A 115,343-nucleotide genomic window follows, 5' to 3' on the forward strand; every position below is an offset into this window, starting at 1 on the left:
TGCGGGGGACGCTGCAAGTACGTCCATGTAAGCTCGGTCGCGCCATCCATGGCGCTCACGCCCCCGCAACCGGACCCACCCCGCCTTCGACAGATCTGCGCAATCTGCCGGAATGGCATGCCCTGCTCCTGGTGGGTGTCGACCTTGGTCGACACGGCAGATCCACGCCATGCGTGGATGGCGCTGGATGGCGCTGGATGGCACGAACCGAACATGGGGTCAGAGCCCTTTTCCTGAGGAAAAGGGATCCGACCCCGTGCGGTCAGATCTCCACCTGCGCACCCAGCTCTACGAGGCGGTTACCCGGAATCCGGAAGAAGCCCGTCGCGGGGGCGGCGTTCCTGTGCATCAGCGCGAACAGCTTGTCGCGCCAGATCGGCATGCCACGGTTGGCGGTGGCGACGATGGTTTCGCGGCTGGCGAAGAAGGTGGTGTCCATCGGGTCGAAGTAGATGCCGCCGTGGTCGCACGAGCGCATCAGCGCCAGCGGGACGTCGGGGGTCTCCATGAAGCCGAAACGCACGTAGACCCGGTAGAACTCATCGCCCACCGATTCGATCTTGAGGCGCTGCCCCTCCGCTGCGTACGGCACCGGCAGGGTCACCACATGCAGGAACACGTTGCGCTCGTGCAGCACCTTGTTGTGCTTGAGGTTGTGCATCAGCGCATGCGGGGCCACGGTCGGGTCGGCGGTGAGGAACACCGCGGTGCCGGGTACGCGTACCGGCGGCGCCAGCATCAGGCCCGGCAGGAAGGTGTCGATGCGGATACCGTCCTTGCGGATCTCATCGCGCAGCAGTTCGCGGCCACGACGCCAGGTGCGCATCATGGTGAACAGGAAGATGCCCAGCACCACCGGGAACCAGGCGCCCTGCAGCAGCTTGGCGCCGTTGGCAATGACAAAGCCCAGGTCGATGACGAAGAACACCACGCACAGCGGCAGGATCCAGTTGCGTGCCTTCGGCCACAGCGAACGTGCGACCAGGGCCAGCAGCAGGGTGTCGATCAGCATGGTGGCCGACACCGAGATGCCGTAGGCCACGGCCAGGTTGGACGAGCTGCGGAAGGCCAGCACCAGGCCGATCACCATCACCGCGATGCCCCAGTTGATGCCGGGGATGTAGATCTGGCCGATGGTGTCGTGCGAGGTGTGCTTGATGCGCATGCGCGGGATGTAACCCAGCTGCATGGCCTGGCGCGAGACCGAGAACGCACCGGTGATGACCGACTGCGAGGCGATCACTGCGGCCATCGTGGCCAGTACGATCATCGGGTACAGCGCCCACGACGGTACCGCCTCGAAGAACGGGTTCTTCACCGCCTCGGGATGGTTGAGCACCAGCGCGCCCTGCCCCAGGTAGTTCAGCACCAGGCATGGCAGCACGAAGAAGTACCAGGCGTGGCGGATCGGCTTGGCACCGAAGTGACCCATGTCGGCATACAGCGCCTCGCCACCGGTCACCGCCAGCACCACCGCGCCGAGGATGAAGATGCTGTGCCAGCCGTGTTCCATGAAGAAGCGGATCGCCCACCACGGGTTGAACGCTTTCAGCACTTCCGGCGCGTCGACGATGTTGTAGATGCCGATCGCCGCCAGCGAGATGAACCAGATCGAGGTGATGGGGCCGAACAGCTTGCCGATCTTCTCGGTACCAAAGCGCTGCACCGCGAACACCGCCAGCAGCACCACCACCGTGATCGGCACGATGAAGGCATGCAGCCCGGGGGCCGCCACCTCCAGGCCTTCGACCGCGCCCAGCACCGATATCGCTGGCGTGATCACGCCGTCGCCGAAGAACAACGAGGCGCCGAAGATGCCGAGGATGCCGACCACGTACGCCGAGCGTGACCCGTTGCGCAGCGTGCGCTGGGTCAGCGCCATCAGCGCCATGATGCCGCCCTCACCGTCATTGTCGGCGCGCATGATGATGGTCACGTACTTCAGGGTGACCACGATGTTCAGCGCCCAGAACGCCAGCGACAGCACGCCCAGCACGGTGTCATGGTCGCTGGTGAGCCCGTAGTGGGGCGAGAACGCCTCCTTCAGGGTGTACAGCGGGCTGGTGCCGATATCGCCGAAGACCACGCCGATCGCACCGATGATCAGCGCCAGCCCCCCCGCGGGGGGAGCGTGACCATGGCCGCCATGGGCGGCGGTGTGCGGGGTTTGACTGCTGGACATGGGGCTCCTGGCGAAGCTCAGGGTGTAATTGGAAAGGAAACGGAGCGGCTCAGCGCAGCGCCGATTGCAGGGCCTTGCGGATGACCATCGCCACCTCGTCGCCCTCGTTGAAGGCTTCGCGCGCCATCCGCGCCGCCTCGGTCGGCTTGTAGCCCAACTGCTGCAGCGCCACGGTGGCATCGGACAGCGGATCGGCTGGGGCCGGGCCACTGCCGGTCGGCAATGCGCCACCGGCGCCGAACTGCGCCGCGCGGTCACGCAGTTCCAGCACCATGCGCTCGGCGGTCTTCTTGCCGATGCCGGGGATGCGGGTCAGCGCGGTGATGTCGCCGGCCTGGACCATGCGCGCGAATTCTTCGACGGTGACGCCGGACAGCACGGCCAGCGCGATCTTCGCGCCGATGCCGCTGACCCGCTGCACGTCGCGGAACAGGCGGCGCTCGCCTTCGCGCAGGAAGCCGTACAGCGAGACGCTGTCTTCCTTCTGCGAATAATGGGTGTAGAGGATGACCTCACGGCCGAGCTCGGGCAGGTCGTAGAAGGTGCTCATCGGCGCCTCCAGCTCGTAGCCCACCCCGTTGACGTCCACCACCAGCCACGGCGGCGCCTTGTAGGCGACGATTCCGCGCAGTCGACCGATCATTGCGTGCAGCTCCTCATTTGCGGCCCCACGCCTGGCGGGCAGTCAGCCCCAGGCGGTTGGCCGTTGCCCTTACGTGGGCATGGGTGATGGCCACGGCCAACGCGTCGGCCGCGTCGGCCTGCAGCTTGGTTTTCAGGTTGAGCATGAGCCCGACCATGTGTTGAACCTGTTGCTTTTCGGCACCGCCACGACCGACCACCGCCAGCTTGATCTCGCTGGCGGCGTATTCGTGCACCGGCAGGTCGCGCAGCACCACCGCCGAAATCGCCGCGCCACGGGCCTGGCCCAGCTTCAGCGCCGAATCGGGGTTGCGTGCCATGAACACCTTTTCGATGGCCACTTCCTGCGGCTGGTACTCGTGGCACAGCTCGGCCAGGCCCAGCACCAGCAGCTTCATGCGCTGCGGGAAGTCGTCGGCCCCGAGCAGCACCAGCGGCTGGTGATGCACGTGGCTGACCCGGCCGCTGGCGTCGACGTCGATGATGCCGACCCCGGTCCGTTGTGAACCCGGGTCGATGCCGAGAATACGGGTCATGCGGCACACACGCAGGCGCCGCTGATCCGGGCAGGACGCATGCGGCGGTGATGGCTGGAAACGTCTGGGGTCATCATGGTCCGCATTGTCCGCTCACCGGCCGCCAAAGGCGACCGGTGGAGCGTACGTTCAGGCGTAGGCGTCCGCGCCGAGATCGGCGTTGGAGTAAACGTCCTGCACGTCGTCGAGGTCTTCCAGCATGTCCAGCAGCTTCTTGACCTGCAGGACGGTGTCGCCCTCGACCTTGATGTCGTTGTCGGCACGGAAGGTCAGCTCCGCATGGTCCGGCGTGCGGCCGGCCGCCTGCATCGCATCCTTGACCGCGTGGAAGCTGTCTGCGGCGGTGAGCACGTCGATCGCGCCATCCTCCGGGTAGACCACGATGTCATCGGCACCGGCCTCGATGGCCGCTTCGGAGATGGCGTCCTCATCGGCGCCGGCAGCGTAATGCAGCACGCCCACGCGCTTGAACATGAAGCTGACCGAGCCTTCGGTGCCCATGTTGCCGCCGCACTTGCTGAACGCATGGCGGACATCGGCCACGGTGCGCACGCGGTTGTCGGTCAGGCAATCGACGATGACGGCCACGCCACCGGGCGCGTAGCCCTCGTAGCGGATCTCTTCGTACTCGACGCCTTCCAGTTCACCGGTGGCCTTCTTGATGGCGCGCTCAATCACGTCCTTGGACATGTTCGCGGTCAGTGCTTTGTCCACCGCCACACGCAGGCGCGGGTTGTTGTTGGGGTCGCCTCCACCGCCGCGCGCGGCCACGCCGATCTCACGGATGATCTTGGTGAAAATCTTGCCGCGCTTCGCGTCAGACGCGTTTTTGCGGTTCTCGATGGAGGGGCCTCTACCCATGGGTCTTTCCGTACGTGCGTTGATGGATAAGGCCGCGGATTCTACCTGATCGGGCCGTGCCACCGTGTCGAGGCCGGTGGGATACACGGAAAGGCCATCCACGCATGGCGTGGATCTAGTGCCGCCGGGCATGGCACGGCGAAGAGCGTGCGAACCAACGGTTCGCACCCACCAAGGCAGGACGGTTCGTCCCCACCAGGGCAGGGCGGTTCGCGCCCACCCAGGCAGGCCGGTAGCGCCGGGCCATGCCCGGCGAACCGTCTTACGCTGCGGCGGCGTCCCGGCCATGGTCGAACTGGCCATGGCGAAGGAAATGCGCGGTCTGCCGCGCGGCATCGGGCGACACCACCAGACCGCTGTGGCTGGTGCGCACCACGCAGTGGTCGGACAGGCCCGGCAGGCGGGTCTCGGCCAGCGCCACGGTGCCGTCGGAATCGTCATCCAGCGCGCCGAGCAGGCTGCCCAGGCCATGCGGCACCGAGCCGGCGATCAGGCCGACTGCAGCCTTGCCCTGCCAGTCCGGCAACCCATCCAGCAGCAGTTCGCTGCTGCGGCCCAAGGCCAGGCCCCAGCCATGTTCGGACAACGAGCGTGCGGTGCCACTGCCACGCAGCGGCGAACCCAGGCAGACCACGCGCTGCACGGGCAGCTGCGGCTGCCGGCGCAGGGCTTCCAGCGCCAGCAGGCCACCCAGGCTGTGCCCGACCAGCGACAGTGGGCCTGCGTCTGCCAGCCGCTCCAGCAACTGCGGCACGGCCACATCGGGGCCGCCGAATACGGACGAGTAGCCAAAGGTATGGACCTGGAAGCCACGCGCGCGCAGGCGCCAGGCCAGTGGCCCGACCCAGGCACGGGCATTCCAGATGCCATGCAACAACAGAACGGGGGGAGTCATGTGCAACAGCCTGGCGGTCAGCGGGGCGGAACTACGGTGATTGAACAGAAGCCAGGGGCAAGCGGCGGTGAACGACTTCAGGCCGGATGCGGCAGACGGCGCAGGATGAACTCAAGATCATTGGTATCGCCCACCGGGAACAGATACTCGCCGGCCTTTTCGAAACCATAGCGGGCGTAGAAGCGCTGGGCCCCGAAGTTTTCCGACCACACACCCAGCCACAGCGTGCGCGGGCCGTCGCGTTCCAGCCAGGTCAGCGCGGTTTCCAGCAGGCGGCTGCCCCAGCCGCAGCTCTGCTGCGTCTTGACCAGGTACAGGCGCTTGAGTTCGCCGTCACCGGGCTTCACGTCCGGATGCGGCAGCCCACAGGGGCCGGCGGCGGCATGGCCGACCGCCTCCCCGTCCAGCTCCAGCAGCCACACCGCGTAATCGGGGTGGGCCAGGATCGTGCGCTGGCGCTCGACCGTGTAGGACGCGTCGATGAAGTCCTGCAGGTCCTGCGGCGGATACAGATGTCCGAAGGTTTCGGTGAACGTGCGCGCAGCCAGCGCCGACAGGGTCGGCGCGTCGTCCACAGTAGCGCGGCGGATCGAATACATGGGTCGAGTTGACGCCAGGACAACGGTTCGGGTCAAGCCCGCTCCGCCGGTTCCTTTTCGTCTTCTTCCTCTTCCTCTTCTTCGTATTCCTCGTCGTCCTCTTCTTCCTCGCCTTCTTCCTCTTCTTCGCCGTCCTCGTCCTCGTCGTACTCTTCCTCTTCCTCTTCCTCTTCGTCGTCTTCGTAATCCTCGACGCCGAAGTCTTCACCGTCCCAGCGACCTTCGCCGTCGGCGACGAAGGTCAGGGCCATGGCCGACGGGTTGGTACCGACGCGGACCAGCCAACCACCGAAGACACGTGCACGCTCGGTGACCAGGTTGGCCTCGGAGCCTTCATTGCCCAGCTTTTCCCACTCCAGCGAAAACGCAAACTCGGTCATTGCCTGGATCTCCTGATCAGTTTTTCTTGGGGCGAACCTGGATGTGCACTTCGGCCAGCTGCTCGTCGACGATCGGCGACGGCGCGTCAGTCATCAGATCCTGCGCACCGGTGGTCTTCGGGAACGGGATGACGTCGCGGATCGACTCGGTGCCGGCCATCAGCGCGGCGATACGGTCGATACCGAAGGCGATGCCACCGTGCGGCGGCGCGCCGTAGTTCAGCGCGTCGAGCAGGAAGCCGAACTTGGCACGGGCCTCTTCGGCACCGATGCCGAGCAGCTCGAACACCGCGCTCTGCATGTCGGGGCGGTGGATACGGATCGAACCGCCGCCGATTTCATTGCCGTTGAGCACCATGTCGTAGCCGCGCGAAACGGCCGTCTTGGCGTGCGCGCGCAGATCGGCGATGTCGTCCACGGCCGGCGCGGTGAAGGGGTGATGCAGGGCGACGTAGCGCTGCGCTTCCTCGTCCCACTCGAACATCGGGAAGTCGGTGACCCACAGCGGCGCCCAGCTGTCGGCGACCAGACCGAAGTCCTTGCCGGCCTTCAGGCGCAGCGCGCCCATGAAGTCGGACACCTTGTTGTAGCCGCCGGCACCGAAGAACACGATGTCGCCGTTGCCGGCGCCGACGTGGGCGACCAGCGCAGCGAAGCCTTCTTCGCTGAAGAACTTCTGGATCGGCGAGCTGATTTCACCGTTCTCGCCCACCTTGATGTAGGCCAAGCCCTTCGCACCGTACTTGGCGGCGTGCGCGGCGTACTCATCGATCTGCTTGCGGGACAGGCTGGCACCACCCGGGATGCGCAGCGCGGCGACGCGGCCATCGGCATCGTTGGCAGCGGCGGTGAACACCGGGAATTCGCTGGTCTTGACCAGCTCGGCCACGTCCACCAGTTCCAGCGCGATGCGCAGGTCCGGCTTGTCCGAACCATAGCGACGCATCGCTTCGGCCCAGGTCATGCGCGGGAAGCTGGCCTCCAGCTCGACGTCGACCACTTCCTTGAAGATGCCGCGGATCATGTCTTCGACGAAGTCCTGCACGTCGCGCTCGCGGACGAAGGCGAACTCCATGTCCAGCTGGGTGAATTCCAGCTGGCGGTCGGCACGCAGGGCCTCGTCGCGGAAGCAGCGCGCGATCTGGTAGTAGCGGTCGAAGCCGGCCACCATCAGGATCTGCTTGAACAGCTGCGGGCTCTGCGGCAGGGCGTAGAACTCGCCCGGGTGCATGCGCGCCGGCACCAGGAAGTCGCGCGCGCCTTCCGGGGTGGCCTTGGTCAGGATCGGGGTTTCGATGTCCTGGAAGCCCTTTTCGTCCAGGTGGCGGCGCAGGGCCTGCACCAACTTGATGCGGGTGCGCTGCATGCGCTGCATTTCCGGACGGCGCAGGTCCAGGTAGCGGTACTTCAGGCGGGTTTCTTCGCCCGGGTTCTCGTGCGCGTGGAACGGCAGCGGCGCGGCCTTGTTCAGCACGGTGATGGCGGTGGCGATCACCTCCACCTTGCCCGTGCGCAGCTTGTCGTTGACCGCGTGGCGGGCGCGGACCACGCCTTCCACCTGCAGCACGTCCTCATAGCCCAGGCTGGCGGCCACGGCAAACACTTCGGCGTTGTCGAGCTCCACCGTTACCTGCACGATGCCTTCATGATCGCGGAGATCGATGAAGCAGACGCCGCCCTGGTTACGGGCCACGTCGGTCCAGCCGGCGAGGGTGACAGTCTGGCCAATCAGGGTCTCATCGACCAGGCCGCAGAAGTGGGTACGCATGGGGGGAAAGCTCCGCTGGAGAACGCCGGCGCCTGATGGGGGCCGGAAAGCCTCTTATTCTGCGGCCGAGGCCCCGGCCGGGGCAAATGCAGACGGTCACGCGGGCTTGATCGCCCCGGTCCTTATAGTCGCGCACCTACTCCCGTATGGGGATGTCGCCATGAAACCGCAGTCCCTGGCCAGCCTGGCCGTGATCCTCGGTACCTTTACCGCGCTCGCCCTGCCCTCCGCCCCTGCCGCCGCGCAGAACGGGGTGGTCCGCTGCGAAAGCCAGAACAACCGCGAACGTGTCTGCAACACCGGCTGGCGCGACGCCCAGCTGGTCCGCCAACTGTCCGGCTCGGCATGCGTGGAGGGCCGCACGTGGGGCACCCGCAATGGCAGCATCTGGGTCAACAACGGCTGCCGCGCCGAGTTCACCCAGGGCCGGGGCGGCTGGGGTGGCGGCAACGGTGGCGGTTGGGGCGGCGGCAACGGCAACGGCAACGGCGGCACCGTCCGCTGCGAAAGCCAGGACAACCGCGAACGCAGCTGCCCGGTCGGCTGGCGCAACGCGCGCGTGGTCCGGCAGATATCCGGCACCCAATGCGTGGAAGGCCAGAACTGGGGCGTGCGCAATGGCGCGATCTGGGTCAACCGCGGCTGCCGCGCCGAGTTTGCCGAGGCCCGCGGTGGCTGGGGCGGCGGCAATGGTGGGGGCAATGGCGGCGGTTGGGGCGGCGGCAACAGCAACTACACCGTCACCTGCAGCAGCAACAACAACCGCCAGCAGAGCTGCAACTGGGATGAACGCCAAGGCCGGCCGGTGCTGCAGCAGCAGCTGTCCGGCAGTGCCTGCCAGGAAGGCCGGACCTGGGGTTACTCGCGCGGCAACGTGTGGGTCAGCAATGGCTGCCGGGCACGCTTCGGCACGCGTTGAGGGCAGGATCGGATCCCTGGCCGACGGCCAGGGCTCTGCCCATTGGATGCGTGCAATGCTGGGGTCGGAGCCCTCCACAGGAGGGATCCGACCCCGCAATCAGGGTGCCGGCGAAGCCTGATCGCCCCAGGGGGCGGGGGGCAGTGCGACCGGCTTGCTGAGGTCGAACTGGACCCGGAATCGACGGCCCTCCGGACGGGTCAGCTCGTAGACGAAGCGCTGGTCCGGCTCGATCTCCATCGCCCAGGTGTTGTGGGTTGAAGCCAGCATGTCGGCACGACGGAACATCGCCACCGATTCGCCATCGGCGGGGAACTGCTGGCGTTCGGCGGTACCCGGCGGCGTGCTGTCGCCGCCGTACAGGGTGATCGCATCGGGGCTGCCATCGGCATGGCGGTGGTCGTGCTTCAGGCGCACGCCGTGCTCGGTGCGGGTCAATACCCAGGTGCGCGAATGGTCATCGCCCACGTGGAACGGGATGCGCAGCTCATGCCCCGGGTCGGCACAGCCACGCACATGCATCACCAGCTTCTGCCCGGCAAAGGGGTCTTTGCCGGTGGGCGCCGGCGTGTCTTCCACCACCTTGCCCTCGTAGGCCTGGCCGCAATGGGCTGCGATGGCGGCCATGAAGGCGTCGGCCGGTGCGGTCGCCAGATCGTGGTTGACCGTATGCGATGGCTGCGAGCAGGCGGCGAGGCCGAGCAGGGCGATGGCGGAAGCAACAGCGGCGATCGGTTTCATGCCCCAACCCTAACGGCCACGGCCGATGCGCGCAAACCGCACTCCCTGGATCTGCCTCAGCGCTCGGCTGCAGGAGCGGCGGCAACCACTTCCGTCGCCGCCACCGGCGCATCTTCGCCCTGCCCTGCCGGCTCCTGCTCGACCGGGTCGACATCGAACGGCGTGCGGAACACCAGCGAGGGCAGCAGCGTGGTCAATGCGGCGTACAGCAGCAACGCGCCGAACAGCACCGCCGGAATCTGGAAGCGATCGCGCATGATCGCGGCCAGCACCAGGGTGAAGATCAACGTTGGTGCCAGCGCCAGCGACACACGCAGGCTGCTGCGGAAGCTCTCGCCGAACATCACGCGGCGCTGCAGCCAGACCACCGCGATGCGCAGCGGCAGCACCACCAGGGTGATGACGATGCCCAGGCCCAGTGCTTCCCAACTCAAAGCTTCGCTGGGCACCTTGGTGCCGGCGTTGAAGAAGTAGAACGGCACGAAGAACGAGGCGAACAGACGCAGCGCATGCAGGTTTTCGTGCGAGGCCAGCAGCGGCATGCGCTGGTGCAGCAGGCGTGCGACCAGGCCAGCGATGAACGCACCCACCAGGTAGTACACGCCCAGCAGATAGGTGATGTAGGCGGCCACCATGCCGACCATCACCAGCAGCGAGAACTCCGAACCCGGTGCATGCGGCGCAACCCAGCGACCGAGCGCGATGAACACCAGCGGCAGGCCGATCATCATCGCCAGCAGCGCCGTGCTGGACAGCGCCATGTGCGCCGGATCGCCGGCCTGCAGCACGATGAACAACGCCGCCAGGGCCAGCAGTTCACCGGCGATGGCCTTGCTGGTGACCCAGAACCGTTCGTCCTCGCTCAGCCCCAGCCGCGACAGCGAATCCATGATGAAACCGGTGGATGGGGTCAGCAGCGCCAGCGCCAGCAGCCCCGCTGCCTGCCATGGCAGACCGGCATAACGCCAGGCGAGCCAGCCGACGCCGAACAGGGTCGCACTGCGGATGACCAGATGCGTCAGCAGCGGCCACATGCCGCGGCGCAGGGCCTGCAGGTCCACTTCCAGACCGGCGAACAGGAACAACGAAGAGATGCCCAACGTGGCCAGCAGTCCGATGACCGCGTCGTGCGCCTGGTCGCCCAGCCAGAGCATGCCGATGATGCCGAACAGCAGGCAGGTCAGGGGCGCGGGCAGGCTGAACCGCTGCAGCGCGCGCGGGATCACCAGCAGCGCGAAGATCAGCAGCAGGTAGACCAGTTCATGACTCATCGGCGACTTCCATGTGGATCGAAGGCGCGCAGGATGCACGCCTGCGCGCGGCGGGACAAGTAGAACATTGCTGAAAATCAGCCCCTGCCCTGCGACATCCATGCACAGCCGCTGCGGTCAGGCGATCAGCCCATCGGCGATGCGCCCGACCTGCGCAAGCACCGCCGCGCGCTGTTCGAAGCTGATCGCGCCCGCCTGCAGATAGGCCGTAACGATCCAGGGCGAACCACCTTGCACTGGCCACAACACGGCGATGTCGTTGCGGGCGTCTTCACCATTGCTGCCGGTCTTGTCGCCCACCCGCCAGCGCTTGCCCAGGCCTGCACGAAGGCAGGCATCGCCGGTTTCGTTGTCGATCAGCCAGTCGGCCAACTGCTGGCGTGAGGCCGGCTTGAGTGCATCGCCCAGCACCAGCCGCTGCAGCGTCGCAGCGATGGCCGCCGGGGTGGTGGTGTCGCGTGGATCGTCGATGGCGAAGCTGTTCAGTTCCGGCTCCAGACGATCGCTGCGGGTGATCGTGTCGCCGCTGGCGCGCAGGAACGCGGTCACTGCCGGCGGCCCACCGATCGCTGCGAACAACAGATTGGCGGCGATGTTGTCGCTGGTGATCAGCGTCGCCCGGCACAGGTCGCGCACGGCCAGGTCCTTGCCGACGTGACGGCGGGTGACCGGCGCGTGCTCGAGGATGTCCGTGGCCCGCACCGGCAGGCGCCGGTCCAGCAGTGCCGGATCGCGCTCAGCCTGCTTGAGCACCGTGGCAGCCAGCACGCTCTTGAAGGTGCTGCAGAGCGGGAAGCGCTCGTCCTGGCGATGGCCGAGGCGGCGACCACTGCCGGTGTCGAGCAGGGTCACGCCGAGTCGACCGCTGCACGCCTTTTCCAGCGCGGCGAAATCGCTGGCGGCGGCGATGGCGGCATCGACCGGAACCGGCGTGGCGGGCACGTTGGCGGGGGCAGCCCGGGCCAGCAGCGGCAACGCAAGGGTGGACGCGACTGCGGCACTACTGAACTGCAGGAATCGACGACGGGCAAGCATGCGGAATCCTCGTGGAAGCTGTCCCGATTATTGAAAGAATGGGCAGAGGCGACCAGCGCGTTTTTTCAGCGCCAGGCATGAGATAAATTCATGCATGACGCGTTCAACCCTTTATTTATCCAACATCCATGACAAGGCGCTACCATCAGCCATCATCCTGCCTCACACGTCCCCATGCTTCACCCCACCCTTTCGCTGAATGCGCTGCGCGCCTTCGAAGCCGCTGCCCGGCACCAGAACTTCACCCGCGCGGCGCTTGAGCTGTGCGTCAGCCAGGCCGCGCTGAGCCACCAGATACGCGGGCTGGAAGACCGTCTGGGCGTCCGCCTGTTCCATCGCCTGCCCCGCGGCGTGGCGTTGACCGAGGAAGGAGCAGCGCTGTACCCGGTGCTCAATGAATCCTTCGAACGCATTTCAGCCAGCATCGCCCGCTACACCGGCGGCCCGGCACGGGAAGTGCTGACGATCGGCGTGGTCGGTACGTTTGCCACTGGCTGGCTGCTGCCGCGGCTGGCCGCGTTCGACGCCGCGCACCCGGATATCGAGCTGCGGCTGCAGACCCACAACAACCGCATCGACCTGGCCGGTGAAGGCCTGGACCTGGCGATCCGTTTCGGCGATGGCGACTGGCAGGGGCAGACCTGCACGGCAATCCTGGACGCGCCGTTCGCGCCGCTGTGCGCGCCGGCACTGGCGCGGCGGCTGAAGCATCCGCGCGACCTGGCGACCTTACCGCTGCTGCGTTCGTACCGCAGCGACGAATGGCCACGGTGGCTGCAGATAGCCGGGGTCAACGGCGTGGAAGCACGCGGGCCAGTGTTCGATTCGTCGTTGACGCTGGCCGTGGCTGCCGCTGGTGGCGCCGGCGTGGCGTTGCTGCCGCTGCGCATGTTCGAGGCGGACCTGGCCGAGGGCCGGCTGCTGCAACCGTTTGCCACCACGCTGGAACTGGGCCGCTACTGGCTGACCCGGCTGCGCTCACGTGCCGAACGTGAGCCAGCCAGGCGCTTCCGCGAGTGGTTGCAGGTGGAGGGATGAAACACGCGCGCCGCGGGTAGCGCCGGGCCATGCCCGGCGAGCCCCGCGGATGGGAAAAGCCGCCGGGCATGGCCCGGCGCTATCGATGGAATCAGGATTCCAGCAGTTCCATCCAGGCCGCTTCGGCCTTTTCCAGCTGCGCGGCGGTAGCTTCGCGGTCGCGACCGAGCACGGCCATGCGCGTGGCATCGGCGTAGTTGCTCGAGTCGGCAAGCTGCCGATCCAGTTCGGCCAGCACACCTTCCAGCTCGGCGACCTTGGCTTCGGCACTGGCCAGCTTGTGCGGGTTGACCGGCTTCTTCTGCACCATCTGCGCGACCGGTGCGGTCTTGACCACCACCGGTTCCTCCACCTGCTCCATGCGCACCTTGGTGCCCTGCGCCTGCGGACGCGTGCGCAGCCAGGCGGCATATGCATCGAGGTCACCGTCGAACGGTTCGACCACGCCATCGGCCACGCGCCAGAAGGTGTCGCAGACCAGACCGATCAGATGGCGATCATGCGAAACCATCACGATCGCGCCGTCGAAATCGGCCAGTGCTTCAGCCAGTGCTTCGCGCATTTCCAGGTCAAGGTGGTTGGTCGGTTCGTCCAGCAGCAGCACGTTCGGCTGCTGCCAAGCGATCAACGCCAGCGCCAGGCGTGCGCGCTCGCCGCCGGAGAAGCCGTCCACCGGTTCGAAGGCACGGTCGCCCGGGAAATTCCACTTGCCGAGGAAGTCGCGGAACGACTGGTTCGGTGCATCCGGGGCCAGGTCGCGGAAGTGCTCCATCGGCGACTGGCCTTCATGCAGCGACTCGACCGTGTGCTGGGCGAAGTAGCCGATGCGCAGGTCCGGGTGCGCGGCGCGTTCGCCGGCGATCGGTGCCAGTTCGCCCACCAGGGTCTTCACCAGCGTTGTTTTACCGGCGCCGTTGGGGCCCAGCAGGCCGATGCGCTGGCCCGCTTCCAGGCCGAAGCCCACGTTGTGCAGGATCACCGAGTCGCTGCCGTAGCCGGCCTCGACGTGGTTCAGGCGGATCAGCGAGAACGGCAGCTTGGCCGGCGGCGCAAACTCGATGCGGAACTCGCGTTCGGCGCGCACCGCCTCGGTACCGGCCAGCTTGGCCAGTCGCTTCATCCGGCTCTGCGCCTGCGCGGCCTTGCTGGCCTGGGCCTTGAAGCGGTCGATGAAGCTCTGCAGATGGGCGCGCTCGGCCTGTTCCTTGTCGTGCGCGATCTGCTGCTGGCGCAGCTGTTCGGCGCGCTGGCGCTCGAAATCGGTGTAGCCGCCCGGGTATAGCTTGGCGCCGCCACCGTGCAGGTGCAGGGTGTGGGTGGCGACGTTGTCGAGGAACTCGCGGTCATGCGAGATCAGCAGCAGGGTGCCCGGATACTTCAGCAGCCACTGTTCCAGCCAGTACACCGCGTCCAGATCCAGGTGGTTGGTCGGTTCGTCGAGCAGCAGCAGGTCGCTGGGCATCATCAGCGCGCGGGCCAGGTTCAGGCGCACGCGCCAGCCGCCGGAGAAAGAGGACACCGCGCGGTGATGCGTTTCGGCCGGGAAACCCAGGCCATGCAGCAGCTTGCCGGCGCGCGCTTCGGCGTCGTAGGCGTTCAGTTCGGCCATGCGCGTATGCGCCTCGGCCACCGCTTCCCAGTCCTCGCGGGAGGTGGCTTCGGCCTCGGCGGCCAGCACCGCTGCCACCTCGACGTCACCGCCCAGCACGAAGCTCAGCGCCGGGTCCGGCAGCGACGGGGTTTCCTGGGCGACGCTGGCGATGCGGATCTTGCCCGGCAGGTCGACGTCACCCTTGTCGGCCTCCAGCTCGCCCTTCACCGCCGCGAACAGGCTGGACTTGCCAGCACCGTTGCGGCCGACCACGCCTACCCGGTACCCGGCATGCAGAGTCAGGTCGACATTGGACAACAGCAGCCGCTCGCCGCGGCGCAAGGCGAAATTACGAAGTGAAATCATGGGGGGAGGCGTCCATATAACCGAATGGAATGTGCTGGTAAGCACTGTTCCTGCGACGCAATTCTAACGTTAACGAATACTTGACGCGCCCCGGGATGCGCGGCGGGCGGCGTTCCTCTCTCCCACGTCCTGTCCGCGCGCCTCCCGGGCCCCTCCCCCGTCACTGCCTGTCGCAGCTAAATGGTTGCTGCTGCAACGTTTTTTCTGATGACCGGCATTTGACAGGCGCTGAATATCCCGTTAATTCCTGTATTGCGCACCGCAACAACCGTCGTCCGCTCATCCTCGTGATGTCGATTCCGGTGCCATCCCGCCAACCGGAGCCCCCTCCCGATGACCCGCAAGACCAGCCTGATCGCCGCCGCCGTCGCTGTCGCACTCGGTGGCTCTCCGTTCGTTGCCGCCGCCCAGCAGGCCGGCACCGCCGCCAATACCCTGGATACGGTGATCGTCACCGGCACCCGCGTGGCCGACCGCACGGTCGCCGAATCGCAGTCGCCGATCGACATCATCACCCCCGAAATCCTGCAGTCCACCGGTACCGGTGAGCTGGCCACCGCGCTGTCGCGCGCGCTGCCGTCGCTGAACTTCCCGCGCCCGGCACTGACCGACGGCACCAGCGGTGTGCGCCCGGCACAGCTGCGCGGCCTGTCGCCGGACCAGGTGCTGGTGCTGGTCAACGGCAAGCGCCGCCACACCTCGGCGATGATCAACGTCAACGGCAGCATCGGCCGTGGTTCGTCGGCGGTGGACATCAACGCGATCCCGATCGCCGCCATCGAGCGCGTCGAGGTGCTGCGTGACGGCGCCTCCGCACAGTACGGTTCGGATGCCATCGCTGGCGTCATCAACATCGTGCTGAAGGGCAGCGGCAGTGGCGGCAGCCTGGCCGTCGACTACGGCCAGTATTCGGCCGGCGACGGCAACAAGTACCAGCTGTCCGGCGATACCGGCGTGGAATTCGGCAACGGCCGTGGCCGCGTGCACGTGGCCGGCCAGATCAGCCAGCAGGATGAGAGCGACCGCGCCGGCCCGTACCGCGGCACAACGCCGAACACCGGCAATTTCCCCAGCGTTGGCCAGACCACCTTCATTGTCGGCGACCCGAAGGTCGACGCCACCGCTGCCTCGGTCAACGCCAGCTTTGATTTCAGCGACCACGTGACCGGCTATGCGAGCGCGCTGCTCAGCAACCGCGACATCACCTCGTTCGCGTTCTACCGTTCGCGCAACCACAGTGGGCAGAGCGCGCTGCTGGCGCAGACCTACCCGGACGGCTACGTGCCGCAGATCAACCAGTACTCCAAGGACCGCTCGCTGGTGGCCGGCGTCAAAGGCAACACCGACAACGGCTGGACCTGGGACCTGAGCCTGAACCACGGCGAGAACACCCTGGATTTCCACACCCGCAACAGCATCAACTACAGCCTGGGCGCGACCAGCCCGCGTTCGTTCTACGACGGCACGCTGAAGTACCAGCAGGACATCTTCAACGCCGACCTGACCAAGTCGCTGGACTGGGGCCTGGCCTATCCGGTCACGCTGTCCTTCGGCGGTGAGTACCGTCGCGAGAAGTGGGACCAGAACCCGGGCGAACTGAACTCCTACACCGGCACCGGCGCGCAGGGATTCGCAGGCTTCACGCCGACCAACGAAGTACACACCGACCGCCACAACTACGCGGTCTATGCGGGCCTGGAAGCGGACCTGACCGACAAGTTCTCGGCCGGCATCACCGGCCGCTACGAGGATTACTCGGACTTCGGCGACCGCTTCTCCGGCAAGCTGTCGGCGCGCTATGCGTTCACCGACAAGGTCGCGCTGCGGGCAACCGCCTCCAGCGGTTTCCGCGCACCGTCGCTGCCGCAGCAGGGCTACCAGGCGGTGACCAGCCAGTTCACCAACGGCGTGTTCGTCGAACGCGGTACCTTCCCGACCACCAGCCAGGCCGCACAGGCGCTGGGCGCTTCGCCGCTGAAGGCCGAGACCTCCACCTCCTACAGCCTGGGCCTGGTGCTGCAGCCGATCGACCGCCTGTACGTCACCGTCGATGCGTACCAGATCGACATCGACAACCGCATCGCGCTGTCGTCCAGCATCACCACCAACGCCGCTTCCAGTGCGCTGCTGTCCGGGCTGGGCCTGCCGCAGGTCACCGCGTTCTCGTACTTCACCAATGGTCTGGACACCCGCACCCGCGGCGTTGACTTCGTGTCCAGCTACACCGTGCCGTTCAGCGCCAGCAGCCTGGAACTGACCGCGGCGTACAGCTACAACGACACCGAAGTGCAGCGCGTGGGCGGCACGCCGGCGGTGTTCGGCACGCTGGGCCTGACCCAGTCGCTGATCGGCCGCGATGAGATCGGCCGCATCGAAGACAGCTACCCGCACGACAAGACCATCCTCAGCGGCACCTGGCGTTCGGACCACTGGGAACTGGGCCTGGCGGCAACCCGCTACGGCAAGTTCACCGTGCGCAACTCGGCCACTGCCGCGCGTGACCAGACCTACGGCGACAAGTGGGTGTTGGATGCTTCGGCCAGCTACAAGCCGAGTGCCAACTGGACGCTGACGGTGGGTGCCGACAACCTGCTGAACGAGTACCCGGACCGCACCGAAGATCTGCAGAACTCGACCTTCGGCATGCTGCCGTACAGCAACTACTCGCCGTTCGGCTTCAATGGCGCGTACGTGTACGGGCGGATCAAGTACAACTGGTAAGCGGTAACGGGCGTGCCGGGCCCTGCCCGGTGGCTGTTCCACACGCCCGCCGGCTTTGCGCCCGGCGGGCGTGGTCGTGAACGCATGCCGGCGCCCGCTCATGCGTCCGGTTTCCAGACTGTGCCCCGCCGCACGCGCGTCTCAGGTTGTCCCGTGCATAATCACCGGATCAACGAAGGAGCCGCTCCGTGACGAGAGCCTGCATCACTCGCCGCCATGTGCACGCTGCGCTCGCGTGGGTTGCGTTGGCAGCCTCCCTGTCAGGGTGTTCAGGAGATCACGTGAAACCCAGCTATTCCAAGTCGAGCCTGGAGCCGGTCGTCGTCACCCAGCTCTCCGCAGCGAAGCCCCAGGTGCAGTTCAATGAGCCGATGGAGAGCATGTACTACGCTGCTGGGATGAGCTACGTCGTGGAGGGCGGCACCATGAAGGTCGTTGTTGATCGCTGCCCCATATCCGGCGAATGCAAAACCATGCTGCGGCGTGACGTAAAGCCCGGCCCTGCAGGCCCAGCCCGTCAGGAAATCCCCTTGATGGCGCCGCGCGTGGTGATGGTGTTCGCCGATGGCGAAGCACAGATTTTTCCATAGGGACATGCCATGAGCGACAAGGTCGTCCTCGGCATCCACAGTCACGTGGACCCCAATACGCAGGGGTCGTTCAATCAGTTCGTGGACGGCCACGCCTGGATCTCGGTGACTCGAAACGGCCAGACGACGTTCCATGGCCTGTGGCCAGACGACCATCCGCGCGTTGAGGACAATGGCCCACGTTCGGACATCCGCGAAGGCATGGAAGCCCGATCCACACCTTCGGCCTCACGCTTTTACGAATTGACCCCCGAGCAGGTCAAGCGACTTGACCAGGCCCTGGGCGAAAATGTCACCTGGTCATATGGCAATACCTGCGCATCGTGGGCGACCAGTACCGTGAACAACGTGACTGGGCAGTCCCTGGATGCAGGCGAACTGATGTTCACCGATACGCCATACGCCGCGGGAGCTGATCGAGTCCATTCGCAAGGCAGAGCGTTTGCAGCCCACCAGTCCTTCGCAGCCGCAACCGGCAGCCGAACGGCCGGAAACCAGCATTCCATCGCTGAGCGATGCCTCGAACTCGCTACACCAGCAGGCCCTCGCGGGCGTCCACGCGCTGGACGCTTCGCTGGGTCGCGCATCCGATGAATCCAGCCAACGCATGGCGGCCAGCCTCACCCAGCTTGCCCGGACACAGGGTCTGGACCGGATAGACCATGTGGTACTGGGCTTGCCGACGGGCCAGTCCCCTCGGCCGGAGAACATCTTTGTCGTCCAAGGAGCCTTGGATGACCCGGGCCATCTGCGTGCCCACATCAACATTGAAGCGGCACTTCAGCAGCCCGTTGCAGAGTCGCTGCGGCAGATTCACCAGTTGGACAGGCAGTTGGCCGCTTCGCCGCAGCAGGCCGAGCCGGCCCTGGAAGAGATCCAGCGCCGGCAGATGGTGTGATCGTCGCTACGCCTGGAGCACTCCACAGGTAGACGCCGTCAGGCCCGTCAGGAACTGCCGGCCCTCACCACGCCTTGATACCCCGCCCGTACAAGCTGTCCACGCAACGATGCGATACGCTGACTGGGTTTGCCGTATGTGGCCGTATCGGTGAAAATCGGGGTACCCCCCTGTTTCCTGCGAGAGCCGATGCACCATGACACCGACCTGATCAACATCGTTGCCGTTGGTCTCGGGCTCGCCTTCATCTTCGGCGCGCTGGCCAACAAGCTGCGCTTGTCTCCTCTGGTCGGTTACCTGGTTGCTGGCATCTGCGTCGGCCCGTTCACTCCGGGCTTCGTCGCCGACCAGGCATTGGCCAACCAGCTGGCCGAACTGGGTGTGATGCTGCTGATGTTCGGCGTCGGCCTGCACTTCTCGCTGAAGGACCTGATGGCGGTCAAGGCCATCGCCATTCCCGGTGCCATCGGCCAGATCCTGGTCGCTACCCTGCTCGGCTGGGGCTTGGCGGCATTGATGGGCTGGCCGGTCATCCATGGCGTGGTGTTCGGTTTCGCGCTGGCCACGGCCAGTACCGTGGTGCTGCTGCGGGCAATGGAAGAGCGCCGCCTGCTGGAAACCCAGCGCGGCAAAATCGCAGTCGGCTGGCTGATCGTCGAGGACCTGGCCTGTGTGCTGGCACTGGTGATGATGCCGGTGATGGCCGGCGTGTTCGGGCCCGACGCGGCCAATGAACACCACACCATCGGCAGCGTGCTGGCCAGCATCGGCTGGACGTTCGTGCAGCTGGGCCTGTTCGTGGCGGTGATGCTGGTGGTCGGCCGCCGGGTCATTCCGTGGATCCTGGAGCGCATCGCTGGTACCGGCTCGCGCGAACTGTTCACCCTGTCGGTGCTGGCGATCGCGCTGGGCGTGGCATTCGGTTCGGCGATGCTGTTCGGCGTGTCGTTCGCGCTGGGCGCGTTCTTCGCCGGCATGCTGCTCAATGAATCCGAACTCAGCCACAAGGCGGCCAGCGATTCGCTGCCGCTGCGCGATGCATTCGCGGTGCTGTTCTTCGTCTCGGTGGGCATGCTGTTCAATCCCAGCATCCTGATCGAGCACCCGTGGCAGGTGCTGGCCACCGCCGGCATCATCATGTTCGGCAAATCGGCGGCGGCGTTCTTCATCGTGCGCGCGTTCGGCCATCCCACCGGCACTGCGCTGACGATCTCGGCCAGCCTGGCGCAGATCGGCGAGTTCGCCTTCATCATCGCCGGCCTCGGCGTGACCCTGAAGATCCTGCCGCCCACCGGCCAGGCGCTGGTGCTGGCCGGCGCGCTGATCTCGATCATGCTCAATCCACTGGTGTTCGGTCTGCTCGACCGGTGGCTGCTGAAGCACCAGGAAACCACGCCCCAGGCGGTGGAGACCGAGCTGCCGCCCGGGCCGTCGCTGGACCTGCATGACCACGCCATCGTCATCGGCTACGGCCGCGTCGGCAGTGCGCTGGCACAGGTGCTGCGCGATCGCGGCGTACCGGTGATGATCATCGACGACAACAAGGAACACGTGGCCGAAGCACATGCGGCCGGCCTGCCCGGCATCCGCGGCAGCGCTGCATCGGATCGCGTGCTGGCCGAGGCCCATCCCGAGCGCGCCAAGATCGCGGTGCTGGCGATCCCGCAGCCGCTGGAAGCCGGTGAGACACTGGCCAAGCTGCGTGCGATCAACCCCAACCTGACCCTGCTGGCGCGCGCGCACAGCGATGCCGAAGTGAAGCATCTGCTTGAACACGGTGCCGACGGCACGGTGATGGCCGAGCGCGAGCTGGCCTACTCGCTGGCCGAAATGGTGATGGCGACCCCGCCGTATCGCAGCCTCGGGCAGCACAGCATTCCGGTGGTGTGAGGGGTGTGCGGCAGGGCTGCGCCCTGCACCCGCGGTAGTGCCGCCCGCTGGCCGGCAACTTCAATAGCAACAGCAACAGCTAGAGCAGGCTTCCTGTGGGATGGCGGGGTGGCATGGCCTGCTCTTGGTGGGTGTCGACCTTGGTCGACACGTAGATCCACGCCATGCGTGGATGCTTTTCGATGCGCTGTCGGAATATTCGATTTCGATTGAGATTCATCCACGCATGGCGTGGATCTGCCGGGGTTGGTTGCGCCTAAAAAAATCCCCGGCCGACCCGCATCGGCCGGGGATGATATCGCCACGCCCTTGGAGAGCGTCTCTACCGTAGCGCTTTCCTGCCGCGTTGGTGATCGCCTATGGCGATGACGACCAAGCCGCCAGCTATCAGGTGTCGGCCAACGCCTGCTCCAGGTCAGCGCACAGGTCGCCGATGTGCTCGATGCCGATCGACAGGCGCACGGTGTCCTCGCTGACCCCGGCCCTGGCAAGCTCGGCCGCATCCAGTTGGCGATGGGTGGTCGACGCCGGATGGGTGGCCAGCGACTTCGCATCCCCCAGGTTCACCAGCCGGGTGAACAGCTTCAGTGCATCAAGGAAACGCGCGCCGGCAACGCGCCCGCCGGGCAGGCCGAAGGTCAGCACGCCGGAGCCGTGGCCGCCCAGATAGCGCTGTGCCGCCGCGTGTTCGGGGTCGTCGGGCAATCCCGCATAGCGCACCCAAGCCACTTTCGGATGGGCGCGCAGGTACTCCGCTACGGCCAGCGCATTGGCGTTGATCCGCTCCATGCGCAGGGCCAGGGTCTCGATGCCCTGCAGGATCAGGAAGGCATTGAACGGTGACAACGCTGCACCGGTATTGCGCAACGGCACCACCCGCGCACGGCCGATGTAGGCCGCCGCGCCGAGCGCTTCGGTGTAGACCACGCCGTGATAGCTCGGGTCGGGCTGGTTCAAGCGGGCGAAGCGTTGCGGCTGTGCCGTCCAGTCGAAACGGCCCGAATCGACGATCGCCCCGCCCAGACTGGTGCCGTGGCCGCCAAGGTACTTGGTCAGCGAGTGCACCACGATGTCGGCGCCATGTTCGAACGGGCGCAGCAGGAACGGCGTGGCCACGGTGTTGTCGACGATCAGCGGCACGCCCGCCGCATGCGCGACCTCGGCGATGGCGGCGATGTCGGTGACGTTGCCGCGCGGGTTGCCAATCGATTCAACGAACACCGCCTTGGTGCGCTCGTCGATCAGGGCTGCGAACGCAGATGGGTCAGCCGGATCGGCAAAACGCGTCTGGATGCCGTACTGCGGCAGCGTGTGCGCCAGCAGGTTGAGGCTGCCGCCATACAGCGCGCTGGCGGCAACGATGTTGTCACCGGCCTCGGCGATGGTCTGGATTGCATAGGTGATCGCCGCCTGCCCCGAGGCCAGCGCCAACGCGCCGATGCCCCCTTCCAGCGCCGCCACGCGTTGCTCCAGCACGTCGGTGGTGGGGTTCATGATGCGCGTATAGATGTTGCCCGGCACCTTCAAGTCGAACAGGTCCGCCCCGTGCTGGGTGTCATCGAATGCGTAGGCCACGGTCTGGTAGATCGGCACCGCCACCGCGCGGGTGGTCGGGTCGGGACGATAGCCGCCGTGCACGGCCAGGGTTTCCAGTTGCCACTGCGGATCGCTCATTGCGCCAGGCTCCATCCGGGGAAACGCCCACCATAGGCCAGCGTTCGACCGCCACTGAGAGCCCCTGGCGATGACGCCAGTACCGGTGGTTATCAGGTTGCCCGGGATTCAGGCAGACGTCATGGGCCGTTGCTAGGCTTCGCCGCCGGGCCCTTTGCCCCGGACAAGGACGCCCTACCGATGCAGCCCTCCCCGTGGACTCCCGCCGCCGGCACCCCGACCCAGGTGTTGCTGGTCGAGGACGACCGCCGCCTGGCCGAGCTGGTCAGCGACTACCTGCGCGAACACGGATTTGCCGTGCAGCACGTGCCGCGTGGCGACCTGGCCAGCGCGGCCTGCCGCCAGCACGCGCCGGAACTGGTGGTGCTGGACCTGATGCTGCCTGGCCTGGGTGGCATTGATGTGTGCCGGCAGATCCGCAGTTTTTCCGACGTGCCGATCCTGATGCTGACGGCGTGCGAGGACGATATCGAACAGGTGCTGGGCCTGGAGTCCGGCGCCGATGACTACGTGCACAAGCCGATCGAGCCGCGCCTGCTGCTGGCACGCCTGCGCGCGCTGCTGCGCCGCCGCCATGGCAGCGGCCCTGCCGGCGTACCGTGCCGGCTGATGCATGGCGAACTGCTGATCGATCGCGTGCAGCGCGAGGTTCACCTGCATGGGCAGCCGGTGGAACTGGGTACCACCGAATTCGAAATCCTCTGGCTGCTGGCCAGCCAGCCCGGGCAGATCCTCTCGCGCGACCAGATCCTGCAGGCGGCGCGCGGCATCGGCTTCGATGGCCTGGACCGTAGCGTGGATGTCTGCATCGGCAAGCTGCGCCGCAAGCTGGGCGACGACGCGCGCGAACCTCGCCGGATCAAGACCGTCTGGGGCCGCGGCTACCAGTTCAACCCGTCGGCCTGGTCGGCGTGAAGCGCCTGTTCCTGTGGCTGTGGTTCGTCACCGGTGCCTGCCTGCTGGTGTCGGTGTTCAGCCTCAACCATCTGCTGGACCGCATTTACACGCCCCTGCAGGAACGTGTCTTCGTCGAACAGGTGCGCGGCCAGGTGTATGCACTGCGCAGCGGACTGGCCGGTCTGGACCGCCCGCAGCAACAGCAGCGTCTGGCGCAATGGCAACCGCACTACGGCATTGCACTGTCACTGCTGGATGCACCGCCGGCACTGGATGACGAAGAGCGCAGTGCCCTGCGCGGTGATGGCTTCATCGTTCGTGAGCGCTACCAGCAGGTGCTGCTGCCCATCGATGCTGCTGACGGACGCTGGCTGCAACTGCGCTTTCCCGGCGAAGTGCAGATGACCCTGTACATGACCGCTGCCGCCTACCTGTGCATCCTGCTGCTGGTGGGCGCCTGTCTCTATGCCTGGGTACGCCTGCTGTGGCGCGACCTGGAGGCACTGCGGGGTCATGCAGACCGCATCGGTGCCGGCGACCTGCAGGCGCGTGCGCAGGTATCGCCGCGCTCGCAGATCCGGGTCATCGTCGAACATTCCAACCGCATGGCAGCGCGCGTGGCCGAACTGGTGCAACGGCAGCGCGACCTTACCCACGCCATTTCCCATGAGCTGCGCACGCCGATCGCACGCCTGGCCTTCGGCCTGGACCTGATGCAGGACAGCAACGATCCGGCGCGGCGGGCACACCTCGCTGCCGGCCTGCATGGCGATCTGGCCGAGCTCAACCGGTTGGTCAGCGAGCTGCTGGCGTACGAGCGGCTGGAACATCCCAACGACGCCGAGCCCATGCAGCGGATCGAAGCGAACGACTGGCTGCAGGCCTGCATGGAAGACGCGCGGCGCGATGCCGAGCGCGCGGGCCTGGTGCTGCAGGTGTGGCCCAGTGCGCTGCCACGCGTGGATGCCGAGCCACGGCTGCTGCAGCTGGCCCTGAGCAACCTGGTCGGCAACGCGATGCGTTATGCACGCACCCGTGTGGAGGTGTCACTGGTCAGCGTGGCCGGCAAGGCCTGCCTGCGCGTGGATGACGATGGCCCCGGCATCGCCGAAGGCGATCGCGAGAAAGTGCTGCGCCCGTTCACCCGCCTGGATGACAGCCGCAGCCGCGATACCGGCGGCTTCGGCCTGGGCCTGGCCATCGCCGGGCGCATCGCGGTTCGTCACCACGGCGAACTTCGCGTGGGACGCGCGACCCTCGGTGGCGCGCGCCTGGAAATGCACTGGCCAATGGCTGCCAGCTGAACGGCGCAGGCCGCGCTTACAGTTGCTTACAACTCCCGCACAACTGCGGACGGATTGGTCGCCGGCGTCCCGCCACGCTGGCGACCCTGCAGCACGCGCCGGATGCGCGCGCTGCACTTCCTCCCAATGCAGAGAGTTGCCATGTCCCACCTTCGCCGTTTCCCCACCCTGCTCGGCCTGGCCGTGTTGCCGTTGTTCGCAGCTTCCGCAGCGCATGCCAAGGATGACAAGTGGACTTTCGAGCTTGCTGCTGGCGGCGGTGTCGCCCCGCGTTACAGCGGCAGCGAGGAATTCCAGGCCGCACCGACGCTGTCCTTCGACGTGACCTCACCGGGCGGTTGGTTTCTGGGTACCAGCGGTGCGGGTTGGGGTACGGCGATCGGCGAACACACCCGCGTGCGTGCCTACGTCGGTGGCAGCGGCAGCCGCCGCGAGAAGAACTCGATCCTCGGCGGCTCGGACTTCCTGCGTGGCATGGGCGATATCGATACCCGGCCCCTGGTCGGCCTGGCGGCTGGTTATACGCTGGGTGAGGCGGTGCTCAGCGGTTCCTGGCAGTACACGCTGAAAGACGACGACAAGGGCGACAACGGCCTTGCCACCCAGCAGATCCACCTGAACCTGGAGATGCCGTTGTTCGATCTGGCCGGTGGCGTGGTCAGCGGCAGCGTCTCCACCGACTACGGCAACCGCGGCTACATGCAGACCTGGTATGGCGTCAGCCCTGACCAGGCCGCTCGCACCGGTTTCGCCCAGCACAAGCCCAAGGCCGGTCTGGTCAGCGCCGGCCTGGGCATGAAATGGAGCCATCGCGCCGGTCGCAACGGCAACTGGTACATCGCCGTGGAAGGCACCCGCCTGCTGGGCGATGCGGCAGACAGCCCGATCGTGCAGAAGGCCAACCAGTTCGGCTTGATGACCGGGTATACGCACCGGTTCTGAGCATTGCCGGCAAGCGCCGGATGCGGCCGGTCGCTACAACGGAAACGGGACGCTGCGATCATGCAGCGCCCCGCTTGGTTCAGGCCTTGGCAAACACCAGATGGCCGCCGTCGTTGCCCACTTCGATGGTATCGCCGTTGGCGAACGCACCGGACAGGATCTGCTGCGCCAGCGGGTTTTCCAACTGCGCCTGGATCGCACGCTTCAGCGGACGCGCACCGTAGACCGGATCGAAGCCAACGTTGCCGAGCAGATCGAACGCCGCATCGGACACCACCAGCTTCAGGCCACGCTCGGCCAAACGCTTTTCCAGGCCGCGCATCTGGATGCGCGCGATCTGCTTGATCTGCTGCTTGTCCAGCGGATGGAACACCACGATGTCGTCCAGGCGGTTGATGAACTCCGGACGGAAGTGCGCCTGCACCACGCCCATCACCGCGGCCTTCATCTGCGTATACGCCTCCGGCGTGTCATCGCCACTCATGTCCTGGATCTGATGTGAGCCCAGGTTGGAGGTCATCACGATGACGGTGTTGCGGAAGTCCACCGTGCGGCCCTGGCCGTCGGTCAGGCGACCGTCGTCCAGCACCTGCAGCAGGATGTTGAACACATCCGGATGTGCCTTTTCCACCTCATCCAGCAGGATCAGCGAATACGGGCGACGGCGCACGGCCTCGGTGAGGTAACCGCCCTCCTCGTAGCCCACGTAGCCCGGGGGCGCACCGATCAGGCGTGCGACGCTGTGCTTCTCCATGAACTCGCTCATGTCGATGCGGATCATCGCGTCGGCGCTGTCGAACAGGAACTCGGCCAGCGACTTGCACAGTTCGGTCTTGCCCACGCCGGTCGGGCCCAGGAACAGGAACGAGCCACCCGGTCGATTCGGATCGGACAAGCCAGCGCGCGAACGACGCACCGCGTCGGACACCACCTTGATCGCCTCTTCCTGGCCGACCACGCGGTTGTGCAGCACCTCTTCCATGCGCAGCAGCTTGTCACGCTCGCCTTCGAGCATCTTGTTGACCGGGATGCCGGTCCACCGCGAGACGACCTCGGCGATCTCCTCGTCGGTGACGCGGTCCTGCACCAGCTTGAAGTCGTGGTTCTCCACTTCCTGGGCGGCGGCCAGCTGCTTTTCCAGCTGCGGCAGCACGCCATACTGGATCTCGCTCATGCGGGCGAAATCCTGCCGGCGCTGCGCCGACTCCAGTTCAACCTTGGCCTGCTCGACCTGTTCCTTGAGCTTGGTCGTGCCCTGCAGCGCGGCCTTCTCCGACTTCCAGACCTCGTTGAGATCGGAGAACTCGCGCTCCAGCGCGTCGATATCGTTTTCCAGATCGGCCAGACGCTGCCGCGAGGCATCGTCCTTTTCCTTCTTCAGCATCTCGCGCTGGATCTTCAACTGGATCAGGCGACGCTCCAGCCGATCCAGTTCCTCCGGCTTGGAGTCGATCTCCATGCGCAGGCGTGAAGCGGCCTCGTCCATCAGGTCGATGGCCTTGTCCGGCAGCTGCCGATCGGTGATGTAGCGGTTGGACAGGGTGGCCGCGGCGACGATGGCCGGGTCGGTGATCTCCACCCCGTGATGCACCGCGTACTTTTCCTTCAGGCCGCGCAGGATCGCGATGGTGTCCTCCACCGTCGGCTCACCCACGAACACCTTCTGGAAGCGGCGCTCCAGCGCAGCGTCCTTTTCAATGTACTTGCGGTATTCGTCCAGCGTGGTCGCACCGACGCAGTGCAGTTCACCGCGTGCGAGTGCCGGCTTGAGCATGTTGCCGGCATCCATCGCGCCGTCGGCCTTGCCCGCGCCGACCATGGTGTGCAGCTCATCGATGAACAGGATGATCTGCCCTTCGCTCTTGGCCAGGTCGTTGAGCACGCCCTTCAGGCGCTCCTCGAATTCGCCGCGGAACTTCGCACCGGCGATCAGCGCGCCCATGTCCAGCGACAGCACGCGCTTGCCACGCAGGCCTTCGGGCACTTCGTCGTTGATGATGCGCTGGGCCAGACCTTCGACGATCGCGGTCTTGCCCACGCCGGGTTCGCCGATCAGCACCGGGTTGTTCTTGGTACGACGCTGCAGCACCTGGATGGTGCGGCGGATCTCTTCGTCACGGCCGATCACCGGGTCGAGTTTGCCGCTCTCGGCACGCGCGGTGAGGTCGATGGTGTACTTCTCCAGCGCCTGCCGCTGCTCTTCGGCGTTCTCCGACTGCACGTTCTCGCCGCCACGCAGCTTGTCGATGGCGGCCTGCAGGCGCGCCTTGTCGGCACCGGCAGCGCGCAGCGCCATGCCCAAGGTGCCACCATCTTCCAGCGCGGCCAGCACGAACCACTCGCTGGCAATGAAGGCATCGCCCTGCTGCTGTGCCAGCTTGTCGGTGTGGTTGAGCAGGCGGTTGAGATCGTTGCCGATCGACAGGTTGCCGGCTTGGCCGGACACCTTCGGCAGCGCTTCAAGCGCCTCGTCCAGGCGCTCGCGCAGCACCGGCACGTTGACGCCGGCCTGGGCCAACAACGGCCGGGTGCTGCCGCCCTGCTGGTCCAGCAGGGCGCTGAAGACATGTACCGGTTCAATGATGCTGTTGTCGCGGCCTACCGCCAGCGACTGCGCGTCTGCCAGCGCCTGCTGGAAACGCGAGGTGAGCTTGTCCATGCGCATTGTGAAACCTCATCGGTCATCTTGGCCGGCCGCGCCGGCGATGCTGGAAAGATGCGGTTGCCCCACCCGGTTTCAAGGGTGGCTGCGACTGCATTCGAAGGCCAGTCAGCCTGCGGCCAGCATGCCGGACGGGGTGTTGTCGGCGCGTTGATCCGGATCAGATCCGCACGATGAGGGCTCTCAACGGGTGATCGCGCCCCGGATCGCCCGCAGCTGCTGCTTGACCGCCCGCGCCTGCGCTGCGTCCATGCGCAGCAGGGCCTTCTGGCCGATCGAGCGCGATTGCAGGGTGGAATCAACGAAGCGGTAGCGTCCGCGCTCATCGCGCTCCACCCGTGGCGCTTGAGCCAGCTCAGGGGTGTCCAGCAGATGATCGATGACTGACACCAGGCGGTCATTGAAGTAGCCATCGGGCTTTCCAAGATCGACGTAGGCCTGCTGGATCAACGGATAGAAACGCTTGTAGGCCATGGCCGCCGACGCCGGGTCGAGCGCAGTGAAGGCGTGCACATAGGGCGCATAGCGCGCCGCATTGGCCGCAGCGATGCGTTCGCCACCCTCCCCCTGCTCCACCTGCAGGCTGCCCGGCAGCGGCCGAGCGGCCAGCGCGGTAGGCGGCACACTGGCCTTGTCCAGGTTGTCGACCTGGGTAACCAGCCGCTGGATCAGGTGATCACGCAGCAGCGCAGTCAGTGCCCCCTCGCCCTTGAACAGCTGGCTCAATGCGCTCCAGGCGGCAGCATCGCTGTCAGCCAGCTTCGGCAGCGCCGGATCGGCGGCGGTCTCGGAGTCCAGCGGATGCCTGATCGGTGGTGGTGCGGGTTCTTCGACGGCGACGGGCTTCGGTGCAGCGCCTGCCGAGGTCGGGGTGGATTGCACCGGCACCGATACGCCATCTGCCAGGCCCTGCAACTGGTCGCGGAACAACCATGTGCCCGCGCCGCCCACCACCACCACGCCCAGAACCCAGGGCCAGACCGCTTTTCCACTCTGCATGATGCAGTACCTCGCTTTTTACCTGCATGGACAAGGTGTGACTCCCCTCATTCCGCAGGGTTCCCCACCCATTCCGCTGGCGTTGTGGTTCACGCCTGCTTTGCGCGGTACGCGCGACCCTGTTGTTCTTGCCTGGTGGAGAAGTCTTCATGCAGTACGCGCTGTACTACTGGACCGGCATCCAGGGCCGTGGCGAATTCGTGCGGCTGGCGCTGGAAGATGCCGGCGCCGACTATGTCGACATGGCGCGAATCCACGGCGACGCGGTGATGCAGCCGTTCCTCGACGGCCACAGCGAAGGTGCGCAACCTTTCGCGCCACCGTTCCTGAAGGCCGGGCGACAGGTCATCGCACAGGTTGCGGCCATTCTCGATTTCCTCGGCCCGACGCTGGATCTGGTCCCGCAGGCCGCCTCGCGGCGCATGCAGGCGTTGCAGTGGCAGCTGACCATCGCCGATCTGCTGGCCGAGGTGCACGACACCCACCATCCCATTGCCGCGTCGAAGTACTACGAAGACCAGAAGGCCGAAGCCAAGGCGCGCGCCGCTGCGATGCGCGGTGAGCGCCTGCCAAAGTTCCTCGGCTACTTCGAGCAGGTGCTGAAGGCCAATGGCGGTCGCCACCCGTTGCGCGAGCACTCCTACGTGGATCTGTCACTGTTCCAGCTGCTGAGCGGGCTGGACTACATGTTTCCGCGTCGCATGCAGGCGTTGTGGCCGACGTTGCCGTTGCTGCGCGCGTTGAAGGATCGGGTGCAACAACGGCCCGGCATCGCCGCCTATCTCGCTTCGGAGCGGCGGCTTGCCTTCAACACCAACGGCATCTTCCGGCATTACCCGGAACTGGATTCAGAGCGGTAATACCGCCGCCTGCCAATCTCCCATGTAGAGCCGAGCCATGCTCGGCTCAGAGCAGCCGAGCGCAGGCTCGGCTCTACAACGTACCCGAAGCCGACCGATGCCCAGCAGGGTGCCGGCCAGCGGCCGGCACTACCCGTGATCAGTCGTTCCCAGCCAGCGGCTTCACCGCCTGCTTCTGCAACGACAGCAGCCCCAACAGGATGGCCAAGGCCACATACGCGCCCGCGAACTGCCAGCTGATGACACGGGCCAGGCCCTGCAGATCCCACGGCAGGTAGATGCCGCCGCGTGGATCCACCGAATGGATCAGGCCGAACAGGGTGAGCACTGCCGCCACCAGCAGGAAGCCGCAGGCGCGGCGCAGGCGCCCATCGACCATCGCCGCGACGGTGGCGATCCACAGCATCGAGGTGATGATGAAGCCGTTGCCCAGCGCGAAGATCACCGCCAGCTCCGGCAGCCCGTGACCATCTACGTGGGTCAGCAATGCACCCATCTGCTCGGCCGGAATCCAGCCCGGTGCCTTGATCGCCAGCAGGTAGGCTGCCGACGGCAGGAAGCCCAGCACCATCGCGCCGGCATGCTGGCGCGGCGTCGCCTGGAACGCCTGGGTGGTGATGTCGATCGACACGTACACAATGATCGGCGCCAGCACCGCCAGCGGCAGCCACTGCACCAGCCCGGAAATGATGCCGAGCATGCCGCCGATGCCGACGAACAGGCCGGTCAGCAGCGTGTAGCCGCTACGCGCGCCCATGTGCTTGTAGGCCGGCTGACCGATGTACGGGGTGGTCTGTGCAACGCCGCCGCAGACGCCAGCCACCAGCGTGGCCACCGCTTCCACCAGCAGGATGTCGCGGGTGCGGTAGTCATCGCCGGCCGCGCGCGCGCTCTCGGAGACGTTGATGCCACCAACCACCATCAGCAGGCCGAACGGCAGCAGCAGCGGCAGGTAGGTCATCGCGGTCGGCAGGCCCTCGATGAAGCCCAGCGTCGGCAGCGGCAGTACCACCTGCGGCGGCACCCAGGCCGGAATCTGGAAGCCGGGCACACCCAGCCCGGCCAGGCCAAGCCCGTAGTACAGGACGGTGCCGAACACGAACGCCAGCAGCACACCCGGACCGCGCAGCGGCAGCTTGCCCTTGGCGATCAGCACGTACAGCAGCAGGCCCAGCGTGGTGAAGCCGACCAGCGGCGAGCGCAGGGTTTCCAGCAACGGCAGCAGGCCCATCAGCACCAGTGCGATGCCCGCGATCGACCCCAGCAGCGCGGCACGCGGCAGCGCGCGGGTCACTGCTTCGCCGAAGAAGGACAGGATCAGCTTGAGCACGCCCATGATGACCAGCGAGGCCATGCCCAGCTGCCAGGTGGCGATGGCCGCGGCGTGCGGATCCATGCCCTGCTGCTTGAAGGCCAGGAAGGCCGGGCCCAGCACCAGCAGCGCCATGCCGATGCTGGTCGGCGCATCCAGGCCCAGCGGCATGGCGGTGACGTCGTCGCGCCCGGTACGCGCGGCCAGGCGCCGTGCCATCAGGGTGTACAGCAGGTTGCCGACCAGCACGCCCAGGGCAGTGCCGGGGAACATACGGCCGAAGACCACGTCGGCGGGGAACTGGAACATCCCGACCAGGGCCATGGCGATGAAGCCGAGGATAGAGAGATTGTCGACGACCAGGCCGAAGAAGCCATTGAAGTCGCCAGCGACGAACCAGCGGCGCGGCGCGGTGGAAGCGGGAGCGGACATGGAAGGGGCGGTGGGGGTGGGGACCGCCGATGGTAGGCCCAGCGGGGCCGGCGCGCCAATTCCCGCGTGGAATGATGGGTTCCAGCCAACGGCGGAGCCCCTCGTGGTTGGTCGCCGAAAGCAGCCCATCGGAGTAGACCGGGCGGGGTGGGCGGGGTGGGCTGCGCAGGACACGCCGTAAACCCGTCCATGGGGGCTCGATGGCGCCATCCATGGCGCCAACGGTCCTGCGCAACCCACCCCGCCCGGCCCCTGACAGTTTCCTGCGGGCGCCAGCCACGGAACAGAATCAAAAGATCAAAAGCAGAAGCCGGTCGCTTCGCTCGCGAGCCGGGCATGGCCCGGCTCTACAGAGATCACATCCGTCGATATGCCCAGAAATCCATCCACGCATCGCGTGGATCGACGTGTCGACCAAGGTCGACACCCACCAAGAGCAGTCGACACCCACCAAGAGCAGGCCATGCCATTCCGACAGATCGCGGAAACCTGTCGAAGGCGGGGTGGGTCCGGTTGCGGGGGCGTGAGCCGCATGGATGCGGCGACCGAGCTTACATGGACGTACTTGCAGCGTCCCCCGCAACCGGACCCACCCCGCCATCCCACGGATAGCAAGCTGTTGCTGTTGCTTCGGCCGTTGCCGTTGCCGTTGCCTCTGCGGGTGCAGGGCGCAGCCCTGCATCAAACCCAACCTCTTACTTCTTCAGGAAGTTGTCCACCAGCAGATGCTTCACGTCGTCGATGCGACCGCTCAGCACCGCCTTGGCCGCATACAGCGCCGTGCCCGCCACCTGCTTGGCCTCGATCTGCGGCGGCATCACCAGCTCCGCGCGACTGGTGTGCACGTCCAGCAGGGCCGGCCCACGCTGGGCCAGGAAATCCTGCACCGCTTCTTCCAGGTCCTCGCTGCGGGTCACCGTGCGGCCATGGAAGCCGATCACCTCGGCCAACCGCCCGAAGTCCGGATTCTTCAGGTCGGTGTAGTTGTCCAGCAGGCCCTCCACCTTCTGCTCCAGCTCGACGAAGTTCAGCGAGCCGTTGTTGAACACCACCACCTTGATCGGAAGATTTTCCTGCACCGCGGTCAGCAGATCGCCGAGCAGCATCGCCAGCCCACCGTCACCGGACAGCGAAATCACCTGCCTTCCCGGAAATGCCTTCTGCAGACCCAGCGCCTGCGGCATCGCGTTGGCCATCGTGCCGTGCAGCAGGCTGGTCAGCGTGCGGCGCCGACCGTTCACCCGGATGTGCCGCAGCACCCACACCATCGGCGAGCCACCATCGGCAGTGAACAGCGCATCGTCGGTGGCGTACTTCGACAGCAGCGCGGTCAGGTGCTGCGGATGGATCAGCTCGCCTTCACCCGGCTGCTCCTCCTGCTCGCGCTTCTTCAGCGCCTTGTCGCGATGCTCGATGCATTCGTCCAGGAAGCTGCTGTCTTCGCGCGGGGGCAGCATCGGCAGTAGTGCGTCCAGCGTCGGCGCGATATCACCGACCACGCCCACGTTCACCGGGTGGCGACGACCGAGGTGGCTGCCGTCGCGGTCGACCTGGATGATCGTGGCCTTGTCCGGATAGAACTGGCCCCAGGCGAAATCCGCGCCGAGCAGCAGCAGCGTGTCGCACTCCATCAACGTATGGAATCCGGATTCGATGCCGAAAACACCGGTCATGCCCATGTTGTACGGGTTGTCCGGTTCGACGAAGTCCTTCGCACGCGACGTGTGCGCCACCGGTGCCTGCAGGCGCCGCGCCAGTTCCAGCAGCTGCGCATGCGCGCCCTGGCAACCGGCGCCGGCATAGATGCCGATGCGCTTGCCCTGCCCCAGCAGTTCGGCAATCTGCTGCAGTTCGCTATCGGACGGACGCAGTACCGGCTGGGTGTAATGCACCGAGAACGGCACATCGTGCTTCACTTCCGCTTCGCTGATATCGGCCGGCAGGATCACCACCGCCACGCCGCGCCGGCTGATGGCCGCCTGGCAGGCCAGTGCCACCACGCGGCGCGCCTGGGCCGGGCTGTGCACCTGCTCGCAGAACACCGTGCAGCTGCCATACACCGCCTTGAAATCCACTTCCTGCGGGAACTCCATGCCGAGTTCGCTGGTGACCACCTGGCTGGCGATCAGCACCATCGGCGCACGGTTGCGGTTGCTCTCGAAGATGCCGTTGATGAAATGCAGGCCACCAGGCCCGCACGAGCCCGCGCAGGCGGTCAGCTGGCCGCTGATCAATGAATCGGCACCGGCGGCGAACGCGGCGACCTCTTCGTGGCGCACATGCACCCACGCGATTTCACTGCGATGCAGTGCATCGGTGACATGGTTCAGGGTGTCGCCGACGATGCCATAACAACGGCGGACGCCCGCCTGCTGCAGTGTATCGACGACGATCTCGGCAACGCGCTTGCTCATGGTGCTGCAGCCTGGTTCGGGGGAAACCCGAGGCTAGACCCGGTGAAGTGATGCTGCCGTGGGCAAGAGGCCGATCGCCTTGTTGTGCAAACTACGGGCAGCGCTGCCGTCAATCGTTGACGTTGATCCAGCCCTCGATCGCGCCCTGTTTCGGATTGCGGTAACGCAGCTTCACCCAGCCGTCCTGCTCATCCAGCATTTCCACGCGATCACCCTGCACCAGGTAGCGCTTGGTGCTTGATGCGCCGGGCCGGTCGAACAGGAACAGGCGCGCTGGCACCACGGTGGCTTCCTGGCCCCGCAGCGGTGCGCGGCTGGCGGGTGCGCCCAACCCGTCGCCAATGGCGCTTTCCAGCATCTTGCCGGCAGGATCATAGGTGCGCCACACCGCCAGCGGGCCTTGGTTTTCGGTCTCTTCCCAGCGCAGCGCCTGGTTGAGCGTATCGCCCAGCATCAGCACATTCTCACTGCGATACAGATAAAGCTGCGGGCCGTTGAAGCGATACACGTCGGTGTACCACATCGGCCCGCTGCGGCAGCTGGCGGTCAATGTGCGCGCAGCTGCATCGGCGGTGAGGCCCATCAGTTCACCGCACTGATCGTGTCCATGGGTCACCGCCTTCAGCGCGCGGAATTCACCACTACCCACCTCGAAGCGATAGACCGCAACAGCCTCATTGACCATGCCCACCGCCGCGCGCGCAATCAGTTCAGGGTGCCCATCGAAATCGAGGTCCTCCGCGCTCAGGCGCGAATTGCCATCGGCGTCCGGCGCGCCAGGCAGGTGCTGGCGCTTCCCGGCAGGCTGCAGCAGCACGGCAAGCATGCCGTCCTCCTGCACCTCGGCGGTCACCTGTACGCCCGCTGCCGGCGAAAACCGCAGCGGGCCCTGGTCCTCATCCTGCGCCTGCGCCACGGGCGTCAACACGCCGGCAAGCATCGTGCCCAACAACACATCCCTGGGTTTCATCATCATTCCCTGCAGCGCCACTATGGCGCCTCTGGGTCAGAACGATACGTCAACCGCCTGCCGCGACCACAACACGGACTGGTGCTTGGTCTGCTGCTTCCAGGCCAGACGGATCGCTTCGATGTCGGCGCGGCGCTGCGGGCTGTCCTCGTGCAGCACCACCAGCACCTTGGTGCGCAGGCGGTTCGGGGAGGCATCGCCACGGAACAGCCACTGGCCGTAGGCATCGAACACGGTCAGCCCATCCGGGAAGCGCGGGGTCACCTCCTTGTCCAGGAACGCGCGCCACTGCGCGTCGCTGATGGTGTCGGCCTGCGGGCGGTCACCGGCGCCCTGCTCTTCGCCCACGCCGAAGTACAACTCGCTGCGCACCCAGCCGTGGCCGCTGGACGGACGCGCGGCGTCGCCCTGCAGGTCGGCGGTGGTGGCATAGGCGCTGGGCGCCTTGGAGGACAGGCTGGCGCAGCCACTGGTGGCCAGCAGCACGGCGAAGACAAGGCCAAGGTGTTTCATCGGGAACAGCACTCCGGGAAGGGGAAAAAGCACGACGAAGGGGCACGGAGGGTACACCTGCGCCTCGGTTGCGGCTGCAACCAATGGCCTCATGCCGGCAGGGCATGAAGTGATGCGATGGGAGCCGGGGCTTGCATCGCACCGCCTCCTCACGCCAAGATAATATATCGCTTCATCCGGATGGATGTAAGTGAAACTATCTCCCCCGCCCCTTCCCCACGTCGTTGCTGCTGGAGTCCGCATGTCCCCCCGCCTGTCCGCGTCGCCGCTCGGCCTCGCCATCGCGCTCGCCCTGTCCCCCGCCCTGGCTTCGGCCCAGGACGCCGCCACCAACCTGGACACGGTGATCGTCACCGGTACCCGCGCCGCCGACCGCACCGTGCTTGAATCCACTTCGCCGGTGGACGTGCTGACTGCCGAGGACATCCGCAAGGCCGGCGTGGTCAATGGCGAGCTCGGCAGCGCCCTGCAGGCCCTGCTGCCCTCGTTCAACTTCCCGCGCCAGTCCAACTCGGGTGGCGCCGATCACGTGCGCGCCGCGCAGCTGCGCGGGCTGTCGCCGGACCAGGTGCTGGTGCTGATCAATGGCAAGCGCCGCCACCACACCGCGCTGGTCAACACCGACAGCAAGATCGGCAAGGGCACCACCCCGGTCGACTTCAATTCGATTCCGGTCAGCGCCATCAAGCGCATCGAAGTTCTGCGCGATGGCGCCGGTGCGCTGTACGGCTCCGATGCGGTGGCCGGCGTGATCAACGTGATTCTCGACAACGGCGGCGACGGCGGCGAGATCGAAGCCAGCTACGGCGCCAACCACACCGATCTCAAGCCGATCGGCCGCACCCTCACCGATGGCCAGACCGGCAACATCAGCGCCAAGGTCGGCACCTCGCTGGGCGAGGACGGCGGCTTCCTGCGCGTGGGCCTGGAATACAAGAAGCGCAACGGCACCAACCGCGCCGGCTTCGACCAGATTCCGCCGTGGGACCAGACCGAGGCCAATCTTGCCCTGCAGGGCAAGCGCAACTACGTGCTCGGTGATGGCGCAAGCAAGGACATCAACCTGTGGCTGAACACCGAGATCCCGGTCGGCAAGACCGCGACGTTCTATGCATTCGGCACCTTCAACCAGCGTGATACCGAAGGCGCGAACTACTTCCGCTACCCCGACGGCGATGCCAACTGGAAGCAGGTCTACCCCAATGGCTACCGGCCGATCTCCGAAGGCGAGAACCGCGACGTGCAGGCGGTGGCCGGTGTGCGCGGGCAGTGGGGCGAATGGGCTTACGACGGCAGCCTGGATTACGGCCAGAACGACTTCACCTACCGCCTGCGTGATTCGCTGAACGCCTCCCTGGGCCCGACCAGCCCGACCCGCTTCAAGACCGCCGACTATGAGTACGCACAGACCGTGGGCAACTTCGATCTGAGCCGCGTGTTCTCGCAGTCCGACAGCATCAGCCACACCCTGGGCCTGGGCGCCGAAGCCCGCCACGAGCGCTACCAGACGCGTCCAGGCGACCCGGCCAGCTACGCCGCCGGCCCGTACACCGATCGCCCGACCGGCTCGCAGGCGGGCGGCGGCCTGACCCCGCAGGACGCGGCCACCCTGTCGCGTGATGTGTCCAGCGCCTACGCCAGCCTGTCCAGCCAGTTCGGCGAAAAATTCTCCACCGATCTGGCCGCGCGCTACGAGCACAGCGATGACTTCGGTGGCGAGCTGACCGGCAAGCTCGGCCTGCGCTACGAATTCACCCCCGCATTCGCCCTGCGCGGCGCGATCTCCAACAATTTCCGCGCGCCGTCGCTGGCGCAGATCGGCTACGAATCCACCTCCACCGGCTACAACGCCGGTGGCCAGCTGGTGCAGGGCCGCCTGCTGTCGGTCAACAACCCCATCGCCCGTGGCCTGGGTGCGCAGGACCTGAAGCCGGAGAAGTCGCTGAACACCTCGCTCGGCTTCACCAGCCGCATCGGCGAGCACTTCGACCTGTCACTGGACTTCTTCCAGATCGACATCGACGACCGCATCGCACTGTCGGAGAGCATCACCGGCGATGCGCTGACCGACTACGTGGCCGCCAACTACGGCGTCAGCGGCCTGCAGAGCGCCAGTTTCTTCGTCAACGCCGCCGATACGCGCACGCGCGGTGCCGAGCTGGTGAGCAACTGGCGGCAGTCGCTGGGCGATGGACAGTTGTTGCTGACCGGCACCTACGCCTACACCAAGACCACATTGAAGAACGTATTGGCCACGCCGGCGCAATTGCAGGCACTGAACCCGGACTACGTACTGTTCGGCATCGAAGAGACCAATACGCTGACCGATGCCACGCCGCGCACCCGTGGCAGTTTCGCGGCCAGCTGGAGCAACGACCGCTGGTCGCTGAGCAGCCGGGTGAACCGCTACGGCAGCGCGACCCGCGTATTCAACTTCGGTGATGGCTACATTCCGCGTCAGACCTACCAGGCCGAATGGCAGCTGGATGCGGAAGTTGAATACCGCATCACGCCGCAGTGGAGCGTGGCGATCGGTGGGCAGAACCTGACCGACAACTACCCGGATCGATCCAACGAGGACATTCACTACTTCGGCAACCTGCCCTACGACGTGCTGTCGCCGATCGGCAGCAACGGTGCGTACTACTACGGGCGCGTGCGTTACACGTTCTGATTGCTGCGAACGGCGTGCCGACCAACGGTCGGCACGACCCACAGCCGTAGCCTGACCTCGACCCCACGTACACGCTGGCGCTGGCATGGTGGTCGCCATGGCTGAACCGCTCCCCCTGCGTCCGCCACCTCCATTGCTGGACGACGCCTGCGCGTTGTTCCTCGATGTGGATGGCACCCTGATCGAATTCGCTGCACGCCCCGACGCCGTGCAGCTTCTCCCCGATGTGCGTGAAGCCATCGGCCGCATCAGTGATCGACTGGAAGGTGCCGTGGCACTGGTCAGTGGTCGCCCGCTTGAACAGCTGGACCAGCTGTTTGCGCCGCTCAAGCTTCCCGCCGCGGGCCTGCATGGCCACGAACTGCGTGCGCAGGACGGGCACGTGATACGCGATGAGCATGGCGACGACACCGCCGACTGGCTGCATGCCCTTCATCAACAAGCGATGCGTTTCGCCCATGGCCACCCCGGCGTACTGGTCGAGAACAAGGGCGTAGGCCTGGCCCTGCACTGGCGTGGCGCGCCGCATGCCGCCAACGATGTGCGTGCCTTCGCCGACCGCCACATCCGCGGCCGTGCCAGCTACCGCCTGCAGCCAGGCGACCATGTCGTTGAATTCGTTCCGGTGGCTACCAACAAGGGCCGGGCCGTACGTCGGCTGATGCAGTACCTGCCGTTCCGTGGGCGTCTGCCGGTGTTCCTCGGCGATGACCTGACCGATGAATTCGGCTTCGAAGCGGCCAACGGCCTGCACGGCTGGAGCGTGCTGATCGGCGAACGTGAACCCAGCGCGGCGGTGTTCGCGCTGCCCGACATACGCAGCGTGCACGCCTGGCTGCGTGAGAATGCGTATTGACCCCGGCCCCCACGGCCGCAACCGAGATGTACCGCGTGATGACCCAACCCGATCTTGATCTGGGCGTGGTCGGCAACGGCAGCTTCGGCGCTCTGGTCGACAAACACGCCCGTGTTGTCTGGAGTTGCCTGCCGACCTTCGACGGCGACCCGACCTTCTGTGCCCTGCTCAGCCCCAACCAGCAGACCGGCGGCGACTTCGCCATCGAGCTGGAGGACTTCGCCGACAGCGAACAGGAATACCTCACCAACACCGCGATCCTGCGCACCGTGCTGCGCGATGCACATGGCGGCGCGCTGGAAATCCTCGATTTCGCCCCGCGCTGGCGCCAGAACGATCGTTTCTACCGGCCAGTCAGCCTGATCCGCCAGGTGCGTCCGTTGTCCGGCAGCCCGCGCATCGTGATCCGCGCACGCCCGCTGGCCGACTGGGGCGCACGTGTGCCCGAGTCCACCTGGGGCAGCAACCACGTGCGCTGGATCCTGCCCGAGCATGTGCTGCGCCTGACCACCGATGTCCCGGTGCGCTTCGTGCGTGATGGCATGCCGTTCGTGCTCAACCATCCCATCCACCTGATCCTGGGCGTGGATGAATCGCTCAACCGTTCCATCAGCGGCTACGTGCAGGAAGCCTTCCAGCGCACCCGCGACTACTGGCGCGAATGGGTGCGTTACCTGTCCATTCCGTTGGAATGGCAGGACGCGGTGATCCGCAGTGCGATCACCCTCAAACTCTGCCAGTACGAGGACAGCGGCGCGATCATCGCGGCGATGACCACCTCGATTCCGGAGGCGCCCGGCAGCGTGCGCAACTGGGACTACCGCTACTGCTGGCTGCGCGACGCCGCCTTCGTGGTACGCGCGTTGAACCGTCTGGGCGCCACCCGCACGATGGAGCAGTTCCTCGGCTACATCTTCAACCTGGCCACCACCGACGGCACCCTGCAGCCGCTGTATGGCATCGGCTTCGAAGCCAAGCTGGACGAGGATGAAGTACCCAGCCTGTCCGGCTACCGCGGCATGGGCCCGGTGCGGCGCGGCAACCTGGCCTGGGTGCAGCGCCAGCACGATGTATACGGCAGCGTGGTGCTGGCCTCCACCCAGCTGTTCTTCGACCGCCGCCTGCAGGATCCGGGTGACAGCCACACCTTCGCTCGGCTGGAACCGCTGGGCGAACAGGCCTTCGCCCTGCACGACGTGCCCGACGCCGGCCTGTGGGAATTCCGCGGCCGCACCGAAGTGCACACCTACACCAGCGCGATGTGCTGGGCGGCGTGCGATCGCCTGTGCAAGATCGCCGTGCGCCTGAAGCGTGATGACCGCGCGCAGTACTGGCGCGAGCGCGCCGACACCATCCACGCACGCATCATGGAAAAGGCCTGGAGCGAAGAACTCGGCCACTTCACCGACACCTTCAATGGCCATCGTCTGGATGCCTCGTTGCTGCTGCTGGCCGACATCGGCTTCATCGACGCCAACGACGCGCGCTTCGTCGCCACCGTCGAGGCCATCGGCCGCGACCTCAAGCATGGCAACGCGCTGTACCGCTATATTGCGCCCGATGATTTCGGCGAGCCGGAAACCAGCTTCACCATCTGCACGTTCTGGTACATCGATGCGCTTGCCGCCATCGGCCGCATGGACGAAGCGCGCGACATGTTCGAAGCGCTGCTGCAGCAGCGCAACCATCTGGGCCTGCTGTCGGAGGACCTTGCCTTCGACGGTGGTGAAGCCTGGGGCAACTTCCCGCAGACTTACTCGCATGTCGGCCTGATCACTGCGGCCATGCGCCTGTCGCGGTCCTGGCAGGAGGCCTCGTGAGCCGTCTTGTCATCGTTTCCAACCGCGTGGCCGTTCCCGGCGAGAACCGCGCCGGCGGCCTCGCTGTCGGCCTGCTGGCGGCATTGAAGGAGCGCGGCGGGCTGTGGTTCGGCTGGAGCGGCAAGAGCGTGCGCGAGGCCAGTGGCACGCTGCACGAACAGCGCGACGGCGATATCCAATACGTCACCATGGACCTGGCCAAGCGTGATGTGGACGGCTACTACAACGGCTTCGCCAATCGCACCCTGTGGCCACTGCTGCACTTCCGCCTGGACCTGGTCGACTACGACCGCGGCACCCGCGAGACCTACCACAGGGTCAACGCACTGTTCGCCGACAAGCTGGCGCCGCTGCTGCGCGAAGACGACATCGTCTGGATCCACGACTACCACCTGATTCCGCTCGGCGCGATGCTGCGTGAGCGCGGCATCGGCTGCCGCATCGGTTTCTTCCTGCACATCCCGATGCCCTCGGCCGATCTGCTGCAGGCCATGCCCGACCATCTGCGGTTGTTCTCGGCGCTGTATGCCTACGACCTGGTCGGTTTCCAGACCCAGCGCGATGCCGATCGCTTCCAGACCTACCTGCGCCTGTTCGGCGGCGGTCGGGTGCTCGACAACGGCAACCTCGAAGCGCCAGGTGGGCGCCACTTCCGCGCTGCGGCGTTCCCGATCGGCATCGACACCGAGCTGATCGCCCGCCAGGCCGGCACCGCCGCCAGCAAGGCGGCAGTGAAGAACCTGCGCAGCAGCCTGCGCGACCGCCAGCTCGCCATCGGCGTGGACCGCCTGGACTACTCCAAGGGCCTGCCCGAGCGTTTCCTCGGCTTCGAACGCTACCTGCAGCGCCATCCCGACCAGCGCGGCTCGCTCACCTACCTGCAGATCGCCCCGGTCTCGCGCGGCGATGTCACCGAGTACCGGCAACTACGCAGCCAGCTGGAGCAGATCGCCGGCCACATCAACGGTGGCCACGCCGAGCCCGACTGGACGCCGCTGCGCTACGTCAACCAGAACTTCACCCACGCCACCCTGACCGGCTTCTACCGCGCCGCCGCTGTCGGCCTCGTCACCCCGTTGCGCGATGGCATGAACCTGGTCGCCAAGGAATACGTGGCCTCGCAGGACCCGGAAGATCCCGGCGTGCTGGTGCTGTCCCTGCTGGCCGGCGCCGCCGATGAACTGAAGCAGGCACTGCTGGTCAACCCGCACGATCTGGATGGTGTGGCCGATGCCATCGCCACCGCCGCCACGATGTCACTGCGCAGGCGCCAGGAACGCTGGCACGCGATGATGGAACACCTGCGGACGTACGACATCAACCACTGGCGCCGCAGCTACCTCGAGGCGCTGGAAGGCTGAGGCAAGAGCTCCTGTAGAGCCGAGCCATGCTCGGCTGGCTCTTCCGTAGAGTCGAGCGGAGCAATCGAGCATGGCTTGACTCTACAAAAGCCAGCCGAGCATGGCTCGGCTCTACAACAACAAGCGATCAATCGAGGAAGCGCGCGGCCTGTGCCGGCGTCGGCAGGAAGCAGGCGTCATGCCGCCCGAACCAGCGATAGCGGTTGCGCGCCAGCACACGGTACGCACCATCGCGCCAGCCACGTGGCAGCACGCGCAGCACGGCCGCCAGGCGCCAACCACCGCCCAGTGCCCGCAGAACGCGCAGGATCGCATCGGTGTCGGTCCAGGCGCCCTGCCCGTCCAACAGCAGGAATGAGGTCGGGTCGTGCGCGTCCAGACCGTGCGCCCGCAACAGCGCGCTGCCCTGCGCGCCCTGCATTGCCGCGAAGCGAAAGCGCTCCTGCCGGTCGAACCGCAGCAGGAAACGTACCCAGCGACTGCACAACGCGCAGACGCCGTCGAAGACGATCACGCCGCCAGGTTCTGCCCCCGCAACGCGATCGCCCTGCATCAGTCCATCCACACCAGCGTCGCCATCCGGCCGGTACGGCGGTCGCGGCGATGCGAGTAAAGATCCGCATCTGCCATGGTCGAGACCGTGCCGCCGTGGATGTTGCCCAGGACCATGCCCGCCGCCTGCAGGCGCTGTCGCGCCAGCGCGAACAGATCCACCTTCCAGTGGCCGGGCCGGGTCGCCACGAAGGCCGAAGCAGCGGCCGCGTCGTGGCCGACGAAGGCGTGGTACACCTCTTCGCCGATCTCGTAATCGGCCGGTCCCGCTGCCGGGCCCAACCACGCGCGCAGCTGTGCCGGCGGCGTCTGCATGGCGGCCACGGTGGCCTCCAGCATGCCGTCGGCCAGGCCACGCCAACCGGCATGGGCAGCGCCCACCTCGCTGCCATCGGCAGCGGCGAACACCACCGGCAGGCAGTCCGCAGTGAGGATCGCCAGCACCACGCCAGGTACCGACGTCACCGCGGCATCAGCCACCGGATCGCTGGCTCCTTCCACCGGCGGCGCGCCAAAGCGCAGCACGGTGCTGCTGTGCACCTGGCGCAGCCAATGCGGCGCCGACGGCAACGCCAGCCCCTGCTGCAGCAACTGCCGGTTGTGCTCGACATTGGCCGGCGTGTCACCGTCGGCCGCGTGCCGGTTGCCCAGGTTGAACTGGGCGAACGGCTCCGGCGAGACGCCCGCGCCGTGCCGGCGCGTGGTCAGCGCATGCACACCCGGCAGCGTCGGCCAATCGGCCTGCAGCAGCGGCAGCGCGGTACTCATTACCAGCGGTCCCGCTCGCGCTCGGCGAAGGCAGCGCTGTCTTCGCGCAGCACCTTCATCAGGTGCAGCATGTCGGCCGGCGCCGGCGCAGTGTTGCGCACCGGCTCACCGCTGATCGGGTGCACGAATTCCAGGGTTTCGGCATGCAGGGCCTGGCGCTTGAAGCCGCGCAGCGCGGCCACCAGCTCGTCGCTTGCCCCCTTGGGCAGCTTCAGCGCGCCGCCGTACAGCTGATCGCCCACGATTGGATGACGCAGGTGCGCCATGTGCACGCGGATCTGGTGGGTGCGCCCGGTTTCCAGGCGGCATTCCAGCGCCGTATGCGCGCGGAAGCGCTCGCGCAGGCGGTAATGGGTCACCGCTTCCTTGCCATCCTCGCGCACGCCCATCTTCAGGCGGTCACGCGGGTGGCGATCAATCGGCGCATCGGCCGTACCACCGGCCACCAGCGCGCCCATCACCACGGCCAGGTACTGACGGTGCACGTCACGGGCGGCCAGCTGCTCGACCAGCGCGGTCTGCGCTTCCAGCGTGCGGGCCACGACCATCACGCCGCTGGTGTCCTTGTCCAGGCGATGCACGATGCCCGCACGCGGCAGCACCGCCACCGACGGGTCGCGGTACAGCAGCGCATTGACCAGGGTGCCGCTGTGGTTGCCGGCGCCGGGGTGGACGACCAGACCAACCGGCTTGTTGATCACCAGCAGGTGCTCGTCCTCGAACAGCACGTCCAGCGGGATGTCTTCCGGCTCGGCGGTGGTCTGGGCTTCCAGCACCACCTGCAGGGTGACCACCTCGCCGCCGCGCAGTGCATCGCGCGGGCGCGCCTGTGCGCCGTCCAGCAGGACGTCGCCGGCCTTGATCCACTCGGTCAGGCGGGAGCGGGAGTATTCGGGGAACAGCTCGGCCACGACCGCGTCGAAACGACGGCCGGCGGAGGTGTCGGGGACAATGGCCTGGCGGGCCGATTCGGAGGGTTGTTCAGACATGGCAGGGGGCATCTTTGAAATTTTGGGGTCCCGGCGAGCCGGTTTCAGTCGCTGGACAGGACACTAGGCTATCATCGACCCTTCGTATTCCAGCCGCGTCCCGCATTGACCCCATGATCCGACGCTCCGTCCTGCTCTCCGCGCCCGTCCGCCTGACCGCCCTTCTGCTGGTGCTGGTCATCGTCGCCACCGGCTGCAACCGCGGCACCAAGGGCGATCGCCCTGATGAAGGCACCCCGGTCGAACAGCTCTACGAAAAGAGCCACAAGCTGATGCAAGGCGGCAACTGGAGCGGCGCTGAAGCCAGCTTCCGCCGTCTGGTGGCACAGTATCCCTACGGCCCGTACACCGAGCAGGCGATGATCGAATCGGCCTATGCCCAGTACAAGGCCGGAAAGCACGATGACGCCGTGTCCAGCATCGACCGCTTCATCCGTACCTACCCGACCCACCGCAACATCGCGTACCTGTACTACCTGCGCGGCCTGGCCAACTCCAACCGCAATACGGTTTTCCTGCGTCGCGTATGGTCACTGGACGCAAGCCGCCGCGATCTGTCCACGCCGCATCAGGCGTATTCAGACTTCAACATCGTGGTCGACCGCTACCCCAACAGCCGCTATGCCGCCGATGCGCGCCAGCGGATGCTGGTGCTGCGTGACGTATTCGCCCAGCACGAGCTCGACAACGCCCTGTACTACATGCGCCGTGGCGCCTGGGTCTCGGCCGCAGGCCGCGCCAACTACCTGCTGGAAACCTACCCGCAGAGCGCGTTCCAGAACGATGCCGTGGCGGTACTGGCCGATTCCTACACCCACCTGGGCAACAAGACCCTGGCCGACGATGCCCGCCGCGTCCTGCAGCTGAACCAGCCGGACCACCCGTGGCTGGAAGGCAAGTGGCCGAAGTACCCGTGGATGATCCGCAAGCTGAACCCGTTTGCCGGCGAGAAGTCCGCCGCCACCGGCCAGCGCAACGCGCGACTGGAAAAGAAGTAAGAAAAAAGGCCCCGCAAGGGGCCTTTTTTTTGCCTGGCAGCTCCACGCCATTGGTGGCTGGGACCATACATGGCGCGGACCAGGGTCCGCACCCACCCAGCGCTCGCCTCAGCTCTTGTAGCCGTTGCTGATCGGATACCGGCGCTCACGCCCGAACGCGCGGCGCGAGACCTTCGGGCCTGGCGCGGCCTGGTGGCGCTTCCACTCGCTGATGCGCACCAGACGCAGCACACGATCCACCACGGCCGCGTCATAGCCGGCGGCGACGATCTCCGTGCGCGACTGCTCCTGGTCGATGTAGCGGTACAGGATGCCGTCCAGCACATCGTAGGCCGGCAGCGAATCCTGGTCGGTCTGGTTCTCACGCAGTTCGGCCGATGGTGGGCGGCTGATCACTGCCGGCGGGATCACCGGCGCGCCGCCCACCGTGTTGCGCCACTTGGACAGGCCGAACACCTCGGTCTTGTACAGATCCTTCAGCGGCGCGTAGCCGCCACACATGTCGCCATAGATCGTGGCGTAGCCCACCGCGTATTCGCTCTTGTTGCCGGTGGTCAGCAGCAGGCCGCCGAACTTGTTGGCCAGCGCCATCAGGATCACGCCACGGCTGCGCGACTGCAGGTTCTCTTCGGTCACATCCGGCGTGGTGCCCTCGAACATCGGTGCCAGCGCCTGCATCAGGCCCTGGAATGCCGGCTCGATGGAAACGGCTTCCAGCTTCACGCCCAGCGCCTCGCACTGCTCGGCGGCCAGGTCGTTGGACATGCCGGCGGTATAGCGCGAGGGCAGGCGCACGGCGGTGACGTTCTCCGCACCCAGCGCATCGACCGCCATCGCCAGCACGATCGCCGAGTCGATGCCGCCGGACAGACCCAGCCACACCTTCTTGAAACCGTTCTTGCTGCAGTAGTCCTGGATGCCGCGGGTCACCGCGCGCCAGGCCAGCGCGTCCATGCTCTCGTCGCCATCGTCCATCCACACGTGTGGCATGAAGCGGCGCGTAGCGCCGTCGTACTCCACCACCAGCCACTGGTCGACGAAGGCGGCCGCCGCCGGATGCACCGTGCCATCGCCATCGGCCACCACCGATGCGCCATCGAACACCAGCGCATCCTGGCCGCCCACCACGTTGAGGTAGGCGATGGCCGCGCCGCTTTCGCGGGTACGCGCAGCCAGCACCGCATCGCGCTGGGCGTGCTTGCCGCGCTCGTACGGCGAAGCGTTTGGCACCACCACCAGCTGCGCACCGGCACGCACCGTATCGGCCAGCGGCTCGGCGAACCACAGGTCTTCGCAGATCAGCAGGCCAACCGGAATGCCATCAACCTCGAACACGCAGCTGCCACCGTCCGGGTCGACATCGAAGTAGCGGCGCTCGTCGAATACCGCGTAATTGGGCAGCTCGCGCTTGCGGTAGGTCTGCTCCACAAGTCCATCGCGCAGCACGCTGGCCGCGTTGTAGACCACCGCACCGGCCGCCTGCGGCCAACCGACCACGACGGTGATGCCACGGCAGGCAGCGGCAATGCGGGTCATCGCCTGCTCGCACTCGTACAGGAAGCCCGGGCGCAGCAGCAGGTCCTCCGGCGGATAGCCGCTGACTGCCAGCTCGGGGAACATCACCAGCCCGGCGCCGTACTCGTCGCGCGCCTGGCCGATCATCTCGATGATGCGCTCGGTGTTGCCGGCGACATCGCCAACCGGGAAGTCGAACTGCGCCATCGCGATGCGGATCGAAGCCATGAGGGTCCAGCCTGTGGTTGCAATACGCACATTGTAGCGCCGCGCCATCTGCGCGCCGGGCGCTCCCACTCCATGGACAGGCCCTGCTCAGTAGATCCACGCCATGCGTGGATGGCGCTCGGCCCGGGGTCAGATCCCCTTTTGCGCGGCAAAAGGAATCTGACCCCATTGCAGACGCAGAAAGGCCGCCCGGAGGCGGCCTTTCTGTTTGAAGCAGCCGAGCGTGGGCTCGGCTCTACAGAATCGTCTGCCGGAGGCAGTCGATCTTATTTCACCAGCTTGGCGATGGCAGCGCCCAGGTCGCCCGGCGAACGCACGGTGACGACGCCAGCAGCTTCCATTGCAGCAAACTTGCCTTCGGCAGTGCCCTTGCCGCCCGATGCGATCGCACCGGCGTGGCCCATGCGCTTGCCGGCCGGAGCCGAAGCACCGGCGATGAAACCGACGACCGGCTTCTTCACGTGGTTCTTGATGTACTCGGCACCGGCTTCTTCAGCATCGCCGCCGATTTCGCCGACCATGATGATGCCTTCGGTCTGCGGGTCTTCGTTGAACAGCTTCAGGCAGTCGACGAAGCTCAGGCCGTTGATCGGGTCACCACCGATGCCGATGCAGGTGGACTGGCCCAGGCCGACTTCGGTGGTCTGCTTGACCGCTTCATAGGTCAGGGTGCCCGAACGCGACACGATGCCGATCTTGCCCGGCTTGTGGATGTGGCCCGGCATGATGCCGATCTTGCACTCACCCGGGGTGATGACGCCCGGGCAGTTCGGCCCGATCAGCACGGTGTCCGGATGCGAACGGGTCAGCACGTTCTTGACGCGCAGCATGTCCAGCACCGGGATGCCTTCGGTGATGCAGACGATGACCTTGATGCCGGCAGCAGCGGCTTCCAGGATCGCGTCAGCCGCGTACGGCGGCGGCACGTAGATGACCGAAGCGTTGGCGCCGGTGCTCTGCACGGCGTCGGCAACGGTGTTGAAGACCGGCAGGTCGATATGGGTGGTGCCACCCTTGCCCGGGGTCACGCCGCCAACAACCTGGGTGCCGTACTCGATCATCTGAGTGGCGTGGAAGGTGCCCTGCTGGCCGGTGAAGCCCTGCACGATCACCTTGGTGTTCTTATTGATCAAAACTGACATTGGATTTCCTTCGGTGTCGGATCAGGCGGCGTTCTTGACAGCTTCGACGACCTTCTTGGCACCGTCGTTGATGTTGTCGGCCGGGATGATGGCCATGCCGCTGTCACGCAGCAGTTGCTTGCCTTCTTCCACGTTGGTGCCTTCCAGGCGCACCACGACCGGAACCTTGACGCCCACTTCCTTCACAGCAGCGATGATGCCTTCGGCAATCATGTCGCAGCGGACGATGCCGCCGAAGATGTTGACGAAGATGCCTTCGACCTTGTCCGAGGACAGGATCAGCTTGAACGCTTCGATGACGCGCTGCTTGTTGGCACCGCCGCCCACGTCCAGGAAGTTCGCCGGCTCGCCGCCGTTGAGCTTGATGACGTCCATGGTGGCCATGGCCAGGCCTGCGCCGTTGACCATGCAACCGATGTTGCCGTCCATGGTGACGTAGTTGATGTCCAGCTCCGAAGCGATCACTTCGGTCGGATCTTCCTGGGTCTTGTCGCGCATGGCGACCAGGGCCTTCTGGCGGAACGCGGCGTTGTCGTCGCTGTCGAACTTGCCGTCCAGCGCGTACAGGTTGCCGTCGTCCAGGATGGCCAGCGGGTTGATTTCAACCAGCGCCAGGTCCTTTTCGTTGAACAGGCGGTACAGGTTCACCATGATGTTGGCGAACTGGCCGGCCTGCTTGGCGGTCAGGCCCAGCTTGAAGCCGAAATCACGACCGTGGTAACCCTGCACGCCTTCGACGAAGTCGACGTTCAGCGAATGGATCAGCTCCGGGGTTTCAGCGGCGACCTGCTCGATCTCCACGCCGCCTTCCGAAGAAGCGATGTAGGTGATGGTCTTGGTGCCACGGTCAACCAGCACCGACAGGTACAGTTCCTTGACGATCTCGCCAGCGGTGGTCACCAGCACCAGGTTGACCGGCAGTTCAACGCCAGCGGTCTGGTAGGTGGCCATCTTGGTGCCGAGCATCTTGGCCGCAGCGGCCTTCACGTCGTCGGTGGTCTTGCAGAACTTGACGCCGCCAGCCTTGCCGCGGCCGCCAGCGTGGATCTGCGCCTTGACCATCCAGGGGCCCTGGCCCAGGGAGTTGGCAGCGGCAACAGCTTCGTCCGGGGTCGCAGCGACCTTGCCGGCCGGGACCGGGATGCCGTACTCGGCAAGCAGTTGTTTTGACTGGTATTCGTGGAAATTCATGCGTCACCGTGGGAATAGGAACGACCGCACGCAATTCCTCAGGGCCCCGGCGGGGCGCCGGCATGGACCGCGGCGGGCCCACTATTGTGGCCGAGCCGGCGCCGGGGCGCAAAGAAGTATGGACAAAAGGCCGCAACCGGCCAGATTTCCACGGGCATTCAGGCAGTTGCGGCACGGCCCGGCTCGCCACCCAAAGGCCGGCCCGGGCCGATTGCGCAGCCCAGCCCGCTACAGGCCCCCTATACTGGTCCCGTAAATTCGAGCCCACGGTGCCGGCAACCGGGCAGCGAGCACATCCGACGATCGGGGGACGTCGGGCAGGTTCGGCCCACCGCCGGCATGATCCAGTTCCAGGCAGCCAGAAGGGGAGTTCCGGCGTGTCACCCAGTGCTTCATTGATCGACCGCATCGAATCGATACCGCGGCGAGAGCTGTATTTCTTCGCCCTGTACCGGGTGCTGATCGCCTCGGTCATCGCCGCCCTGCTGTACAGCCCGCTGTCGGCGATCAGCGGCGAAGCCCATCACCCCCGCCTGGCCTATTCGGTCGGCGCCGTCTATCTGCTGTTGTCGCTGCTGCTGCTGGTGATCGGCCGCAACGAGCGCTGGCTGCGGCCCATCGTCGTCGGCGGCGTGCTGCTGGACATCGTCGCCGCCAGTCTGCTGGCACATGCCCTGCCCGGCGCCAGCGCCGGCATCTCGATGTCGCTGCTGTTCAATATCGCTGCCGCCGCCACCCTGCTGCCGCTCAGCTGGGGCCTGCTGCTGGCGCTGGCCGCCAGCGTCGCCACCGCCGCCGAATACCTGTGGAAGGTCCTGGAAGGCGGCGATCCCACCCGCACCCTGGCCGAGCTGGCGATGTTTGCCACCAGTTACCTGGCGCTGGCCTTCATCAGCTACCAAGTCGGCAACCGTGCGCGCCGCAACCAGCAGCTGGCCAACCAGCGTGGCGACGAAGTGGCCAACCTGTTCCAGATCAACGAACTGATCATCCGCCGCATGCGCACCGGCGTGGTCGTGGTGGACGCCGACAACCGCATCACCCTGGCCAACGAAGCCGCATCGATTCTGCTGGGCGACAACGACGGCAACAGTGAATCCGGCCGCCTCGACCTGGCCAGCGTCGCCCCCGAGCTGGCGCGCCGCCTGCAGCGCTGGCGCAACGGCTGGGCGCAGGACGAAATGCCGCTGCAGCTCAACCCCGACCAGCCGGAAGTACAACCGCGCTTTGCCCGCCTGCTGGCCGGCAGCGACCTGGTGCTGGTGTTCCTGGATGACTCCAGCGTGGTCTCGCGCCGCGCCGAATCGCTCACCCTGTCGGCGATGGGGCGCTTCTCGGCGAGCCTTGCCCACGAGATCCGCAACCCGCTGGCGGCCATCAACTACGCCGTGCAGCTGCTGGAAGAAGGCACCGGCTTCAACGACAGCGACCGCCGCCTGCTGCAGATCATCCACCAGCAGTGCCAACGCACCAACGGCATCGTCGAGAGCGTGCTCGGCCTGGCCCGGCGCGAACGCGCCAACCCGGAAAACGTGGACCTGGCCGCCTTCGTGCGCCGCTTCGTACTGGAGTACAAGCAGGGGCAGACGCTGGAAACCGACAGCATCGAGCCGATCATCAACGACACCTCGGTGCCGGCACAGGTCGACCCGCGCCATCTGTACCAGGTGCTGACCGTGCTGGTGCACAACGCCCTGAAGTACGGCCGCATCGGCCAGCAGCCTGCGCGCGTAAGACTGCGCGTGGCCCAGCACGAACGCAGTGCGGTGATCGACGTGATGGACCGTGGCCCCGGCATTCCCGAGACCGTCGCCGCGCAGCTGTTCCGCCCCTTCTTCACCACCTCCGAGCACGGCACCGGCCTGGGGCTGTATATCGCCCGCGAGCTGTGCAGGGCCAACCAGGCGCGGCTGGATTACATCCCCGTCCCCGCCGGCGGTTCCTGCTTCCGCCTGGTTCTGCCCGGCCCGCACACCTTGCTGCCACACTGATTCCGTGCCTCAAGCATTTGTCGCATTCCACCCCCTCGGCTATCTTTCCCACCCATGAACGAAACCCGCAGCGCCCTCGTCGTCGACGATGAACGCGATATCCGCGAACTGCTGGTGTTGACCCTCGGCCGCATGGGCCTGCGCATCAGCACCGCCGCCAACCTCGCCGAAGCCCGCGAGCTGCTGGCCAGCAATCCGTACGACCTGTGCATCACCGACATGCGTCTGCCGGACGGCAACGGCATCGAACTGGTCAGCGAGATCGCCCAGCACTACCCGCGCACGCCGGTGGCGATGATCACCGCCTTCGGCAGCATGGACCTGGCAGTGGAAGCGCTGAAAGCCGGTGCCTTCGATTTCGTCAGCAAGCCGGTGGACATCGCCGTGCTGCGCGGCCTGGTCAAACATGCGCTGGAACTCAACAACAGCGAACGCCCCGTTGCCGGCCCAGCTGCAGAACAGGCCGCGCGCCTGCTCGGCGACTCACCGGCCATGGATGTGCTGCGCGCCACCATCGGCAAGGTCGCGCGCAGCCAGGCGCCGGTCTATATTCTGGGCGAATCCGGCGTAGGCAAGGAACTGGTTGCGCGCACCATCCATGCGCAGGGCGCACGCGCGGCCGGACCGTTCGTGCCGGTCAACTGTGGCGCCATTCCCACCGAGTTGATGGAGAGCGAGTTCTTCGGCCACCGCAAGGGCAGCTTCACCGGCGCCCATGCCGACAAGCCGGGGCTGTTCCAGGCCGCGCATGGCGGCACCTTGTTCCTGGATGAAGTGGCCGAATTGCCGCTGCAGATGCAGGTGAAGCTGCTGCGTGCGATCCAGGAGAAATCGGTGCGCGCGGTTGGCGCACCCAGCGAAGAACCGGTGGACGTGCGCATCCTTTCAGCCACCCACAAGGACCTGGCCGAGCTGGTCGAAGACGGGCGTTTCCGCCACGACCTGTACTACCGCATCAACGTGATCGAACTGCGCGTGCCGCCGCTGCGCGAGCGCCGCCAGGACCTGCCGGCGCTGGCCGCGTCGATCCTGGCACGGCTGGCCCGCAGCCATGGCCGCGCCACCCCGCTGCTGGCGCCCTCGGCACTGGACGCGCTGGCCCAGTATGGCTTCCCGGGAAATGTGCGCGAGCTGGAGAACATCCTGGAACGCGCGCTGGCGCTGGCCGAGGAAGACTGCATCGGTGCCGACGACCTGCGCCTGCCGCAGCACGCCCCGCGCTCGCCGGGCAGTGCTGCTCATGCCGAAGCCGTGGTTGATCTGCACCCCGGCAGCGCCGCCCTGCCCTCGTACATCGAGCAGCTCGAGCGCAGTGCCATCCAGCGCGCGCTGGAAGAAAACCGCTGGAACAAGACCCGCACTGCCGCGCAGCTGGGCATCACCTTCCGCGCACTGCGTTACAAGCTGAAGAAGCTGGGGATGGAATAGGTAGTGCCGGCCGCTGGCCGGCAACCTCATGCGCCACGCATCCACGCATGGCGTGGATCTACTGGACACTGACCGCCATCCACGCATGGCGTGGATCTACTGCATCAATCCTTGGTGACGCGGTTGATCTCGGCCAGGCTGGTCACGCCCGCGGCCGCCTTCTTCAGCGCCGACTGCCGCAGATCGTTCACGCCGATCGCCTGCGCGGCCTCGGCAATCTGCAGCGCGTTGCCGCCCGCCAGAACGATGGTGGCGATCTCGTCGGTCATCGGCATCACCTGGTAGATGCCGGTGCGACCCTTGTAGCCTTCGGTGCATTCATCACAGCCAACGGCTTCATACAGCTCGATGCCCGCATCCAGCTGCGCCTGGGTGAAGCCCTCGGCCAGCAACGCATGCGCAGGCAGGTTGGCCGGGCGCTTGCAGTTCGAACACAGGCGACGCGCCAGGCGCTGGGCGATCACCAACGTCACCGAACTGGTGATGTTGTACGGCGCAATGCCCATGTTCATCAGGCGCGCGATGGTCTGCGGCGCGTCGTTGGTATGCAGCGTGGACAGCACCATGTGGCCGGTCTGCGCAGCCTTGATCGCGATCTCGGCAGTTTCCAGGTCGCGGATTTCGCCGACCATGATGATGTCCGGATCCTGTCGCAGGAACGAGCGCAGCGCTGCGGCGAAGGTCATGCCGCGCTTGTTGTTCTGCTGCACCTGGTTGACGCCGGGCAGGCGGATTTCCACCGGGTCTTCGGCGGTGGAGATGTTGCGGGTCTCGTCGTTGAGGATGCCCAGCGCGGTATACAGCGACACCGTCTTGCCCGAACCGGTCGGGCCGGTCACCAGCACCATGCCGTAAGGCTTGTGGATCGCGTCCAGGAACAGCTTCTGCTGATCCGGTTCGTAACCCAGCTTGTCGATACCGAGCTTGGCCGCGCTGCCATCGAGGATACGCAGCACCACCTTCTCGCCGAACAACGTCGGCAACGTGCTGACGCGGAAGTCGATCTGCCGGGTCTTGGACAGGTTGAGCTTGATGCGACCATCCTGCGGCACGCGCTTCTCGGCGATATCCAGCTGCGCCATCACCTTCAGGCGCGCGGCAATGCGCTGGTTGAGCTTGTTCGGCGCACGCGCGACCATCTTCAGAAGGCCGTCGATGCGCAGGCGCACGCGGTAGTCGTCTTCGTAGGGCTCGAAGTGGATATCCGACGCGCCCTTACGGATGGCATCGACCAACACCTTGTTGACGAATTTGACCACCGGGGTGTCGTCGCCCTTGGCGTCGATACCGCTGTCGGTGCTGGCCATGTCGTCGTCACCACCGCCAACATCGAGGTTGGCCATGCCGTCATCGTCACTGCCCAGCGCATCGCCCATGGTGTCGTGGCTGGCATGCCACTGCTCCAACGTGCGGCGGATCTGGTCCTCGTCCACCAGAATCGGTTCCACCACCAGATTGGTGTGAAACTTGATCTCATCCAGCGAGTGGGTGGGGTTGCTGGTACCGACGAACAGCTTGCCACCGCGCTTGAATAGCGGCAGCACGTTGTGCTTGCGCAGCAGCTCCTCGCTGACCAGGTTCATCGCGTTCTGGCTGCTGTCGAACGTGGACACGTCGAACAGCGGCATGCCGAACTCGAGTGAGTTGGCGGCCGCGAGCTGGGCAGCGCCGACCACCTTGTTCTGGGCGAACCAGGTTGGCAGCGGCTGACGCGCAGCGGTGGCCTTGGCCATGGCGTCGCGGGCGGCGACCTCATCCAGCGCCCCGTCCTGGACCAGGCGACGGGCCAGGCCGGTGATGCCGACGAGATTGGCAGTGGTAACGACGGTCATATGAATCCTTGGCTCATGGGTCTGGCGGTGCAGTGCGCCCTGCGAAGGCGCAGCGCGGGGCAGCAGAACCCGTCGCACCCCAACGGCGCACGGCATCGCCAATCCATGAGCAATGTTGCCTTGCCCGGCGTTGCCGGCCCGGCAGGCATGATCCTGACTCCCCCGGGGATGATAGCCCCGTCAACGGTCCGCCGACATCCCATTGGAGGGCGGAAATGTGATCAACAGCCGGTCGGGCGATAGCGCGCTTCGAATGCGCTGCCGTCGCAGCTCCAGATGCCCTCGGCCGAGCGGCGTAGGATCAGGTCTTTGCCTTCCAGGGCGCTGTGTCCCTTCAAGGTGCAGCTGATATGGCCGACGCCGGAGTCGCTGAGTTCGGCCTCGACGTTGGAGCAGTGCGCGTTCTGGGCTACACCGATGTAGGCCGGCGTTACCAGGCTCGCCGAGCGGGCCTCATTGATGAGGATCTCCACCTTGGTCTTGCCTGGAGTGATATCGGCCAAAGCCGCAGCCAACTGAGTGCGGACGATGTACGGCTGGAACGCCACCGTCGCGATGGCCGCCAGGATGGCGATGATGGCCACCACGATCATCAGTTCGATGAGCGTGAAGCCCTTCTGCGTGTTCATGACTCCCCCTGTTTGATCCAGCAATCCCCATCGCTGTGTGCTGACGTATTTTCATGTTCCGGTCAGCACAAGGCCCGCAAAAGCGGGCCTTGTGACTATCGCATGCAAGGCTAGGAAGAATAGCTCCTACGCCCCCCATTGATCATGTCGATCAGCTGCAGCCCTTGGGCTTGAACTTGGCGTCAACAGCAGTGGTGACACAGGCGAAACCGCCGGCAGTCGTGATGGCGCCAGTGGTCGCATCAACAACCGAATCCGTGTAAGTCAACGCGATGGTGGAGGCGGAACCGATGCGGCCCGGATCACGGATGGTGCAAGTCATACCATCACCGTCCACGGCGATCGTCGAGCAGCTGCCGGTCGAGGTGCCCTGGAAGCCAGCACTATTCGGATTCGGATCGCGACCTGCACTCTTTTCCATCTCGAACTGGGTCTTGTGCGAGGCCAGGTCGGCCAGGGCAGCGGTGACCTTCGACTTCGAGGTGTAGTCCTGGTAAGCCGGCAGTGCGATGGCAGCCAGGATGGCGATGATCGCGACGACGATCATCAGTTCGATAAGGGTGAAGCCCTTCTGGTTCTTCATTGTGGTACATCCCCAAGATAGTGGTGGTTGATTTCAGTGCACAGGTTACGAGCCGGCATCGCCGGATGAGCGGGTCCTGTGCCCTGCGGGTGGATCAACGCAGGTTGCGTGCCAACCCCGGCACGCCTCCCCCTGGATTTCCCCGCGCCCATGATGGCAGCAATTTCGTGGATGGGAACCCCCCGCATCCGAATCTGCGATGGACGCGGCAAAGTGACGCAGTGCGTCACCTTTGGTCGGTCGCCGGCACGAAATTGCATTCTGGCCGGCTCACCAACTGCCCAGACGGCAACGAACCCGCTACCATCGGCAACTGGATGCCCGTCTGGGGATGGCGGGCCGGGGAGCCAACATGTCTGTCAGTCGCAGTGCGATCAAGAAAGAACCGGTGGCGCGCGCCACCATGGAGCTGCAGCCGTTTGTCTGGGAGGGGACCGACAAGCGGGGCGTGAAGATGAAGGGCGAGCAGCTGGCCAAGAATGCCAACCTGCTGAGGGCCGAACTGCGCCGCCAGGGCATCAACCCAGGCACGGTAAAAACGAAGCCCAAACCGTTGTTCGGTGCTGCCGGAAAGCCGATCAAACCGCGGGACATCGCCTTCTTCAGCCGGCAGATGGCCACGATGATGAAATCCGGCGTACCGATCGTGTCGGCATTGGACATCATCGGCAGCGGGCACAAAAACCCGCGCATGAAGAAGATGGTGGACACCATCCGCACCGATATCGAGGGCGGCTCCTCGCTGTATGAGGCGGTCAGCAAGCATCCGGTGCAGTTCGACGAGCTCTACCGCAACCTGGTGCGGGCCGGCGAAGGCGCCGGTGTGCTGGAAACCGTGCTGGACACGGTAGCCACCTACAAAGAGAACATCGAGGCGCTGAAGGGCAAGATCAAGAAGGCGCTGTTCTACCCGATCATGGTGGTGGTTGTCGCCATGCTGGTCAGCGGCATCATGCTGGTGTTCGTGGTGCCGCAGTTCGAGGATGTGTTCAAGAGCTTCGGCGCCGACCTGCCCGCCTTCACGATGTTGGTGGTGAACCTGTCGCGGTTCATGGTGTCGTGGTGGTGGTTGATGCTGATTGTTGCAATTGGAACGGCGGTCGGTGCAGTAATGGCCTACAAGCGTTCGCCGAAGATGCAGCACGCCATGGACCGGTTCGTGCTGAAGGTGCCGGTGATCGGCCAGATCATGCACAACAGCGCCATCGCCCGCTTCGCCCGTACCACCGCTGTGACGTTCAAGGCGGGCGTGCCGCTGGTGGAGGCACTCGGCATCGTGGCGGGCGCTACCGGCAACACGGTGTATGAAGAGGCGGTGCTGCGGATGCGCGATGACGTGTCTGTGGGTTATCCGGTCAACGTATCCATGAAGCAGACCAACCTGTTCCCGCACATGGTCATCCAGATGACCGGCATCGGCGAAGAGGCTGGTGCCCTGGATGCCATGCTGTTCAAGGTGGCCGAGTACTACGAGCAGGAAGTCAACAATTCGGTGGATGCCCTGAGCAGCCTGCTGGAACCGATGATCATGGTGTTCATTGGTACCATTGTTGGCGGCATGGTGATTGCCATGTACCTTCCCATCTTCAAGCTCGGCGCCGTCGTCGGATAAAACATACATGGCATTTCTCGACCAGCATCCCGGCCTCGGCTACCCCGCTGCGGCCGGCCTGGGACTGCTTCTGGGCAGCTTCCTGAACGTCGTCATCCTGCGCCTGCCCAAGCGGCTGGAATGGCAGTGGAAGCGCGATGCGCGCGAAGTGCTGGAGGAGCCGGACTTCTACGAGCCGCCCCCGCCGGGCATCGTGGTGGAGCCTTCGCACTGCCCGCACTGCAAGCACAAGCTGGCCTGGTACGAGAACATTCCGCTGTTCAGCTGGATCATCCAGGGCGGCAAGTGCCGCCACTGCAAGGCACCGATCTCCATCCAGTACCCGCTGGTGGAAGCGCTGACTGCAGTGATGGTGCTGGCCTGCGTGTGGCAGTTCGGCTTCGGCTGGCAGGGCTTCGGCGCGATCGTGCTGACCTGCTTCCTGATCGCCCTGTCCGGCATCGACCTGCGCACCCAGCTGCTACCGGATCAGTTGACCCTGCCCCTGATGTGGCTGGGGTTGATAGGCAGCATCGACAACCTGTACATGCCGGCCAAACCGGCCCTGCTCGGCGCCTTGCTCGGCTACCTGTCGCTGTGGTCGGTGTGGTGGCTGTTCAAACAACTGACCGGCAAGGAAGGCATGGGCCACGGCGATTTCAAGCTGCTGGCCGCGCTGGGGGCCTGGTGTGGCATGAAGGGCATCCTGCCGATCATCCTGATGTCGTCCGTACTGGGCGCCATCATCGGCTCGATCTGGCTGTACAGCCGTGGCCGTGACCGGGCGACGCCGATTCCCTTCGGCCCCTACCTGGCCCTGGCCGGCTGGCTGTTCTTCATGTGGGGCGAGCCCCTGCTGAACCAGTATCTGGTGATGAGCGGGCTGCGCTGAGGGGAGTCCCCATGAGCCAGTATGTGGTTGGCCTGACCGGCGGCATCGCCTCGGGCAAGAGTGAGGTGACCCGGCGCTTCGAGGCGCTGGGAGTCGTTGTGGCCGATGCCGACCTGGCCGCGCGCGCGGTGGTGGCAATCGGCAGTCCTGCCCTGTCCCTGATTGCCGAGCGTTTCGGCGCGGACATGCTGCTGGCCGACGGCAGCCTGGACCGGGCGCGTCTGCGTGCCCACATCTTTGCAGACCCGGCCGAGCGGACGGCGCTGGAAGCGATCACGCACCCGGCCATCCGACGTCTGATGCAGCAGCAGTGCGAGCAGGCCGCCAGCCCCTATGCGCTGGCGGCGATCCCGCTGTTGACCGAAGTGGGCGGCCGCCAGGCCTACCCGTGGCTGGACCGGGTGCTGCTGGTGGACGCGCCCGAGGCGGTACAGCACGCCCGGCTGATGCAGCGCGACGGCATCGACGCCGCGCTGGCCAACCAGATGATCGCCGCGCAGGCCCGCCGCGCGCAGCGCCTGGCGCTGGCCGATGACGTGGTGGTCAATGATGGCCATCCGAATGACCTGCAGGCGCAGGTGGAGCGCTTGCACCTGCGGTATCTGGGGTTGGCTAGCGGGTAAGGGCGGGCTTCACCCTGCATGGCTGATGTCGCCTCTTGAGTGATCTGCATCGCGCGCAGGACGATGCCCGGCCGGGGCAATTCACAACCCCGAGGCAATCAGCGATCTTGAATGCCCCTGCGGATTGCCAGATCCACACACAGGACTGCGAGAAGAAAGAAGATCATCGCAACACCCCATTGATACGCCAACGGTCCGAAGAGATGCTTGACCATCGTGCCCACGCCACAGAACACGCGGCACCGACCGGACAGTTCGCTGACTTCATAGTGCAGCACTGCCCAACCGCTCAAAGCCGAGCAGGCGGCGAGGGCCAGACCGAACAGTACGACAAGGGGCCTACGTTTTGGCCTGCGTTTTGGTCTACGTTTTGATCTACGCTTCGACATGCCTCGCCCTTGTGTCGACGTTTCCCGGAAATCCTTGGGCAACCGTCCTTTTGCCTACGATATCCGCCGGCTCGCCATGAACCTGCCGACACAAATGACAACAGTCTTTGAAAGACTATTGAATGACGGCCAGATCACGGCCGCATTGGAGCACATCCGCGCCCATTTGGACTCGGATAGTGGCGAGGCTGTTTTTCTCGCCGCCCATCTGAGCATATCCGGCGAAACGTCCGAAGTGTTTGAGGAGCACTCCATCCGTCAGCTCCGTGCCGCAGCCGCGAAGAGCTATGCCCCGGCGATTTTGCAACTCGGCATGCGCTATCTGTTCGGCGACTCAGTGGAAATCGATGTTGCGCGCGCGGCCACCTGCTTCAAATCGGCAGCCGAGGCAGGTTATCCCCCAGCGATGTACGAGTACGGCCTTGCTTTGCTCCATGGCAAGGGAGTGAAGCAGGCCAGGACAGAGGCCCGTGCCTGGATCAGGCGTGCCGCTGAAGGTGGGGACGAGACTGCGCAGGAGTTCGTACTTGCGTACGGACTCATGCACGCCGGTGACTGACGCACTGTCGCGATCCGAATAGGAGCCTGCAGCATGACGGGCATCGTGCTTGCTCGACTACCAGTCTGATCTGGTAACAACCGCCGGGCGTGGCCCGGCGCTGTTGGATACCCATGGAACAGTCGCGCAGTGCGGGGATGAGCATCCACGCATGGCGTGGATCTACTCCAGTTGCTGGCGGGCGTAGCGGGCCAGTTCGCGGGCGGCCAGCAACAAACCCTCCACTACGTCCGGCGGCAGTTGCTGGCCTGCACTGCCCTGCACCCGGGCCGCTTCGGCGGCGTGCAGCATCTGGATCAACGCATTGAGACCGGCCAGGGTGCGGCTGAGGCTGGCCAGGGTCACTGCCTGCGACGGGGTGAGACCTACCCCCTGCCGGGTCTGGCCATCGGCGTTGTCGCGGCCATCCATGCGCGCCATTAGTGCCGGTAGCAGGTCGCTGGGTTCGGCCAGCACGTCTTCGATGCGTTCGGCGATGTCGGCCGGCAACTGATCGGCGGATTCGCCGACCAGGCGGCGCAGGTTCGGATAGGTGGTGCGTGCAGACATGGCAATGCTCCTCGCAGACGGCAAGGCCACCCGCGGATGCGGGGTGGCGGACGGTGCGGGTTGGCGTACCGGAGACCCAACAACTCGAAAGCAAGGAAAAAGACTCCAGCGGACTCTTGCGAGTCCCCACGCACCGCCCGCCGAAGCAGAAGGCATGCGGTGCATTTTCCATGATGGCCAAAGCGCATCTGGAGCTTTCAAGTTGTCGGGTTTATTCAGGACGCCAATCCCGGCCAGGGCGATGGCCCCAGCCATGCCATCTCGCCAGCTGCATGCACTACGGTCATGAGGCGAAAACGCCATGTGGGCCAACCGTCTGCGGAACCGTGCGGTGTGACACGCGCATAGCGCGGAGTGCGTCACGCAGGTGTCGTGCTGGACCAGAAACGCCGCGCCTTCGCGAAAGCTGCATTGCCGCTGCATGCGACATTTCGCGCCGAGTGGGAGATTTCGACGACGGGTGGATTCGTGCCGACCAAGGTCGGCACCTACCAAAGCGGCCGACATTTCGCGCCGAGTGGGAGATTTCGACGACGGATGGATTCGTGCCGACCAAGGTCGGCACCTACCAAAGCAGCAGCCAGAATGGGTTACAGCGGCTTCGGCGAGAACGTCAGCGTGGCGATCACGCCACGGGCGCCGCCCGGGCGCACGCTTACCTGCCAGCCGTACAGATCGCACAGGCGGCTGACGATCGACAGGCCGATGCCGCCGCCCTGCGAGTGGCCAGCATGGGTACCGCGATAGCCGCGCTGGAACAGCTTGGCGGCATCCTCCTCGCTCAGGCCGGGCCCGCTGTCGGTCACCGATACGGCATTGGCGCCCACATGCACGCGTACCTCGCCATCCTGCGAATACTTCACCGCGTTGCCGATCAGGTTGCCCAGCGCCACCGACAACGCCGCTTCGGGGGCGTCGATGACCAGATCGCGTCCACCATCCAGATGCAGTTCCAGCGGCTTGCCACCCAACTGGGCGCGATGCGCATCCAGCAGCTGTTCGGCCACACGGGCCACATTGCTGCTGCCCTGCCCGCGCTCGTTGCGCGACAGCAGCAGCAAGGCACCGATCAGATCACTGCACTGCTGCTCCGCCCGCTGGATGCGCTGCAGGCGCTGCAGGACCTTTTCGTCCAGGCCCGGGCGGGTCAGCAGCAGCTCGGTAGCGCCACGGATCACCGCCAGCGGCGTACGCAGCTCATGGCTGACGTCCGCATTGAACTCACGGTCGCGCTGCACCACTTCGGTCAGCCGCGAAGAATAGTCATCCAGCGCCTGGGCCAACTGCCCCACTTCGTCATCGGGGAAGCGCGGCGCCAAGGGTTCGGGGTCGCTGGTGCCGCCACGGTACGCACGCAGGCGTGCGGCCAGATCCGAGACCGGCTTCATCACCTTGGAGGCCGACCACCAGCCCAGCACCAGCGACAACAGGCTGAACACCAGCACCGACAGGAACAGCGCGCGGTTGAGCTGCTGCCCACCGCGAACACTGTCGGTCATGTCGTAGGCCAGGAACGCCCAGGCATCGGGGGTCTTGCGCACGGCCAGCTTGTAGGAATAGCGCTCACCGCGCTCGTCCACACCGCCCATGTTGTACAGGCCGTCCTTGAACTCGTACCAGTCCGGCTCTTCCTCGCGCAGCGCATCGAACTTGTCCGGCTTGATCAGGCGCGCGCGCATCTGCTGCACCGGCAGATCGGGGTTGCGGTCCGGGCTTTCGTAGTAACGCCGCACGTACTCGCTGATGTTGCGGTTCATCACGTCTTCCACCAACTGGTTTTCCACCCGCATGCGGGCCCAGTTGGTGGCGAACGCGAACAGTGTCGTCAGGCAGAAGCCCAACAACACGAACGAGACGATGATGCGGCTGCGCAGGCGTCGCCGATAAGGCGTGCGCCGGCGCTCCCCCTTGCTTGCCACAGAATCAGGCTTCCGGCGTGGCGATGCGGTATCCGATGCCATGGCGGGTCTGGATCATCGGCACTTCAAAGGGCTTGTCCACCACGGCGCGCAGGCCATGGATGTGCACGCGCAGCGAATCGGAATCCGGCAGCTCTTCGCCCCAGACACGGGTTTCCAGTTCCTGCCGGGTGACCACGGCCGGGGCCGCTTCCATCAACGCCTGCAGGATTTTCAGCGCGGTCGGGTTGAGCTGCAGCAGCTTGCCCTGGCGGCGCACTTCCAGCGTATCCAGGTTGTACTCCAGGTCACCGGTTTCCAGCACGCGGGTCTGCACGCCCTTGCCGCGACGCGACAGGGCGTTCAGACGTACTTCCACTTCCTGCAGCGCGAACGGCTTGATCAGGTAGTCGTCAGCACCGGAATCAAAGCCGGCCAGTTTGTTGTCCAGCGAATCGCGCGCGGTCAACATCAGCACCGGCGTCTGCTTACGTGCTTCGTTGCGAAGCTTGCGGCAGACCTCGATACCGTCCATGCCCGGCAGGTTGAGATCCAGGACAATCGCGTCGAACTCGTGCACGACAGCCAGATGCAACCCGGTCACTCCGTCGGCAGCGAAGTCCACGGTGTGGCCCCGGTCCTCCAGGTAGTCGCCCAGATTGGCCGCAATGTCGCTGTTGTCTTCGATTACCAGGATTCTCACTGTCACCTCTATTTAACGAAATTGCCGCCGCGATGGGCCTGATCCATGTCACGCAGTGCGTTACCCCTCGCCCGGTTGCGCTCGGCAACGGTCATGCATTGCGTGGACGACATGTTGGATCCAATGGCCTTCTCACGTCGGCATATTAGACGACTATCTTCACGTGCCTGTGTCAAAACCGTGTTCACGATCTGCTGATCGTTGAAGATCTCAGTTCGTACCGATTCAGGCATGGCTTCCCTGGCACCATACCTTTCGGCCGCGCTGCGGATGCGCACCAGGGTCTCGCGCACCCTGCCACGGTCCTCCTGACGCAATTCGGAATAGGTTTCGCCATCGTTGAGCTCGAGTTCGATGCGCTCGACCTGCTGCAACAACGGCTTGCCCGGCAGGAACACCTCCCCGGCGGTCTTGGCCGCTGCCGAAGCAGAAGCCAGGATCAATGCCGAAACCAGAACCAACATCACTGGCTGTTTCATGACAAACGAATCCCTGTTTGAGGTGAACGCCGACTGTATGCGGATGCGCGCTCGGCCAGCAAGTGCTGCCCGGCGGGGTGCAGGTGGCCCTAAAGCTTGGAATCCGGGTTCAAGTTGCTGTAGGTGCGCTGGTCGTTGAGCAGGGCCTTGCCCTTCTCTTCGATACGGCGCCGTTCGGCCACGGTCATGCAGCGGCTCTTGGGCATGTTGCTGCCCGTGGTGCGCTGGTATGAGCAGATCTGCCGGCTGTCGTCGTGGGCGCGCGTCAGGATGCTGTTGATCCGCTCCTGATCGTTGAAGACGTCGTTCTGCACCTGCGGTGGCAGCTCCTGGACGTTCTGCCGGTCGCCCATCCGCTGGGTGATCCGCGCCAGTGCCTGCTGGACCTGACTGCGGTCGTCAGCTGAGATTTCGTTGTAATCACCCTGCTGCAGGGCTTTTTCGACCTGGCGGACCTGCTCGGCCACCGGGCCCTGGCGGTCCATCTGCACAGCGGCTTTTCCCGGCTTGGCCAGTGCAGCGCCAGGCAGGCACAGCAACAGCACGATCATCGTGGTGCGGTACATCGCCAACCCCCCGATCCTTCGGAACGAAGGCCCAACTCTACGAGTGTCCCCGCGCGCCCACAAGGGACCCTTGGCAGGGGGACATCGAGCATAAAAAAGACCCAGGCGGTGCACCCGCCTGGGCCTGAAGTTGTATCCCGATACCGATCCTGCTGAGAGGCAGAGCTGCGGTTCGTTGAAGGCTACGCCCGGGGCGATTAAAGCGGTGTTAAACCCGCCAACCCTGCCTGAATTAAATTGCAAGACATTGAAATATCAGGATCTTTTGATTTTCTCGACATGCTCGATGATGCGAGCGGCCACATCCACCCCGCAGGCAGCCTCGATCCCTTCCAGACCCGGGGTGGAGTTCACCTCCAGCACCAGCGGGCCGCGCTCGGAGCGGATCAGGTCCACCCCACAGACGCCCAGCCCCAACGCCTTGGCCGAGCGCACCGCCACCTGCTGCTCGGTCCGGCTGGCCTTGGACGCCACCGCAGTGCCGCCGGCATGCAGGTTCGAGCGGAAATCCCCCTCTGGCGCCTGGCGCTGCATCGACGCCACCACCTGGTCGCCGACCACGAAGCAGCGCAGGTCGGCACCCTTGGCCTCGCCGATGAACTCCTGCATCAGGAAGTTGGCATACAGCCCTCGCAGGGCTTCGACGATGCCACGCGAAGCACTGGCCTTTTCGGTGAGGATCACCCCGCGGCCCTGGGTGCCTTCATTGAGCTTCACCACGTGCGGCGGCGGGCCGAGCATGGACAACAGGTCGACGGTGTCATCCGGGTTGTCGCCAAAGACGGTGACCGGCATGTCGATGCCCTTGGCCGCCAGCAGTTGGTGCGCCCGCAGCTTGTCGCGCGAGCGCAGGATCGCGTCGGACGGGTTGGGCGTGCGCGCGCCCATCAGTTCGAACTGGCGCAGTACGGCCGTGCCATAGCGGGTGACCGAGGCGCCGATACGCGGGATGACCGCGTCCACACCGGTCATGGGCCGTCCCTTGTAGTGCATGGAAAAGCCGTCCGCGGCGATGCGCATGTAGCAGCGCAGCGGATCCAGGATGCGTACGGTATGGCCGCGCGCGCGCGCAGCCTCGACCAGCCGACGGGTGGAGTACAGCCGGGTATTGCGGGACAGGATGGCGAGCTTCATCGCAGTGGGATCGGTCGGCAGGCGCGCAGCATAGCGTGGCGGCGTTGCGCCTGGATGATGCTGTTCGGTCAACGCGCGGTAGTGGCTGCCCCGCTCAATCGGAGCCTGGCAGCGCCGGCGGATAAGCGCGCGCCGCTTCGCCCAGCGCCGCGATGCAGGCCATCTGGATTGCCGACCCACTGAAAGCCCCCTGATAGATCTGCCCGATCAACTGCGCTGCCTCCGGACCACCGGCGCGCCCGAGTGCTCGAACCGCTTCAACCTGTTTGGCCGAGCCGATGCCGGCGGAAAGAAAGATCCGATGCAGCGCGGTGACGACGTCATCCCTGCGATCCATGCCTGGCTACTCCCTGAAATGAGAGCAACACGCTAGCGAAGACCGCAGCGGCCGGACATGGGGATTGTTTGAATCTGTACGCCGTGCGCAAACAAGAACCCCGGAAGCGACAATGCCGCTTCCGGGGTCTGGGTTCTGGAGCGGGCGAAGGAAATCGAATCCCAACCCGCGCAACCGAAGCGGCAGGGTCCATGGTAGTCAACCAAATCTATTCTCTTCCTCGCTGCCGGGGAGAAGCATCACCGGAAACAGAACGAAAACCCCTAGAGGAACCAACGCAATCACAACGAACCACCCAGACTCATCAATGTCGTGCAGTCTTCGAATGGTCAGCGCGAGCATTGGCAGCGGGAAAAGCATGAGTGCAACCAACGCTACCACCCGTCCCACATCCCCGAGAAGCGAGGACAGTTCCCAGCTGTGTAGATCGGTGCCGATCAGCCAGTATCCGGCATTGTCCAAGCTATAGCTGAGCGCCGCGACGAGAGCAGCAAGCAGAAAGAACGACCAGAATTCTGTCCGGTTGGATCGCCCTGAAAAATCAAAGCACCGTCTGATTGGCAAAAGTGCAGCGATCATTCGCGCTCCGGACAACGGATGATGAAAACCTCCAGCTAACGATCTTTTAGCATCTCCAAACCAAGCAACGACTGAACTATCGGTTCGACAAGAACCGGAAGACCGAAAGAGGAGCGAAGGGGATTTCCAGTTCCGCGATCTCCACGCCAAGACGGCGCAGACAGGGCCTGTTTGGCAAACGAGATTCGCGAGGTGCCGGCCCGGCTGGGGCATTGACCGGTCACCACGACCGGGATCCACGCGCAGAAGAAAAGACATCTCAAAGCCACTTCGACGCATTGAATTGCGGAGCGGTCCGGATATCGCGGAGCGGCTGGAGAAGCCGCGGACCTTTGGGAGGCATGGAGCGGGCGAAGGGAATCGAACCCTCGTCAGTAGCTTGGGAAGCTACAGCTCTACCATTGAGCTACGCCCGCGTTGCCCGACAAGTCTATGCGGGGCACGTGTTCAAACGCAACGGGCAGGCCCTTGCAGCCTGCCCGGCGAGTAGACGGCAAGCCCGCAGGCCTGCCGTCGTGTGCATCAGAAGCTGCCGCTGAAGCTGGCAAACAACGTCGCGTCCTGCGCACGCTTCTGCAGGGTGGTGGCGCTCAGGCCGATGTTGCTCTGCAGGCCGAACAGTTCCATGCGCGCCCCCATGATGGCGGTCGCATAGTTCTTGTCGAAGTCCATGCCCGGCACGCGGTACATGCCCACGTCCGGCAGGCTCTGCACCCAGGCGCTGGCCTGCTTGGTGTCTTCGAACTCGTGGTCGTAGGTCACCTGTACGTACGGCTTGACGGTGCCGCCGTCGAAGCGGGCCTGCCAACCGATACGGCCCACGGTGGAATCGACATCCTGCTTGCCGTAACCCAGCGCGGTGGCGAGGGTGCCGGCATCGGCGCTTTCGGTGTAACCGTCGATCTTGACCTGCTGCCAGATGACCGAAGCGATCGGACCGTGGCGGAAGCCGCCTTCGGTGCCGAACTCGTAACCGGCGTTCAGGGCGGCGGTCAGGTTGCTGCCGTCCGGCGAGCCGCCGTGTTCGCGGGTGGCCGGGCCGAGCTGGACCTTGCGGTTCACGTCATAGGACAGCCAGGTGTAGCTGACCTGGCCATTGACCCAGATGCGGTCGCCATACCAACCGGCGAACAGACCGGCCGTGGTGTCCTTCTGGGTGAAATCGCCGCGGCTGTTGCCGAAGTCGGCGTTCAGGCGGCCAAAGCCGGCGAAGCCGCCGAAGACCATGCCGTCACGTGCCCAGTCGACACCGAACAGGCCGGCCGGAGCCAGGCCGTCGTACAGATCGGCGTGGTCGTAGCGCTGCATGTCGCCGCGCACGCCGCCCCACCACGACAGGCCGTCAGCCGGGCGGCCAGCCCGGTGCAGGCTGACCTGGTCGGCACGCGAGCGGCCGATGGTCTGCGCCGAGTGGCTCAGCACCTGCTGCAGGCGCGGGCCTTCCAGGATCGAAATGGCGTACTGGCCCAGCATCTGGTGCGCGGCCGTGGTCGGGTGCACGTCATCGGCGAACAGGTAGGTACTTGCCGCATCCGGGCGCACATAGGCCAAGGGACTGCAGGTCAGCGACGACGGCACGGTGCAGGCCCGGCCGGTGACGTTGCTGAAGCCGTACATGCCCGGGCTGGCGATGATCTCGCGCAGCAGCGTGTAGGTGTCCAGTGGAATGAAGTCGATGCCGGCCTGCTTGAGGCCGCCATAAAGCGCGCTGTTGTAGGCGTTGGACAGCGCCGTCCCCTGCACGCGCGCGGCAGCGCCGCGATCGATGAAGCCCGGAGTGGAGCCGATATCGGGCAGGTTCGGAACCAGCACGTACTCGGCGCCGGCCTGCTTCAGGCTGGCCACGATGCCGATCTGGTCAGTCACCGCGGAGCCGATGACGGCCGGCGCCTGGGCCGGATTGGTGATCTGGAACAGGTCGTTTGCGCCACCCCACACGGTGTACAGCGCGCGCGGATCCGCCTTGCCACCGTTGGCGGCCAGGTAGTTGGCGGTCTGCGTCTTCAACGACGGCACCAGCACGTTGCCCAGCTGCGGGTTGCGGAAGTCGGTGCCGACCCGGGCGCCGCCGACAGCGTAGTTGTCGCCGGTCTGGCCGTTGCCGTTCGGGCTGGCGTTGGTGCCGTAGTAATCGGCCACCCACTGTGCCCACTCCCAACCGGGGTTGGTGGTGGACTGGCCGGTGACCGGACGCACGTCGGCCGGCAGCAACGGACGGAAGTAGCCGCTGTCGGTCAGGCTGTCACCGATGAACACGGTGCGGGTGAACGGGGATTCGCCTGCCATGGCCGGCAGCGCGGCCAGCGCGATCGCGGCCGCCATGAGGGAGCGGATCGGGCGTTTGCTGAGCAGCATGTAAAAACTCCTGTGGGGATATCGTTGAGGATCCGACGCACGTACGCCGGCGCACGGTGAATGGTTTCACTGCACCGCCAATTGCTCACGCTGCGCCGCCGCATGGATTGTCGCCCGAGCCAGGCCTGGTGGGCTTTGCCGGTGCGAGCGTAGCGCGCAACTTGCAACGGTTCCGATGCGAACCGGCGATCAGCGACAATGGCCGCATGAACATCCAGCTCAATGGCGAACCCCGCACCCTGCCCGCTTCGGCGACCCTCCTGGACCTGCTCGCGGCCGAGCAGCTGCTGCAGCGCCGGGTGGCGGTGGAGGTCAACGGCGAGATCGTCAGCCGCAGCCGTCATGCCGAGCATGTACTGGCCGAGGACGATGTGGTGGAGATCGTGCATGCGCTGGGTGGTGGTTGAAGCAAAGCCCGCGCCCTGCGCTCGCCGGGCACGGCCCGGCGCTACCCGTTCTCACGTCTCCGGTAGGGTCGACACGACGACCCCATCTTCAGGCGGATAAGCGATAATCGCGCCATGAACGCTCATGTCTCCCCCGATTCGCTGGTGATCGCCGGCAAGACCTACAGCTCGCGGCTGCTCACCGGCACCGGCAAGTTCAAGGATCTGGAAGAAACCCGCCTGGCCACCGAGGCCGCAGGCGCCCGGATCGTCACCGTGGCCATCCGCCGCACCAACATCGGCCAGAACCCGGGCGAACCGAACCTGCTCGACGTGCTGCCGCCGGACCGTTACACCATCCTGCCCAATACCGCCGGCTGCTACACCGCCGAGGATGCCGTGCGCACCTGCCGCCTGGCCCGCGAACTGCTAGACGGCCACAACCTGACCAAGCTGGAAGTGCTGGGCGACCAGAAGTCGCTGTACCCGGACGTGGTGCAGACCCTCAAGGCCGCCGAACAGCTGGTCAAGGACGGTTTCGAGGTGATGGTCTATACCTCCGACGACCCGATCCTGGCCAAGCGCCTGGAAGAGATCGGCTGCGCTGCGGTGATGCCGCTGGCCGCGCCGATCGGCTCGGGCCTGGGCATCCAGAACAAGTACAACCTGCTGCAGATCATCGAAGACGCCAAGGTGCCGATCATCGTCGACGCCGGCGTGGGCACCGCCTCGGACGCGGCGATCGCGATGGAGCTCGGCTGCGACGGCGTGCTGATGAACACCGCCATTGCCGGTGCGCGCCACCCGGTGCTGATGGCCAGCGCGATGCGCAAGGCCGTGGAAGCCGGCCGCGAGGCATTCCTGGCCGGCCGCATTCCGCGCAAGCGCTACGCCAGTGCGTCCTCGCCGATCGATGGGTTGATCGGCTGATGACCAATCCATTCGACAGCGCCGGTTCGAAGGCGCCGCCCAAGCCGTTCACGGTCAACGAAGGCCGCCGTGAAGTGCGCAGCTTCGTGCTGCGCCAGGGCCGTTTCACCCCCGCCCAGCAGCGCGCGTTCGACGAGCGCTGGCCGCGGTTCGGCCTGGATTTCAGTGGTGAACCGCGTGATCTGGATGCCACCTTCGGCCGCGATGCGCGCAAGGTGCTGGAAATCGGCTTCGGCAACGGCGCCGCGCTGCGCTTTGCCGCACAGCACGACCCGAGCCGCGACTACATCGGCCTGGAAGTGCACGCGCCCGGTGTCGGCCGCCTGCTGAACGCGCTGGCCGACGACAACGCCGACCACGTGCGCCTGTACCACCACGACGCGGTGGAAGTGCTGGAAAAGGAAATCGCCGATGGCGCGCTGGACGAAGTGCGCATCTATTTCCCCGACCCGTGGCACAAGAAGCGCCACAACAAGCGTCGCCTGATCCAGCCGGGTTTTGCCGAACTGCTGGTGCGCAAGCTGCGCTCCGGCGGCCGTCTGCACTGCGCCACCGACTGGGAGGATTACGCCGAGCAGATGTGGGACGTGCTGGATGCCACCCCCGGCCTGGTCAACCGTGCCGGCCCGCGTGGCAGCGTGCCGCGCCCGGACTGGCGCCCGCAGACCCACTTCGAGACCCGCGGCCAGAAGCTCGGCCATGGTGTCTGGGACCTGTTGTACGACCGCACCTGATGAACGCCTGAGGACGCCGCGCCCGACATGGATACCGCGCTGACGCTGACCACTGACATGAAGCTCGTGCTCGGGCTGGTCGGCTTCACAATGGCGATGTTCCTGTTCGAGCGCATCCGCGCCGACGTGGTCGCGTTGGTGGTGCTGGTGGTGCTGGGCGTGACCGGCCTGATCGCGCCGGAGGAAATCTTCGGCGGTTTCTCCGGTAACGCGGTGATGAGCATCATCGCCACCACCATCCTCGGCGCCGGGCTGGACCGCACCGGCGCGCTGAACCGCCTTGCGGCCTGGCTGCTGCGGCGCGGCCACGGTGTCGAGCAGCGTCTGCTGATGATGACCACCGCCATCGCCGGCCTGAACTCGTCCTTCATGCAGAACCCATCGGTGATGGCGCTGTACCTGCCGGTCGCCTCGCGCCTGGCCGCGCGCACCGGGCTGACCATGCAGCGCCTGCTGCTGCCGATCTCGGCGGCGATCGTGATGGGCGGCGCGCTGACCATGGTCGGCAACTCGCCGCTGATCCTGCTGAACGATCTGCTGGCCTCGGCCAACAACAACCTGCCCTCCGGCCTGGCCACCATCGAGCCGCTGCGCATGTTCGCGCCGCTGCCGATCGGCATCGCCCTGCTGATCGCCTCGCTGCTGTATTTCCGCTACTACGGCGACCGCAAGCTGGTGGAAGAGGAAAGCCTGGTCAACGACGGCACCACGCCGGCCCGCACCGAGAGCTACTTCGCCAAGACCTACGGCATCGAAGGCGATGTGTTCGAGCTGGTGGTCACCGCCGAGAGTCCACTGGTCGGCATGACCCTGGGCGAAGCGGAGAACCTGCACGATTCACCGCTGCTGCTGGCGCTGAAGACCGGCAATGACACGCGCCTGGCGCCGCCGGCAGAAATGCGCATCTGGGTGGGCAGCGTGCTGGGGGCGATGGGCCCGCGCGAGCAGATCCACGATTTCGCGCAGAACCAGTTCCTGCGCATGTCCTCGCGCCTGAAACACCTGGGCGACCTGTTCAATCCCAGCCGCGCCGGCATTTCCGAAGCGGTGGTGCCGCCGACGTCGAACGTGATCGGCAAGAGCGCGGCCGACCTGCGCCTGCGCAAGGAACGCGGCATCAGCCTGCTGGCGATCAACCGCGACAAGCAGGTGATCCGCGAAGATGTGCGCGATGTGCAGCTGCGCGCCGGCGACATGCTGGTCTTCCACAGCATCTGGACCGACCTGGCGCAGGCCGCCAAGAGCCGCGACTTTGTGGTGGTCACCGACTACCCCACCGGCGAACAGCGCCCGCACAAGTTCAAGATCGCCATGGCGATCTTCGCCCTGACCATCCTGATTGCGCTGACCAGCAAGCTGCCGGTAGCACTGACCCTGATGACCGGCGTGGCCGGCATGCTGCTGACCGGCGTGCTGCGCATGGACGAGGCCTATGCCTCGATCAACTGGAAGACGGTGTTCATGATGGCCGGGCTGATTCCGCTCGGCTGGGCGATGGATTCCAGCGGTGCCGCGGCCTGGGTGGCCGGCCATACCATCGACAAGCTGCCCACCGGCATTCCGATCTGGGTGCTGGAACTGGCGCTGGCCCTGCTGACCACGGTGTTCTCGCTGGTGATCAGCCATGTGGGGGCGACCATCGTGATGGTGCCAATTGCGGTGAACCTGGCGCTGGCGGCCGGCGGCAATCCCACGGCCTTCGCGCTGATCGTGGCGCTGTCGGCGTCCAACAACCTGATGACGGCGTCGAACCCGGTGATTTCGATGATCACCGGCCCGGCCAACTACACCCCGCGCGAGATGTGGCGGGTCGGCGGCCCGCTGTCGCTGATCTACACCTGCGTGGTGGTGGTGATGATCAACCTGATGTTCTGAGGGTTGGGTTTGTTGGCAGGGCTGCGCCCTGCACCCGCAGAGGCAACGGCAACAGCCGGAGCAACAGCAAAAGCTGGCTATCCGTGGGTTGGCGGGGTGGGTCCGGTGGCGGGGGACGCTGCAAGTACGTCCCTGTAAGCTCGGTCGCGCCATCCATGGCGCTCACGCCCCCGCAACCGGACCCACCCCGCCTTCGACAGATCGCCGCAATCTGCCTGAACGGCGTCGTGCACCGCTTTGGTAGGTGTCGACCTTGGTCGACACGGTAGATCCACGCCATGCGTGGATGGATCTCTGGATACCTGTTGATCTGTTGGGTGCGGACTGTTGGCTTGGTGGGTGCGGACCGTTGGTCTGCACACCGATGCATCAGGCCAGGTAGACCTGCCCGTCGCGTACGTCCACCGGCACGGCGCGCAGGCGGTCGCCCTTGCAGGGGCCGGCGATGCAGTCGCCGCTGTCCAGCGCGAACGAGGCGCCGTGGGCGGCGCAGACCAGGTGGCCTTCGCGGCTTTTCAGGAACTGGCCGGGTGCCCAGTCCAGGCGGCGGCCCGCGTGCGGGCAGATGTTCAGGAACGCACGCACCTGCTCACCGTCGCGGTACAGCAGCAGCGACTCGGCATCGCCATCGACCACCGCTTCAACCTCGGCAAACGCGCCATCGGCAATGGCATCAAGGGTGATCAGGGCAACAGCGGCAGTCATGGCGAAGGCTCGGACGGAATCGCGCATTGTCGCATGCCTGGTCATGTGACTAGCTGCGACATGAACACAAGTCATTGATCCGTAATAAGCCAAGGCTATATTTAACGAGTTTTTCACTCAATGACAGTGGCAGCTGCCGATACTCATGGCTCGCTGATTTCCAGCCTATCGAGCCACCATGTTCAATCGCGATTTCGCCTTCAACCAGTTCCGCACCCTGTTTGCCCCGCGCAAGCCGCGCCATCCGCTGGTGCGCGTTGCCGTTGGCCTGCTCGGCCTGGCGATCCTGGCCGCGATGGTGTTCATCGGCGTATTCGTCGGTGCGGCCATGATCCTGGTGGGCCTGGCGTGGAAGCTGCTGGCTTCGCGCAAGCCCGGCCCGAGCCGCCCGGCCGACCCGAACGTGGTCGAGGGCGAGTACCACGTGGTGCGCAAGTCGGCGCTGCCGGCCTCACGCTGATCGACGCTGCCCGCTGACGGCGGGCCTTGCTGCGTTCTAGACTGCGGGCACTCCCTTCCTGGATGCCCGCATGTCCGATGTCTCCGATGTGATCCCTGCTGCAGCCACGCCGCGTGTACCGGTTGTGGGTGGCGGCAGTTTTCCCGTGCACCGCATCTACTGTGTCGGCCGCAACTTCGCCGACCATGCGCGTGAGATGGGTGCTGCCGTGCCTGCAGCAGACGATCGCGGCCGCCCGATGTTCTTCACCAAGCCGGCCGACGCCATCGTGGTCGGCCACGATGATGTGATCCCCTATCCGCCGGCCACCAGCAACCTGCACCACGAGGTGGAACTGGTGGTGGCGATCGGCCGTGACGCGCCCGCCGGCGAGCTGGCCGTGGGCGATGCCGAGGCACTGGTCTACGGCTATGCCGTGGGCCTGGACCTGACCCGCCGCGACCTGCAGGCCGCCGCCAAGGAAAAGGGCCACCCGTGGGATTCGGCCAAGGGCTTCGATGCCTCCGCGCCGATCAGCGAGATCGTGCATGCCGGTGAAGTCGGTGACCTGGCTGCGCTCAACCTGTCGTTGGAGATCAACGGCGAAGTGCGCCAGCAGTCCCTGCTCGACCAGATGATCTGGAACGTGCCGGAGATCCTGCACGAGCTGTCCAAGCTGTGGCAGCTGCGTGCCGGCGACCTGGTGTTCATGGGTACGCCGTCCGGCGTGGCCGCGCTGAAGCCCGGCGACCGTTTCAGCGCACGCCTTGAGAACGTGGCCGAGCGCCACGGCGTGATCGCCGGCTGACATCACCTGCGCTACCCTGCGCGCTGTCCCCCCTCGCCCTCAGGAGAAAAACAACAATGGGAATGCTCACCGAGTTCAAGGAATTCGCGATGCGCGGCAACGTCATCGACCTCGCCGTCGGCGTGGTCATCGGCGCGGCCTTCGGCAAGATCGTCACCGCGCTGGTGGAGAAGATCATCATGCCGCCGCTGGGCATGCTGATCGGCAAGGTCGATTTCTCGCAGCTTGCGTGGACGCTGTCGCCGGCCAGCATCGGCGCCGATGGCAAGGAAATTCCGGCGGTGGTGATCGGCTACGGTGATTTCATCAACACGCTGATCCAGTTCGTGATCGTGGCCTTCGCCATCTTCCTGGTGATCAAGGTGATCAACCGCCTGTCGCGCAAGCAGGAAGCGGCACCGGCAGCGCCGGCCGAGGAAGTGGTGTTGCTGCGCGAGATCCGCGACAGCCTGAAGAAGTAAGGTGTCGGGCGCCGTTGGCGCCCCCGCCGCCTGTAGAGCCGAGCCCACGCTCGGCTGATCTGGAAACGGCAGCCGAGCATGGGCTCTGCTCTACATGACACGCGAAAGCCCCGCTCCGGCGGGGCTTTCGCTTTGCTGCATCTGGCGGAAAACAGCATCCGCAGCAGCCATGACCTCCCGCCCATGCGCGGCGCTGAACGACTGTTAAGCTCCAAGGCTTACACCCTTCCCGGAGCTGTCCATGCGTCGCCGCGTCCTTGCCATCGCATCCTCCCTCGCCCTGCTGGCCGCGCCGGCCTTCGCGGCGCCGCATGCCACCACCCTGCCGCCGGCCTCGCTGGCCACCGCCGCACAGCTGCGCGACCAGGCGCTGGCCGATGACACCGGCTGGAAGGTGGTCGAATCGCTGACCACCGAGATCGGCCCGCGCATCGCCGGCAGCGAGGCCGATGCCCGTGCCGTGGCCTGGGCCGAAGCCAAGTTCAAGGCACTGGGCTTTGACAAGGTATGGAAGGAACCGGTGACCTTCCCGAAGTGGGAGCGCCGTAGTGAACACGCTGCGGTGACCGGCAGGAACCCGCAGCCGCTGCAGATCACTGCGCTGGGTGGCAGCCCGGGCGGCACGGTGGAAGCCGAGGTGGTGCGCTTCGCCGATCTGGCCGCGCTGCAGGCTGCACCGGCCGGTTCGCTGAAGGGCAAGATCGCCTTCGTCGATTACCAGATGCTGCCGTTCCGCGATGGCCGCGACTATGGCCGCGGCGGCGCGATCCGCAGCAAGGGCCCGTCCGAGGCCATCCGCAAGGGCGCGGTCGGCTTCCTGATGCGTTCGGCCGGTACCGATTCGCACCGCGTGCCGCACACCGGCATCACCCGCTTCGATGATGGCCTGACGCCGGTACCGTCGGCGGCGCTGTCGGTGCCCGACGCCGACCAGCTGGCGCGCCTGCTCGCCCGTGGCGCAACCACGGTGAAGGTGGCGCTGGACTGCGGCTGGGATGGCACCGCGACCTCGTACAACGTGATCGGTGAGATCACCGGCCGCACGCTGCCGAAGGAAGTAGTCGTCATCGGCGGCCATCTGGATTCATGGGACCTGGGCACCGGCGCAGTCGATGACGGCGCGGGCGTGGGCATCACCATGGCCGCCGGCCATCTGATCGGCCAGCTCAAGCAGGCGCCGAAGCGCACCATCCGCGTGATCGCCTTCGCCAACGAAGAACAGGGTCTGTATGGCGGCAAGGCCTACGCGGAGGCACACGCCAAGGACGTGGCCCTGCACCAGCTGGCCGCCGAGAGCGATTTCGGTGCTGGCCGCATTTACGCCTTCAACACCGGTTCGCCGAACCCGGAAGGCTCGCGCGAGGCAACGAAGCAGATTGCCGAGGTGATGAAGCCGCTGGGCATCGAGTACCAGGCCGACAAGGGTGGCCCGGGACCGGACGTCGGCCCGCTGGCGGCCAAGGGCGGTGCATGGGCATGGCTGGCGCAGGATGGCTCGGACTACTTCCACCTGCACCACACCGCCGACGACACGCTCGACAAGATCGACCCGAAGGCGCTGGCGCAGAACGTGGCGGCCTACACCGTGTTTGCCTATCTGGCCGCCGAAGCCGATGGCAGTTTCGGCAGTGAAGCGAAGGCCACCACGCCGCCGAACGAATGAAGCCGCATCAACGCATGACGTGGATCAACGCTTGACCAGGTAGCGCCGGGTCATCCCGGCGCTACCTGCCTGGGCACTTACTCCGCCCACACGCTGGTATTGCGAACCCCCAGCAGCTTCGGATTGAACAACGGATCACGCCCGTGACGCCGGTGGTTTTCGTAATCGCGCAGTGCTGCCAGCGCGGGCCTCTGCAGCAGCAGGATGGCGATGATGTTCAGCCAGCTCATCATGCCTACGCCGATATCGCCCAGCGCCCACGCGACTGTCGCACTCTTCATCGCCGAGTAGCCCGTAGCAGCCAGGAACAGCAGCTGGAAGGCACCCATCACCCACTGTCGGGGACGATCGCGGCAGAGGTAACTGACGTTGGTTTCGGCCATGTAGTACAGGGCGAGGATGGTGGTGAAGGCGAAAGGCAGGATCGCCAGCGCGACGAATGACTTGCCGAAGCCGGGCAAGGCCGACTCCACCGCGTGCTGCACGAAGCGCGGCCCCGCTTCCACGCCAGGAAGGTTGCCCAGCAGCAGTCGTGCCTCATCGGGCACACCGTTCACCGCCGGGTCGTAGACGTTGTAGAGCCCGGTGGAGAGAATCAGGAAGGCCGTCGCGCTGCACACGACCATGGTGTCGATGTACACCGAGAACGACTGCACCAGCCCCTGCTTCACCGGGTGCGACACTTCCGCTGCGGCGGCAGGATGCGCGCCGCTGCCCATGCCCGCTTCATTGGACAGCACGCCACGACGCACCCCCCATTGGATCGCGGTGCCGATCATCGCGCCGAATGCGGCATCGACACCGAACGCGCTGCGCAGCACCAAGGCGATGACCTCAGGCACTTTCTCGATATTGAGCACCATCACCACCGCAGTGACCAGCAGATAGGCCACAGCCATCACCGGCACCACCCATTCGGCGACGCGCGCGATGCGACGTACGCCGCCGAGCAGGATCGCCGCCAACACCACCAGCAGCACACCGGTGGTGACCATTACCGGAACATCCCACGCTTCGTTCACCGCACTGGTGATGGCATTGGACTGCGTGCCCGCCAGCATCGCCCCCGCCAGCACCGTGACCAGCGCGAACAGCACGGCGTACCAGCGCTGGCCCAAGCCCTTTTCGATGTAGTACGCCGGACCACCGCGATACTGCCCCTTGGCATCGCGATCCTTGTAGATCTGCGCCAGGGTGGACTCGATGAACGCGCTTGAGGCACCGAGGAAGGCGACCACCCACATCCAGAAGATCGCGCCGGGACCACCGAAGGCAATGGCCATGGCGACACCGGCGATGTTGCCTACGCCGACCCGGCTGGACAGCGACAATGACAACGCCTGGAACGGCGAGACACCGGCATCGGAGCGTTCGTGGCGGAACATCAGGCGCAGCATGTCCGGCAGCGCGCGCAGCTGGATGAAGCGGGTACGCACGCTGAAGTACAGACCCGTCGCCAGGCACAGCACCACCAGGTACGGGCTCCAGACAACGGCAAGAACGGCATTGACGATCGTTTCGACATTCATCGCAGGGCCCCCATCAGAAGAACATGCCCAGGGCGACCTGGGGGCTGATGATGCGGCCGGTATTGCGACCGGCAACGGTGAATTCGACGCCGGCAATCACCCCCAGCGACGGACTGAAGTGGTACTCGATCGCCGGCGCGAAGGTCAGGTTGCGGCTGGCAGGACGGGCCTCATCGATGCGCTGGAGCGTACCGGCCGCATCCGGTGCGAAGCCGGTCAGCCGCTGGCCGCTTTCACGGCTGGCGGCCATTTCCATGACGCCCACCCAGCGTTCGTTGAAGCTGTATTCGGCGCCCACCGAAAGACCCAGCACCGAACCGCGCGCGATATGTCCCTGGAAGCCGTCATCGGTGCCATACACGCTGCCGCCGGAAATCGCAGTGCGTGAGGGCGATGGCCCGGCACTGAGCTGCGCGCGCCAGCGCAGCGGGCGATCGTTCGCCAGCCACACCACCTGCTGCACCGCCAGCGCAGCCACGGTGCGCTGCGTGCCGTCACCCTGGGCGTCGAGTGGGTTGCCGGTGATCCGGTCGTGACTGCCGGTGCTGAAGCGCTGCACCAGTGCAACTGACACCGCCGGCGTGGTGCCATCGGCACTGGAAGGCTGCAGCAGGTACTGCAGGCGTGCGGTGGTGTCGCCGGCGCGGAAACCACTGCTGCGCGCGTTGCCTGATTCTGCACGCGAGGCACTGAGGTTGACCTGGGCGGTCACCCGATCGCTGAACCCGTAGGCGATGGGCACCACCATCGCCCACGCGCCACTGCGCTCGTCGCTGCGTTGACGGTCGCCGTTGTGGTCGAAGGACGAGGAACTGTCGACCCGCACCAGATAGGGTTCGACGTACCAGCGACCTGCCGGCATACCGGCAGGATTGGGGGTGATCAGCGGGCCGGTGAAGTTGACGCCGTCGAGCGTGCGCTCGTTGGCCTGCGCGGACACGGCGGCAAGCGCACTGAATGCCAGTACCAGGCAGACACGCACCGTACTGCGGGGAGGATGATGCATGGGGACCACTCCTGTACGACGTTGGATGGACTTCCACCCTGCGTCGCCGGGAACGGCACACCAATAAGGAAACTTTCAATTCGTCATGCATGCTTTGCGCATCGCACTGTCAGGAAATCCACCGGGCGTTGCCCGGCGCTACCGGTGAACCGTGCGCGCCTTGCGTAGTGCAACGCAGGGGGCACCTTCCCGGCACGAGGAAATCCCGCACGACGTGGATCTGCTCCGATCCGCGGGCACCGGCGTTACCCGGCGCCCGCAAACCCACCCATCAGCCGCGCTGGCTGACCCACTGCGCCAGCAGCACGGCCGTGGCGGAAGCGACATTCAGGCTTTCAACCGCGCCACTGCCGGGAATCGACAGCTGCTGGTCACACTGGCTGGCCAGGCCGCGATCCATGCCCTCACTTTCCGCGCCCATCACGTAGACCAGGCGGGCCGGCAACGATGCGCGGAACACGTCATCGCCACCTTCGACCAGGGTCGCGGCAAGGCCGAAACCGGCCGCGCGCAGCTGCGCCATCGCTTCTGCGTCTTCAGGCAGCTGCACCAGCGGCACCGACTCTGCACCACCCTCGGCCACGCGTGCGGCCGCGCCGGAAAGTGCCAGCGTGCTGCTGGCAGGCAGCAGCAGCGCCTTGGCACCGAAGTGCGCGGCAGAGCGCAGGATCGCACCGAAGTTGTGCGGATTGCCGACGCCATCCAGCCACAGTGCCAGCGCCGGGCCTTCGCCCAGTTCGGCCAGCCACTGCGCCAGCGGCAACACCGGCGCGCGCAGCACGTCGGCCACCAGGCCTTCGTGGTGGGTGGTAGCGGCCAGCTTGTTGAGGTCGCCCTCTTCCACCACGCGGTAGCCCACGCGGTTGGCCACGCACCACTTCAGCACCGGCTGCATGCGCGGAATCAGTGACTCCACCAGGTACAGCTTGCGCAGCGCCTGCGGACGCTTGGCGAACAGGGCCTGCACCGCGTTCCAGCCATACAGGCGCAGTTCGTCGTTGCCACGCCCCGGCGGTGGCGGGGTGCCGCCCTCACGCGGTGGCAGCGGGGTGGCCCGCGGCGGTCGCGACGACGGGCGGCGGGCATTCTTCCAGGGATCATTCACTACGGGACAACTCCAGCTTGCGTTGACGCCAGAAATCGGCGTTCTTGATGCCCAGGGCATCGGGGTCGAAGATCGGATCCAGGCCGAGCTTCTTCTGTCGTTCGTAATCGCGCAGGGCCAGCATGGCCGGCTTCTGCACGATGAGGATGGCGATGATGTTCAGCCAGGCCATCAGGCCCACGCCGATATCACCCAACGCCCAGGCCAGGGTGGCGTTGTGGAAGGCACCGAACACCACCATGCCGATGATGCCCAGGCGCAGCAGCAGCACGGTGAACGGCCGCTTCCTGTTGTGGTTGACGTAGGTCAGGTTGGTTTCGGCCATGTAGTAATAGGCCATGATCGTGGTGAAGGCGAAGAAGAAGATCGCCACCGACACGAACGCCGAGCCCCAGCCCGGCAGCACCGCTTCCACACCCGCCTGCGCGTAGCCCGCACCTTCGGGAATGCCGGCCAGGCCCTGGAAGATCGGCTCAGCGCCGGCCACCGGCGAATACACGTTGTAGGTGCCGCTGGCCAGGATCAGGAAGGCGGTGGCGGTGCACACCATCATGGTGTCGAAGTAGATGGCGAAGGCCTGCACGTAACCCTGCTTGGCCGGGTGCGAGACCTCGGAGGCCGCCGCAGCGTGCGGACCCGAACCCTGACCCGCCTCGTTGGCGTAGATGCCGCGCTTGATGCCCCACTCCACTGCCAGGCCCATCATCGCGCCGAACGCGGCGTGGGTACCGAAGGCGCTCTTGAAGATGATGCCGAACATTTCCGGCACGCGGTCGTAGTTGATGATCATGATGACGATGGCCATCAGGATGAAGCCGGCCGCCATGAACGGCACCACCACTTCGGCGAAGTTGGCGATGCGCTTTACACCACCGAAGATCACCACGCCCAGCAGCAGGGCGACGACGATGCCGATGCCCAGCTTCAGCGCCTGCACCGATTCCATGCCGAAGGACTGGCCATCGAGCGGACCGCACAGCGCGGTGCCACGGCAGGCATTGATGATGCTGTCGGCGATCGCGTTGGCCTGCACGCCAGGCATCAGGAAGCCGGCGGCGATGATCGTGGCGATGGCGAAGGCCATGGCATACCACTTCAGGCCCATCGCCTTTTCGATGTAGTAGGCCGGGCCACCGCGGTAGCGGCCTTCGGCATCCTTGGTCTTGTAGATCTGCGCCAGGGTGCATTCCACGTACGAGGTGGATGCGCCGAGGAAGCCCATCACCCACATCCAGAAGATCGCGCCGGGGCCGCCGAAGGCGATGGCGGTGGCCACGCCGGCGATGTTGCCGATGCCCATGCGGCCGGCCATCGACATGGCCAGGGCCTGGAACGAGGACACGCCGGCGTCGGATTTCTCACCGGACACGGTCAGGCGGCACATCTCGACGAAACCACGGATCTGCATGAAGCGGGTGCGCAGGCTGAAGAACAGGCCGGCGGCCAGGCACATGAAGATCAGCGCCTTGCTCCAGATGATGCTGTTGATGAAATGTACGGTAGCTTCCACGCGCGCTCTCTCCAGTCGGCGGGTTGTGAGGACGTCCCGTCGGCTGGAAGGGACCGGTCGATTCTCCCTGATCGACGGTCGCTGCGATAGCGCTGTTTTGTAGAGCCGAGCCCATGCTCGGCTGCCGTCAGGGGCCCAAGCCGAGCACGGGCTCGGCTCTACAGCGGCCAGCCCGCGTGTTCAGGGCAACGCGGTGCGCACCCGGGCGAAGCGGCGCAGGTCATGCAGGACGCCGCGCTTGTAGACGGCGCAGCGCTCCACGCCCTCTTCCTGAAAACCGTTCTTTTCCAGCACCCGGGCCGAGCCCAGGTTGAAGTCGACCACCGTGGCCTGCAGCCTGAACAGGCCAAGCTCGTCCATCACCCAGGGCGCGAACAGACTGACCACACCGGTCATCAGGCCCTGCCCCCAATGGGCCTGGCCGAGCCAGTAGCCCAGTTCAGCGGTATGCCCGCGCTCGGCCACACCCTGCTGGGCACCCACGCTGCCGCAGGCCTGGCCGTCGATCTCGATGGCCAGGTTCAAGGTGCCGGGGGCCAGCACGCGCCCGCCCAGGAACGCTTCGCCATCCTCGCGGGTGTACGGGTACGGGAAGCGGTCACGCAGCCCACGCGAGACGTCCGCGTCGTTGGCGTGGCGCAGCAGCGACGCCAGGTCATCGCTGCGCCAGGGCCGCAGGAGGAAGCCTTCGCCCTGCAGAATGCGCGCCGGCTCAGGCATGACCACCGACCGACGGCGAGTCGGCCTCCTGCTTTTCCAGCTCGCGCTTCACCGCTTCCGGCGAGCGGGTATACGGGGCCAGCCGCGCGTAGAACGCCGGCACCACGAACAGCGACAGGAAGGTGGAGAGGGTGACGCCGAAGATGATCACGATGCCGATGGTGCCACGGCTGGCCGAACCCGGGCCACCGGCCACCACCAGCGGGATGGCGCCGACCACGGTGGCGATCGAGGTCATCAGGATCGGACGCAGGCGCACCATCGCCGATTCGATGATCGCTTCGCGCACGGTTCGCCCGTCGTCACGCAGCTGGTTGGCGAATTCGACGATCAGGATGCCGTTCTTGGCCGCCAGGCCGACCAGCATGACGATGCCGATCTGGCTGAACAGGTTCACCGTGCCGCCACTCAGCCACAGGCCGACCAGCGCACCGAGCACACCCAGCGGCACGGTCAGCATGATCGTCAGCGGGTGGATGAAGCTCTCGAACTGTGCGGCCAGCACCAGGTACACCACCAGCAGGGCCATGGCGAAGGTCAGCAGCACCGCACCGCCTGCACTCTGGTACTCGCGCGATTCGCCCTTCCAGTTCACCTGCGCGTACTGCGGCAGCTCTTCGCGGGTCACCTGCTGCGCCCAGGCGATGGCCTCGCCCAGCGGATACCCCGGTGCGAGGCCGGCACTGATGGTGATCGAGCGCAGCCGGTTGAAGCGGTTCAAGGTGCCCGCTTCGGCCACTTCGCTCAGCGTGACCAGGTTGGACAACGGCACCAGTTCGCCGGAGGTCGCTCGCACGCGGATCGCGGCGAGGTCGGCCGGGCTGGCGCGACCATCGCGGCCGGCCTGGACCAGCACGTCGTACTCCTCGCCGTTGTCGACGAAGGTGGTGACGCGGCGCGAGCCCATCATCGTTTCCAGCGCCGAACCGATCGCGGTGACCGGCACGCCGAGGTCGGCCGCACGCTGGCGGTCGATGTTCACCCGCATCTGCGGACGGGTTTCCTTGTAGTCCGAGTCCGGGCCGACCAGGCCGGGGTTGTCGGCCATGCGCAGCAGGATGCGGTCGCGCCACTGCGCGATCTCGGCATATTCCGGGCCACCCAGCACGATCTGGAACGGCTGCCCGCCACTGCGCACCAGGCCGCCACCGACCTGGGTGCGTACGCGCACGCCACGGATGGTGTCCAGTTCCTTCTGCAGTTCGTTGGCTACTTCCGGCGTGCCTTCGCTGCGCTGGCGCCACGGCTGCAGGAACACGCTGACGCGGCCGGTGTGCATTTCCTCGCTTGCGCCGAAGCCGCCGGGCACGCGCGGGTTGGCGCGCACGATCGGCTTGTCCGCGCCCACATGCGGTGCCAGCAGCGCTTCCACCTGCTGCACCTGCTGCACGGTGTAGTCGTAGCCGGCACCCTCCGGGCCGTCGATCATGATCTGGAACGAACCTCGGTCTTCGGCCGGGGCCAGTTCCGAAGGCAGCACCTTGATCAGCAGCCAGCTGGCCGCCAACGCAGCGACCATCACCAGCAGGTAGATCCAGGTGCGATTCACATGATGATCGAGCACGCGACCGTAAGCGCCAGCCAGGCGTTCCAGATTGCGGTTGATGAAACCGTGCAGCCCGCGCGGTGCTTGCCCGGTATGCGGCTTGAGCAGCTTGGAGGCCATCATCGGGGTCAGCGTCAGCGCGACGAACGCGGACAGCGCGACCGCTGCGGCCAGCGCCACCGCCAATTCACGGAACAGGCGCCCGGTATTGCCTTCCAGGAAGCCGACCGGCAGGAACACCGCCACCAGCACGGCGGTGGTGGCGATCACCGCGAACGCCACCTGCGCAGTACCGCGCTTGGACGCCACCAGCGGCGGCTCGCCCAGGTCGATGCGGCGTTGCACGTTTTCCACCACCACGATCGCGTCATCCACCACCAGGCCGATGCACAGCACCAGCGCCAGCAGCGTCAGCAGGTTGATCGAGAAGTCGAACGCATACAGCGCGATGAACGCCGCCACCAGGCACACCGGCACCGTTACCGCCGGAATCAACGCCGCGCGGAAGCTGCCGAGGAACAGCCAGATCACCGCCAGCACCAGGATCATCGCCTCCACCAGCGTCGCGTACACACGGTCGACGGCGGCCTCGATGAAGGTGGTGTTGTCGAAGGCAACGAAGATCTGCGTACCCTTGGGCAGGGTCAGTGCAACACGTTCGGCCTCGGCGCGCGCGGTGCGCGCCACGTCCAGCGAGTTGGCGGTGGAGGTCTTGACGATGCCCAGGCCGATGCCGGGCTCGCCATTGCTTCGGTAGTACGCGCGACGCTCGGCCGAGGCCAGCTCGATCTTCGCCACATCGCCCATGCGCACCACGTAGCCATCACTGCCCTTGCCCAGCGGGATGGTCGCGAAGTCTTCGGGCTTGATGTAGTTGCGCTCCACGCGCAGGGTGAAATCGCGGTCGGTGGATTCGATGCGGCCGGCCGGCAGTTCCACGTTCTCGTTGCGCAGCGCGGTTTCGATGTCGCCGGTGGTCAGCCCGCGTGCGGCCAGCTGGTCGCGGTCCAGCCAGATGCGCATCGCGTAGCGCTGGCGGCCACCGATGCGGACCTGGGCCACGCCGTCGAGGCTGGAAAAGCGGTCGACCACGTAGCGGTCGGCGTAGTCGCTCAGTTCCAGCGTGTCCATGGTCGAGGACACCATGTTGAACCAGATGATCGGATCGGCATCGCTCTCGACCTTGGCGATCTCCGGTGGCCGTGCCTCTTCGGGCATGCGGTCGGCCACGCGGCTGACCGCATCGCGCACGTCGTTGGCCGCCGCTTCGATGTCACGGTTGGAGGTGAACTCGATGCTGACCTGCGAGCGGCCGTTGGTGCTGCGTGCGTTGATCGTATCGATGCCTTCGATGCCGGCCAGCGCGTCTTCCAGCACCTGGGTGATCCGGCTCTCGATCACCGCTGCCGAGGCACCGGTGTAGTCCACCGACACCGAAACGATCGGCGGGTCGATGGCCGGCAGTTCGCGCAGGGTCAAGCGGGTGAAGGACATCACGCCCAGCACCAGCAACAGCAGGCTCATCACCACGGCAAACACCGGCCGCTGGATGGAGATGTCAGACAGCTTCATCCGCCGTGACCCTCGGCAGCGACCGGTGCTTCAACCGTCGCCGGCTGCGCGCCACTGGCGGGCGCCGCGTCCGTGGCCGCCACCTTCAGGCCTGCACGCAGCTTGCCGGTGCCGTCCACCACGATGCGCTGGCCTGCCTGCAGGCCCTGCTTGATCTCGACCACGCCAGCGCGACGTGCGCCGGTGACCACGTCCACGCGTTCGACGGTGTCATCGGCCTTGATCCGGTACATGAAGCTGTCGCGACCGACCTGCACCACGGCAATTTCCGGCACGACCAGTGCGGGTCGATCGGGATGGAACAGACGCACGTCGAGCAGCATGCCCGGACGCAGTGCGTGGTCGCCGTTGGCGAAGTCGGCACGCACGGTCACCGCACGGGTAGCCGGGTCGATACGTGCATCGATGGTGCTGACCTCGCCTTCGAAGGTGCGTCCCGGCCAGGCCACGCTGGTGGCCTGCACCTTGTCGCCCGTGGTCAGCGCGGCCAGTTCCACTTCCGGCACCTGGAAATCGATGTGCATGCGCTCGACGTCGTCGAGGGTGGCGATCACCGTGGTCGGCGTCAGCAGCGTGCCCGGGCTGATCTGGCGGATGCCGAGGACGCCGGCGAACGGCGCGCGCACACGGCGGTCGCCGATGTCCGACTGCATCTGCGCCACGCGTGCTTCGGCGGCGTCGCGGATCGACTTCTGCGTATCCAGAGTCGCGCTGGACACCAACCGCTGTGCCGCCAGTTCGCGCTGGCGCTTGTACAACTGGTCGGCTTCGCGGAAGGTCGCCTGCGCCTGCACCAATGCGGCTTCCTGGGCCTGCCCGCGCAGGGTCACCAGCGGCGCACCGGCGGCGACCTGCTGGCCACTTTCGAAATGCACGCGCTCGACGATCTCGCTCACCTTGGCGGTCACGCTGATCGACTCGCGCGCCTTGGCCGTACCCAGCGCCTGCAGCGTGTCGCTCCACTGCATCGCGTGCACGACCTGCGCGGTGACCGGCACGGCTTCGCCCTGCCGACGCGCGGCGGCCTCCTGTTTGCCTGCGCACCCGGCCAGCACGGCCAGGCTGAGGCCAAGGGCCAGGGTCGAAGCGATACGAGCCAACATGAACAATCCTGAGCGATCCACGGCCGCCGAGTGTAGGCAAGGCCCCGCAAAAGCGATATGTGCCAAGCGTTTACCGGTGTGGAACAGGTACTGCGATAGCGCTGTGCGCCCATTCCATGCAAGGGTCCGCAGCACGGTGTCGGTGTATGTCGGGATGTATCCCGGCGCGCCATGAGCGGCGACGCCGTCGTAGAGTCGGGAGGCCCGGCCGAGGGCGCCGGGCGGGGTCGGAACCTGGCGGGGATCCGACCCCGTTTTCTTTGGACGCAGGCCTTCTTTCCCCGGCGGATCAGTACCGGTAGTTCACCTTCATCCACAGGCTGCGGCCGGGCTCGTTGATGCGCACCGGATCGGCCGGGAAGCCGAAATCGGCACTACCGGCCAGATTCAGATGCTCGCTGTAGGCGCGGTCGAACAGGTTGTCGACGCCGGCGCTGAGCTGCAGCTGCGAACTGAAACGATAGGCGGCATTGAGCGCCAGCGTCGCAAAGCCGCTGCTCGGCCCGAGGTCCTGCGCCACCACGTTGCCCTGCCCGTCCGCGACCCGATGCTGATGGGTGACCGCGCGCACCAACGCGCCGGCACTCCAGCGCTGGCCTTCCCAGTCAGCGCTCAGGCGCGCTTCCAGCGGCGGCATCTGCGGCAACGGGCGATGCTGGGCGCGGTTCTCGCCCCAGGCATAGGCCAGCGTGCCACCCAGCTTCCACTGCTCGTCCAGCTGCAGCTGCAGGCCGGCCTCGGCACCGGCGATGCGTGCCTGCACGTTGTCGGCCTGGCTCATGCCCATCATGCCGCTGCCGCGATAGGTGAACAGGATGTAGTCCTGGATCTGCCCCGCATAAGCCGAGACCCAGGCCTGCACGCGCGGGCCCTTGTATTGCAGGCCAACGTCGAGCTGGGTGGTGCGCTCGGGCTGGATGCCAGCGAACGCGTTCACCGCACCTGCGGGCCCATGATCGGGCGAGAACAGTTCCCAGTAGTCGGGCATGCGCTGGCTGTGGCCAAGGCCGGCATACCAGGTCAGGCCGTCGGCGAGATCCTGTTCGTAGCGCAGGAACCCACTGCCCAGCCATTCCCTGCGGCGCTGGCCGGCGGTGGGATTGGGCATCACCATCATCATGCCGCCGATGTCGGCGCGCTCATCGCGTACGCTGGCACGATCGACGCGCAGGCCACCGATCCAGCGCTGGTCGGTGCCGGCGCCGAGGGTCAGTTCGGTGAACGCACCGTAGCGGCGGAAGTTGGCGTCGGTGTTCCAGTCCGCCTGTCTGTAGGTGTCGCGCCCCATGCCCATGCGGCCGCGATGTCGGCTGTCCTCGCCGTCGACGCCGGCCACCAGCTGCACGTCCTGCCAGCGCCATTCGGAGCTGATGCGCCCACCCTGCGTGCGGCGATCCACGTTCGACGCCATCGGCATCGGCATCATGCTGTGCGGGTTCGGTTCGCGCAGCGTGTAGTTGTCCATCACGTGATCGGCTTCGTTGTAGTACACGTTGGCCTGCAGCGTGTCCCACGCCCCGGGCAAGTTGCGCTTCTCGAAGCGCGCGGCGTAGCTGGTGCGCTCGAACGCGGCACCGTCCATGCCGCGCCCGGCGTAGCGCGCGATCGCATCGCCGGCACCGGCGGATACTTCAAGCAGGGTATCGGCATCAGGCGTCCAGCCAACCGCTACGTCGCCATTCCACTTGCGCCATTTCGACGGAACCACATCACCATTGCCGTCCTTGTAGTCATCGGCTTCGGAGCGATTGCCGCTGGCACGCACATAGCCCGTCGGATTGCCCAGAGTGAGGTCCAACACCTGGTCGTTGCGGTTGCGCGAACCAACCAGCGTGCTGGCATCTGCACGCAGCCCCGGCTCGTCGAAACGCGGGGTATCACGCTCAAAACGCACGGTGCCCGCAGACGCACCCGCGCCCCAACGCACGCTCTGCGGGCCCTTGATGATCGTCAGCCGGTCAAAGCTCTCCGGCGAGATGTAGGACAACGGATTGTCCATGCGCGAGGGACACGCACCAATCAGATTGCCATCGTTGCTGAGGATGTTCAGCCGTGAACCGAACATGCCGCGCAACACCGGGTCGCCGTTGGTGCCGCCATTGCGGATGGCGGAAAAGCCGGGAACGGTCTTCAGGTAATCGGCGCCATCGCTGGCCGGCACCGGCTGCCGCGGCAGGCGCGGATCGGTCACCCAGTGCAATGGCGAGGACGGTGCAGCGGCGGTGACCACCAGCGTATCCAGCGTCCGCGCTTCTTCAGCGGGCGCGGCATGGGCGAAGGGCGCGGTCAAGGCAACGCCAAGGGCAAACGGCAGGCGCGCACGGGCGCCCGCGCCGGGAAAAGTCATTTTCATGGAAACAGCTCCAAGGTACGCACGCGCGCACGACGCCCTTGCAGGCATCGTGCGACGGATTCGATAGGGAAATCAGCGGACGGTGGAGATCGGCGGCGGGCCACGCGCGGCGTGTGCCGGCCAATGCAGCAGCGGCAGTCGCAGCTGTGACCACGGGAACACCAGCGTCGGCCGCCACAGCAGGGGCAGCAGCAGCACCAGCACTGCCAGCCACGGCAGCAGGCGCATGGCCAGCACGCAGTACTCGCAGGCCTCGCCATGCATGGCGTGCGGATCGGCGGGCGGGCTGGGCACAGCCGGATCTGCATCGTGGTGCGCGTGACCGGCCATGGCCATGTCGCGCATGTCATGGCTCATGGCCGTATGGTCCATGCCTGCCATGCCCGCATGATCCATCGGCTGCGCCTGCAGCGCGCGGCTGACCAGCGGCGCGAGCACCATCAACAGCGTCGCGATGAAGGCGAGCTGGAGCAGGGTTCGATGCAGCTGGACGGTACGGATCACCGCGCTAGTTTAGAGGTGCCCCCCGGGGGCGCCGTGCGACGAACCGTCGCAGGAGAGGGTTTATCGGCAGAGCTGCGCCCTGCACCCGCAGAGGCAACAGCAACGGCAACGGCCGAAGCAACAGCAGAAGCTGGCTTCCTGTGGGATGGCGGGGTGGGTCCGGTTGCGGGGGACGCCGTAATCCCGTCCATGGGGGCTTGGCCGCGGCATCCATGCCGCGGACACCCCCGCAACCGGACCCACCCCGCCTTCGACAGATTTCCGCGATCTGTTGGAATGGCTCTTGGGGTCAGATCCGTTTTCCGTAGGAAAACGGATCTGACCCCAGATTGATTTCGATATCTGAAAGAGATTCATCCACGCATGGCGTGGATCTACCGTGTCGACCAAGGTCGACACCTACCAACAGCCGTCGGAATCTGTCAGAGGCGGGGCGGTGTCGGATTGCGGGGTGTCCGCGGCATGGATGCCGCGGCCAAGCCTACAGGGACGTACTTGCGGCGTCCCCGCACTCCGACACCGCCCCGCCACCCCACGGAATGCACGCTGTTGCTGTTGCTGTTGCTCCGGCCGGTAGCAGGTGCAGGGCGCAGCCCTGCTCGACCAACCCTCAGACCGTGATGGTCTGCGTCAGCGATTCCCAGGTCGGCGGCACCGGCCAGGACGCGGCCTGGTTGCCGTCCAGCACCCGCCGCAGGTCGCGCGGATCGATCTGCGGGGCCAGCACGTGCACCAGTTCCAACGCGTAATCGCGCAGCACCCGGTCGCGCGGCAGCACCGCCCAGGCGACGCACTCGGTGATCGGCGCCGGCGCCGGCCATACCCGCAGGTCTTCATCGTTGGCGCTGATCGCCATCTCGGCCAGCAGCCCCACCCCCAGACCCGTGCGCACATAGGTCTTGATCAGGTCGGCGTCCAGCGCGGTCAACGCCAGATCGGGTACCAGGCTCTGCGCGGCAAAGGCGCGCTGCAGGGAGGAGTTGGGTCGGGTCGAGGATTCGTAGCTGATCAGCGGCTGGCGGGCCAATGCTGCCAGGTCCGGTACGCGCCCGGCGCGGTCCAGTGGATGGCCCTTGGGCACCACCACCAGCCGCCGCCAGCGGAACAGCGGCACGGCGATGCCGTCGCTGGGTTCGCTGCCGGCAGTACTGATGATCGCGATATCGGCATCGCCCTGGTTCAGCCGGTCCAGCGCATCGGCCTCACCCGCCTGCTGCAGGTGCACGCTGACCTGCGGATAGGCCTGCTTGATGCGCGCCACGGCCGGCGGCAGCACGAAGCGCGCCTGGGTGTGGGTGGTGGTCAGGATCAGCTGACCCTGGCTCTCGCGGCGCTGGTTGGCCGCGTAGGTGCGGATGTTGTTGGCTTCGGACAGCACGGCGCGGGCGCGGCTGATCACTTCGGTGCCGGCCGGCGTGACCGACTCCAGACTGCGCCCCTTGCGTACGAACAGCAGGAAGCCCAGTTCGTCCTCCAGCTGCTTGAGCTGCTTGGACAGGCCAGGCTGGGTGGCATGCACCCGCGAGGCGGCGAGCGTGATGTTCAGCTCGGCGTCGGCGATGGCAACCAGATAGCGCAGCTGGGTCAGCGTCATGGCAGGCGGGCGGTGTGGGGGCGGAGGTCCACTCTAGGGTCAATTGCCGTCACCAGCTTATAACCAAAGGTTGTTTAAGAAAGGTATCTGGTCATTTCCGGGCGTCATATGCCGGCGCTACGGTCAGCCGGCAGCCGCTGGCCTGAACAGCCAGCCCTCTTCCCTTATGCCCGCCGAGCCCGGCGCGGCCTGTTCCTGGAGCGCTCCCATGGCCCTGTACGACTCCATCCTCGACACCATCGGCAACACCCCCATCGTCAAGCTGCAGCGCTTGGCGCCGCAGGGCGTGGCCGTGTACGCCAAGGTTGAATCCTTCAATCCGGGCGGCTCGGTGAAGGATCGCCTGGCACTGGCGATCATCCTCGATGCCGAACAGCGTGGCCTGCTCAAGCCGGGCGACACGATTGTCGAAGCGACCTCGGGCAACACCGGCGTCGCCCTGGCGATGGTGGCCGCCGCACGCGGCTACAAGTTCGTGGCGACGATGGTCGAGACCTTCTCGGTGGAACGCCGCAAGCTGATGCGCGCCTACGGCGCAAAAGTCATATTGACCCCGGCTGCCGAGCGCGGCAGCGGCATGGTGCGCAGGGCGCGTGAGCTGGCCGAGGAGCACGGCTGGTTCCTGGCCAGCCAGTTCGCCAATCCGGCCAACCCGGCCTACCACCGCAACACCACCGCCGCGGAGATCCTGCGTGATTTCGCCGGCAAGCGGCTGGACTACTTCGTCAGCGGCTGGGGCACCGGCGGCACCTTGACCGGCGTCGGCGAGGTGCTGAAGGTCGCCCGCCCCGACACCCGCATCATCGCCACCGAACCGGCAGGTGCCGCATTGCTGAAGGGCGACGACTGGAAGCCGCACAAGATCCAGGGCTGGACCCCGGACTTCGTGCCCGATGTGCTCAACCGCAGTGTGGTGGACGAACTGGTGACGGTGGAAGATGACCGCGCGATCGCCACCGCCCGCCGGCTGGCGGCAGAGGAAGGCATCTTCGTCGGCATCTCCGCCGGTGCCACCGTGGCCAGCGCTTTGGACGTGGCAGATCGCGCTGAACCGGGCGCAGTGATCCTGGCGATGTTGCCGGACACCGGTGAACGCTACTTCTCCACGCCGCTGTTCGCCGACGTCAATGAAGGTTCCGACGACGACTGGTTGGCCGGTCTGCCCTGATCGCCGCGTTGTCGATGACAGCAGGATGACGCCCACCCTCGCGGTGGGCGTTTCCATTTGGGCAATCCTGACTGGGCATTGCTGTTGCAAGCGGACCGTTTCTCCAGGAAATCAGAAGCAATCCACTTCAGGAACTTTCGTTTCGCCTGTGCGCGGCGCTCGCTTCAGCCTGCGTGAAGGCGTTGCCGGCCATCGTGCATGAACAGCGCGGATCGCAGTGCATGAGACGGTCATGACGCAGCATCGATGCCCTGTCCCGCAAGATGCGGGTGCAGCCAGCGTGGGCACGGCGCGCAACAACTACAGGCAGGAGACGGACGCATGAAGATCGAAGTGTGGCAGGGCGACATCACGGCCCTGGCGGTGGATGCGATCGTCAACGCGGCCAATGAATCACTGCTCGGCGGCGGCGGTGTCGACGGCGCGATCCACCGTGCGGCCGGCCCCGGCCTGCTGGCCGAGTGCGAGCGTCTGCCGGAGCTGCGCCCCGGCGTGCGCTGCCCGACCGGTGAGGTGCGCGCAACCGATGCCCATGCACTTCCGGCACGGCACGTACTGCACACCGTCGGCCCGGTCTGGCACGACGGCCAGCGCGACGAGCCGGCACTGCTGGCGAACTGCTACTGGAAGTCGCTGCAGCTGGCCGAATCGCTGAACCTGCAGTCGATCGCGTTCCCGGCCATCAGCTGCGGGGTGTATGGCTATCCGCTGTACCAGGCGGCGCAGATCGCGGTCACCGAAACACTGGCCTGGCAGCGCAGCCACGCCCAACCGATGCGGATCGTGCTGGTGGCGTTCAACACGGCGACCGCCAAGGCCTACCAGCAGGCGCTGTCGGCCGCAGGCCAGGTCGCCGACAGCGGACGCGGGTCGCTGCTGCCACCACTGGGCGATACCGGATTCGCGTCGGCGCATTGAAACAATGCGGGGCTTGGAAGAAAAAAGGCCGGGCATTGCCCGGCCTTTTCGTTTACGTCCGTCGCGACAGCGTCAGTTCGTTACTTCGGCGGCAGCGTCGGCCGCCGCCGTAGCAGCAGCCGATGCGGCAGCCGAAGCGGCGCCGTCGACCTGCACGCGTACTTCCACCATGCCCGCTTCGTCGCTCAGGCTGGTTACGTCCACGGTGTAGTGGCCGGCCGGCAGCGATTCTTCCAGGCGCGCGTTGGTGCCATTGCCACCATCGTCGTCCACCAGCTCCACGTTCGAACCGACCACGCGCAGCACCGTATCCACCTGGCTGGAAATCGCATCCAGGCGCACATCGGCCGGACGCGGCAGGCTCAGCAGGAAGCGGCGGCGCCCTTCGCCATCGAGCATGGCGAACACGCTGCCGGAGTTCGGCAGGGTGGTGCCATCACGCATGACCATGTTGGCCGGCAGCTCGGTGCGCTTGGCAGTCAGCTTGAAGGCGCCGGTACCGTCTTCGCCCAGGCTGCGCACGCGCAGGGTGTACTTGCCCGGTTCCAGCGGCATGCCGATGCGCGAATTGGTGCCGTCACCGCCGTCGTCGTTTTCCGACTGTGCGCCGTTGCCGTCCAGCTTCAGCACGGTATCGAACGCATCCGATTCCAGGCGGATCTCGTACATGCCCGCCTTGTCCACCTGCAGGGTGTAATCCTGCGACTTGGATACCAGCAGGTCGACGATCTCGCCTTCGGCCACCATCGGCTTGCCGTCATACGGCACCAGCTTCTCGGCGCGCAGGCGGTACGGGCCGAAAGCAGAGGGGCCGTCGGCATTGATGGCCACCTGGTAGCTGCCGGTGCCGTTGGCGCGGAATGCCAGCGAGACGTCGTCGCCGCGCTCGTAGCCCGAGCTGCTGCTGGCCACCAGCACGCCGTTGTTGAACACGGCGATCGAGCCGCGCAGCGCGCCGGTCAACTTGATGCCGACCAGTTGCTTGTCGTCCAGCTTCAGCTGGTACAGCTGATGGTGGCTGCCATCGTTGAAATTGACGCCGCTGCGCGAGGTGATTTCGCCGGATACCGGCTTGTCGAACTCCAGCGAGGGGGCCTTGCCCACGTCCGGGCTGCCACCCATCCGGTTGCAGCCGCCGACAGCCAGCACCGTGGCAACGGCCAGCGTGATTGCGGTAATACGCATGTTTTTTCTCCTTGGCCTTCCATGTATGCCCCACGCACTGGCCTGGCGTGCGGGAGGCGGCAACGATACCGGCAAAAGCAAACGCCGGCGTGATGCCGGCGCTGCGTTGTTCAGTTCATGCTGCGAAACGGATCAGCCGTTCCACTTGCCAAGCGCGGCCTGGCCGTTTTCCTTGGCGCGCTCGTAGACGGTCTTCTGCGCGGCGGCGTAGTTGCCCTTCATGTCCTTGCCCCACAGCTTCAGTGCCGCCTGCTGCATGGCACGGCCATAGGAGAAGCTCAGCGGCCACGGCAGGTGACCCATCTGGTTCATGGCATTGAGGTGTGCGGTGGACTGCTCATCGCCCTGGCCACCGGACAGGAACACCACGCCCGGCAGGATCGCCGGCACGGTGCTCTTGAGGCACATCACGGTCGACTCGGCCACTTCCTCGACGTCGGCCTGCTCGTCGCAGCCCTTGCCGGAGATGACCATCGAGGCCTTCAGGATGGTGCCTTCCAGCAGCACGTTCTGCTGGTACAGCGCGTCGAACAGCGAGCGCAGGGTGGCTTCGGTGACTTCGTAGCAGGTCTCGATGTCGTGCTCGCCGTCCATGATCACTTCCGGCTCGACCATCGGCACCAGGCCGCATTCCTGGCACAGCGCGGCATAGCGGGCCAGCGCATGCGCGTTGGACTCGATGCAGGTGCCCGACGGAATGCTCTCGCCGATGTTGATGACCGCACGCCACTTGGCGAAGCGTGCGCCCAGCTTGTAGTACTCCTGGAGGCGCTCACGCAGGCCGTCCAGGCCTTCGGTGACCAGCTCGCCCGGGCAACCGGCCAGCGGGTGCGCACCCTTGTCCACCTTGATGCCCGGAATCATGCCGTGGTCGGCCATGTACTTGGCGAACGGCACGCCGTCCTTGGTCGACTGACGGATGGTCTCGTCGTACAGGATCGCGCCGGAAATGTGCTCGTTGAGCTTCGGCGTGGTCAGCAGCAGTTCGCGGTAGGCGCGACGGTTCTCTTCGGTGTTCTCGATGCCGACGCTGGCAAAGCGCTTGGCGATGGTACCGGTGGATTCGTCGATCGCGATGATGCCCTTGCCCGGGGCAACCATGGCCTGGGCGGTTTCAGCCAGCTGTTCGATGCTCATGTACTTCCTGTGGCGGGTGCGGGAAAAACGTAAGTATAGCCCCGCTACCCGTTGCCCCGACGTGGAGGCTCGGATGGAACCGGTTCCACTGTCTGTGCGGGACAGGAAATGTCCTGCCGGATCGGGTCAGAGCCCCTCCGGGGATCTGACCCCGGGTCGGACCCGCGCAGCGGCTCCGACCCGACGCGACACGTCTTACAGGTCGCCGAGACCGCTGGCGCGGCCGTCGTCGCCGACTTCCAGCAGGCGCAGGGTATTGGTCGCGCCGTGGGTTTCCATGTGCTCACCGCTGGTAAACACCACACGGTCGCCGGCCTGCAGCATGCCGCCTTCCACCAGCAGGCGGATGCTGCCGCGTGCGGCTTCGCGCGGGGTGAAGCCACGGCTGTCGAAGTTGATCGGGAACACGTCGCGCATCAGCGCCATCTGCCGGCGGGCGCCGTCGTGGCGGGTAACCGCGAATACCGGTGCCGAAGCACGGAAGCGCGACAGGTAGCGGGCGGTGCCACCGGATTCGGTCATCGCCACGATCGCGCGCACGCCCACGTGCTGGGACAGGAACATGGTGGCCATGGCAATGGCCTGGTCGGCACGTTCCAGGTTGCGCGGCGAGGCGCCGAAGTCGGTCTCGGTCTGGAACTGGCGCTCGGCGCCCAGGCAGATGCGCGCCATCGCTTCGACCGCCTTGACCGGATACGCACCGGCGGCGGTTTCGGCCGACAGCATCACCGCATCGGTACCGTCGATGACCGAGTTGGCCACGTCCAGCACTTCGGCGCGGGTCGGAATCGGGCTTTCGACCATCGACTGCAGCATCTGCGTGGCGGTGATCACCACCTTGTTCTGCGCCAGCGAGGCCTTGATGATCTTCTTCTGCAGGCCCGGCAGCTCGGCATCGCCGATTTCCACGCCCAGGTCACCACGCGCCACCATCACCACGTCACTGGCGTCGACGATCTCTTCCAGGTTCTCGATGGCTTCGGTGCGCTCGATCTTGGATACCAGCGCGGCGTAGCAGCCGTGCGATTCGGCGATCTCGCGTGCATCGTTCATGTCCTGCGCATTGCGGCAGAACGACACGGCGATGAAGTCCACGCCGATCTTGGCGACGATGCCGATCAGTTCCTTGTCGCGCTCGGTCAGCGCGCCCAGCGACAGGCCACCGCCCTGCTTGTTCAGGCCCTTGCGATCGGACAACGGACCGTCATTGAGCACGGTGTTGATGATGCGCTCGCCCTGAACTTCCACCACCTGCAGCTGCATCAGGCCATCGTCGAGCAGCAGCACGTCACCGGCGGTCACGTCCTGCGGCAGGCCGAGGTAGCTCACGCCCACCTGGGTAGCATCGCCGGGGCCGGCATTGGTGCTGGCGATCAGGTCGAAACGGTCGCCGGCCTTGAGATGCACCTTGCCTTCGGCGAAGCGCTCGATGCGGATCTTCGGGCCCGGCAGGTCGGCCAGGATGCCCACTTCCACGCCCACACGCTGCGCGGCGGCGCGCACATCGGCGGCACGCTTGGCCTGGCCGGACGGGTCACCGTGGCTGAAGTTGAGGCGCACCACGTTGACGCCGGCGCGGAACAGATCCTCCAGCACGCCCGGCGGATCGGTAGCCGGACCGAGGGTGGCAAGGATCTTGGTGCGACGCTGACGCTCGAACATGATGGATGGGCCTCTCCCGTTAAAGGACGGAAATTAGCACATCCTTCACGTCCAATGTATACGGTTACAGCCTTGTGCTGCCTGACTCTGCGGGACATCGCACGGACATGTTCCGGACATACGCCGGCCGATGGCAGCGGAAACGCCGCCGGGCAAGGCCCGGCGCGCTGTCTCGTCTACGTCAGGCCAGCAATGCCAGCAGCTGCGTCGGATCACGGGCCAACTGCCCTGCACCGGCCTCGGTCAGCTCCTGCTCGCCACCAAAGCCCCACAGCACGCCCACGCTGCGCAGGCCGTGGTGACGGGCGCCTTCGATGTCCATGCGGCGGTCGCCGATCATCCAGCAGCGTTCCGGTGCCGGCTGCAGGCGGTGCAGCGCTTCGCCCACCAGCTGCGGCTTGCTGCTGCGCGAACCATCCGGCGTTGAACCGATCACGTCCTCGAACAGGTCACCAAAAGGCAGATGCTCGACGATGCGGCGGGCATGCGGCTCGTTCTTGGCGGTGACCACCGCAAGACGGTGACCCCGTTCGTGCAACGCACGTACCACCGTTTCGATGTCCGGATAGATCGTGTGCTCGCGCCAGCCTTCCACGTCGAAGCGCTCGCGATAGAAGGCCACGGCCTGCTCCACCCGTTCGGCATCCCCGAACAGCGGCGCGAAGGTGGTGCGCAGCGACGGACCGATCCAGCCCAGCAGCGTTTCCTGCGGCGGCACTGGGTGGTCCATCTTCTGCAGCGCATAGGCGATGCAGGTGGTAATGCCCACTTCCGAATCGATCAGCGTGCCGTCCATGTCGAAGAAGAGCGTTGCACGCGCTTCTCCGTCCACCCGCAGGTCGACGCTCATGCGCCGCGCGCGGCCAGGGCAGCCACCGCCGGCAGGGTCTTGCCTTCCAGGAATTCCAGAAATGCGCCGCCACCGGTGGAGATGTAGCTGACCTGCTGGGCGATGTCGAACTTGTCGACCGCGGCCAGGGTATCGCCACCACCGGCGATGGAGAACGCCGGCGAGCTGGCGATGGCGCGGGCCAGCGCTTCGGTGCCCTTGCTGAAGGCTTCGAACTCGAACACGCCGACCGGGCCGTTCCAGACCACGGTGCCGGCCTTCTGGATCAGCTGCGCGTACTGCGCGGCGGTCTGCGGGCCGATGTCCAGGATCAGGTCATCCTCGGCCACCGCATCGACGGCCTTCACTTCGGCGACCGCGTCGGGCAGGAACTGCTTGGCGGTGACCACGTCCACCGGTAGCGGGATGTCCGCACCGCGCGCCTTGGCGTCGGCCACGATCTTCTTCGCGGTATCCAGCAGGTCCGGCTCGTACAGCGACTTGCCGACCTTGTAGCCGGCCGCCGCGATGAAGGTGTTGGCGATGCCGCCACCGACGATCAGCTGGTCGACCTTGCCGACCAGGTTGGCCAGCAGTTCCAGCTTGGTGCTGACCTTGCTGCCGGCGACGATGGCCAGCAGCGGCTTGGCCGGTGCATCCAGTGCCAGTGCCAGCGCATCCAGCTCGGCCATCAGCAGCGGGCCACCGGCAGCAACCGGGGCAAAACGGATCACGCCATGGGTGGATGCCTGCGCACGGTGCGCGGTACCGAACGCATCCATCACGAACACATCGCAGAGGGCGGCGTACTTCTTCGACAGGGCTTCATCATCCTTGCCCTCGCCGACGTTCATGCGGCAGTTTTCCAGCAGCACCAGCTGGCCCGGCTGCACGTCGACGCCGTCGACCCAGTCACGCACCAGCGGCACTTCGCGGCCCAGCAGCACCGACAGGCGCTGCGCAACCGGCGCCAGCGAATCGGCTTCGCTCCACACGCCTTCCTTCGGGCGGCCCAGGTGCGAGGTGACCATCACCGCCGCGCCCTGCTCCAGCGCGCGCTTGAGCGTCGGCAGGGAAGCAGTGATTCGCTGTTCGGAGGTGATGCGGCCATTCTCGATCGGCACGTTCAGATCCTGGCGGATCAGCACGCGCTTGCCGGAGAGGTCGAGGTCGGTCATGCGGACGATGGACATGGGCAACTCTTTGGCTCTGGAGATGGGATGCCGGTTTACGGCAGATGGTCATTGTATCGGGTGGCGATGCCTGCGGCAGGCAGAGGCAACAGCAGGTGCAACAGCAACGGCAACGGCCGAAGCGCTGGCGCTTCGTGGTGCTGTGGGTGGGCCGGGGCGGTGTGAGCTCGCGGGGGACGCCGTGAATCCATCCCTGGAGGCTCGGGCGCGCCATCCATGGCGCTTACGCCCCCGCGAGCCCACACCACCCCGGCCTCGACAGGTTCATGAGACGGGGCGGATGGCAAAGGCAAGAGCGGTTTGTGATGTCGGATGGAGAAGGAATGTAGAGCCGAGCCCATGCTCGGCTGGAGGTTTCGCGGCGAGCAGCCGAGCGTGGGCTCGGCTCTACAAAAAGCGCGCAGCAAAGCTGCTTTTGCTCTTCTTTTTCTCTTCCGTGGGTGGACGCACACGGAAACTGTCAGAGGCCGGGCGGGTGGGCTGGGCAGGGGTGTCAGCCGCATGGATGCGGCTGCCAAGCCTACAGGGACGTACTTGCGGCGTCCCCTGCCCAGCCCACCCGCCCGGCCAAGCGAGGCTTTTGCTCCCTGCGACCAACCGACCACCCACGAGGGGCTGCGCCGTTCGCTGCAAACTACGCCGAAGGCGACGGCTTCTGCTTCAGCAGGCTCAACGCCAGTCCACCGACAACCAGCACGCCCAGCCCCAGCAGCGCCCACAGCAGCCACGCCTTCCAGTCGTGCTGCGGCTTCAGCGCCGCATCACCGGCCAGCGTCTCCGGGCTGCCTTCCAAGCGTGCCAGCGTCGGCTGCCACGACGGATCATTGCGCTGGCGCAGTTCCTCGATCAGCACCGTGATCGGTGCCTCCGCACGGCGCGCGGTGGTACTGCCCACGGCCAGTGCGTAGGGCGCTGCGCCCTGGCTGAGGAACACCATCACTTCCGGTTGATAGCCCAGGCGCAGCGTCGGCGCGCTGGTGGTCTCCACCGGGCTGGCTACCAGCTTCCAGTAACGGTCGCGGTACATGCCGCCCAACGGCTGTGCCGCCGATTGCTGGCGCTGGCCCGGGGCCCCCTGCTGCAGCTGATAGGCGATCCAGGGCGCGCTGCGGCGCTGCCATTCGGCGGCAGCGTCATCGCGACTGAACAAGGTCCACTGCACCAGGCTGTTGTCGGTGCTGGCCACGTCGGCGCGGGTCACCGGGAATCGGCCATCCAGCTCAAAGGTGAATTCCCCCTTGCCCTGCGCGGTCGGTGCCAGCGACAGCCACTCCCAGGGCACCGTTGCCGGCGCCGGCGGCAGTTCCGCCAGGACGCTGCGCAGCTCCGGCAGGCGCGCCTCGCCCTGCGGCAGGATCCGCAGGTAGCGCACGTTGCTGTCGACCTGCAGGCGGCGCTGCAGCAGGCGCTTGCCCGCGCGCTGCAGGTCCACCAGGGGGACGTCGCGGGCGATCGACTGCCAGCGCTGCAGATCGTCGCTGGCATCGAGCTGCACCTGCGCCTGCAGTGGCTGGCTGCTTTCGGCCCAGTCCAGCACCAGCGATGCCAACGGTTGCTGGCCGAGCACGCTGGCATCGATCAACCAGCCACCCTGCCCGTTCGCTACCGCACCACCACCAAGGCGAGCTTCGACCCGGCGCACACGGCCGTCGGTGTCGCGCTCGGTCAGCAGCTGCAGGTCGTTGCGCTGGGCCTCGGCCAGCGGCGGCAGCGGGAACCACGGCAGCTCGCGCTGCACCGGTGGCTGCGCCAATGGCTGGTCCGGCGCCAGCAGCGCCGACGGCAACGCTTGGCCGGCGGCGTTGAACACCTGCAGGTCGCCCAGGTCGGCTGCGCCTGCGCCGCGATAGATCGCCGGCTCCAGCACCACCCGGTAGGCGCCGGACTGCGCGCTGGACAGGCTCAGCGGCCATTGTTCGGCGTACTGCGCGCGGTAGTCCGTGGCCTGTGCAGCAACTGCACCGGCCACCCCGAACAATACCGGCAGCAACGCTCGGCTCCACTTCCTCATTGGTTTTCCTCCACGGTTGGCGGCGCGCTCGGCGGCGCGGGCGCCAGGTAGCCCACCACAGTGCACAGCAGGCCGTAGGCGATGAACGATGCAATTCCCAGCAGGTTGCCCAGGTGCTGGCGATCGATCAGCACCAGCTTGGCCAGCACCACGGCCATCAACACCGCACCGACCATCCACAGCACACGCTGGCCGCGACGCGAGCCCCACACCCAGGCGATCACACCAAGCACGCTCCACAACACGGTCAGGCTGGTCTGGGCCAGGCTGAAGCGGGCCATCGTCGGATCCCAGACCACCCCGCCCCAGTGATGCACGCCATGCAGCACCGTGCTGGTCAACGCGATGAAACCGGCCACGGCCAGCACTGGCACACGCAACCGCTGCAGCGACGCCGGTCCCTGCGCGTCATACAGCCAGCGCGCGATCAGCAGCAGGCTGACCCACTGTGCCAGTTCGGCAGGATTGAGCAGCGGCAACCACGGCAACGGCGTGGCGTCGCCCGCCAGGGTCAGGCCGAACAACCAGGCCAACGCCAGCACCGCGAAAATCACGCTCTGCAGCGGCAAGCGCACCGGATCAAACGCGGCACCCAGCGGCCAGCGCAGCACGTTCCAGCGCCACAGCGACAGCGCCGCCAGCAGCAACCACGGCAGGGTCACCAGCAACGCGGTCCAACCCTGCGCCAGGCGCGCGTCGCCGCCGCCCCACAGGGCCAGCAGCGAAAGCAGCGACGGCCACAGCAGCCACCACAGGAACTGGGCGATACGGGCCACGCCACCACTGCCCTGACGCAGGCACAGCAGGCTGCGCACGCCGAGCACGGCGAACACTGCCCATGCCAGCGCGCCATAGCCGGCAAACGGCTGCTGGTGCGCATCGCTCTGCAGCAGCGCCAGCGGGAAGCCTGCTGCCAGCATCACCAGCGCGGTCACGCCCAGCGCACGCGCCGGCATACGGCGCTGTACTTCCGACGCCAACCAGGCGGTGACGGCGGCCAGCACCAGCACGGCATCGGCCTGCGTCGAATGCTGGAAGAAGCGGCCGATTTCATGCACCAGACCGCCCAACCACCACAGCAGGCCCCACAGGTAGTACGCCAGGGCGATGTCATGGCGCTGCCTGCGCTGGTAGCTCCACGCCGCCGCGAAACCTGCCACGGCCAGCAGCAGCGCGCCGATCGCAGTCGGGTTGAGCAGGAAACGCTGGTCCTGATGCCAATGATCGGCCCCCACCACGAACGCGAATGCGGCAGCGAGCTGCAGCAGTGCACCGGTCACCTGCGGCAACCAGCGCTTCTGGCGCAACCCCAGCCACGCCAGGCCGGCACCCTCCAACGCGAATACCGCGCCGGTGGCCCGCGCCGAGAATGCCAACGGCACTGCCAGCGTCGCAAAGCCCACGGCCAGTACCGCATGCGACTGCGCCAGCACCGTATACGACGCGCGCGCGATCAGGGCGCGTGCCAGCAATGCATAGATCGCGGCCAGGCCCAGCGCACACAGGGCCAGCGTCATCGGCTGTTCGTGCAGCATGCCGGCCTGCAGCGAGAAGGCGATCAGCGGCGTGCCGAACACCAGGCTGCCGTCGACCAGATCGCGCCGCCCAGCCGGCTGCCGGCGCGCATACAACAGCGGAATCAGCAGGTAGAAGGCGAAGAACAGCAGCAGGAACGGTTCGGTGCTGGCGAACTTGGCCGCGTCGTACTGCAGCACGCCCCAGAACGTGCCGATGCCGAAGGTGAACGCGAAACCGAGCAGGTTCAGCACACGCCACGGCCGATACCAGGCGATGACGAAAATACCCGCGTTGAGCACGGCGTAGTAGCTGAACAGCCCGACGTGGTTACCACTGCCGGTGGACAGCCACAGCGGCGCCATGAAGCCCGCCAGGATGCCCAGCACCGCCAACGTGCGCGAGTTCTGCACCACCGCCAGCACGCACAGCCCCGCCACCAGCGCGATCGAGCTGGCAAAGGCGAAGCCGGGTGCGAGCAGATCAAAACGCTTGAAGGCAGCGAAAATGGTCAGCAGCAACACGCCGATGGCGCCGCCCTGCAAGGCCAGCGCGAACATCCGCCGGCGCTCGCGCTGGTGCCAGCCGAAGGCCAGCAGGCCCAGCGCACCGACGGTGATGCCCGCCAGCCGCAGTTCGACCGGTACCACCAGCCAGCCCTGATCGCTGACGTACTTGAGCAGCGCGGCGACACCGGCCAGCAGCACCAGCATGCCGATCTTGACCGGCACGTTGCCCTGGGTGAACCAGTGTTTGACCGCGCCAATCGCGCGCTCGACCAGGTTCGGCAGGGCCGGTTCGGCCGGCAGCGGCGGCAATGTCGGCTCCGGTGGCAACGGCGGTGGCGGCAGCGGACGCGCGGGTGGGGCCGGCGGCGGCAGCTCTTCGCGGGCGGCGATCGGCGCTGATGCCGGAGCGGCCGTGGGCCGCAGGAACGAGGGCTCGCTGCTGGGTTCGCGTGTTGGCGCAGGCGCGCGCGGCGGCTCGGCTACGGCCGAGGGCGCACGGCCTACCGTCCCTGCCTGGCTGGGCGCGACCTGCACGGTCTGTGCGGCCTCCAGGGCGGCGACCCGCCGGCGCAGGCCGGCAATCATCACCAGCGCCACCACCAGCAGCAGCGGTATCGCCAGCAGGACCAGTACTGCCAGGACCAAGAGTGCTTCCATTCCTCGCCTTCCAATGCGATCCCGCGCCACGATGGCGGCGGTCGACGGGCCCATGCTACGTCAGGCCGGGCCCCTTAAACGACGAACCCCGGCCAGGCCGGGGTTCGCGTGACGATCTTCGCAGGCCTTACTTGGCCGCGACGACCTTGGCCATTTCCAGGCACTTGTTGGAGTAGCCCCACTCGTTGTCGTACCACGACACGAGCTTGACGAAGGTGCCGTCGAGGGCGATGCCGGCGTCGGCATCGAACACCGAGGTGTGGGTTTCACCGCGGAAATCGGTGGCAACCACCTTGTCTTCGGTGTAGCCCAGGATGCCCTTCAGCGCGCCTTCGCTCTGTGCCTTCACTTCGGCGCAGATCTCGGCGTAGGTGGCTTCCTTTTCCAGCTCGACGGTCAGGTCGACCACCGACACGTCCGAGGTCGGGACGCGGAAGCTCATGCCGGTCAGCTTCTTGTTCAGTTCCGGAATGACCACGCCGACAGCCTTGGCTGCGCCGGTGGAGGACGGAATGATGTTTTCCAGGATGCCACGGCCGCCGCGCCAGTCCTTGTTGGACGGGCCATCGACGGTCTTCTGGGTGGCGGTGGCCGCATGCACGGTGGTCATCAGGCCGCGCTTGATGCCCCACTTGTCATTGATGACCTTGGCCAGCGGCGCCAGGCAGTTGGTGGTGCACGAAGCGTTGGAGATGATCGCCTGGCCGGCGTAGGTCTTGTCGTTCACGCCGAACACGAACATCGGCGTGTCGTCCTTCGACGGTGCCGACAGGATGACCTTCTTGGCGCCGGCATCGATGTGCTTCTGCGCGCTGACCTTGTCCAGGAACAGGCCGGTGGCTTCGAGCACGACGTCGACGCCGACTTCGTCCCACTTCAGGTTGGACGGATCGCGTTCCTGGGTCAGGCGGATCTTCTTGCCGTTGACCAGCAGATCCTTGCCATCGACGGCTACGTCGGCCTTGAAACGGCCGTGCACGGAGTCGTACTTGAGCATGTAGGCCAGGTAATCCGGCTCCAGCAGATCGTTGATGGCCACGATTTCGATGTCGTCGCCGAAGTTCAGCACCGCCGAGCGCAGGACGTTACGCCCGATGCGACCGAAACCGTTGATACCAACCTTGATTGCCATGTTCTCAAGCTCCTGCAGCCGCGACAGGTGCGGCGGGGTGGATAGGGCCCACAAGTCTAGCAGGCCGGCCTTGACCACCGCCGGCCAAGGCCGGCCCCGGGACGGGGGCCGGACAGGATTTGATCCGGATCAAAGCGTTAGCGCGGCGTGAGGCCGAGACTGGCCACATCCACCCAGCAACGAGATCACCCCCATGCGCAAGACCTCCCCCCTGATCGCGGCCAGCCTGGCCGCCGCCCTGTCGCTGGCCGCCGCGCCGGCCATGGCCCAGTCCAAGGGCGACTGGACCCTTTCCGCCGGCGTGCACCAGGTCGCCCCGAAGTCGAACAACGGCTGGCTGGCCGGTGGCACCCTGAAGGTCGATGTCGACAACGACGTCAAGCCGACCATCACCGGTGAGTACTTCATCGCCGACAATCTGGGCATCGAAGTGCTGGCGGCGCTGCCGTTCAAGCACGACATCAACATCAACGGCCTGGGCCGCGTGGGCAGCACCAAGCAGCTGCCGCCGGTGGTCACCCTGCAGTACCACTTCAACAGCAAGGGCAAGGTGTCGCCGTTCGTCGGCGCCGGCCTGAACTACACCACCTTCTTCAGCGAAGACACCACCGGTGCGCTGGCCAACAGCAAGCTGAAGCTGCAGGATTCGTGGGGCCTGGCCGCGCATGCGGGCATCGACTTCGCGATTGGCGAGAAGGGCGCACTGCGCGTGGACATGCGCTGGATCGACATCGACAGCAAGGTGAAGCTGGACGGCGAGAAGATCGGCACGGTCAACATCGATCCGCTGGTCTACGGCGCGTCCTACGTCTTCAAGTTCTAAGGGGTTGTTTGGCGGGGGCTTCGCCCCCGCTCCCCCGCTACAGGCAAAACCCTCGCAGCATGTTGCCCCGGTATGTGTGTGCCGGGGCTTTTTTGTTGGCGCGACGGGCGCAGGTCCCGGTGTGGGTCGAGGCAGGGGAAGGTGCCGGGACACGCCGTAAACCCATCCATGGGGGCTCGATGGCGCCATCCATGGCGCCAACGGTCCCGTCCCCTCCCCCTGCCCCGCCCTTCCACTTCCCACGCGCGCGCAAGCGCAAGCAGAAGCCGACATCCGCATGGCGCAGTTGCTATCGGCCGGATGCGATCGCGCGCCGCAGGATGTGATCCTGCATTTGATTCTGATTCTGCTTTTGACGTTTGCATCCGCCAGCGCGGCCATGTTGGATGGTGGCTGCAGGGGCAGGCGCTGCGGGACCGTCCGCGGCATGGATGCCGCGGCCGAGCCTACAGGGACGTACTTGCGGCGTGTCCCGCAGCGCCTGCCCCTGCAGCCAGCTGCCCAGCGAACAGGAACGCGCCGCTTTCCATCAACCACCCATCTCCCCCGCTGGCTAGAATGAGCGGATGAAAGCACTGCACTCCCTGTTCCTCGCCGCCGCCCTCGCGCCGGCCCTGCTGACCCTGTCCGCACCCGCCCACGCCTGGGGCGCGCAAGGCCACCGCCTGGTCGCCGAAGTCGCCGACAGCCGCCTCAACCCGACCGCACGCACCGAGGTCGACCGCCTGCTGGCCACCGAACCCGGCGCCACCCTCGCCAGCATCGCGCCCTGGGCCGACCAGCTGCGCGCCAAGGACCCCGGCCTGGGCCGTCGCTCGGCCGGCTGGCACTACGTCAACATCGCCGAAGATGGCTGCCACTACGAGGCGCCGAAGCACTGCAAGAGCGGCAACTGCATCGTCGAAGCGCTGAAGGCGCAGAGCGCGATCCTCGGCGACCGCAGCCTGACCGATGGCGAGCGCCTGCAGGCGCTGAAGTTCGTCGTGCACCTGGTCGGCGACATCCATCAGCCGATGCACGCCGGTTACGGCCATGACAAGGGCGGCAACGATTTCCAGCTGCAGTTCGGCAACCGCGGTACCAACCTGCACTCGCTGTGGGACAGCGGCATGCTCAATACCCGCAAGGTGGACGATGCCGGCTACCTGCCGGTGCTGCGCGCGCTGCCGGCGCCGAAGCTGGCACGCCAGTCCAACCCGCAGCGTGATCCGGTCAGCTGGGCTGAAGCCAGCTGCCGCATTTCCGTGCAACCTGGCGTTTACCCTGCCTCGCGTAAGATCGGCGACGACTACACCACGCGCTACAGGCCAGTGGCCGAAGCGCAGCTGCGACTGGCCGGCGAAAACCTGGCGCAGTTGCTGAACCGCGTGCTCGCCACACGCTGAGGAGTATCCGATGTCGGTCCAGGTGCAATCGTTCTTCCACCGTGACAGCAATACCTTCAGCTACCTGGTCAGCGACCCGGCCAGCAGGGAGGCCGCGCTGATCGATCCGGTACTGGATTACGACCCGGACACCGACGCCAGCAGCGAATCGCCGGTGCGCGCGATGCTCGATGCCATCGCGCAGCAGCGGCTGCACGTGCGCTGGCTGCTGGAAACCCACGCCCACGCCGACCACGTGTCGGCGGGGCGCCGGCTCAAGCAGCGATTCCCGCAGGCGACGTTGGCCATCGGCGAAGGCATCCGCGCGGTGCAGGCCACGTTCGCACCGCGCTATGGCCTGCAGCTGCCCGATGAGCATGCGGTCTTCGATCACCTGTTCGCCGACGGCGAGACCTTTGCACTGGGAGAGTTGCAGGGGCGCATCATCGCCGTCCCCGGCCACACCAGCGACAGCATCGCCTATCTGATCGGCGATGCTGTCTTCACCGGCGATTCCCTGTTCATGCCCGATGGCGGCACTGCACGCTGCGATTTCCCCGGCGGCGACGCCGCGCAGCTGTACCGTTCGATCCAGCGTCTGCTTGCCCTGCCCGATGCCACCCGTGTGTTCGTCTGCCACGACTACGGCCCGGGCGGCCGCGATTTCGCCAATGAAACCACCATCGGCGAACAGCGCGCGCACAACATCCACGTGCATGACGGCGTGGCCGAAGCCGAATTTGTCAGCGTGCGACAGGCGCGTGATGCGACGCTGGCAGAGCCAACGCTGATGCAGCCGGCGGTGAAGGCGAACATCCAGGGTGGCGCGTAGGGGCCGCACGGTCGCTTCATCGCGGCGGGAATGACGCGGCGTCATTTGCCCTGCGTGCGCACCACATGCTGGCCCTTCACGATCTCGAAGGTAAAGGCATACAGCAGGCTCACCGGTACCGGCTCGACGCGCTCGGCGCCTTCGCAGTCGCCACGGTCGCTCGGCACCTTGCCCGGTGCGAAGTGGCAGACGGCGGCGGGTGAATACTTCCACATCGACACCGCCTGCTGCGCCGCCTGCAGCAGAGGCGCATTCTCGATTGCCGCGCCTGCAGCGCATTCGCTGCGGTCTACCAGCGCCAGGCTTCGCTCGACAGCGCCTTCGGCATCGATCACCACCTGCAGGCAGATCGTGGTCGGCGCCAGCTCGGTACGCGGGTCACGATCACCAATCTGCGGATCCGGCGCCGCATACAGTTGCGGCATCCGATAGCCTTCGGTCGCTCCCAGCGTGTACGCCTGCACCTGGCCGCTGCCGCCTTTCCCTTCCGCATGCAGGCGCTGATGGCCGACACTCTCATTGCGGGTATCGACGGTGGTCAGCCGTTCCTGTGTGGCGCAGCCCGCCAGCATCCCCGCCGCCAACAGCAGCGTGATGCGCATCACCTGGCGGTCTCCGTCACTTCATCGCTCTCATCCATGGCGAAGGTGATCGGAATGCGCACGGCGCCCGCCACCGGCTTGCCGTTCTTCAGCGCCGGGCGGTAGGTCCAGCTTCGCGCTGCTGCGATCGATACCGCTTCGAACACGCCCGGATTGGTGGCGCTCACTACACGCACATCGCTGACAGCACCGTGCGCATCAACGTCGACGCGGAGCACCACGACGCCTGTCTGGCTCTGCTCGAACGCGCTCTTCGGGTAGCTCGGCGGCGGCATCTTGTCGACCTGGATCTCCCGATCCATGACGGCCACCGCTGGGCCGACCGCCATTGCGCCACTCTGGCTCGCCCACGCCACCGCCCCCATCCCCAGGCACAACCCGACCACCAGCACCTGACCCGACACCCACGGCAATGCCTTCCGCTTGGACTGCTTCAACATGGCGATACGCTCCTTCAACACAGGTTGGCTGCGCCAGTGGCAGACCGCCGGCGCAACCGGGTGGACCAGCTGCGCCTTCAGCAGCGTGCTGGCGTACAGGCCGCGCAGCGCGGGCTGCGGGGCAATGGTGCGGGCATCGCAGGCCAGTTCCTGGTCACGCAGGAAACGACGTGCGGCCCATGGCTGCAACGGGTGGAACCAGAACATCGCGCGCATCAGCAGCAGCACGCCGTTGGCCCAGTGATCGCCGTTGCGACGATGGCTGAGCTCGTGCTGCAGGATCAGGCGCTGCTCCTGCGCGGTGAACTGCTGGTCGAAGTCGGGGCCGACCACGATGCGCGGCCGCCACAGGCCCACCAGCGCGGGTAGCCCGGGATCGCCACTGGCCTGCCAGCTGCCATCGGCGCGTGCCCGCAGGCCGCCCATGCCACGTTCGAAGCGATGCTGTGCGCGCAGGTCGCGCAACAGGCAGACGGCCGCGCCCAGCGCCCACACCAACAACAGCAGCAAGGGCCATTGCAGAGATGACGCAGGCAGTCCCTCCACTGCTTCGGGCACCACCTTCAGCGGCAGCGTTGGCACATGCTGCAACAGCGCGACCTGCGGCAAGGGGAGCAGCAGCGCGGCCAGCAGCAGCGGCAGCAGCCACCAGCTGCGATACACCAGTCCAGCGCCTCCCAGCCGCAACAGCAGCGGCCGCACCGTTGCCAGCAGAATTACGCCCAGCGCCAGCCACAGGCTCGCCCGCCACAGTCCGTCGAGCAGCTCATTCATCGTCCAGCTCCTGGATCAGCTTCTTCAGTTCGGCGATGTCCTGTGCGCTGAGCTGGCCGCGTTCGCTGAAATGCGCCACCAGCGGTGCCACCCGGCCCTCAAACACACGCCCGAGGAAGTCCTGGCTCTGCGCCTGCACCCATGCCTGGCGCTGCAGCAGCGGCCGGTACAGATAGCGCCGGCCATCGCGCTCGGCGGCGATCGCGCCCTTGGTCAGCAGGCGGTTGAGCAGGGTCTTGATGGTCGGCTCGGCCCAGTTGCGGTGGGCCAGTGCCGCCACGACCTCATCGGAGGTGCGCGGTGCCTGCTGCCACAGCACCTCCATCACTACAGCCTCGGCTTCGCTGATCGGGGTCATGGTTTACATCCGTAATCGATGACTTGATTACGCGCGTAATCGATTCGACTGTCAAGCCCTCGACCGGTACTTCATCGCGCCTGCGCCAGCATGAGGGGCCTCCATCGCAGGTACCGGCATGAAGCCCTTGCGCAAGCGTGATTTCCCCGTCGAACAGGCCCGGCGCTTCCTCGAACCTGGCCCGATCGTGCTGGTCAGCACCGCGTGGCGGGGGCAACGCAACCTGATGACGATGGGCTGGCACATGGTGATGGGCTTTTCGCCCTCACTGGTGGCCACCTACCTGTGGAACGAGAACCACAGCTTCGGGCTGGCCCGCGGCAGCTGCGAGTGCGTGATCAACGTGCCGGGAGTCGAACTGCTGGACACCGTGGTCGACATCGGCAACTGCAGCGGCCGCGACGTGGACAAGTTCGAACGGTTCGGCCTGGATGCGGTGCCGGCGCGGGAGGTGGGAGCACCCTTGGTGGGCCAGTGCCATTCCAGTTTCGAGTGCCGCCTGCACGACGACAGCCAGGTCGAATCGAGCAATCTCTTCATCTGGGAAATCGTGCGCGCGCACGTGGCGCCGCGCCCAAAGCTGCCGCGCACGGTGCATTACCGCGGCGACGGCCGGTTCATGGTCGCCGGCGCCGAAGTCTCGCGTCGACGGCGGTTCAAGCCCGACATGCTGTAATGCCAGCACTCCCCCAAGCAGGATCGCCCCGGATGACCGAACACCTCACCGACCTCGACGCCGCCGTTGACTGGCTGTTCGCGCGCGTGGATGGGCCGCTGCGGATCGGTGCACCGCTGGCGCTGGGCAAACCCCACCGCCTGCTCAACGCCCTGTATGCGCGTGTCGAACAGGACCCGTCGCGGCCGCTGCAGCTGTATACCGCGCTGTCACTGAACCCGCCGCGGGCAAAGGGAGACGGCCTGGAGGCGCGCTTCATGGCACCGTTCGCGGCGCGCCATTTCGGTGAAGACTTTCCGCGCCTGGCCTACGCCGATGCAATCGCGCGCGACGCATTGCCAGCGCATGTACAGGTGGAAGAGTTCTACATGCAGTCCGGTGCCCTGCTCGGTTCGCGGCAGGCGCAGTCCAGCTACACCAGCCTCAACTACACCCACGCTGCCGACGCCGTGGCCCAGCGCGCGCCGCAGGTGATCGTGCAGAAAGTGGCGATGCGGCCGGACGACCGGCGCCTGTCGCTGTCCTGCAACAACGACATCACCCAGGACACACTGGACGCGATGACCGCGCGCGGCCTGCCGCGCCCGCTGCTGGTCGCCGAGATCGATCCGCAGCTGCCGTATCTGGGTGGCACGGCCACGGTCGACGTGTCCTTCTTCGATCTGGTCATCACCCCGCCGCCACCCTATCCGGCGTTGTTCGGGCTGCCGCGGCAACCGGTGGCCGACGCCGACTACGCCATCGGCCTGTATGCCAGCACCCTGGTGCGCGACGGCGGCACGCTGCAGATCGGCATCGGCACCTTGGCCGATGCACTCAGCCATGCATTGGTGCTGCGCCACACCGACAACGCGCGCTATCGGCGCGTGTTGGACGCGCTGGACCCGCAACTGGCCAGCCATCCGCTGGTGCAGGAAATCGGCGGGCTGGAGCCGTTCGAGATCGGCCTGTACGGCTGCAGTGAAATGCTCAACGAGGGCTTCCGCCGGCTGGTGCAGACCGGCGTGATCAGGCGCAAGGTGCATGATGACCTGGCGCTGATGCAGCGCATCGAGAACGGCAGCACGCTGTCCATCGACCACGCCACGTTGGAGGCGGAGGGCGAGTATCTGCACGGTGCGTTCTACCTGGGCTCATCCGAATTCTACGAATGGCTGCGCACCCTGCCCGAGGACGAATGCCGGGCGATCGGCATGCGCCGCATCAGCGAGATCAACCAGCTGTACGGCGGCAACGAAACGCTGGAACGCCTGCAGCGCCGGCACGCACGCTTCTTCAATTCCTGCATGATGGCCACCGCACTGGGCGCAGCGGTGTCTGATGCACTGGAAGATGGACGCGTGGTCTCCGGGGTGGGCGGCCAGTACAACTTCGTGGCGATGGCGCATGCGCTGCCGGAAGCACGCAGTGTGTTGATGTTCCGCGCCGCGCGCGATGACAAGGACCAGCGCGACTCCAATGTGCGTTGGAACTACGGGCACACGACCATTCCGCGCCACCTGCGTGACATCTATCTCAACGAGTACGGCATCGCCGATGTGCGCGGCCTGACCGACGACGACTGCGTGCACGCGATGGCGGCAATCACCGAAGCACCGTTCCAGGGTGCGCTGCTGCAGCAGGCCTTCGCGGCACGCAAGCTGGCAGCAACAGCACAGCCTGATGTACAGCGGCAGCAGCGCAACACACCGCAGGCACTCGCTGCCGCGCTGGCGCCGTTCCGCAACGATGGCACCCTGCCCGATTACCCGTTGGGCAGCGACTTCACCGAGATCGAACAGGTGCTGGTGAAGGCACTGGGCTGGCTGAAGGCCAACACGCAGACGCGCGGCAGCAAGCTGCGCACCGTATGGGACGCGCTGTGGCAGCCTGCAGGTGATGGCGACGCGGTGTACCTGCAGCGGATGGAACTGCAGTCGCCCAAGGACTTCGGCGAACGGCTCAACGCACGGTTGTTGAGGCTGGCCCTGGCACGCACCGCGTAATCGCGCGGATGGTAGCGCCGGGCCATGCCCGGCGGATAACGATCAGTGCCAACCAAGGTTGGCACCTACCGCAGTGGCGCGGCACGCTATTCTGTGCGGATGAACGACGATTCACGTTTCCTGCACGACCTGCAACGCCGCCAAGCCGATGGCGAGCATCTGAGTTATCTCTGCTTCTGGGGCCACCAGCCGCCGCGCGCAGGCGTGGCGGCGTCGTGTTTCAGCCAGTGGTACGACGCAGGCTTCAGCATCGATGGCGTGCACTACCCCACCGCCGAGCACTTCATGATGGCCGGCAAGGCGCGTCTGTTTGGTGCCACCGACATCCTCGAACAGGTACTCACCAGCCGCACGCCCGACAAAGTGAAAGCGCTGGGCCGGAAGATCGAGGGCTTCGATGAGGCTCTCTGGGCGCAGGCGCGCTACGCCCTGGTGGTCGAAGGCAACCGGGCCAAGTTCTCGCAGAATGCGGCGCTGGGCGATTTCCTGCGTACCACGACAGATCAGGTGCTGGTGGAAGCCAGTCCGGTGGATTTCGTCTGGGGAATCGGCCTGGCCAAGGATCACGCCGACGCACACAACCCGGCGCAGTGGCGCGGATTGAATCTATTGGGGTTTGCGCTGATGGACGTGCGGGACGCGATGTAACGCCTATCCACGCATGGCGTGGATCTACTGGCGCGCGGGCAATTCGTTTCGCTCCGCAAACGAGAAAGGCCGGCTTGCGCCGGCCTCCCCGTATTCCATTGCAGTGCGGCTTACAGCGCCTTGGCGGCTTCCACCACGTGCGCGGTGGTGATGCCGAAGTGCTGGTACAGCTTGTCGGCCGGGGCCGAGGCACCAAAGGTGTCGATACCGATCACTGCACCGTCCAGGCCGACGAACTGGCGCCAGAAGCCGGTGATGCCGGCTTCGATCGCCACGCGCTTGCGCACGGCGTTCGGCAGCACCGATTCGCGGTAGGCCGCATCCTGGCGCAGGAACACATCGGTGGACGGCATCGAGACCACGCGGGTCTTCAGGCCGGCCGCATCCAGCTGCGCCTTCGCTTCGGTCGCCAGCGAGACTTCCGAACCGGTCGCGATCAGGATCACGTCCGGGGTGCCGGCAGCATCGGCCAGCACATAGCCGCCACGCTCGATCTGTGCGATCTGCTCGGCGTCGCGCGGCTGGTGCGGCAGGTTCTGGCGGCTGAACACCAGGCAGCTCGGGCCGTCCTGGCGGGTGATTGCAGCCTTCCAGCTCACTGCCGACTCGACCGCGTCGCACGGGCGCCACACGTCGTTGTTCGGGATGTAGCGCAGCGAGGCCAGATGCTCCACCGGCTGGTGGGTCGGGCCGTCTTCGCCCAGGCCGATCGAGTCGTGGGTGTAGACGTGGATGGCGTGGGCCGGGATCAGCGCGCTCATGCGCACGGCATTGCGGGCGTAGTCGCTGAACACCAGGAAGGTGGCGTCGAACGGAATGAAACCACCGTGCAGGGCCAGGCCATTGGCGATCGCGGTCATGCCGAACTCGCGCACACCGTAGTACACGTAGTTGGCATTGGCATCGTCGGTGGCGACGGACGTGCTGCCCTTCCACAGGGTCAGGTTCGAGTGCGCCAGGTCGGCCGAACCGCCAACGATTTCCGGCAGCAGCGGTGCGAATGCTTCGATGGCCAGCTGCGACGCCTTGCGCGAAGCAATGGTCTGGCCTTCGGCGGCAACCTGGGCGATGTAGGCATCGGCCTTGGCAACGAAGTCGGCCGGCAGATCACCATGCGAGCGACGGGTCAGTTCAGCGGCTTCGGCCGGGTACTGCGCAGCGTACTTGTCGAACTGCTGCTCCCACTCGGCCTGACGCAGGGTGCCGGTACCGCCGGCACGCCAGCCAGCGTAGATCTCTTCCGGAATCTCGAACGGGCCGTAGTTCCAG

Annotated in this window: 98 protein-coding genes and 1 tRNA gene (1 of these 99 running past the window's edge); 38 read left to right on the plus strand and 61 right to left on the minus strand. The window is 66.1% G+C overall.

What is annotated here, in order from left to right:
• Nucleotides 1–262: 262 nt before the first annotated feature.
• The 8 genes from QOL57_RS08065 to aspS form a co-directional block, all read right to left on the minus strand.
• Nucleotides 263–2,182 (minus strand): potassium transporter Kup, encoded by a 1,920-nt coding sequence (locus tag QOL57_RS08065; protein ID WP_089236561.1) that lies wholly within the window; start codon nt 2,180–2,182, stop codon nt 263–265.
• Between the two features lie 49 nt (nt 2,183–2,231).
• The gene (ruvA, locus tag QOL57_RS08070; protein ID WP_089236562.1) at nt 2,232–2,825 is read right to left on the minus strand and encodes a Holliday junction branch migration protein RuvA; all 594 of its coding nucleotides are present in this window, start codon (nt 2,823–2,825) and stop codon (nt 2,232–2,234) included.
• 13 nt (nt 2,826–2,838) lie between these two features.
• On the minus strand, nt 2,839–3,360 hold the full coding sequence (gene ruvC, locus QOL57_RS08075; protein WP_089236563.1) for a crossover junction endodeoxyribonuclease RuvC: 522 nt from the start codon (nt 3,358–3,360) through the stop codon (nt 2,839–2,841).
• 129 nt (nt 3,361–3,489) lie between these two features.
• Nucleotides 3,490–4,221, minus strand: coding sequence for a YebC/PmpR family DNA-binding transcriptional regulator (locus QOL57_RS08080; protein WP_089236564.1), 732 nt, complete (start codon nt 4,219–4,221; stop codon nt 3,490–3,492).
• A gap of 262 nt (nt 4,222–4,483) precedes the next feature.
• Nucleotides 4,484–5,116 (minus strand): alpha/beta fold hydrolase, encoded by a 633-nt coding sequence (locus tag QOL57_RS08085; RefSeq protein ID WP_089236565.1) that lies wholly within the window; start codon nt 5,114–5,116, stop codon nt 4,484–4,486.
• Between the two features lie 77 nt (nt 5,117–5,193).
• Nucleotides 5,194–5,715, minus strand: a complete 522-nt coding sequence (locus QOL57_RS08090; protein ID WP_089236566.1) for a GNAT family N-acetyltransferase — start codon at nt 5,713–5,715, stop codon at nt 5,194–5,196.
• A 32-nt stretch (nt 5,716–5,747) separates the two neighbouring features.
• The gene (locus QOL57_RS08095; protein WP_089236567.1) at nt 5,748–6,095 is read right to left on the minus strand and encodes a DNA primase; all 348 of its coding nucleotides are present in this window, start codon (nt 6,093–6,095) and stop codon (nt 5,748–5,750) included.
• 16 nt (nt 6,096–6,111) lie between these two features.
• A complete protein-coding gene (gene aspS / locus QOL57_RS08100; protein ID WP_089236568.1) occupies nt 6,112–7,863 on the minus strand; it encodes an aspartate--tRNA ligase in 1,752 nt (583 codons plus the stop codon).
• 160 nt (nt 7,864–8,023) lie between these two features.
• Between aspS and QOL57_RS08105 the strand changes: the two genes are divergently transcribed.
• Nucleotides 8,024–8,782, plus strand: coding sequence for a DUF3011 domain-containing protein (locus tag QOL57_RS08105; protein WP_089236569.1), 759 nt, complete (start codon nt 8,024–8,026; stop codon nt 8,780–8,782).
• A 99-nt stretch (nt 8,783–8,881) separates the two neighbouring features.
• Here the strand turns inward: QOL57_RS08105 and QOL57_RS08110 are convergent, their stop codons facing one another.
• The 3 genes from QOL57_RS08110 to blaL2 all read right to left on the minus strand — a co-directional run bounded on the left by QOL57_RS08110 (nt 8,882) and on the right by blaL2 (nt 11,829).
• The gene (locus tag QOL57_RS08110; RefSeq protein ID WP_089236570.1) at nt 8,882–9,523 is read right to left on the minus strand and encodes a hypothetical protein; all 642 of its coding nucleotides are present in this window, start codon (nt 9,521–9,523) and stop codon (nt 8,882–8,884) included.
• 56 nt (nt 9,524–9,579) lie between these two features.
• Entirely contained in the window at nt 9,580–10,794 is a 1,215-nt protein-coding gene (locus tag QOL57_RS08115; protein WP_089236571.1) for a cation:proton antiporter, read from the minus strand.
• A 117-nt stretch (nt 10,795–10,911) separates the two neighbouring features.
• Nucleotides 10,912–11,829: a L2 family extended-spectrum class A beta-lactamase gene (blaL2, locus tag QOL57_RS08120; RefSeq protein WP_089236572.1), complete on the minus strand. Its 918-nt coding sequence runs from the start codon at nt 11,827–11,829 to the stop codon at nt 10,912–10,914.
• A 174-nt stretch (nt 11,830–12,003) separates the two neighbouring features.
• Here blaL2 and ampR point away from each other — a divergent pair, with 174 nt between their 5' ends.
• Complete coding sequence (gene ampR, locus QOL57_RS08125; RefSeq protein WP_089236573.1) at nt 12,004–12,867, plus strand: LysR family transcriptional regulator AmpR; 864 nt, start codon at nt 12,004–12,006, stop codon at nt 12,865–12,867.
• Between the two features lie 91 nt (nt 12,868–12,958).
• On the opposite strand, the gene QOL57_RS08130 is transcribed toward ampR, so the two are convergent.
• Entirely contained in the window at nt 12,959–14,824 is a 1,866-nt protein-coding gene (locus tag QOL57_RS08130) for an ABC-F family ATP-binding cassette domain-containing protein (protein WP_089236574.1), read from the minus strand.
• A gap of 333 nt (nt 14,825–15,157) precedes the next feature.
• Here QOL57_RS08130 and QOL57_RS08135 point away from each other — a divergent pair, with 333 nt between their 5' ends.
• From QOL57_RS08135 to ybaL, 5 genes are all read left to right on the plus strand, one after another.
• On the plus strand, nt 15,158–17,545 hold the full coding sequence (locus QOL57_RS08135; protein WP_089236575.1) for a TonB-dependent receptor: 2,388 nt from the start codon (nt 15,158–15,160) through the stop codon (nt 17,543–17,545).
• A 281-nt stretch (nt 17,546–17,826) separates the two neighbouring features.
• Complete coding sequence (locus QOL57_RS08140) at nt 17,827–18,135, plus strand: hypothetical protein (protein ID WP_089236576.1); 309 nt, start codon at nt 17,827–17,829, stop codon at nt 18,133–18,135.
• A gap of 9 nt (nt 18,136–18,144) precedes the next feature.
• Entirely contained in the window at nt 18,145–18,729 is a 585-nt protein-coding gene (locus QOL57_RS08145) for a hypothetical protein (RefSeq protein WP_141134217.1), read from the plus strand.
• Nucleotides 18,710–19,033, plus strand: coding sequence for an XVIPCD domain-containing protein (locus QOL57_RS08150; protein ID WP_342351552.1), 324 nt, complete (start codon nt 18,710–18,712; stop codon nt 19,031–19,033). Before QOL57_RS08145 ends, QOL57_RS08150 begins: the two co-directional genes overlap by 20 nt.
• Before the next feature lie 189 nt (nt 19,034–19,222).
• Nucleotides 19,223–20,923: a YbaL family putative K(+) efflux transporter gene (gene ybaL, locus QOL57_RS08155; RefSeq protein ID WP_089236578.1), complete on the plus strand. Its 1,701-nt coding sequence runs from the start codon at nt 19,223–19,225 to the stop codon at nt 20,921–20,923.
• Nucleotides 20,924–21,310: 387 nt separating this feature from the next.
• Here ybaL and QOL57_RS08160 read toward each other — a convergent pair whose 3' ends face one another.
• Entirely contained in the window at nt 21,311–22,597 is a 1,287-nt protein-coding gene (locus tag QOL57_RS08160; protein ID WP_089236579.1) for an aminotransferase class V-fold PLP-dependent enzyme, read from the minus strand.
• Between the two features lie 180 nt (nt 22,598–22,777).
• On the opposite strand from QOL57_RS08160, the gene QOL57_RS08165 reads away from it, so the two are divergent.
• The 3 genes from QOL57_RS08165 (at nt 22,778) to QOL57_RS08175 (ending at nt 25,740) form a co-directional block, all read left to right on the plus strand.
• Nucleotides 22,778–23,512 carry a response regulator transcription factor gene (locus tag QOL57_RS08165; protein ID WP_089236580.1) on the plus strand — a complete coding sequence of 245 codons (735 nt, stop codon included), beginning with the start codon at nt 22,778–22,780 and terminating at the stop codon, nt 23,510–23,512.
• On the plus strand, nt 23,509–24,798 hold the full coding sequence (locus QOL57_RS08170) for an ATP-binding protein (protein WP_089236581.1): 1,290 nt from the start codon (nt 23,509–23,511) through the stop codon (nt 24,796–24,798). Before QOL57_RS08165 ends, QOL57_RS08170 begins: the two co-directional genes overlap by 4 nt.
• 141 nt (nt 24,799–24,939) lie before the next feature.
• Nucleotides 24,940–25,740 (plus strand): MipA/OmpV family protein, encoded by an 801-nt coding sequence (locus QOL57_RS08175; RefSeq protein WP_089236582.1) that lies wholly within the window; start codon nt 24,940–24,942, stop codon nt 25,738–25,740.
• A 79-nt stretch (nt 25,741–25,819) separates the two neighbouring features.
• Here the strand turns inward: QOL57_RS08175 and clpB are convergent, their stop codons facing one another.
• Entirely contained in the window at nt 25,820–28,405 is a 2,586-nt protein-coding gene (clpB, locus tag QOL57_RS08180) for an ATP-dependent chaperone ClpB (RefSeq protein WP_089236583.1), read from the minus strand.
• Nucleotides 28,406–28,585: 180 nt separating this feature from the next.
• Complete coding sequence (locus tag QOL57_RS08185) at nt 28,586–29,401, minus strand: DUF3014 domain-containing protein (protein ID WP_089236584.1); 816 nt, start codon at nt 29,399–29,401, stop codon at nt 28,586–28,588.
• 149 nt (nt 29,402–29,550) lie between these two features.
• Here QOL57_RS08185 and QOL57_RS08190 point away from each other — a divergent pair, with 149 nt between their 5' ends.
• Entirely contained in the window at nt 29,551–30,261 is a 711-nt protein-coding gene (locus QOL57_RS08190) for a glutathione S-transferase (protein ID WP_089236585.1), read from the plus strand.
• 139 nt (nt 30,262–30,400) lie between these two features.
• On the opposite strand, the gene QOL57_RS08195 is transcribed toward QOL57_RS08190, so the two are convergent.
• From QOL57_RS08195 to QOL57_RS08210, 4 genes are all read right to left on the minus strand, one after another.
• A complete protein-coding gene (locus QOL57_RS08195; RefSeq protein ID WP_089236586.1) occupies nt 30,401–32,005 on the minus strand; it encodes a hypothetical protein in 1,605 nt (534 codons plus the stop codon).
• A 695-nt stretch (nt 32,006–32,700) separates the two neighbouring features.
• Nucleotides 32,701–34,419, minus strand: coding sequence for a thiamine pyrophosphate-dependent enzyme (locus tag QOL57_RS08200; RefSeq protein WP_089236587.1), 1,719 nt, complete (start codon nt 34,417–34,419; stop codon nt 32,701–32,703).
• Between the two features lie 109 nt (nt 34,420–34,528).
• A complete protein-coding gene (locus tag QOL57_RS08205; protein ID WP_089236588.1) occupies nt 34,529–35,389 on the minus strand; it encodes an SH3 domain-containing protein in 861 nt (286 codons plus the stop codon).
• Between the two features lie 36 nt (nt 35,390–35,425).
• Nucleotides 35,426–35,902: a DUF3574 domain-containing protein gene (locus QOL57_RS08210; RefSeq protein ID WP_025874309.1), complete on the minus strand. Its 477-nt coding sequence runs from the start codon at nt 35,900–35,902 to the stop codon at nt 35,426–35,428.
• A 241-nt stretch (nt 35,903–36,143) separates the two neighbouring features.
• Between QOL57_RS08210 and QOL57_RS08215 the strand changes: the two genes are divergently transcribed.
• The 4 genes from QOL57_RS08215 (at nt 36,144) to otsA (ending at nt 42,613) form a co-directional block, all read left to right on the plus strand.
• Entirely contained in the window at nt 36,144–38,576 is a 2,433-nt protein-coding gene (locus QOL57_RS08215; RefSeq protein ID WP_089236589.1) for a TonB-dependent receptor, read from the plus strand.
• 97 nt (nt 38,577–38,673) lie between these two features.
• Nucleotides 38,674–39,432, plus strand: a complete 759-nt coding sequence (gene otsB, locus QOL57_RS08220; protein WP_089238068.1) for a trehalose-phosphatase — start codon at nt 38,674–38,676, stop codon at nt 39,430–39,432.
• 38 nt (nt 39,433–39,470) lie between these two features.
• Nucleotides 39,471–41,252: a glycoside hydrolase family 15 protein gene (locus QOL57_RS08225; RefSeq protein ID WP_089238070.1), complete on the plus strand. Its 1,782-nt coding sequence runs from the start codon at nt 39,471–39,473 to the stop codon at nt 41,250–41,252.
• Nucleotides 41,249–42,613 (plus strand): alpha,alpha-trehalose-phosphate synthase (UDP-forming), encoded by a 1,365-nt coding sequence (gene otsA, locus QOL57_RS08230; protein WP_089236590.1) that lies wholly within the window; start codon nt 41,249–41,251, stop codon nt 42,611–42,613. The genes QOL57_RS08225 and otsA overlap by 4 nt, the downstream gene beginning before the upstream one ends.
• Before the next feature lie 127 nt (nt 42,614–42,740).
• Here the strand turns inward: otsA and QOL57_RS08235 are convergent, their stop codons facing one another.
• The 3 genes from QOL57_RS08235 to rluD are packed head-to-tail and all read right to left on the minus strand — an operon-like array spanning nt 42,741 to nt 44,922.
• Complete coding sequence (locus QOL57_RS08235) at nt 42,741–43,166, minus strand: thiol-disulfide oxidoreductase DCC family protein (RefSeq protein ID WP_089236591.1); 426 nt, start codon at nt 43,164–43,166, stop codon at nt 42,741–42,743.
• Nucleotides 43,166–43,933 (minus strand): peptidoglycan editing factor PgeF, encoded by a 768-nt coding sequence (gene pgeF / locus QOL57_RS08240; RefSeq protein WP_089236592.1) that lies wholly within the window; start codon nt 43,931–43,933, stop codon nt 43,166–43,168. The genes QOL57_RS08235 and pgeF overlap by 1 nt, the downstream gene beginning before the upstream one ends.
• Complete coding sequence (gene rluD, locus QOL57_RS08245; protein WP_089236593.1) at nt 43,933–44,922, minus strand: 23S rRNA pseudouridine(1911/1915/1917) synthase RluD; 990 nt, start codon at nt 44,920–44,922, stop codon at nt 43,933–43,935. The genes pgeF and rluD overlap by 1 nt, the downstream gene beginning before the upstream one ends.
• Nucleotides 44,923–45,035: 113 nt before the next feature.
• Between rluD and QOL57_RS08250 the strand changes: the two genes are divergently transcribed.
• Nucleotides 45,036–45,920: an outer membrane protein assembly factor BamD gene (locus QOL57_RS08250; RefSeq protein WP_089236594.1), complete on the plus strand. Its 885-nt coding sequence runs from the start codon at nt 45,036–45,038 to the stop codon at nt 45,918–45,920.
• A gap of 108 nt (nt 45,921–46,028) precedes the next feature.
• Here the strand turns inward: QOL57_RS08250 and QOL57_RS08255 are convergent, their stop codons facing one another.
• From QOL57_RS08255 to sucC, 3 genes are all read right to left on the minus strand, one after another.
• Nucleotides 46,029–47,663 (minus strand): NAD+ synthase, encoded by a 1,635-nt coding sequence (locus tag QOL57_RS08255; RefSeq protein ID WP_089238072.1) that lies wholly within the window; start codon nt 47,661–47,663, stop codon nt 46,029–46,031.
• A gap of 266 nt (nt 47,664–47,929) precedes the next feature.
• Nucleotides 47,930–48,805 carry a succinate--CoA ligase subunit alpha gene (gene sucD, locus QOL57_RS08260; protein ID WP_089236595.1) on the minus strand — a complete coding sequence of 292 codons (876 nt, stop codon included), beginning with the start codon at nt 48,803–48,805 and terminating at the stop codon, nt 47,930–47,932.
• 21 nt (nt 48,806–48,826) lie between these two features.
• Nucleotides 48,827–49,996 (minus strand): ADP-forming succinate--CoA ligase subunit beta, encoded by a 1,170-nt coding sequence (sucC, locus tag QOL57_RS08265; protein WP_025874298.1) that lies wholly within the window; start codon nt 49,994–49,996, stop codon nt 48,827–48,829.
• 377 nt (nt 49,997–50,373) lie between these two features.
• On the opposite strand from sucC, the gene QOL57_RS08270 reads away from it, so the two are divergent.
• Nucleotides 50,374–51,987 (plus strand): ATP-binding protein, encoded by a 1,614-nt coding sequence (locus QOL57_RS08270; RefSeq protein ID WP_089236596.1) that lies wholly within the window; start codon nt 50,374–50,376, stop codon nt 51,985–51,987.
• 54 nt (nt 51,988–52,041) lie between these two features.
• Complete coding sequence (locus QOL57_RS08275) at nt 52,042–53,415, plus strand: sigma-54 dependent transcriptional regulator (RefSeq protein WP_089236597.1); 1,374 nt, start codon at nt 52,042–52,044, stop codon at nt 53,413–53,415.
• A gap of 104 nt (nt 53,416–53,519) precedes the next feature.
• Here QOL57_RS08275 and pilB read toward each other — a convergent pair whose 3' ends face one another.
• The 3 genes from pilB to QOL57_RS08290 form a co-directional block, all read right to left on the minus strand.
• A complete protein-coding gene (pilB, locus tag QOL57_RS08280) occupies nt 53,520–55,247 on the minus strand; it encodes a type IV-A pilus assembly ATPase PilB (RefSeq protein WP_089236598.1) in 1,728 nt (575 codons plus the stop codon).
• A 221-nt stretch (nt 55,248–55,468) separates the two neighbouring features.
• Nucleotides 55,469–55,876: a pilin gene (locus tag QOL57_RS08285; protein WP_089236599.1), complete on the minus strand. Its 408-nt coding sequence runs from the start codon at nt 55,874–55,876 to the stop codon at nt 55,469–55,471.
• Nucleotides 55,877–56,027: 151 nt separating this feature from the next.
• On the minus strand, nt 56,028–56,459 hold the full coding sequence (locus tag QOL57_RS08290) for a pilin (RefSeq protein WP_089236600.1): 432 nt from the start codon (nt 56,457–56,459) through the stop codon (nt 56,028–56,030).
• Nucleotides 56,460–56,811: 352 nt separating this feature from the next.
• Here QOL57_RS08290 and QOL57_RS08295 point away from each other — a divergent pair, with 352 nt between their 5' ends.
• From QOL57_RS08295 to QOL57_RS08310, 4 genes are all read left to right on the plus strand, one after another.
• Nucleotides 56,812–58,071, plus strand: coding sequence for a type II secretion system F family protein (locus QOL57_RS08295; RefSeq protein WP_089236601.1), 1,260 nt, complete (start codon nt 56,812–56,814; stop codon nt 58,069–58,071).
• A gap of 7 nt (nt 58,072–58,078) precedes the next feature.
• On the plus strand, nt 58,079–58,942 hold the full coding sequence (locus tag QOL57_RS08300) for an A24 family peptidase (RefSeq protein WP_089236602.1): 864 nt from the start codon (nt 58,079–58,081) through the stop codon (nt 58,940–58,942).
• An 11-nt stretch (nt 58,943–58,953) separates the two neighbouring features.
• Complete coding sequence (gene coaE, locus QOL57_RS08305) at nt 58,954–59,565, plus strand: dephospho-CoA kinase (RefSeq protein ID WP_089236603.1); 612 nt, start codon at nt 58,954–58,956, stop codon at nt 59,563–59,565.
• Nucleotides 59,566–59,988: 423 nt separating this feature from the next.
• Nucleotides 59,989–60,513, plus strand: a complete 525-nt coding sequence (locus QOL57_RS08310; RefSeq protein WP_176429830.1) for a tetratricopeptide repeat protein — start codon at nt 59,989–59,991, stop codon at nt 60,511–60,513.
• A 162-nt stretch (nt 60,514–60,675) separates the two neighbouring features.
• On the opposite strand, the gene QOL57_RS08315 is transcribed toward QOL57_RS08310, so the two are convergent.
• The 10 genes from QOL57_RS08315 to QOL57_RS08360 all read right to left on the minus strand — a co-directional run bounded on the left by QOL57_RS08315 (nt 60,676) and on the right by QOL57_RS08360 (nt 69,113).
• Nucleotides 60,676–61,062, minus strand: a complete 387-nt coding sequence (locus QOL57_RS08315; protein ID WP_089236605.1) for a hypothetical protein — start codon at nt 61,060–61,062, stop codon at nt 60,676–60,678.
• A 590-nt stretch (nt 61,063–61,652) separates the two neighbouring features.
• Complete coding sequence (locus QOL57_RS08320; protein ID WP_089236606.1) at nt 61,653–63,023, minus strand: HAMP domain-containing sensor histidine kinase; 1,371 nt, start codon at nt 63,021–63,023, stop codon at nt 61,653–61,655.
• On the minus strand, nt 62,986–63,663 hold the full coding sequence (locus QOL57_RS08325; protein ID WP_025874286.1) for a response regulator transcription factor: 678 nt from the start codon (nt 63,661–63,663) through the stop codon (nt 62,986–62,988). The genes QOL57_RS08320 and QOL57_RS08325 overlap by 38 nt, the downstream gene beginning before the upstream one ends.
• Nucleotides 63,664–63,671: 8 nt before the next feature.
• The gene (locus QOL57_RS08330) at nt 63,672–64,142 is read right to left on the minus strand and encodes a hypothetical protein (RefSeq protein WP_089236607.1); all 471 of its coding nucleotides are present in this window, start codon (nt 64,140–64,142) and stop codon (nt 63,672–63,674) included.
• A gap of 89 nt (nt 64,143–64,231) precedes the next feature.
• Nucleotides 64,232–64,708, minus strand: a complete 477-nt coding sequence (locus QOL57_RS08335; protein WP_089236608.1) for a hypothetical protein — start codon at nt 64,706–64,708, stop codon at nt 64,232–64,234.
• Between the two features lie 255 nt (nt 64,709–64,963).
• Entirely contained in the window at nt 64,964–65,842 is an 879-nt protein-coding gene (rimK, locus tag QOL57_RS08340) for a 30S ribosomal protein S6--L-glutamate ligase (RefSeq protein ID WP_089238074.1), read from the minus strand.
• A gap of 94 nt (nt 65,843–65,936) precedes the next feature.
• Nucleotides 65,937–66,179: a hypothetical protein gene (locus QOL57_RS08345; protein ID WP_089236609.1), complete on the minus strand. Its 243-nt coding sequence runs from the start codon at nt 66,177–66,179 to the stop codon at nt 65,937–65,939.
• Nucleotides 66,180–66,377: 198 nt separating this feature from the next.
• Nucleotides 66,378–66,758 carry a DUF805 domain-containing protein gene (locus QOL57_RS08350; protein ID WP_089236610.1) on the minus strand — a complete coding sequence of 127 codons (381 nt, stop codon included), beginning with the start codon at nt 66,756–66,758 and terminating at the stop codon, nt 66,378–66,380.
• Between the two features lie 342 nt (nt 66,759–67,100).
• Nucleotides 67,101–67,174: transfer RNA gene (locus QOL57_RS08355), tRNA-Gly, on the minus strand.
• A gap of 106 nt (nt 67,175–67,280) precedes the next feature.
• A complete protein-coding gene (locus tag QOL57_RS08360) occupies nt 67,281–69,113 on the minus strand; it encodes an autotransporter domain-containing protein (protein WP_089236611.1) in 1,833 nt (610 codons plus the stop codon).
• A 206-nt stretch (nt 69,114–69,319) separates the two neighbouring features.
• On the opposite strand from QOL57_RS08360, the gene thiS reads away from it, so the two are divergent.
• From thiS to QOL57_RS08380, 4 genes are all read left to right on the plus strand, one after another.
• Nucleotides 69,320–69,520 (plus strand): sulfur carrier protein ThiS, encoded by a 201-nt coding sequence (gene thiS, locus QOL57_RS08365; RefSeq protein WP_089238075.1) that lies wholly within the window; start codon nt 69,320–69,322, stop codon nt 69,518–69,520.
• 114 nt (nt 69,521–69,634) lie between these two features.
• Complete coding sequence (locus QOL57_RS08370) at nt 69,635–70,429, plus strand: thiazole synthase (protein WP_089236612.1); 795 nt, start codon at nt 69,635–69,637, stop codon at nt 70,427–70,429.
• On the plus strand, nt 70,429–71,163 hold the full coding sequence (gene trmB, locus QOL57_RS08375; protein ID WP_089236613.1) for a tRNA (guanosine(46)-N7)-methyltransferase TrmB: 735 nt from the start codon (nt 70,429–70,431) through the stop codon (nt 71,161–71,163). The genes QOL57_RS08370 and trmB overlap by 1 nt, the downstream gene beginning before the upstream one ends.
• A gap of 27 nt (nt 71,164–71,190) precedes the next feature.
• On the plus strand, nt 71,191–73,038 hold the full coding sequence (locus QOL57_RS08380) for an SLC13 family permease (RefSeq protein WP_089236614.1): 1,848 nt from the start codon (nt 71,191–71,193) through the stop codon (nt 73,036–73,038).
• A gap of 369 nt (nt 73,039–73,407) precedes the next feature.
• Here QOL57_RS08380 and QOL57_RS08385 read toward each other — a convergent pair whose 3' ends face one another.
• Nucleotides 73,408–73,743 carry a Rieske (2Fe-2S) protein gene (locus tag QOL57_RS08385; RefSeq protein WP_049469607.1) on the minus strand — a complete coding sequence of 112 codons (336 nt, stop codon included), beginning with the start codon at nt 73,741–73,743 and terminating at the stop codon, nt 73,408–73,410.
• A 178-nt stretch (nt 73,744–73,921) separates the two neighbouring features.
• On the opposite strand from QOL57_RS08385, the gene QOL57_RS08390 reads away from it, so the two are divergent.
• The 4 genes from QOL57_RS08390 (at nt 73,922) to QOL57_RS08405 (ending at nt 77,114) form a co-directional block, all read left to right on the plus strand.
• Nucleotides 73,922–74,203, plus strand: a complete 282-nt coding sequence (locus QOL57_RS08390; RefSeq protein ID WP_089236615.1) for a hypothetical protein — start codon at nt 73,922–73,924, stop codon at nt 74,201–74,203.
• 70 nt (nt 74,204–74,273) lie between these two features.
• Nucleotides 74,274–74,990, plus strand: coding sequence for a fumarylacetoacetate hydrolase family protein (locus tag QOL57_RS08395; RefSeq protein ID WP_089236616.1), 717 nt, complete (start codon nt 74,274–74,276; stop codon nt 74,988–74,990).
• A 56-nt stretch (nt 74,991–75,046) separates the two neighbouring features.
• Complete coding sequence (gene mscL / locus QOL57_RS08400) at nt 75,047–75,451, plus strand: large-conductance mechanosensitive channel protein MscL (RefSeq protein ID WP_006387613.1); 405 nt, start codon at nt 75,047–75,049, stop codon at nt 75,449–75,451.
• A 241-nt stretch (nt 75,452–75,692) separates the two neighbouring features.
• Nucleotides 75,693–77,114, plus strand: a complete 1,422-nt coding sequence (locus tag QOL57_RS08405; RefSeq protein WP_089236617.1) for a M28 family peptidase — start codon at nt 75,693–75,695, stop codon at nt 77,112–77,114.
• Between the two features lie 77 nt (nt 77,115–77,191).
• On the opposite strand, the gene QOL57_RS08410 is transcribed toward QOL57_RS08405, so the two are convergent.
• The 10 genes from QOL57_RS08410 to QOL57_RS08455 all read right to left on the minus strand — a co-directional run bounded on the left by QOL57_RS08410 (nt 77,192) and on the right by QOL57_RS08455 (nt 91,656).
• Nucleotides 77,192–78,643 carry an alanine/glycine:cation symporter family protein gene (locus QOL57_RS08410; RefSeq protein WP_089236618.1) on the minus strand — a complete coding sequence of 484 codons (1,452 nt, stop codon included), beginning with the start codon at nt 78,641–78,643 and terminating at the stop codon, nt 77,192–77,194.
• 13 nt (nt 78,644–78,656) lie between these two features.
• Complete coding sequence (locus QOL57_RS08415; RefSeq protein WP_089236619.1) at nt 78,657–79,649, minus strand: hypothetical protein; 993 nt, start codon at nt 79,647–79,649, stop codon at nt 78,657–78,659.
• A gap of 271 nt (nt 79,650–79,920) precedes the next feature.
• Complete coding sequence (locus QOL57_RS08420) at nt 79,921–80,754, minus strand: TrmH family RNA methyltransferase (RefSeq protein ID WP_025874268.1); 834 nt, start codon at nt 80,752–80,754, stop codon at nt 79,921–79,923.
• Nucleotides 80,747–82,264, minus strand: coding sequence for an alanine/glycine:cation symporter family protein (locus QOL57_RS08425; protein WP_089236620.1), 1,518 nt, complete (start codon nt 82,262–82,264; stop codon nt 80,747–80,749). The genes QOL57_RS08420 and QOL57_RS08425 overlap by 8 nt, the downstream gene beginning before the upstream one ends.
• A gap of 180 nt (nt 82,265–82,444) precedes the next feature.
• Nucleotides 82,445–82,984 carry a GNAT family protein gene (locus QOL57_RS08430; RefSeq protein WP_089236621.1) on the minus strand — a complete coding sequence of 180 codons (540 nt, stop codon included), beginning with the start codon at nt 82,982–82,984 and terminating at the stop codon, nt 82,445–82,447.
• The gene (locus tag QOL57_RS08435; protein WP_089236622.1) at nt 82,977–86,102 is read right to left on the minus strand and encodes an efflux RND transporter permease subunit; all 3,126 of its coding nucleotides are present in this window, start codon (nt 86,100–86,102) and stop codon (nt 82,977–82,979) included. Before QOL57_RS08435 ends, QOL57_RS08430 begins: the two co-directional genes overlap by 8 nt.
• Complete coding sequence (locus QOL57_RS08440) at nt 86,099–87,205, minus strand: efflux RND transporter periplasmic adaptor subunit (protein WP_089236623.1); 1,107 nt, start codon at nt 87,203–87,205, stop codon at nt 86,099–86,101. Before QOL57_RS08440 ends, QOL57_RS08435 begins: the two co-directional genes overlap by 4 nt.
• A gap of 289 nt (nt 87,206–87,494) precedes the next feature.
• The gene (locus QOL57_RS08445; protein ID WP_089236624.1) at nt 87,495–89,558 is read right to left on the minus strand and encodes a TonB-dependent copper receptor; all 2,064 of its coding nucleotides are present in this window, start codon (nt 89,556–89,558) and stop codon (nt 87,495–87,497) included.
• Between the two features lie 72 nt (nt 89,559–89,630).
• On the minus strand, nt 89,631–90,059 hold the full coding sequence (locus tag QOL57_RS08450; RefSeq protein WP_280521848.1) for a DUF2946 family protein: 429 nt from the start codon (nt 90,057–90,059) through the stop codon (nt 89,631–89,633).
• A 613-nt stretch (nt 90,060–90,672) separates the two neighbouring features.
• The gene (locus QOL57_RS08455; protein ID WP_089236625.1) at nt 90,673–91,656 is read right to left on the minus strand and encodes a LysR family transcriptional regulator; all 984 of its coding nucleotides are present in this window, start codon (nt 91,654–91,656) and stop codon (nt 90,673–90,675) included.
• A 208-nt stretch (nt 91,657–91,864) separates the two neighbouring features.
• Here QOL57_RS08455 and cysK point away from each other — a divergent pair, with 208 nt between their 5' ends.
• Both cysK and QOL57_RS08465 read left to right on the plus strand, forming a co-directional pair.
• Nucleotides 91,865–92,824: a cysteine synthase A gene (gene cysK, locus QOL57_RS08460; RefSeq protein ID WP_089236626.1), complete on the plus strand. Its 960-nt coding sequence runs from the start codon at nt 91,865–91,867 to the stop codon at nt 92,822–92,824.
• A 321-nt stretch (nt 92,825–93,145) separates the two neighbouring features.
• Nucleotides 93,146–93,742 (plus strand): O-acetyl-ADP-ribose deacetylase, encoded by a 597-nt coding sequence (locus QOL57_RS08465; RefSeq protein ID WP_089236627.1) that lies wholly within the window; start codon nt 93,146–93,148, stop codon nt 93,740–93,742.
• 72 nt (nt 93,743–93,814) lie between these two features.
• Here the strand turns inward: QOL57_RS08465 and QOL57_RS08470 are convergent, their stop codons facing one another.
• The 8 genes from QOL57_RS08470 to gap all read right to left on the minus strand — a co-directional run bounded on the left by QOL57_RS08470 (nt 93,815) and on the right by gap (nt 105,572).
• Entirely contained in the window at nt 93,815–94,927 is a 1,113-nt protein-coding gene (locus QOL57_RS08470) for an ABC transporter substrate-binding protein (RefSeq protein ID WP_089236628.1), read from the minus strand.
• 132 nt (nt 94,928–95,059) lie between these two features.
• A complete protein-coding gene (locus tag QOL57_RS08475) occupies nt 95,060–96,064 on the minus strand; it encodes a class I fructose-bisphosphate aldolase (protein WP_089236629.1) in 1,005 nt (334 codons plus the stop codon).
• A gap of 195 nt (nt 96,065–96,259) precedes the next feature.
• On the minus strand, nt 96,260–97,726 hold the full coding sequence (gene pyk / locus QOL57_RS08480; protein ID WP_089236630.1) for a pyruvate kinase: 1,467 nt from the start codon (nt 97,724–97,726) through the stop codon (nt 96,260–96,262).
• A 181-nt stretch (nt 97,727–97,907) separates the two neighbouring features.
• On the minus strand, nt 97,908–98,576 hold the full coding sequence (locus QOL57_RS08485; protein WP_089236631.1) for an HAD hydrolase-like protein: 669 nt from the start codon (nt 98,574–98,576) through the stop codon (nt 97,908–97,910).
• Entirely contained in the window at nt 98,573–99,748 is a 1,176-nt protein-coding gene (locus QOL57_RS08490; RefSeq protein ID WP_089236632.1) for a phosphoglycerate kinase, read from the minus strand. The genes QOL57_RS08485 and QOL57_RS08490 overlap by 4 nt, the downstream gene beginning before the upstream one ends.
• A 634-nt stretch (nt 99,749–100,382) precedes the next feature.
• A complete protein-coding gene (locus QOL57_RS08495) occupies nt 100,383–101,759 on the minus strand; it encodes a DUF3999 domain-containing protein (RefSeq protein ID WP_089236633.1) in 1,377 nt (458 codons plus the stop codon).
• Nucleotides 101,756–104,440 carry a DUF2339 domain-containing protein gene (locus QOL57_RS08500; protein WP_089236634.1) on the minus strand — a complete coding sequence of 895 codons (2,685 nt, stop codon included), beginning with the start codon at nt 104,438–104,440 and terminating at the stop codon, nt 101,756–101,758. The genes QOL57_RS08495 and QOL57_RS08500 overlap by 4 nt, the downstream gene beginning before the upstream one ends.
• Nucleotides 104,441–104,567: 127 nt before the next feature.
• A complete protein-coding gene (gene gap, locus QOL57_RS08505; RefSeq protein WP_025874252.1) occupies nt 104,568–105,572 on the minus strand; it encodes a type I glyceraldehyde-3-phosphate dehydrogenase in 1,005 nt (334 codons plus the stop codon).
• Nucleotides 105,573–105,765: 193 nt separating this feature from the next.
• Between gap and QOL57_RS08510 the strand changes: the two genes are divergently transcribed.
• The 3 genes from QOL57_RS08510 (at nt 105,766) to QOL57_RS08520 (ending at nt 108,591) form a co-directional block, all read left to right on the plus strand.
• Nucleotides 105,766–106,395: an OmpW family outer membrane protein gene (locus QOL57_RS08510; RefSeq protein WP_089236635.1), complete on the plus strand. Its 630-nt coding sequence runs from the start codon at nt 105,766–105,768 to the stop codon at nt 106,393–106,395.
• 566 nt (nt 106,396–106,961) lie between these two features.
• On the plus strand, nt 106,962–107,780 hold the full coding sequence (locus QOL57_RS08515; RefSeq protein ID WP_089236636.1) for a S1/P1 nuclease: 819 nt from the start codon (nt 106,962–106,964) through the stop codon (nt 107,778–107,780).
• Nucleotides 107,781–107,790: 10 nt separating this feature from the next.
• The gene (locus QOL57_RS08520) at nt 107,791–108,591 is read left to right on the plus strand and encodes an MBL fold metallo-hydrolase (protein WP_089236637.1); all 801 of its coding nucleotides are present in this window, start codon (nt 107,791–107,793) and stop codon (nt 108,589–108,591) included.
• 41 nt (nt 108,592–108,632) lie between these two features.
• Here QOL57_RS08520 and QOL57_RS08525 read toward each other — a convergent pair whose 3' ends face one another.
• The 3 genes from QOL57_RS08525 to QOL57_RS08535 are packed head-to-tail and all read right to left on the minus strand — an operon-like array spanning nt 108,633 to nt 110,765.
• A complete protein-coding gene (locus tag QOL57_RS08525; protein ID WP_089236638.1) occupies nt 108,633–109,193 on the minus strand; it encodes a hypothetical protein in 561 nt (186 codons plus the stop codon).
• Nucleotides 109,193–110,407, minus strand: a complete 1,215-nt coding sequence (locus QOL57_RS08530) for a TonB family protein (protein WP_089236639.1) — start codon at nt 110,405–110,407, stop codon at nt 109,193–109,195. Before QOL57_RS08530 ends, QOL57_RS08525 begins: the two co-directional genes overlap by 1 nt.
• Nucleotides 110,400–110,765: a BlaI/MecI/CopY family transcriptional regulator gene (locus QOL57_RS08535; protein ID WP_089236640.1), complete on the minus strand. Its 366-nt coding sequence runs from the start codon at nt 110,763–110,765 to the stop codon at nt 110,400–110,402. The genes QOL57_RS08530 and QOL57_RS08535 overlap by 8 nt, the downstream gene beginning before the upstream one ends.
• Before the next feature lie 118 nt (nt 110,766–110,883).
• Between QOL57_RS08535 and QOL57_RS08540 the strand changes: the two genes are divergently transcribed.
• Genes QOL57_RS08540 through QOL57_RS08550 form a run of 3 tightly spaced genes read left to right on the plus strand, consistent with a single transcriptional unit; the run spans nt 110,884 to nt 114,074 of the window.
• Nucleotides 110,884–111,441: a flavin reductase family protein gene (locus QOL57_RS08540; RefSeq protein ID WP_089236641.1), complete on the plus strand. Its 558-nt coding sequence runs from the start codon at nt 110,884–110,886 to the stop codon at nt 111,439–111,441.
• Nucleotides 111,442–111,473: 32 nt separating this feature from the next.
• A complete protein-coding gene (locus QOL57_RS08545; protein ID WP_089236642.1) occupies nt 111,474–113,426 on the plus strand; it encodes an acetyl-CoA hydrolase/transferase C-terminal domain-containing protein in 1,953 nt (650 codons plus the stop codon).
• Between the two features lie 45 nt (nt 113,427–113,471).
• Nucleotides 113,472–114,074: an NADAR family protein gene (locus QOL57_RS08550; protein ID WP_244900658.1), complete on the plus strand. Its 603-nt coding sequence runs from the start codon at nt 113,472–113,474 to the stop codon at nt 114,072–114,074.
• A 110-nt stretch (nt 114,075–114,184) separates the two neighbouring features.
• Here the strand turns inward: QOL57_RS08550 and tkt are convergent, their stop codons facing one another.
• Nucleotides 114,185–115,343, minus strand: the 3' portion of a protein-coding gene (gene tkt, locus QOL57_RS08555) for a transketolase (RefSeq protein WP_089236643.1). Its footprint extends 839 nt past the window's final position; 1,159 of the gene's 1,998 nt are visible here — the last part of the coding sequence; the start codon falls outside the window, past its right edge; the stop codon is at nt 114,185–114,187.

It is taken from the genome of Stenotrophomonas sp. yr243 (assembly GCF_900184195.1).
Lineage (GTDB): Bacteria > Pseudomonadota > Gammaproteobacteria > Xanthomonadales > Xanthomonadaceae > Stenotrophomonas > Stenotrophomonas lactitubi.

Excerpts from the sequence above, each read along its gene's own strand:
- QOL57_RS08065 (WP_089236561.1), bottom strand. The coding sequence starts at position 2,182 with ATGTCCAGCAGTCAAACCCCGCACACCGCCGCCCATGGCGGCCATGGT.
- ruvA (WP_089236562.1), bottom strand. The coding sequence starts at position 2,825 with ATGATCGGTCGACTGCGCGGAATCGTCGCCTACAAGGCGCCGCCGTGG.
- ruvC (WP_089236563.1), bottom strand. The coding sequence starts at position 3,360 with ATGACCCGTATTCTCGGCATCGACCCGGGTTCACAACGGACCGGGGTC.
- QOL57_RS08080 (WP_089236564.1), bottom strand. The coding sequence starts at position 4,221 with ATGGGTAGAGGCCCCTCCATCGAGAACCGCAAAAACGCGTCTGACGCG.
- QOL57_RS08085 (WP_089236565.1), bottom strand. The coding sequence starts at position 5,116 with ATGACTCCCCCCGTTCTGTTGTTGCATGGCATCTGGAATGCCCGTGCC.
- QOL57_RS08090 (WP_089236566.1), bottom strand. The coding sequence starts at position 5,715 with ATGTATTCGATCCGCCGCGCTACTGTGGACGACGCGCCGACCCTGTCG.
- QOL57_RS08095 (WP_089236567.1), bottom strand. The coding sequence starts at position 6,095 with ATGACCGAGTTTGCGTTTTCGCTGGAGTGGGAAAAGCTGGGCAATGAA.
- aspS (WP_089236568.1), bottom strand. The coding sequence starts at position 7,863 with ATGCGTACCCACTTCTGCGGCCTGGTCGATGAGACCCTGATTGGCCAG.
- QOL57_RS08105 (WP_089236569.1), top strand. The coding sequence starts at position 8,024 with ATGAAACCGCAGTCCCTGGCCAGCCTGGCCGTGATCCTCGGTACCTTT.
- QOL57_RS08110 (WP_089236570.1), bottom strand. The coding sequence starts at position 9,523 with ATGAAACCGATCGCCGCTGTTGCTTCCGCCATCGCCCTGCTCGGCCTC.
- QOL57_RS08115 (WP_089236571.1), bottom strand. The coding sequence starts at position 10,794 with ATGAGTCATGAACTGGTCTACCTGCTGCTGATCTTCGCGCTGCTGGTG.
- blaL2 (WP_089236572.1), bottom strand. The coding sequence starts at position 11,829 with ATGCTTGCCCGTCGTCGATTCCTGCAGTTCAGTAGTGCCGCAGTCGCG.
- ampR (WP_089236573.1), top strand. The coding sequence starts at position 12,004 with ATGCTTCACCCCACCCTTTCGCTGAATGCGCTGCGCGCCTTCGAAGCC.
- QOL57_RS08130 (WP_089236574.1), bottom strand. The coding sequence starts at position 14,824 with ATGATTTCACTTCGTAATTTCGCCTTGCGCCGCGGCGAGCGGCTGCTG.
- QOL57_RS08135 (WP_089236575.1), top strand. The coding sequence starts at position 15,158 with ATGACCCGCAAGACCAGCCTGATCGCCGCCGCCGTCGCTGTCGCACTC.
- QOL57_RS08145 (WP_141134217.1), top strand. The coding sequence starts at position 18,145 with ATGAGCGACAAGGTCGTCCTCGGCATCCACAGTCACGTGGACCCCAAT.
- ybaL (WP_089236578.1), top strand. The coding sequence starts at position 19,223 with ATGCACCATGACACCGACCTGATCAACATCGTTGCCGTTGGTCTCGGG.
- QOL57_RS08160 (WP_089236579.1), bottom strand. The coding sequence starts at position 22,597 with ATGAGCGATCCGCAGTGGCAACTGGAAACCCTGGCCGTGCACGGCGGC.
- QOL57_RS08165 (WP_089236580.1), top strand. The coding sequence starts at position 22,778 with ATGCAGCCCTCCCCGTGGACTCCCGCCGCCGGCACCCCGACCCAGGTG.
- QOL57_RS08175 (WP_089236582.1), top strand. The coding sequence starts at position 24,940 with ATGTCCCACCTTCGCCGTTTCCCCACCCTGCTCGGCCTGGCCGTGTTG.
- clpB (WP_089236583.1), bottom strand. The coding sequence starts at position 28,405 with ATGCGCATGGACAAGCTCACCTCGCGTTTCCAGCAGGCGCTGGCAGAC.
- QOL57_RS08185 (WP_089236584.1), bottom strand. The coding sequence starts at position 29,401 with ATGCAGAGTGGAAAAGCGGTCTGGCCCTGGGTTCTGGGCGTGGTGGTG.
- QOL57_RS08190 (WP_089236585.1), top strand. The coding sequence starts at position 29,551 with ATGCAGTACGCGCTGTACTACTGGACCGGCATCCAGGGCCGTGGCGAA.
- QOL57_RS08195 (WP_089236586.1), bottom strand. The coding sequence starts at position 32,005 with ATGTCCGCTCCCGCTTCCACCGCGCCGCGCCGCTGGTTCGTCGCTGGC.
- QOL57_RS08200 (WP_089236587.1), bottom strand. The coding sequence starts at position 34,419 with ATGAGCAAGCGCGTTGCCGAGATCGTCGTCGATACACTGCAGCAGGCG.
- QOL57_RS08205 (WP_089236588.1), bottom strand. The coding sequence starts at position 35,389 with ATGAAACCCAGGGATGTGTTGTTGGGCACGATGCTTGCCGGCGTGTTG.
- QOL57_RS08210 (WP_025874309.1), bottom strand. The coding sequence starts at position 35,902 with ATGAAACACCTTGGCCTTGTCTTCGCCGTGCTGCTGGCCACCAGTGGC.
- QOL57_RS08215 (WP_089236589.1), top strand. The coding sequence starts at position 36,144 with ATGTCCCCCCGCCTGTCCGCGTCGCCGCTCGGCCTCGCCATCGCGCTC.
- otsB (WP_089238068.1), top strand. The coding sequence starts at position 38,674 with ATGGCTGAACCGCTCCCCCTGCGTCCGCCACCTCCATTGCTGGACGAC.
- QOL57_RS08225 (WP_089238070.1), top strand. The coding sequence starts at position 39,471 with ATGACCCAACCCGATCTTGATCTGGGCGTGGTCGGCAACGGCAGCTTC.
- QOL57_RS08235 (WP_089236591.1), bottom strand. The coding sequence starts at position 43,166 with ATGCAGGGCGATCGCGTTGCGGGGGCAGAACCTGGCGGCGTGATCGTC.
- pgeF (WP_089236592.1), bottom strand. The coding sequence starts at position 43,933 with ATGAGTACCGCGCTGCCGCTGCTGCAGGCCGATTGGCCGACGCTGCCG.
- rluD (WP_089236593.1), bottom strand. The coding sequence starts at position 44,922 with ATGTCTGAACAACCCTCCGAATCGGCCCGCCAGGCCATTGTCCCCGAC.
- QOL57_RS08250 (WP_089236594.1), top strand. The coding sequence starts at position 45,036 with ATGATCCGACGCTCCGTCCTGCTCTCCGCGCCCGTCCGCCTGACCGCC.
- QOL57_RS08255 (WP_089238072.1), bottom strand. The coding sequence starts at position 47,663 with ATGGCTTCGATCCGCATCGCGATGGCGCAGTTCGACTTCCCGGTTGGC.
- sucD (WP_089236595.1), bottom strand. The coding sequence starts at position 48,805 with ATGTCAGTTTTGATCAATAAGAACACCAAGGTGATCGTGCAGGGCTTC.
- sucC (WP_025874298.1), bottom strand. The coding sequence starts at position 49,996 with ATGAATTTCCACGAATACCAGTCAAAACAACTGCTTGCCGAGTACGGC.
- QOL57_RS08275 (WP_089236597.1), top strand. The coding sequence starts at position 52,042 with ATGAACGAAACCCGCAGCGCCCTCGTCGTCGACGATGAACGCGATATC.
- pilB (WP_089236598.1), bottom strand. The coding sequence starts at position 55,247 with ATGACCGTCGTTACCACTGCCAATCTCGTCGGCATCACCGGCCTGGCC.
- QOL57_RS08285 (WP_089236599.1), bottom strand. The coding sequence starts at position 55,876 with ATGAACACGCAGAAGGGCTTCACGCTCATCGAACTGATGATCGTGGTG.
- QOL57_RS08290 (WP_089236600.1), bottom strand. The coding sequence starts at position 56,459 with ATGAAGAACCAGAAGGGCTTCACCCTTATCGAACTGATGATCGTCGTC.
- QOL57_RS08295 (WP_089236601.1), top strand. The coding sequence starts at position 56,812 with ATGTCTGTCAGTCGCAGTGCGATCAAGAAAGAACCGGTGGCGCGCGCC.
- QOL57_RS08300 (WP_089236602.1), top strand. The coding sequence starts at position 58,079 with ATGGCATTTCTCGACCAGCATCCCGGCCTCGGCTACCCCGCTGCGGCC.
- coaE (WP_089236603.1), top strand. The coding sequence starts at position 58,954 with ATGAGCCAGTATGTGGTTGGCCTGACCGGCGGCATCGCCTCGGGCAAG.
- QOL57_RS08315 (WP_089236605.1), bottom strand. The coding sequence starts at position 61,062 with ATGTCTGCACGCACCACCTATCCGAACCTGCGCCGCCTGGTCGGCGAA.
- QOL57_RS08320 (WP_089236606.1), bottom strand. The coding sequence starts at position 63,023 with ATGGCATCGGATACCGCATCGCCACGCCGGAAGCCTGATTCTGTGGCA.
- QOL57_RS08330 (WP_089236607.1), bottom strand. The coding sequence starts at position 64,142 with ATGAAACAGCCAGTGATGTTGGTTCTGGTTTCGGCATTGATCCTGGCT.
- QOL57_RS08335 (WP_089236608.1), bottom strand. The coding sequence starts at position 64,708 with ATGTACCGCACCACGATGATCGTGCTGTTGCTGTGCCTGCCTGGCGCT.
- rimK (WP_089238074.1), bottom strand. The coding sequence starts at position 65,842 with ATGAAGCTCGCCATCCTGTCCCGCAATACCCGGCTGTACTCCACCCGT.
- QOL57_RS08345 (WP_089236609.1), bottom strand. The coding sequence starts at position 66,179 with ATGGATCGCAGGGATGACGTCGTCACCGCGCTGCATCGGATCTTTCTT.
- QOL57_RS08350 (WP_089236610.1), bottom strand. The coding sequence starts at position 66,758 with ATGATCGCTGCACTTTTGCCAATCAGACGGTGCTTTGATTTTTCAGGG.
- QOL57_RS08360 (WP_089236611.1), bottom strand. The coding sequence starts at position 69,113 with ATGCTGCTCAGCAAACGCCCGATCCGCTCCCTCATGGCGGCCGCGATC.
- thiS (WP_089238075.1), top strand. The coding sequence starts at position 69,320 with ATGAACATCCAGCTCAATGGCGAACCCCGCACCCTGCCCGCTTCGGCG.
- QOL57_RS08370 (WP_089236612.1), top strand. The coding sequence starts at position 69,635 with ATGAACGCTCATGTCTCCCCCGATTCGCTGGTGATCGCCGGCAAGACC.
- trmB (WP_089236613.1), top strand. The coding sequence starts at position 70,429 with ATGACCAATCCATTCGACAGCGCCGGTTCGAAGGCGCCGCCCAAGCCG.
- QOL57_RS08380 (WP_089236614.1), top strand. The coding sequence starts at position 71,191 with ATGGATACCGCGCTGACGCTGACCACTGACATGAAGCTCGTGCTCGGG.
- QOL57_RS08385 (WP_049469607.1), bottom strand. The coding sequence starts at position 73,743 with ATGACTGCCGCTGTTGCCCTGATCACCCTTGATGCCATTGCCGATGGC.
- QOL57_RS08390 (WP_089236615.1), top strand. The coding sequence starts at position 73,922 with ATGTTCAATCGCGATTTCGCCTTCAACCAGTTCCGCACCCTGTTTGCC.
- QOL57_RS08395 (WP_089236616.1), top strand. The coding sequence starts at position 74,274 with ATGTCCGATGTCTCCGATGTGATCCCTGCTGCAGCCACGCCGCGTGTA.
- mscL (WP_006387613.1), top strand. The coding sequence starts at position 75,047 with ATGGGAATGCTCACCGAGTTCAAGGAATTCGCGATGCGCGGCAACGTC.
- QOL57_RS08405 (WP_089236617.1), top strand. The coding sequence starts at position 75,693 with ATGCGTCGCCGCGTCCTTGCCATCGCATCCTCCCTCGCCCTGCTGGCC.
- QOL57_RS08410 (WP_089236618.1), bottom strand. The coding sequence starts at position 78,643 with ATGAATGTCGAAACGATCGTCAATGCCGTTCTTGCCGTTGTCTGGAGC.
- QOL57_RS08415 (WP_089236619.1), bottom strand. The coding sequence starts at position 79,649 with ATGCATCATCCTCCCCGCAGTACGGTGCGTGTCTGCCTGGTACTGGCA.
- QOL57_RS08430 (WP_089236621.1), bottom strand. The coding sequence starts at position 82,984 with ATGCCTGAGCCGGCGCGCATTCTGCAGGGCGAAGGCTTCCTCCTGCGG.
- QOL57_RS08435 (WP_089236622.1), bottom strand. The coding sequence starts at position 86,102 with ATGAAGCTGTCTGACATCTCCATCCAGCGGCCGGTGTTTGCCGTGGTG.
- QOL57_RS08440 (WP_089236623.1), bottom strand. The coding sequence starts at position 87,205 with ATGTTGGCTCGTATCGCTTCGACCCTGGCCCTTGGCCTCAGCCTGGCC.
- QOL57_RS08445 (WP_089236624.1), bottom strand. The coding sequence starts at position 89,558 with ATGAAAATGACTTTTCCCGGCGCGGGCGCCCGTGCGCGCCTGCCGTTT.
- QOL57_RS08455 (WP_089236625.1), bottom strand. The coding sequence starts at position 91,656 with ATGACGCTGACCCAGCTGCGCTATCTGGTTGCCATCGCCGACGCCGAG.
- cysK (WP_089236626.1), top strand. The coding sequence starts at position 91,865 with ATGGCCCTGTACGACTCCATCCTCGACACCATCGGCAACACCCCCATC.
- QOL57_RS08465 (WP_089236627.1), top strand. The coding sequence starts at position 93,146 with ATGAAGATCGAAGTGTGGCAGGGCGACATCACGGCCCTGGCGGTGGAT.
- QOL57_RS08470 (WP_089236628.1), bottom strand. The coding sequence starts at position 94,927 with ATGCGTATTACCGCAATCACGCTGGCCGTTGCCACGGTGCTGGCTGTC.
- QOL57_RS08475 (WP_089236629.1), bottom strand. The coding sequence starts at position 96,064 with ATGAGCATCGAACAGCTGGCTGAAACCGCCCAGGCCATGGTTGCCCCG.
- pyk (WP_089236630.1), bottom strand. The coding sequence starts at position 97,726 with ATGTTCGAGCGTCAGCGTCGCACCAAGATCCTTGCCACCCTCGGTCCG.
- QOL57_RS08485 (WP_089236631.1), bottom strand. The coding sequence starts at position 98,576 with ATGAGCGTCGACCTGCGGGTGGACGGAGAAGCGCGTGCAACGCTCTTC.
- QOL57_RS08490 (WP_089236632.1), bottom strand. The coding sequence starts at position 99,748 with ATGTCCATCGTCCGCATGACCGACCTCGACCTCTCCGGCAAGCGCGTG.
- QOL57_RS08495 (WP_089236633.1), bottom strand. The coding sequence starts at position 101,759 with ATGAGGAAGTGGAGCCGAGCGTTGCTGCCGGTATTGTTCGGGGTGGCC.
- QOL57_RS08500 (WP_089236634.1), bottom strand. The coding sequence starts at position 104,440 with ATGGAAGCACTCTTGGTCCTGGCAGTACTGGTCCTGCTGGCGATACCG.
- gap (WP_025874252.1), bottom strand. The coding sequence starts at position 105,572 with ATGGCAATCAAGGTTGGTATCAACGGTTTCGGTCGCATCGGGCGTAAC.
- QOL57_RS08510 (WP_089236635.1), top strand. The coding sequence starts at position 105,766 with ATGCGCAAGACCTCCCCCCTGATCGCGGCCAGCCTGGCCGCCGCCCTG.
- QOL57_RS08515 (WP_089236636.1), top strand. The coding sequence starts at position 106,962 with ATGAAAGCACTGCACTCCCTGTTCCTCGCCGCCGCCCTCGCGCCGGCC.
- QOL57_RS08520 (WP_089236637.1), top strand. The coding sequence starts at position 107,791 with ATGTCGGTCCAGGTGCAATCGTTCTTCCACCGTGACAGCAATACCTTC.
- QOL57_RS08525 (WP_089236638.1), bottom strand. The coding sequence starts at position 109,193 with ATGCGCATCACGCTGCTGTTGGCGGCGGGGATGCTGGCGGGCTGCGCC.
- QOL57_RS08530 (WP_089236639.1), bottom strand. The coding sequence starts at position 110,407 with ATGAATGAGCTGCTCGACGGACTGTGGCGGGCGAGCCTGTGGCTGGCG.
- QOL57_RS08535 (WP_089236640.1), bottom strand. The coding sequence starts at position 110,765 with ATGACCCCGATCAGCGAAGCCGAGGCTGTAGTGATGGAGGTGCTGTGG.
- QOL57_RS08540 (WP_089236641.1), top strand. The coding sequence starts at position 110,884 with ATGAAGCCCTTGCGCAAGCGTGATTTCCCCGTCGAACAGGCCCGGCGC.
- QOL57_RS08545 (WP_089236642.1), top strand. The coding sequence starts at position 111,474 with ATGACCGAACACCTCACCGACCTCGACGCCGCCGTTGACTGGCTGTTC.